Here is a 115343-nt window from a genome sequence, read left to right on the forward strand (position 1 = left end):
GGGGCGGCCATTACATTGACAACGACAGGAACGTTCTCCCATAATACGGTATCCGGACAAGGGTATATTGCGATTGCAGCCATGATCTTTGGTAAATGGAACCCGATCGGTGCTTTTGGCGCGGCCGTATTCTTCGGTTTCTCGCAAGCGATCCGGAACTATGTACAGTTGTTCGAATGGACGCAAAGTATTCCCCAGGAAATTATTTATATGCTTCCATACCTGCTCACACTGATTGTGCTGATTGCTGCGGTAGGGCGTTCTTCCGCGCCATCCGCATTGGGCGAACCGTACGATCCCGGGAAAAGGTAGTTTCACCGACAAATGTGAACATCACCATATCAGGTTTTACCATAAAGGGCCCGCGTTTGCGGGCCTTTTTCTGTTACATTCATTCGTTTGGAAGCCGCTCAACAGGGTAGGGGGAATCCCCCAAATTTTTGGGCATGGACAAAGAAACAGGCGAACCATGCTTTGGACGAATACACTGTTTTGAACGATTCGAGGAGGAGGGGAATGTATGAGATCACGAATTACGCGTACTGATGCGATGAAGTTTGTTGGCCAAAATATCGTTGCGGTCAAAAAGGACGGAACTCGGGTTACTGGAAGACTGGTGAAGATATCCGGAAACAAGCTTGTGTTGAAACGCATAGACGGCAAAAAGGTTCGCACAAAAGCAATTTTGCCACTCGTTTTATTTGATTTGTTGGCTATTGCAACCTTGCCGTATGCTTATGGCCCTGGTTATGGAGCACCTGGACCAGGTTATGGGTCGGGTTCAAAACCGGGATGTGGAGCGGGGTATGGCCCTGGCTATGGGGCCGGGTACCCTGGGATTGGTCCTGGCTTCAGTCCTTATGGACCGGGCCCGCGTCCACCAGGATTTTAATAAAGACGATTGATTTCGCCCTTCCGGTCGAATGAATTATACCGATAGACGGTTGTTTGGGGGAGCAGAGGCGGCGACAAGGACCACGAAGGACGGCAAATGCCTAAATTGGTTTCGAGGAGACGGCGAAGAGTGCTCCTCTTTTCGAGCTCAGATGTTTTTTTCGAGCTCAAAGCAGCGGCTGATCATGATATATCGGATGATGCGATATCCTTGTTTTTGATAAAACTGAAGTCCTTTCATATTTCCTTCGTCCACCATGACTTTGGATATTTTGCAGCCGCGTGATGTGGCGAATGTTTCTGCTTTATGCAGGAGCGTTTGCCCGTATCGTTTGCGCTGTTCTTTGGCGGAAACGGCCATCATGTCGATGTACAGCAGCTCGCCATGCATGAGAAGATGGATGAAGGCCAAGGCTTCTTTGTCGGGACTCGGAGAAATCACGAAGGTCATGCCCCTGCTCATCCGCAGGGGTATTTCTTTGCGAATTTTGTTGATATCGTTCTCACCCATATGGGACAACGGAACAAGTTCGGTATCGATTAACCGCATGATGGCGGCATCGTCCAGTTTGGATTTGCGCTGCCGAATGACCATGCCGGGCCTCCTTTCGTAAGAGGTCTTGGTGCTCGTATATTTTATGCCTGGATGAAGTTGAAAGGTGACTGAATGAAAGAGTGAAAATGGGTTATGTTAAACGATGGAAGCGTTGAAAGAAATGCTTAAGCTATGTCCTGTTCCCAATATTGCGTATTGGATTCAGGGAGAAAAAATATTTTCATTTTGGAAAGCGCTGCGGGAAAGCGCCGTGTTTGTTACGAGCATATGAAACGGGCGTTCTGAAATTAATTAAAATCAGGTATTGACTTATCTGCTGCCGGGGTCATATAATGTTCCTAACATTTAACGAGAATATTTTATCGGCTATGAAGAGGACGAAGTTTTAAGGGCTCTTTTGCTCAGAGAGTGGCTGGATCTGCTGAAACCACCACCATTACCCCTTATATACGAGCTCACCTCGGAGCTGTTTTCCTGAAAAGCAATGGAGATCATTCCTTGCCTATTAGGGGGAATCGTATGCCTGCGTTACAGGCAACAGGTACGGGAACGACTTTGATCGTTTTACGTCATCGTCTTTTTAGTACCTGGTAAGGTCCGTTATTGCGAAATAGCGGGCAAAGTTGGGTGGTACCACGGAAGAACAACCTTTCGTCCCTCGCAAGCATCATTATGTTTGCAGGGATGGAAGGTTTTTTTTGTAACTTCAAATGTCAGAATGGTGTAAATTCCGAGAGGAGGATGACTGATGGGAGCTCATATTCCAGAAGTACGATCAACAGATGAATTACGTGAAAAATGGATGAAGCCGGAGGTCATTAGCGGTTCTGAAATTTTGCTGAGAAGCTTGCTGCTGGAAGGCGTCGAGTGTGTCTTTGGATATCCGGGCGGTGCCGTATTATATATCTACGATGCGATGTACGGCTTCGAAGATTTCAAACATGTGCTTACGCGCCATGAACAAGGTGCCATTCACGCAGCAGACGGTTATGCGCGGGCAAGCGGCAAGGTTGGCGTGTGCATCGCGACTTCCGGGCCGGGGGCGACGAACCTGGTTACAGGCATTGCCACGGCTTATATGGATTCCGTACCGCTCGTCGTTATTACGGGGAATGTCGTTTCCAGCTTGATTGGTTCGGATGCATTCCAGGAAGCAGACATTACCGGCATCACGATGCCGATCACGAAACACAGCTATCTGGTCAAAGATGTCGAGGATCTGCCGCGTATCATTCACGAAGCATTCCACATCGCGAACACAGGACGCAAAGGCCCGGTGCTTATCGACATTCCGAAAGATGTTTCGGCCAATAAAACGTTGTTCGAGCCACTGACAGGTCCGGTTACGCTGAGAGGATACAATCCAACGACGGTACCGAACAAGCTGCAGATCGATCGTCTGGCCCAAGCGATTCAGGAAGCGGAACGTCCAATGATCATCGCTGGCGGCGGTGTCGTTTACTCGGGCGGACATGAAGCGCTGTTGGAATTCGTGGAAAAAACGGGCATTCCGATTACGACAACATTGCTTGGACTCGGCGCTTTCCCAAGCGGTCATGAACTGTGGACGGGAATGCCGGGCATGCACGGAACGTACACGTCCAACCAAGCCATCCAGCAAGCCGATTTGCTGATCAACATCGGGGCACGCTTTGATGACCGGGTAACGGGCAAGCTTGACGGCTTCGCACCGCTTGCAAAAATCGTGCATATCGACATCGACCCGGCAGAGATCGGTAAAAACGTTGCCACTGACATTCCGATCGTAGGAGATTGCAAAACGGTTTTGGAATTGGTCAACAAGGAAGTGCAGCGTGCAGAACGTGCGGATGCCTGGAGAGATCAGATCAAGCAGTGGAAACAGGAAAAACCTTACCGTTACAACGATTCGAACGAAGTGCTGAAACCGCAATGGGTTATTGAAATGCTGAATGAAACGACCAAAGGCGAAGCCATTGTAACAACGGACGTCGGTCAGCATCAAATGTGGGCGGCCCAGTATTACAAATTCAACCAACCACGTTCATGGGTAACTTCAGGTGGTTTGGGAACGATGGGCTTTGGATTCCCGTCGGCGATCGGCGCGCAGATGGCAAACCCTGACAGGCTGGTTATTTCCATCAATGGCGACGGCGGCATGCAAATGTGTTCCCAAGAGCTTGCAATTTGCGCGATCAACAACATACCGGTCAAAATCGTCATCATCAACAACCAGGTGCTCGGTATGGTTCGTCAGTGGCAGGAGCTCATTTACGACAACCGCTACAGCCACATCGATCTGGCAGGAAGCCCGGATTTCGTAAAATTGGCTGAGGCTTACGGCGTTAAAGGCCTTCGTGCAACCAACAAAGAAGAAGCGCAGCGTGCTTGGCAAGAAGCCTTGGACACAGACGGTCCGGTCGTTGTAGAATTTGTTGTAAGCAAAGAAGAAAATGTGTATCCGATGGTTCCGCAAGGAGCAACGATCAATCAAATGCTGATGGGAGATGCTGAGGAATGATAAGACATACGATATCGATTTTGGTCAACGATCAGCCTGGTGTCCTGCAGCGTGTTTCTGGATTGTTCGGTCGGCGCGGTTTCAATATTGAAAGCATTACAGTAGGTCAATCGGAAGAGCCGGGATTGTCCCGGATGGTCATTGTGACGGTCGGCGATGACAAAACGATCGAGCAAATCGAGAAACAACTGTACAAAATTATTGATGTCATCAAAGTTGTAGACTTTAGCATCAAGCCAATGGTTGCCCGCGAGCTCGCTTTGATCAAAGTGAAGTCCGAACCGGCGGAACGTCCGGAAATTATGGGCGTCGTAGAAACGTTCCGCGCAGCGGTCGTGGATATCGGTCCAAACAGCCTGATGGTTCAAGTGGTTGGGGATACCGACAAAATCGATGCGATGATCGAGCTGCTCAAGCCTTATGGCATTCGCGAATTGTCCAGAACCGGCGTAACGGCCCTTGTTCGGGGAAATGCATAAAGCGCATCGAGCAATGAGGATTCCTCCTCACCCGCGAATGTAAACGAATAAGTTAACCAATGGATTGATACAAGCTAACATTTTAGTGATGTAACGCTTGAAAAGAGAGATACATCCCCGCTTTAATGGGCGGGTGTCTGAATGGATCGGAGCATGTAAACCCCATGCATCACGGTTTCGCCGGCTATGGTCCACGGTCCCTTGAGACACCCGCTCATTATTGAAGGGTTCTTTACAAAATAAAGGAGGACTTAAAACATGGCAGTTACTACTTATTATGAACAGGATGCAGAGCTTAGCGTATTGAAAGGAAAAACGATCGCCGTTATCGGTTATGGCAGCCAAGGCCATGCCCAAGCACAAAACTTGCGCGATAGCGGACTGAATGTGGTTATCGGACTTCGCGAAGGTAAATCGTACGATGCAGCAAAAAACGACGGCTTTGAAGTATTGTCTCCGGCAGAAGCAACAAGCCGCGCTGACGTGGTTCAAATCTTGCTGCCTGACGAAACACAAGCAGCTGTATACAAAAACGAAATCGAACCAAACCTGAAAAAAGGCGCAGCTTTGCTCTTCTCCCACGGTTTCAACGTTCATTTCGGCCAAATCGTTGCTCCAAAAGACAGCGATGTATTGCTGGTAGCTCCTAAGTCCCCTGGCCACATGGTACGTCGTACGTACGTGGAAGGATTTGGCGTACCTGGCTTGATCGCGATCGAGCAGGATGCAACAGGCAAAGCCAAAGAAATCGGCCTTGCTTATGCAAAAGGTATCGGCTGCACGCGTGCAGGCGTGATCGAAACTTCCTTCCGTGAAGAAACAGAAACAGATCTGTTCGGTGAGCAAGCTGTTCTGTGCGGTGGCGTAAGTGCCCTTGTAAAAGCAGGATTCGAAACGCTGACAGAAGCAGGATATGCTCCTGAAATGGCATACTTCGAGTGTCTGCATGAGCTGAAACTGATCGTTGACCTGATGTACGAAGGCGGTCTGGCTAGCATGCGCGACTCCATCAGTAACACGGCTGAATACGGTGACTATGTAACGGGTCCTCGCGTCGTAACTGAAGATACGAAAAAAGCAATGAAAGAAGTGCTTTCCGATATCCAACAAGGTAAATTCGCTCGCGACTTTATCCTTGAAAACCAATCCGGTCGTGCGTTCTTGACAGCAACTCGCCGCAACGAGTCCGAGCACCCAATCGAAGTGGTCGGCGGTCAATTGCGTGAAATGATGCACTGGATCAAAAAGTAAGTCCTGTTTTCATTTGATCTTAATCTTACAGCTTCAACGGAAAATAGCGGCCATGCTTATGCGTGGGCCGCTATTTCTGATACGAGAAAGGTACCGTAAGGAGAGAAGATGCCATTACGTCCTCTGTCGACCAGCACAAAAATAAAGTCTGACCCGGCTTTTTTGCATAAGGGTCAGACTTTATTTGCGTTAATTGCGTTATATGATAAATGCTATTGCCTAAATCTGTTCATGCACAGCAGACGTTACCAAGCATAAGCGTTTGGTGCGTGTCCACCAGGCCCTGGGAAAATCTCGTCCAGGCGCTTGAGCACTTCCGCATCGAGCGTAACCTCAAGGCATTTGAGCGCCGTTTCGAATTGCTCCAAGGTACGTGGGCCGATAATCGGTGCGGTAACCGCCGGGTTGGCGGCAACCCAGGCCAGGGCGACGGTATCCTGCGGTTCGCCAAGCTCGCGGCACAGGGCGGCGAATTGTTCCAGCTGCTGCTGCTGACGGTCGATGCGTTCGGCAATGCCGCTGCTGCGTGAGCCTTCCAGCTTCTGGAGCGCGTTGCGTCCGAGCAATCCGCCATCCAGCGGGCTCCACGGAATGACGCCAAGCCCGAGCTCTTTGGCGGCAGGCAGCACTTCCAGTTCCGGCAAACGGCAATTTAGGCTGTATTTGTGCTGTTCGGACACCAGGCCGAGAAAATGGCGGTTTTTGGCTTCGCTCTGGGCAATGGCAATCTGCCAAGCGGCGAAGTTGCTGGAACCGACGTAACCGATTTTTCCTTGATGGACGGCATTCTCGAACGCTCCCCACAGCTCGTCCCAAGTAACGGCAGGGTCCACATGATGCATCTGGTACAGTTCGATATGATCCGTTTGCAAACGGCGGAGGGAGCCTTCCAGATGGCGCCTGATTTTATATGCAGAGAGACCGCTTTCATTGTTGGGACCATCGGTGTCGTCGTGCATGGAGCCGTATACCTTGGTGGCAAGCACGACTTTTTCCCGGCGGTTGCCGCCTTGTTTGAACCAGCGCCCGATGATTTCCTCCGTTAGCCCGGAGTTTTCTCCCCAACCGTAAATGTTGGCCGTGTCGAAGAAGTTGATTCCGGCGTCCAATGCCGCATCCATGATGCGGAAAGCTTCCTTTTCATCCGTAGCGGGTCCAAAGTTCATCGTGCCGAGACAGATCCGGCTTACCTTGAGTCCTGATTTTCCCAAGTACGTGTACTGCATGATTACAATCCCTCCTGTACTAACCTGAAATGGAATTACCGTTTCCATTGTAACCCATACGGAAGGGGACGAACAACGACGCTCACTCTCTTATAGGCAAAATCTATTAAAGTCATAGATTGTATATCTTGGTCAAATGGACGTGTAATATGATAAAAAGGAGAGAGTTGATTCAACGATACGTTTGAAATGAATGAAACGATGTAAGGAGAGGACAACCATGGCAGATGTAAAAAAGATTGCAGTTATCGCGGGTGACGGAATCGGACCCGAAGTTGTGGCCGAGGCGGAAAAAGTATTGAAACGCACCGAGGAAGTATTTGGTTACCGTTTTGAAACAGAGCATGCTCTGTTCGGCGGAATCGCCATCGATGAGAAAGGAACCCCGCTTCCTGAAGAAACGCTGGCTGTATGTAAAAGTGCTGACGCGGTTCTGCTTGGTGCCGTTGGCGGTCCGAAATGGGATAATAACAGCAAGGAGCTTCGCCCGGAAACCGGTTTGCTCGGCATTCGCAAAGAGCTTGGCTTGTTCTCGAACCTGCGTCCGGCGGTCGTGTTCGATTGCCTGAAGGATGCTTCCACGCTTAAACCTGAAGTGTTGGAAGGAACGGACCTGATGGTCGTACGGGAACTGACGGGCGGGATTTACTTCGGGGAGAAGTTCAGACGCGAAAGCGATCAAGGTCAAGAGGCCGTGGATACATGTGCTTATAATGTTACGGAAGTGGAAAGGATCGTCCGCCAGGCATTCGAAATCGCGCAAGGACGCCGCAAAAAGCTGGCTTCCGTAGACAAAGCGAACGTGCTCGAAACCTCCCGCCTCTGGCGCGAAGTCGTTAACCGCGTGGCTCCGGACTATCCGGACGTTGAACTGGAGCATGTATTGGTCGACAACTGCGCGATGCAATTGCTGCGCCGCCCGGCCAGCTTTGACGTGATCGTTACGGAAAACATGTTCGGCGACATCCTTAGCGATGAAGCAGCGATGCTGACCGGTTCGATCGGCATGCTCGCCTCCGCGTCGCTGGGTGAAGGCAGCTTTGGCCTTTATGAGCCGGTGCACGGCTCCGCTCCGGATATCGCCGGCCAAGGCTTGGCGAATCCGATCGCTACCATTCTTTCGCTCGCCCTGATGTTCCGTACAACGTTCGGTTATGCGGAAGGCGCCGATGCCATCGAAGCGGCCGTATCCGAAGTGCTGAATGCCGGACACCGCACGAGTGATATCGCCGTGGACAAGAGTACGGCGATCAGCACCACCGAGATGGGCGACCTGATCGTTGCAGCGATCAAAAAACAAGCTTAATATGTATTGACCGTTCAAGCAGCCTTTTGCTTTCCGACAGGATCGTAGAGGGCTGCTTGTTTTCACGATTGCTGCACAGAATGTCAATAAATTTTCTTATTTATAATAATTATAAAAAAATAACGTTTATAATCTTGACTTTGATAAGTCCGAATGATAACATTTTAAATGTACTCGTTATGCGGTACACAACATCATTCATCGCAGGACAAGCGACATAGCGCGTCCTGATCTAAGCACTCCGCAAGGAGGCTTACATAATCCCAAAGGAGGAATTTTAGTTATGGCAGAACGTTTGGTTGGCAGACCAGCACCTGATTTTGCAATGGAGACAGTAACAGGAGACGGACAAGAATTTGGTTCCGTTAAACTGTCCGATTACCGCGGTAAATGGCTCGTATTTTTCTTTTATCCTTTGGATTTCACATTCGTGTGTCCTACTGAAATCACTGCTTTGAGCGATGCTTACGAGCAATTCAAAGCTTTGGATACCGAAATTCTCGGCGTGAGCGTTGACTCCGTGCACAGCCACAAAGCATGGATCAACACGCCTAAAGACAGCAACGGTTTGGGCCAACTGAACTTCCCGCTGGCTTCCGATATCACGAAACAAGTTGCTAAAGATTACGGCGTTCTGATCGAAGAAGAAGGCGTTGCATTGCGCGGGCTGTTCATCATCGATCCAGAAGGCGAATTGAAATACCAAGTGGTGAACCACAATGACGTAGGCCGCAGCGTTGAAGAAACGTTGCGCGTACTGCAAGCATTGCAATCCGGCGGATTGTGTGCAATGAACTGGAAACCAGGCGACAAAAACCTGTAAGCCGAATCAACTTGAACAATACAAGTTCAAGCCCTCACCCCGTAAGGGATGAGGGCTTTTTGCACCCTTTTTGTGAAAATTGCCCATGATTGTTGTTTAATAGAAGATAAATACGTGTTATTAATGTAAAATATAAATGTTAGGTATTTGGGGCTTCAAAAGAGGAATCGCTCCATGTAGAGTCGAATAGGGTATGAAAACCAGAATCATGTTGAACCATTGCTGAACATACTATTTTATAAATGTTGAATACGGATGAAACCATCCCCGGACGGAAGAGCCAGAGATACCCTGAAGGTCAATATCGGTTAATTTTCGGCACGTTAGAAGGAGGATGAACAAGAATGAGTTACTGCTGTGGGGCAAGTATGGTGGGAACAAAGGGCACACTGAAGCACTACCGAACCCAGGTTCATAATGTTCCCCTGCTGTTTTGCCCGGTATGCCACCGGGTCGAGGTGCATTACAAAGTGGAAAACGAATATGAGATTTTGGCTGAATACGCGCATGGAGACGGTGCTTCCGAAATCGACTTTCAAGACTACGTCACCGAGGACGAAGACGCCATCTTCGAAAACTGCATCAGCAGGGAGAGCGAGGATGCGCTTGTCATTGTACAGCGCCAAATCGACATGTCGCTTGATTTGCTGCGGCTTGCCAAGGAAATGAAGGATGAGAAGTGGGAAAGCGAGCTGAAACGACGCCTTGCCGTTATGAGCCAGCGCAGATTGAAGATTCAGCATAACAAAAGCGGACTCTAGGTGATGCCTTTATCCGCTGAATAGATGTTTTTTTCTGAAGCGAAGCGGATTCGCAGTTTGCGGATTGGCTTCGCTTTCATGCATTCATTTTGAATACAGCCGTCCGCCGATTCGAGTTTTTTCTTAAAATAATTTCCATTCGACACTTTCTCCGATTGACTCTCTTCCATAAACTTGTCTATGATAAAAACAGACTTGCGAAAGTGGCGGAGCAAAAATTGGTTTGTTTTTTGGAATAGGATAAGCTTAGAATGGAACCTTCATCTTATTTTTCGGGATCGTTTACTGGTTACCGGGAATGCAGAGCAGCCTGAGTTCCGGACATGCAATCCATATTTCGGCTAAGCTCCCTTAATGAAAGGGCACCGGTAATGAACAACAAAAATCGGCCCTTCCTGTTTCTGTGATGATATGATGTCCGAATGGCAAGTTTATCATTTACGTGAAAAGGAGGAACCTGACATGATTAGTGAATTTCAGGAAACAGTGATTCAACCAACAAACGGGCTTCCTAACGTGCATCTGGATAATAATAAGTATGAGAATGTGCTGGAGCATCTGGATAGCGGGATCATGTTGTTTGACAGCAACGGTGTTCTGACATTCATTAATGTTCAGATGGCGAAACTGTTGGAGCTGCCCAGAAGTTTGTTGAGTGGCTGCACCCTGATGGAAATGCTGCATCATCCGCAAATGAGCCGATACAAAAAAAAGAAGATCCTGCGTATTTATCGGGAGACTATCTTTCACCGTAAGCGCTATCATGAGCTTATTGATGAGTATGGAAGGCATTGGCTGGTTACCGTAACCTATGGCGACCAGATGGATGGAGATTTTTTATTCAGCGTTAAGGACGTGTCCGACTATAAACAAATCGAACAAACCGCTTATCAAAATGACAAGCTTGCGATGCTGGGACGTATTTCGGCTTCGATCGCCCATGAGATCCGCAATCCGCTAACGGCCATCCGCGGCTTCATTCAGCTGCTCCGTCCCCATCTGCTGCAGCTCGGCAAGGATGAATATGCCCGAATCATACTGACCGAGATCGATAGGGCGAATGATATCATTTATGAATTTCTGAACTCTTCGAAGCCTTCGGCACCTCAGAAGACCATTATGTCCGTGGATTCCCTTCTGAAAGAAGTGGTATTGCTCACAGAGAGCGAAGGTTTAATGAAGGGATGCGAGATCACGCTGGATGTGGCGACTGATGCGTCGATGAATGTGTCCATTGATGTCAAGCAAATTAAGCAGGTTATTCTGAATATGGTAAAAAACGCGATGGATGCCATCGAAGATGTAGGGGAGGAACATGCGGGGCTCATTCGCATTTCCACGGCCATAGAAAACCGATACGTTAAAATCTCCATCGCCGATAACGGACAGGGCATGGACCATAACACGCTTGTTCGCTTGTTTGATCCGTTCTTTACGACTAAAGAAAGCGGAACCGGACTTGGACTGTCGGTCAGTTACCGAATCATCAAAAACCATGGAGGCACGATTGCAGTGGAAAGCCAAAAGGGCGAGGGGACCCTTTTTATCATCAAGCTGCCACTGGTGTAACCCATGCCAAACAACAGGAGTCCGGCGAATTTGGCGGATGCCTGTTGTTTTTTTATTGGATGAAATGAGTTATCGTTATAAGGAATACGTTTACATAAATAGCGTTTTTGGAGAAAGGAAGGTAGGTGCGTCTTGGATATTCGGGAAATGGAACAGTTGAAAAATCATGTGTTGGAGCATGTCGGGCAAGTGATTGTAGGCAAAGATTTTACGGTGGAGCTGGTGTTGACGGCGATGGTTGCGTCAGGGCATGTGCTGCTTGAGGATGTGCCCGGCACGGGGAAAACGATGCTGGCCAAATCGATCGCTGCTTCGGTGGATTGCTCCTTTCAGCGCATTCAGTTTACGCCGGATTTGTTGCCATCCGATCTGACGGGCATTCACTTTTTCAATCAAAAGCAAGGGGATTTCGAATTCCGGAAAGGCCCTTTGTTCGCGAATTTCGTCCTTGCCGATGAAATCAACCGAGCCACACCGCGTACCCAGTCCAGTCTGCTGGAATGCATGGAGGAGGGCCAAATCAGCATTGACGGCATAACCAAACGGCTTGAAAAGCCGTTTGTCGTAATCGCGACCCAAAATCCAGTCGACAATCAAGGAACGTTCCCGTTGCCTGAGGCGCAGATGGACCGTTTCATGATGAAAATCCGTATGGGATATCCCAGTTTGGATGAAAGCATCGAGATTTTGAGACGTACCGTGGCGGGGAGATCTGCAGCTGCCTTAACCGCAATCGTCACGAGGGAGCGGTTACTGCAGGCTCAAGAAGCATATCGTTCCGTGCGAATCGAGGAAGATCTGCTGCGATACATTACCCATTTGGCGGAAGAGACCCGCAGCCATCCCGAACTGTCTCTCGGAGTCAGCCCCCGTGGAGCACAGGCGCTGCTAAAAGCTAGCCAGGCTTGGGCAGCGCTGCATGGCAGGGATTATGTGCTTCCTGATGATATCAAGCTGCTGGCCAAGCCCGTGCTGGCCCACAGATTGGTGCTGCGGAACAGAGTGCGCCAACAGGAAGGCATGGCGGAACGCATCGTTGACGATCTGCTTGGCCGAATCGACGTACCTACTGAAAATGCCGCTCTAGGCAGTGGGCGATAAGATGGCACTGCTATGGCTAATCGTTGTTGGAGGGGTTGTCATCGGACTGCATGGTCTGGTGTTTGGGCGCCCGGCTCTGCGAAGGATGACATATGCCAGGGAATTCAGCAAAAGGCGTTGTTATGCCGGGGAACAGGTTGAAATGATTGAAACGATCGCTAACGAGAAGCGTTTCTCGGTTCCTTGGCTCCGATTGGAGGCCATGATGCCAGGCTCGTTTATATTTCGAAGCGGCTCGGGTGTGGATATTAGCCAGGGAGACATCTATCAGAACCATAAAAGCATATTTACGTTAAAACCATTTACCCGCATTACCCGGAGGCATCCTTTTACATGCGCCCGTCGCGGGATTTACACCATGAATACGGTCACGATGACGGGAGGAGACTTGTTTGGGTTATGGAGTTTCTCCAAACCGCTGCCCGTGGAACTCTCTATGGTGGTATATCCTGCTTTGGTCGCTGAAGAGGATATGCCGGCCATATATCAGATCTGGCAAGGCGAGGTGGAGGTCTCGCGCTGGATCGTGGAGGACCCGTTCCTTATTTTGGGGGTGAGGCCATATGGCCCGACGGATCCGATGAATCGGATTCATTGGAAGGCAAGCGCGCGAACCGGCGAGCTGCAAGTGTACAAACAGGGATGGTCGGCTGATCCGCAGTCATGGATTATCGTGAACGTTCAGGAATCGGCAGAAATGTGGAGCGTGGTGACCCGCCCGGACGTGATCGAACGCGCGCTAAGTTATGCGGCCACGGTTGCAGGAGATGCTGTCCGCAGGGGGCTTCCTGTCGGTTTCGCGCACAACGGCTATCGGGCCAAAGGGGGGCAGGATCCGCTGCGCATTGAACCGGACTATGGAACGCCGCACCTGGAACTGCTGCTGGAGGCCATGGCTGAGGTAGAGCTCAAATGCATGACCCCGATGGAACAGTTTCTGCGGACCGAAGCAGAATATGGTGAACTTGCCGAGCAGGCGTACAGCTATCTCCTGATCACATCCTATGTTTCCGAAGCGATGGAGCGGGAGATTGCACGTTTGCAGGAACAGGGACACAAGGTGACTATTCTTCCTGTCGTCGAGGTACAGACTGACAGCAGGGCGGTGAGTGCGTGACAAAGGTTGAATTTTTTTCCGACGATCGTTGGTTCTGGCGTTCATTGTGGGCAGTATGGCTGCAAGGCATTTATATGTACCCGCTGCTTGTTGTCACCGGGCTATACTCAGGCACGCGTCTGCCTTTCATTCTCTTGATGGTTCATGGCGGGGCAGGACTGCTGGGCGTAATCGTAGGGAGAAGATATATGGGGACACGGAGAAAGGCATGGTTGCGCTTGGGCGCGTCATTCGTCATGGGCATGTTGGCCATGGTTGTTGCCTTGCCATTCTCATTACCCTTGTTGGATCTGGTTTCAGTGGCGGTATGGGGAACATTCGCCGCATATATGGGATTGACTCCCGAGCCTGAACTGAGATCCACGTTGAGCTGGAGGCTGCAAATGTTTGGCGTCGCTGGAGCAATTGTGGCAAGTGCCGTCTCCAGTCTGGAACCTTTCCGTGTTTTGCAGCCGTATAACAACACGCTCTATGTATCGGGGGGGATCAGCTTTGTTGCCTGGTTGCTTGGCATTTATTTCGCCCAACTGGACCGGGCCATGCTGAACGACGGCAATCGGAGAATGGTGCTGAAGGAATTTGTCAGGGCCAATCATGTCCGTTTGCTTGTCCTGTTGGTCGTGATTGGCGCCATTGGAGCTTTTCCAAGCTTGGCCGCCTGGCTGGTTCCGCTGCGAGACCGTTTGCTGTCTTGGATCCGATCGCTATTGGGTTCGTCTTCTTCCTCTGAACCGCCTCCGCCTCCTTCCGTTGCCAATGAGCCGTTGATGTTTCCTGGTGAAGCCGAGGGTTCGCCGGGAGAGCCGTCCATGCTGTGGAATATTCTCGGTTGGGCAGTCTTGGGACTCGTCGCAGTGGTCATCGTCTGGCTGGTTGTGCGCTTGGGCAAAAGAGTGTTCATCAAATGGGTTGAGCGTTTTAAACGTTGGCTGGAACCTGCCGAATCCAAGAAAGAGCCGATTACCGCTTATATGGATGTCAGCGAATCGCTGCAAGTGCCTGCGAAGAAACGAAAACCATGGTTTCGGAAAAAGGATTCGCTGCCGTCGGAAGATGCTGAACGTGTGCGTTATTATTACGGGCGCTGGATCAGAAATGCCAAGCGGTTGGGTGTGCGCTTACCGGATTCCTCAACCCCTTTGGAGGCGGCTGAGGTCATCGGTCGTGAGCGGGGCACCCATAAACGGGAGGAAAGCAGGCTGACCGAGGTTTTGCCGCATGCTTATAATGAAGTGCGATATGGAAATAAAGTTCCGGACCATGAGGCGCTGAAGGAAATCGACCGGATCTGGAAGTCCGAAAGAGCAAAATAAACCCGTAATCCCTTTACTTTTCTTGTGTCGTTCAAGTATCATGAGAGGAATACACAAGATGGTGAGAAAAGGAGCAAATAAATGAAGACAAATCATAGCAAAATTGTGGATTGTACGATCCGTGACGGCGGATTGGTCAATAACTGGGACTTTAGCGTGGATTTCGTTCAGCGGTTGTATGCCGGATTGAACGAAGCCGGCGTTGATTATATGGAAATTGGCTACAAAAATTCTCCCAAACTGCTCAAAGGCGCAGAAAACGCGGGTCCATGGCGTTTCCTGAACGATGATTTCCTGCGCAAAGTCATCCCGAACAAAGGCAACACAAAGCTGTCTGCTCTGGTTGATGTCGGCCGCGTGGACGAGAGCGACATTTTGCCCCGCAGCGAAAGCATGCTGGATTTGATTCGCGTGGCATGCTACAGCAAAGATGTGGACAAGGCGCTTGATCTGGTACAAACGTTCCATGATCGCGGATATGAGACAACGCTGAACATCATGGCATTGTCCAACGTGATGGAAAATGAATTGTTGGAATCGTTTGAACTGATCAAAGAAAGCTCGGTGGATGTAGTCTACATCGTGGATTCCTACGGCAGCTTGGATCACAATGACATGAAATACCTGGTGGAGAAATTCAAAACGCATCTGCCGAACAAACGTCTGGGCGTGCATACGCACAACAACATGCAGCTTGCCTTCTCCAACACGCTGGTGGCTGCCGAGCTCGGCGTAGAACTGCTCGACGCCTCCGTCTACGGCATGGGGCGTGCAGCGGGCAACTGCCCGACCGAATTGCTCGTTGCGCATCTGAAAGGGACCAAGTACAACTTGCGTCCGGTGCTTGGCGTACTGGAGGAATTGATGGTTCCGCTCCGTGAAAAAGAAGAGTGGGGTTACATCTTGCCTTATATGATCACTGGAACGTTGGATGAGCACCCTCGTTCGGCCATGGCGCTTCGTTCGTCCGAGAACAAGGATAAGGTTGTCGATTTCTATGACAAGCTTACAACGCCAGAAGTGAATTTTGACAAATAAAATAGGTCCATTTGCTGTTGTAGAATTTGAAAACACGAACTTCCTCAGGGGGTTCGTGTTTTTTTAGTTCTTATTTCCTTGGTTTTTAATATTTATATGAATAATTGTTCCTATAGGCTCATTTTTTTTAGTTCACGTCCGCAAAATAAAATGTTATTATGTACCAGATAGCATGTTAAACATGGGAATTGAACGTTAGCAGAAGAGAAATTGTCGAATGATGTAGAAAATTACGGTCATTCTTTCCGCGATGATCTCACTAACGGAGATTCCGACGAATGTTAGGGTTCAGCTTATTTCAGGATAGGTAATCCAGGGAAGGACAAAACAAGGCATGAAGGCTAATCTACAGGATCAGAGAATGGTAGGCTGGGTCGCCATTGGCGGTCTGATATGTTTCATCGCAGCTCAATGGTTTCGTTCCTCCGAAAGCTCTGATCTGATCGTATCGGCATATCCGGTTCTTATGTTATTGGGAGGGTTTGCAGCAGCTGCGGCGTGTATCGGCATATATAATCAGAGCTGGCTGTTCCAGACCCAGAAGCTGACCTTACGCCGAATTTCGTTAACGACATTGTTTTTGCTGATCGGACTGTTTGAACTTGTTCACATTGTGTCGTTTGCAGAGGGAATTCCGAACGGAGCGATGCTGGAATCGGAATTTTCGCTCAGAATGATGACATGGGGATCGCTGTTATGCGCATTGGGTTTGTTACTGATTTATGCGATGGGAGACAAGGAAGTTGCGTCTCCGCGCAAAATTTTGCTTTTTGGCGGAACGTTGGTGACTTTTGTCGCCTTGTATACGTTGGGCATTCAGGAGTGGAACGGGTTCCCTAAGCTGATGCAAGGCAGCGTCCTTAGCCCAACGTTTATGCAAATCCATTTTGCGATTGGATTGCTGTACGGCGTTGCGGCCATTATTTTGTTCGTTAAATGGAAACAAAATCAAGAAGCTGAACTAGCCTCCCTTTTGTGCGGGGTCATGTTTTTTTTCTATGCGGAATGTTATTACGTTGCTGCAGTACGTTTTGATGATCTGAACTTGTGGTTTGGTCTGGTCAGCAATTGCCTCGGTTACTTTCTGATTCAAAAAGGACTTTATGTGTCCGTTGTGGATACGCCATTTCTCAAACAGCAGGTCGCCGAAGCCAAGATGAATTATATCGCTCATCATGACGATGTAACCGGGCTGCCGAACAGGCGTCGCCTGACGCAGCGTTTGAGAAGCATGATGGACGAAGCGGTGGAGAAAGAGCAGCTTGTCGGGGTTTTGGTATTGAATATTAATCGTTTCAAAAACATTAACGATTCGCTTGGGCAGAAGGCGGCCAATGACGTTTTGCGCCAAGTAGGGCAATTGCTGAAAAACTCGGCTCTTCCCGACGAAGAAGTATTCGGGTTGGGGCGGGATGAGTTTGTCGTGACCATAACCGGATTTCCGGAAGCCGAAACGGCATTAAGGCGGGCGAGAACGGTCATGCAATTGTTCGAGAAACCTGTTCAAGTGGACGGAAACGAATACCATTTGACGCTTGGCGCAGGACTCGCCCTGTACCCTCATGACGGCGATTCGCCCGAAGAGATCATTCAAAATGCGGATACCGCGCTTCATTATGCGAAGGAGCAGGGCATAGAGCTGAACCGCTATGCCCATTCGATGCAGATGAAAGCGCTGGAACGGATGCAGCTCGAGAATGACCTGCGCAAGGCGCTTGATCGGGGGCAATTTTATCTGGTGTATCAACCTCAGGTTAATTTGGCGAGCGGCCTGATCGTAGGCATGGAGGCATTGGTACGATGGCAGCATCCGGAGAGAGGCTCGGTATCGCCAGCGGATTTTATTCCATTGGCCGAAGAGAGCGGGTTGATCGTTCCCCTTGGAGAATGGGTGCTCAGGGAGGCGTGCAAACAGAACAAGCTCTGGCAGGAGGCCGGTTATCGCAAGTTATGCGTATCGGTGAATTTGTCCATGAGGCAATTCAGGCACTCACATCTGTTGGACAATATCCGCAGCATTTTGGAGGAAACGGGACTTGATCCGGCATGGCTGGAATTGGAGATCACGGAAAGCATGACGTTTGATAAAGACCGTGCTTTTGAACAACTGCGCAATATTAAAGAGATCGGTGTTCACATCAGCATCGATGACTTCGGAACGGGCTATAGCTCCTTGCACTATCTAAAGGATCTGCCAATTGACCGGCTCAAAATCGACCGTTCTTTCGTCAACGAGGTGATGGTGGATCGCAACAATGCGGCAATTGTTTCGACCATTACTTCCATGGCCCATCACCTGCAGTTGAAAGTGACGGCGGAGGGCGTGGAAAATGAGGAGCAGCTGTCCTTTTTGCGTGACCAGCATTGCCATGAAGCACAGGGTTATTTTTTCAGCAAGCCGATCGAGGCTGCCGATTTCGAACATTTGTTTTTGCGCGATGCGGCAGGATAAGCATGGGGCAGCGGCGTGATGACGCTTCTGCCCATTTTGGCATGATCGACCATTCATCGAGCTAAAAACCGTTGCACGGGAAAGGTGGACATGATATATTGAATTATGTAAAAACGATGTTAAGCGCGTTGTCGGGACGTAGCTCAGCTTGGTAGAGCACCTGGTTTGGGACCAGGGGGTCGCATGTTCAAATCGTGTCGTCCCGATCTTTTTCATGCGGGTGTAGTTCAATGGTAGAACTCCAGCCTTCCAAGCTGGTAGCGTGGGTTCGATTCCCATCACCCGCTTTATGATGAGGCAGCACTCCAGCCCTTGCGACAGCAAGGGTTTTTTCGTGGTTTCACGAGATGGAGGGGGAGGGGCTTAAGAAGCTTCGCGGGAATGGGCTTTGCTTTTGGAGGAGTTTCTGATACAATGGCGGAGTAACGATACTACGCATGAATGAGAGGTAACCATACGTCCCATGAAGTAAGACACATGAAATCGAACCTTATGAACTGCACAGTGTTATTGACGCAGTCAGTCGCAGCGGCTGAGCAATGAGGGATTCGTGTGTCCAATTCGGCATTTGGGATCAGATATGGGAGTACAGTGTGCATATGCATGTTTGTACGCAGCACCCTGTTTTTAGGGTTGCTCTGTTCATGTCTTGGCGTATCCATATGTCCGTTTGAGATTTCATGTATTTTCGAATTGCCAGACCGCCGGCTGCTGCCGGTGGTTTTTTTGCTTTTTAATTCGAATTCAGGAAGGATGAGAGCTCATGACGACATTGGTACGCCTGCATGAAGTATCGAAGGATTGGAACGGGATGGAGTTGTTTTCAGGGTTGAGCCTGGAAATCAATGAAGGAGAACGGCTGGCGATTCTAGGCCGAAATGGATGCGGCAAAACGACGCTGCTGCGGATGATTCTTGGTGAAGAAGACGGCGGGGGGCGTATTGAACGGCACCTTCCCCAGCGGGAATGGAGTTATATGAGGCAGCGCTCCAGCATTGCTCCCGGGACGCTTGTACTGGATGCGGTGCGGCAGGAAAGCGGGGCGCTTCATGAAGTGAAATGTAAGCTGGAACGTTTGGAACAACGCATGAGCAGCGGGGAAGGAGATAATGAGCAGCTGCTTGCCGACTATGCTGCGGCGTTGGAGCATTACGAGCGGTTGAACGGGTACATGTGGGAGACCGACGTGGAAAAAACATTGGGCAAGTTGGGGTTGACTCAGGAACACTGGAATCGGACATATGATTCCCTGAGCGGCGGGCAAAAAACTAAAGCGCGTCTAGCCGGCCTGCTGGTCAGCCGTCCCCGGTTCCTCATCCTGGACGAACCGACGAACCATCTGGATGAGGAGAGCATGCGCTGGCTGGAAGAATGGCTGGTTTCCTATGAAGGGACGCTGCTGTTTGTATCGCATGACCGGACGTTCATCGATCAGGTCGCCACGAGTGTCGTTGAGTTTACGAATAAAGAACTTACGAAATATAAAGGCGGATATTCGGATTACAAAACGTACAAGGAGCAGGAGCTGCGCAAGCAAGAAACGCTTTATCGCAACCAGGAACTGGAGCGAAAGGCATTGCAGGAGGCGATCCGCAATTATCAGCAGTGGTTCCATAAGGCGCACAACTCGGCAACCGATGTTGAGGTGAAGATTACCCAAAGCTTTTACAAAGCGAAAGCCAACAAAAACATATCCCGTTACCATGCCAAGCAGAAACAGTTGGATCGTTTGGAACGAGATCGGGTGGAAAAGCCGCGCGAGGCGCCCAAGCTGAACATGGAATTGCAAGTGAATACGCTTCACGCCCGGCAATTGCTTGCGATGGAAGGGGTCGATTTTGCCTATCCGGGCGGGCCGCCGCTGTTCAGCGATTTACGGTTTGCCGTGGAACGCGGCGACCGGTTGGCCGTGCGCGGGCCGAATGGTACGGGTAAAACAACACTGCTCAAACTGCTGATCGGCGAACTGGATCCGGTGCAGGGCCATGTAGCGCGCCATCCGCAATTGAAGATCGGTTATTTTTCGCAGGAGCTGGAAGGATTGCCCGAGGATGTTACGCTGCTGGACAGTCTGCTGACCCTGCCGTCCATGACGCAAAGCGCAGCGCGCACGCTTCTGGGATGTTTCCTGTTCTCGCGGGATGATGTGTTCAAGCGAATCGGAGATCTGAGTATGGGAGAGAAATGCCGGGCGGCGTTCCTGCGGTTGTACTTTGGCGGGGCCAATCTGCTCGTTCTGGATGAACCGACCAATTATTTGGACATCGATACGCAGGAAGTCATGGAGGATGTGCTGAAACGGGCTTCCGGCGCGTTGGTTCTTGTCTCCCATGACCGAATGTTGACGAAGGCGCTTGCCAATCGGCTGCTTGATCTGGAGCCGGGAGGCAAGGTACGCCGATTTGAAGGAAGCGTGGAGGAATTGGAGGAATCGTTGAAGCTGCGGGATAGCGCGTTGACCATTCGGGATGCCGACGACGAAAGACTGCGACTTGAACTGCGGTTATCCGAGCTGCTGTCGCCGTCCCTTCAGCCTGGAAAGGGAACGGTTGCCGATCCGGAACAGGAGGCCGGGCGTGCGGCGGAGACAGCCGAGATTCGGGAAATTCAATTCCGGCTCAAACAGTTGCAAAAGGGCTAACTTTTGCTTATAATTATGAACATTCAACGCTTGAGTTAACCTAAACCAACTTATGCAAACGTGATGATGGAGATAAGTAAGCAGTGCCTCTGGACAGGGAGGAAGCGCCGCGGATTGAGAGCGTTTCTGTAGAAAAGGGCTGTCGAAATTCACTCCGGAGCGGTTCCTTGAACATGGCTGCGTTCATTGCTGCCATCAGTAGGGGCAAACGGCTAACGGTCGTTATTCCGTTTAGAGTGAGACATACGGGCTGCGCGGTAAGCGGCGTGGCAGAACCGGATGTCTAACAAGGGTGGTACCACGGTCTTTTCGTCCCTTTATGGGGAGAAAAGGCCTTTTTTGTTGCAATAAAACCACATGAGGGGGCTGTTCACATGAAAGAACGTTTGGAGGCATTAAAGATCGAAGCGCTGGATCAATTGTCCAGTGTTAACGATCCGCAGACGCTTGGTGATCTGCGCGTAAAGTATTTGGGTAAAAAGGGCGCGTTGACCGAGATTTTGCGCGGTATGGGCGCGCTGAGCGCGGAGGAGCGCCCGGTCATCGGCCAAGTGGCCAACGACGTTCGCGGCGCCATCGAAGCCGTGATCGAGAGCAAACAGGAGCAGTTCACGAAAGAAGAGACCGCAAAACGTCTCCAATCCGAAACGATCGACGTTACATTGCCTGGCCGCCGTGGGCGTCAAGGGGGATTGCACCCGCTAACCAAGGTGGTGCAGGAAATCGAAGATATTTTCATCGGTATGGGTTACCGCGTAGCGGAAGGTCCGGAAGTCGAAACCGATTATTTCAACTTCGAGGCATTGAATCTGCCTAAAAACCACCCGGCCCGCGACATGCAGGATTCGTTCTATGTCACTGAAGAACTGCTGATGCGTACCCATACTTCTCCGGTTCAGGTTCGCTCCATGCAAGCGATGCAGGGTGAAGTGCCGCTGAAGGTCATCTGCCCAGGCAAAGTGTACCGTCGCGATGATGACGATGCAACGCACTCGTTCCAGTTCAACCAGATTGAAGGCATCGTGATCGGCGAAAACATTCGCATGAGCGATCTGAAAGGCACATTGCTGCAATTCGTACGCGAAATGTTCGGGCCTCATACGGAGATTCGCCTTCGTCCAAGCTTCTTCCCGTTCACCGAGCCAAGCGCTGAAGTGGATGTCACTTGCGTGCAATGCGGAGGCAGCGGCTGCCGGATGTGTAAACAAACAGGCTGGCTTGAAATTCTCGGTTGCGGCATGGTTCATCCTAAAGTGCTTGAAATGGGCGGTTACGACCCGGAAAAATACAGCGGTTTTGCCTTCGGCATGGGCGTTGAGCGTATTGCCATTCTGAAGTACGGCATCGACGATATTCGTCATTTCTACAACAGCGACCTGGCATTCCTTAAGCAGTTCGGGCGGTTGTAAGCGATAGAACCATACATTCTTCTGCGCGTGTCAGCATGATTTGGCATGATCGCGCCCAGGATCGAAACATCAAATATAGATTAAGGAAGTGAACGTGCATGCGAGTATCGACGGATTGGCTGTCTGATTATATTTCCCTGGAAGGCGTGGCGCCACAGGAGCTGGCGGAGAAAATCACCCGTTCCGGCATCGAGATTGACGTGGTGGAGAACCGCAACCAAGGCGTGAACAAGGTTGTTGTAGGTTATGTGAAAAGCAAGGAAAAACATCCGGATGCCGACAAACTGAACGTTTGCATCGTGGATGCTGGGCAGGAAGAGGATTTGCAGATCGTCTGCGGCGCGAAAAACGTGGATGCAGGCCAAAAAATCGCGGTTGCCCTTGTGGGTGCCAAATTGCCTGGCGGGCTGGACATCAAAAAAGCCAAGCTGCGCGGCGTTGTATCCATGGGCATGATCTGTTCGGCGAAAGAATTGGGTATGAACGACAAATTGCTGCCGAAGGAACAACAGGAAGGCATTCTGGTGCTGCCTGAAAATACCGAAATCGGAACGCCGATTGCCCAGGTTCTCGGTCTGGACGATCATGTCCTGGAACTGGACCTGACGCCGAACCGTTCGGATTGCCTCAGCATGCTGGGTGCGGCTTACGAAGTCGGTGCCATCCTGGGACGCGACGTGAAGCTGCCTGATCCGCAGCAGCATCTGGTGGAGATTTCGGATGCGGCGGCAAACCACATTTCGGTGCAAATTTCGGCTGCGGAGCAGTGTGCTCACTATGCAGCTCGTTATGTTACGGGCATCAAATTGGGAGCGTCCCCCCTCTGGATGCAAAATCGCCTGATGGCAGCGGGCATTCGCCCGATCAACAACGTCGTCGACGTAACCAACTATGTCATGCTGGAATACGGTCAGCCGCTGCACGCATTTGATGCGGATAAATTGGAAAAAGGGCACATTGATGTGCGTATGGCGCAGGAAGGCGAAACCATCGTGACGCTGGATGGCCAAGAGCGCAAACTGGAGCCGCATATGCTCTTGATTACGGATGGCGTGAAACCTGTGGCGATCGCCGGGGTCATGGGCGGCGAGAATTCCGAGGTTGCGGAAGGCACTGTCAATCTGTTGCTTGAATCTGCCAAGTTCGATGGCGGAACTGTACGGAAAACGTCGCGCCAACTGGGGCTGCGTTCCGAAGCGAGCCTGCGTTTTGAGAAGGAAGTGGATCCTGGAGCAGTCATTGCTGCATTGAATCGGGCTGCGGAATTGATCCAACGTTATGCGGGCGGCGAAGTTCATCAGGGGATCGTTCAGGCAGGAACGGAATCCGCAGAGAAACGCGTCGTGAAATTGTCGCTGGACAAACTCAACCGTTATCTTGGAACAGATCTGTCGCTGCTTGAGGTTAAAACGATCTTCGCCCGTCTGCACTTCGCCTGCGGCGATGCCGAACAAGGCATCCTGGACGTGGAAGTTCCGACGCGCAGAGGGGATATCACACTGGATGTGGACTTGTTCGAAGAAGTAGCACGCCTGTACGGGTACGACAACATTCCGACTACGCCGATCGAAGGGCCTACGACGCCTGGGGCATACACGCGCGCTCAAGCAATGCGCCGCACGATCCGCGGTTTGCTTGCAAACAGCGGCTGGCAGGAAATGATCAGCTACTCCTTCGTACATCCGGATAAGGCATCCTTGTTCCCGTCCCTGACGGCAGGCAGCAAAACGGTAAAATTGGCCATGCCGATGAGCGAAGACCGCAGCGTGCTCCGTACAAGCGTACTTCCGCAAATGCTGGATGCCGCGGTGTATAACATGAATCGGAAACAGGACTCCCTGGCGGTATTCGAAGTGGGCAGCGTGTTCTTCACGGAAGAGGAGCAGTTGACCAAACAACCGCATGAAATTCCGGTTTTGAGCATGCTGCTTACGGGCCATCGTGCTCCTCAACAATGGAATGCCGGTGCGGAAAAAGTCGATTTCTTCGATTTGAAGGGGGCTTTGGAGGAACTGTTTGCTTATCTGGGTCTGGAGAGCCGTATTCGTTTCGTGGCCAACCAGCCGGAAGGATACCATCCGGGACGTTCCGCATCCGTATATTTGAGCGATCTGCATGGCGGCGAGGATAAGCTGATCGGAACGATGGGCCAATTGCATCCGGAACTGCAATTGCAGTATGATCTTAATGATGTGTATTTGGCAGAGATCGGTCTTGAAGCGATTTACAGCGATGCGGATGCGGATATCCGTTACCGCGAGCTTCCGCGTTTCCCTGCGGTTGAACGGGATATTGCGGTCGTTGTCGGCAAAGACGTCGAAGCGGGAGCCATGCTCCATGCCATTCGTGAAGCAGCTGGGGAATTGATGCAAACCGTACAGGTATTCGATGTGTTCACCGGAAGCAAATTGGGAGACGACAAGAAGAGCGTAGCAATGGCTCTCGTGTACCGTCATCGCGAGCGCACGCTGACCGATGAGGAAATTACCGAGGTTCATTCCCGCGTCGTTTCGCGCCTGGAAGAACAGTTCGGCGCGGAGCTGCGCAAATAGGGACGAAGCATCTTCTCACTGAGTTAACAAACGAAGCCGTGCTGCCCAAGCGCCATGAAGACCGGACAGAGGGGGCTTTCGGTTCAGCCTCGCCTCTCACCTTCGGCTGAATGGATTGCAAATAAGCTGATTGTGGCCGCTAAAATAAGATGGATTTGCAAGGAAGACGGAACGTGCTTTAAATGAAGTCCCTCTTGAAATATCAGGAAGCCGATTCCTTGGCGCTTTTACTTTCTGATATTATGAAAAAGAATTAGCAGGAATTGCTTAAAGTCACATCGAATCCTTAGCATTAGAGGATTGATGTGACTTTTTTTTGCTGACAGCCAAGAATCAACATACAGACTTGAAGGAGGGCACAACTGTGACTACACCTGATCGTACTCGCGTCACCGTAGAGATATACGGGACTTCTTATAAATTGGTCGGCAGCAGTGCCGAATACATGAAACAAGTGGCCAGCTTGGTGGATGAACGAATGAATACCATCTCCAAAAACCACTCCCGCTTGGACACGCCGCGCATCGCGGTCCTCGCGGCTGTACATATGGCCGAGCAGTCGCTCCAGGCTCAGGAGATCCGGAATGAGCTGAAGATGTTGACCGGCGAACGGACGGAATTGAGAAACGAGCTTAATCGCTTGAACGCGATTCAGAGTGAACACCGCAAGGAACTGGAACAGCGTGATCAGGCCATTGCGGAAGCCATCAAACAAAAGCAGGAAGCCGAGCAGGCCCAAGCCAAAATGGCGGCGGACAACAAGGCGGAGATTGCACGATTGAATGCGATGTTGGAGCAGGAAAGGACCCGGTTTGCTGAACGCGAGAAATCGATGCAGGCCCAGCATGCTGCCCAACTTAAGCAAGAGGCCGAGAAGCAGCAGGCAAGGTTGAGGGAAGCAGAAGCGAAAGCAGCCAATCAGCTAAAAGAAGCGCAAGCTCAAGCAGCGGCGCAGCAAAAGGAAATGCAGAGCCGTGCTGCCGCAGAACTTCAACAGGCTCAAGCGAAGGCGGCGGAGCAGCTGAAGGCAGCGAAGGAGCAGCAGGCGCAGGCGGAAGCACGTCTGAAAGAAGCGGAAGCTCGCGCAGCGTCGGAGCGCCAGCAGCTTGAAGCGAAAACGGCGGAGCAGCTGAAGGCAGCGAAGGAGCAGCAGGCGCAGGTGGAAGCGCGCCTGAAAGAAGCGGAAGCTCGCGCAGCTGCGGAGCGCCAGCAGCTTGAAGCGAAAGCGGCGGAGCAGCTGAAGGCAGCGAAGGAGCAGCAGGCGCAGGCGGAAGCACGCCTGAAAGAAGCGGAAGCTCGCGCAGCGTCGGAGCGCCAGCAGCTTGAAGCGAAAGCGGCGGAGCAGCTGAAGGCAGCGAAGGAGCAGCAGGCGCAGGCGGAAGCGCGCCTGAAAGAAGCGGAAGCTCGCGCAGCCGCGGAACGCCAGCAGCTTGAAGCGAAGGCGGCGGAGCAGCTGAAGGCAGCGAAGGAGCAGCAGGCGCAGGCGGAAGCGCGCCTGAAAGAAGCGGAAGCTCGCGCAGCCGCGGAACGCCAGCAGCTTGAAGCGAAGGCGGCGGAGCAGCTGAAGGCAGCGAAAGAACAAGCAGAGGCTGCTATACTAGCCGAACTGGAGCAGGCCGAAGCAGAGCTGAACAAGGTGCAGTCGGAAGCGGCCAAACAGGTCGAAGAGCTGCAAGCCACCATGGAACGGCGTTTGCAGCAGGCTGAAGAAGAGAAGGCCCGACAAATTGGTGAGCTCAAGGAGAAGGCCGATAAAGAACGTGCAATCATTCAGCTTGAAGCAGAACAAAATCTTCAGAACGAAATCGGTCGGGTTACGGTTGAATTCCGTGAAGCCAAGGAGCAGTCGGAACTCGAATGGATGGAAAAAGAGGTTGCCTTTGAGGCGAAGCTGGAGGCTGAAGCGAAACAAAAGAATGAACTGGCGGCAGCAGCGGCTGCCTTGGAAAAAGAACAAAGCAAGTTAAAACAGCAGTTGGAAGAGGAGAGACAGGAGGCAGAGGAGCTGCTGCGCGACGTCGAAGCTCAGCTTGGCGCCGTTCGTGAGCAGCTTGCGAGCACGCAGCAGCTGGTCACGGAGCAGGAAGAGAAAATTGCGCAGGAACTGGAACAGCTTCAGTTGTTGCAGGAAGAAAAGGCCGCGCGCATTCAGGAGAAAGAAATCCAAACGCGGCGAATCGCCGAACTGGAGCAGCAGCTGAACGAGCTGAAGCAAGATAGCGCGCGCCTGCAGGAAAAATTGCGTACAGCCGAAGCGGAAACAAGCCAATCCCGGGAAGCCGAACAGCAATGGAAGCAGCAGTATAATGAAGTCGTCGAGCGGGAATCTGCCTTGTCCGCGCAGCTTCGCAAAGCACAGGATCATCAGGCGCGGCTGGATGACGAGGTTCTGCGCTTGCAGGCAGCGGCATCGAGATCCGAGGAAGAGCAGCGCGGTCTGCAAAAGGTGCTGGAACAGGCTCATGCAGCCGTGCGTACGCTTCAGAACGAAATCGGCATGCTGACCAAGAGCGAGCAATCGTGGAAAGAGCTTGCCGAGCAGCGGCTTGCGGAGATCGGCGAATTGGAAACGCAAGTCCTGGAGGCCGTGGAACAGAACGAAACGCTTGAAGCCGGGGTGCAGTCCCTTCACGATGAATTGTCCGTCATCAAGGAAGAGGCGGATTCCTTCCGTAAAGAGGCCAACCGTTACAAGCAGGATTTTGCCCGCATCAATGATGAACATCAGCGACTCGCAGCAGAGCTGCACGACGTAACGGACGAACTGCATTCGCTGCAGGAAAGCTACAAGCAAATTCGCAGCGATTACGACGATGCATTGCAGCGCGAAGAGATCGGCGCGAGGGAATTGGAAAGACTGCAAGCCGAGAATCGCTCCATCAAGCAGTCGCTTGTAGAAGCAAACGATCAGGTAAAGATGCTGTCCGAACAAGTGGGCGAACAAGCAGCACAAATTTCGCAGACGGAAGAAGAAGCATTGGAGTGGCAAATCAAATACGAAGATTTGACGGCCAAACATGCCGAGCTTTCCGCACGGGTCGAACAACTGACTGCGCGTGAAGAGCAAATGCAGCAGAAGCTTGACGAGGCTTCAAGGAACGACCAGGTTTGGCAGCGACGTGCAGACGAATGGGCGGTGCAGGAGCAGGCTTGGCAAGAACGTTGGACTGCGCTGGAGAACGAATTGAACATGTGGCAGCAGGAAAGTGCGGTCAGCGTCGAAAAGGTAGAACAGCTGGAGAAAGAATGCAAGCAGCTGGAGCAGCTGCATGCAGGTGCGGTTGAAGAAAAGCAATCGATGGAAACGGAACTTCACGATATCGGCGAACGATTCGAGCTCGCAGCCAATCAATTGCGTCTGCTGCAGGTGGAGCGCGAAATAGAGCGTGAGAAAGCCGAGCAATTGAACACCGAATATCGGCAGCTGCAGGACGAGTATGCGAAACTCCAAACCGAATACAACGAGTGGATCGAACTCATCGAGCAGGACCAAAGTCAGCAATAACAGATACGGATATAACATTCAGGGTATGATCACTTGTGCGATCTGTTATAATACAAGAAGAGCTCCCGTCTAGTTGCGGGGGCTCCTTGTGATTGAACGTTTATGTTTATTCCTCAACGATGATTTTGGAGATCATTCTGCTGTGACCGCTTCCGCACCATACGGAGCAGGACACCTGAAATTCTCCGGCCTTATCGGGAGTAATCACTTTTGTGTTTTTCTGGGAATCGAGCGACAGGTTTAGCTCTGGCACGAGAATGCCATGGTTTCCTTGCACATTCTCATACACGATTTTGACCGGGACGCCTTTTTTGATACGGTATTCCGGCTGATCGAATTCATAATTGCTCGCTTTGATGACAAGCTCTTCGCTTGCGGTCACGTTCGCTTCGGACTCGGCGCTGTCGCTGGAGCCTGTCCCGCCACAGGCGGTGAGCATGAGTGCCAGCATGCAGATCGCTAGCCATGCGATTCCTTTTTTCATCATGTGCCTCCTTTAGCCTGTTGAAATAGATGGAATTTGAATGATTTCCTCAAATCATCATACCTCATTCCATGAGAACATGACCATGCCGGCTTTGTCATCTTTTTGAAAAATGCAAAGCGCAAAAACCTCTTCAGGCGGAAAGCCTTCGGAGGTTTATTGGACAAGCCTTTTCAGTTGTCGAGACGTGAATCAAAGTCCCTCGAGATTAGACCGATATTTCGGTTACGAATTGTTTTTGGAACTTCGACCGGCTTCAAACGGCGTGGATACCGGGATAAAGAGGTCGATGATGCCGATCACCAGAGCCGCCAGAATGGCTCCGAGCAAAGTGACTCTTACATGATCGACCACATACTGGCCAAGCCAGATGACCAGGGCACTGACGATGAAACCTACGATGCCTCGGCCAAACGGAGTAACCCGTTTGCCAAATACGCCTTCAATGATCCAACCAAGCAAGGCGATGACCAAGGCCAGCATCAATGCGCTCCAGAATCCGCCAACGGCAAATCCCGGCACAATCCAGCTGACTACCATCAACACGATCGCGGCAATGACGAATCGTACGACATGTCCCAGGAAATTCATACGGTTTACCTCCTTTTCATCAGATCGGATATGCATGGGACATCCAGTTCACAATGTTAATGTAGATGTTGCAATATCCTGACACCCGTAGTTTGTGGCGGAATGCTGCAACTTATGTGTGGAAGGATTCGTTAAATAGCGCAGCTACGATTCATTCGTTATAATACAGATATAGCTTGGAAGGAGTTGTACACTTGGACACGAAAATTTTGCACACATTAGAATACCGGAAAATTTTAAATACATTGCAGGGCTTTGCCCAAACCTCCATGGGGAAACGCAAAGCCGAACAGTTGGAGCCGGTGAGTGAGCTGGAGGAAGTAAAACGGCTGCTTCAACAAACCGATGAGGCAGCGACCTACGATCGCCTGAAAGGAATGCCTTCTTTTGGCGGTATCGTGGATATCACGGCATCCGTTAAACGTGCGGAAATCGGCGGTACCCTCAATCCGCATGAATTGCTGGGCATTTCCAATACAACCCTAGCGGCCCGCAGGCTGAAACGGCAAATTGCGGCTCTGCATGAGGATGAGCCATTGGAAACACTGGTTTTTATCAGCGACCAGCTCTCGGAGCAAAAAGCGTTGGAGGATTCCATTCGCAGCTGCATCGATGACAGTGCCGAAGTCGCCGACACGGCGAGCGTGACGCTGGCTCAGATTCGTCGGGAACTGCGGGGCGGGGAAGCGCGCATCAGGGAGAAGCTGGATTCGATGATCCGTTCCTCTACGGTGTCGAAGATGCTTCAGGATCAGTTGATTACGATTCGGGGCGACCGCTTCGTGATCCCGGTCAAAGCGGAGTATCGCTCTTACTTTGGCGGGATCGTGCATGACCAATCGGGTTCGGGGGCAACCCTTTTTATCGAGCCGGAATCCATCGTAGCCATGAACAACAAGCTGCGGGAGACGCGAATTCGCGAGGAACGGGAAATAGAAGTCATTCTGCAAAAATTGACGGCGTTAGTCAGCGAGCAGGCCGAATGGCTGTTGTACGATGTCGATTTGCTCGGTTCGCTCGACTTCATATTTGCCAAGGCGCGCTTGGCGCGTGAATTAAAGGCAACGCTTCCGCGCATGAATGACCGCGGGTTCATCAAGTTGAAAAAAGGCCGGCATCCGCTCATTGCCATCGAAAATGTAGTGCCTACCGACGTTGAACTCGGAAACGATTATACGTCGATCATCGTCACAGGACCGAATACGGGCGGTAAGACGGTTACCCTCAAAACGATCGGATTGTTGAGCCTGATGGCCATGTCCGGATTGTTCGTTCCCGCTGAAGATGGCAGCCAGCTCTGCGTATTCGATGCCATTTATGCGGATATCGGCGACGAACAAAGCATTGAGCAAAATCTCAGTACGTTTTCCAGCCATATGACCAACATTATTCGGATTTTGAAAAACATGACCCCGAAAAGCCTGATCCTGCTTGATGAGCTTGGTGCGGGAACCGACCCGGCCGAAGGCTCGGCTTTGGCTATATCCATTCTGGAACACATGCATAGCTCCGGCTGTCGCATGGTTGCGACGACGCACTATAGCGAATTGAAGGCCTATGCGTATGAGCGGAAAGGCGTGATCAATGCAAGCATGGAGTTTGACGTAAACACGTTAAGCCCAACCTATCGTCTGCTTGTTGGTGTGCCGGGCCGCAGTAACGCGTTTGCCATTGCGGAGCGTCTGGGACTGCCCGGCCACATTCTCGACTATGCACGCGGCGAAGTGAAAGAAGAGGATCAGCGGGTTGAGCATATGATCGCTTCTTTGGAAGAGAACAGACTTACCGCCGAGCAGGAGCGCGAACGCGCCGAGCAGCTGCGTCAGGACATGGAGAAGCTGCGCAGCCGTTACCAGTCCGATCTGGAAAAACTGGAGCAGCAGCGTGATCGTCGAATTGAGAAAGCCGAGGAAGAAGCGAGAAGCATTATCGACAAAGCCAGAGCGGATGCGGAAAAAATCATTGCCGATTTGCGTCAGTTGGCCATGGAAGAGGGAGCTTCCGTCAAAGAACACAAACTTATCGCGGCACGCAAACAGCTGGATGAGGCAGAGCCCGAAAAACGCAAAAAAGCGGTCAAACGCACAGGCTCCGTTCCGAAGACCCGTGCGATCGGCCCGGGGGATGAAGTTCTTGTGTACAGCCTGAACCAAAAAGGGCATGTGGTTGAACTGGCGGGAAGCAAGGAAGCCTTCGTGCAGCTCGGCATTATGAAAATGAAGGTCTCTTTGGACGATCTGGAATTGCAGCAGTCCGCTCCGGCGGTGAAGCCTAAGCAGAAACCGGTAACGGGCGTGAAGCGCACGCGCGATGACAATGTCCGCAGCGAGTTGGATCTGCGTGGGGCCAATTTGGAAGAGGCGTTAATGGAAACGGACCGTTTCATTGATGAAGCCTTTCTGGCTAACTTAGGCCAAATTTACATTATTCATGGTAAAGGGACCGGTATTTTGCGTTCGGGTATTCAAGAATATCTGCGCAAGCATAGACATATTAAAAGCTACCGGTTAGGCAATTACGGAGAAGGCGGTAATGGTGTGACCGTAGCAGAGTTGGAATAACAGGGCGTAATCAAGCATGTTCCGCTGGATCGGTTGCGTTTGACAGCAGGAACGGGGAAGGAGAGCGATGAGTGAAGGGGACGATTGACCAGCTGCTGTCCCATCCGCTAGGGATGGTTCTCGGTTTTTTCTCGGTTGCGATTATGGAGTTGCTTGTTTTTCTGGCTTGTTTCGAGTTGGTCACGAAATACAAATGCTGGGATGAAATCAGAAAGGGCAACGTGGCGGTAGCTATGGCTACGGGTGGCAAAATTTTTGGCATTTGCAATGTGCTTCGTTTCTGCATCCAGGCCAAATCTTCCGTGTATGAAGCGATGATCTGGTCGTTTGTAGGTTTTATTTTGCTGCTGATCGCCTATTTTCTATTTGAGTTTTTGACGCCGGTCTTCTCCATTGACAAAGAGATCGCGGCGGATAATCGGGCCGTTGGATTGATTTCCATGATTATTTCGGTCGCGCTGTCTTTTGTCATCGGCGCAAGCATCATGTAAGGAGGCCTTGCATGAAAATTTTAATACGTATTTTGTTTGCGGCATCGATTGTATTTTTTGCCATCGGTGTGATCTACGTCATGAACACGTGAAATGATGTTTGAATAAAGAAAGGTTGATCAGGTTATGGAAAAAACAATATGCCCTTGGTGCCAAACCGAAATCGTATGGGATGAGGAACTTGGGCCAGAGGAAGAGTGCCCTTATTGTCATAATGAACTGAACGGGTATCGCACACTCAACATCACGCTGGGTGACGAGGAAGGTGCCGAGAGTGTTTATGACGAAGAGAACGAAGTGGAGGATGACGATCAGACAGCCGATCTGACTGCACTTTGGGGAGAAGAGGTTGAACTGAAGATGCCTGAACTGCGCACGTTAACGAAGTATGCGGACGAAGGCCATGATTTGCTTCAATATGAAGAAGGTGTGGAGAAGCAGCTCGACGTGCAGGAGGAGGTACCGGAGTGCCCTCACTGCCGGGAATTTATGGTGCTGACCGGCACACAAACCACGACTGCAGAACATTTTGCCTCTGTTCACAACCATGCATCGGGTTCCGGTCTCCTGATGCCAATGCCATTTACGGTTCAGATGTATGTCTGTTCAGGTTGTTTCCAGGTTCAGTATAGTCTTGCTGAAGAAGATCGGATGCGTCTGATTCAAAACCTGAGTGCTCGTAAATAGCAGCAAACGCGTAATTCACTGAAAATCGTATAGACTTCCAGAGGTTTCATCATGTTTTTCTTCACCTTGGGGCAGGTTAACGTTATGACTGCCTGCTACCTATATTTCAGGTGGATGAAGGAGGAAGCAGATGAAGGTTACTCTGGGCCGACAATCCATTCTGCTGCTTGGCGTGAATGGATTGTTTGCGTTAGCCGGGGCTTTGTCCGGAACATTTCTGAATGTCTACTTGTGGAAAAGCCGGCCCGATTACAGCATGCTGGGATGGTTCACCGTGAGTCAACAGCTTACTCTTGGCGCAACATTCTGGCTTGCCGGAAAATGGGTCAAGGAACATGACAAAATGATCGCTTTGCGTCTGGGCACCGGGTTATCGGGCTTGTTCTACATGCTTGTCCTGTGGGCGGGGCCAAAGGCGGTGGATTGGATCTGGCCGCTGGGCATCCTGCTCGGCTGTTCATTGGGGTTGTTCTGGCTTGCCTTTAACGTTGTATATTTTGAGGTGACTGATCGTGAAAACCGGGATTTGTTCAACGGATGGGTGGGGCTGCTGGGCTCCGTGACGGGCATCGTTGGTCCTTGGTTCTCCGGTTTGATCATCTCACGGATGGCTGACAATTCCGGGTACCGGCTCATATTTACAGTATCGCTTGTCATCTATGTCATTGCCGTCGTGTGCAGCTTTTTCCTGAAAAAAAGAAAGGTCAGCGGTACATACTGTTGGACGGAACCGCTGAAGCAGTTATCCCGTAAGGGCAGCCCCTGGAGACCAATTGGCGTGGGGTTGATCGCTCAGGGGGTGCGAGAGGGTGTTTTTGCATTCTTGATCGCACTGCTCGTATATGTCGCCACCCAACAGGAGTATAAGCTTGGGCAATTCTCATTGATCACTTCATCCGTCGCGCTGGTGAGCTACTGGGCCGCAGGAAAATGGTTCAAACCTCGTTACAGGTCTATGGGGATGCTGTCCGGAGCGATATTGTTGTTCTTGGTTCTTCTGCCTCTATTATGGAAGGTTGGTTACGGCACCTTGCTGTTCATGGGAATCGGTTCGGCCATCGGCATGCCGCTGTACATGCTGCCGATGATTTCGGCAGGTTTCGATCTGATGGGGACAAGTGACGAAAACGTGGAGAAAAGAGTGGAACTTGTCGTATTGAGAGAGCTATGCCTCATGACCGGAAGACTGTTGGGGTTGGCATCGTTTTTGGTCATCGTTCAGAGTCAGCCATCGTTGCAAGAGATGGTATGGTTGATCGTAGGCCTGGGTGCATTTCCGCTTGTGGGATGGATTGCCATCCGCAGTTTGCTTAGCACGCATGATCCGAGGGCACCTCAGCGAAAATAAAAGAATAACAGGGTACTTGCGCCGAGTTCAGTTCTCGGGCAAGTACCCTGTTTTAGTTTGCTCCATGGCTTATTTCCATGATGCGGGAGAGGGTTTGTTGGTTCGTGTAAGTGAAAAGAGCTCCATATCTCCGTTTGGAGTACCCGTAACGGCGTCTGCCAGTATGGAGGCTGCAATCATGCTGTATACCGTCCCATTCCCTCCGTAACCCTCAAGAAAATAGGAATGAGGGAATTCCGGATGGGGGCCGATTAATGGCAGCCCGTCATGGGTATTGCCGAATACGGCCCCCCATGTGAAATCGACTTCCAGGTCTGGCAGAGGGAAGTACGCACGAACCTTCTTCAAGAGTTGTTCGCCGCAATGCTTGGCTCGGTGTTCTCTCTGATCCTTGCGCGGCAAATCTTCATCCATCCCGCCAGCCACGATTCTTCCGTCCATCGTTGTCCGCATGTATGTGTATGGAAGCGCGGATTCCCAAATGAGATAGCGGTCATACCAACTGCTGAGATCCGGCAAAGGTTTGGTTACAATGACATAGGAAGTCTGGAGATAGGCCGTTTGATCCTTCTTGATGGACTGGGTTTCGTATCCTGTCGCAAAAATCACTTTGCGAGCATGAATCCGTCCACCCGGCGTATGGCACAACACGCCGTCTTTGAGGAAATCGCAATGGATCATGGCCGTTTTTTCGAAGATCCGGACCCCTTTTTTCGCAGCGGAATGAAACAAACCGTGTACGAAACGAAACGGATTCACCTCGGCATCGCCTCGGGTTAAAAGAGCAGCTGGTTTGCTAATCGAGAGGTGCTTGTTAATAAGGCCGGCATCCCAAAACGCTGCGTCGAAACCGTATCGCTGCAAAGTCCGGGCCTCTTTCTCCAGTATGTGAATGTCTTCTTGACTGCTGGCAAAGCGAAGACTATTTCTTGGGATGAAACAAGGATCCGTATCCAGCGTACCCGCGAGTCGTTCGAGCTGCGCCATGGCATCCCGGCAAAGTTCGTAAAACCGGACGCCGGTATATTCGCCGAATGTATGGATGCAAGAGGTCAACGTTTTGTCATTTGTGTTTTGCAGCAGACCGGCACTGGCCAAACTGCTGCCGTGAGCAATGTTTCTTTTTTCAATGACGACCGTATCCACCCCCTGATCGGCAAGCAGCCGTGATGCTAATGCGCCTCCCATGCCGCCACCGATGATGAGGCAATCGCATGTAAGATCCGTTTGCAGCACAGGGTATGTTGGCGCATCGGTCATCGTGGAAGGCCAGAAGGGCGTACCATATACAAGTTCCAAGAGGGGCAACTCCTTTTCGGTAAGGGATTCTGTATACTTTCGGAAGACAAGGTAAAAATAATCCCGCATGCACTTCAGGTTAAGGAGGATCATTCCTATGCAACATGCGCAAATCCAGGCACTCAGTCCCAAAGAGCTGAATTACATCGCGGACTCCATTTCCAATGAGGAACTGTTGATCAAGCAGTGTGCGGCAACGGCCTCAACCACGCAAATTGCACAAATCCAGCAAGCTTTGAACCAGTACGTTCGCTCCCATGAACAGCATTTGAACACGCTGACTGCCGCGCTGCATCAGCATCAGTCCATTGCTCCTACGCAACCCCAGTAAGGCCCAAAATCAAAAACGCTGAAGGAGGAAGCCCTGTGTATTCTCAATCTTTGTCATCCGGGGGAAGTTTTATGCAGGAACAAGACCTGCTCAGTTCGATTCTCGCAAACCTGAGACGCACGGCGCGCGAGTATACGACCGCCACAACGGAAGCGGCTTGTCCGGCGGTTCGCCAAATGTTTATGGATTTGACGAACGATACGCTCAGGCTGCAGGGCGAGCTGTTCAATCTGATGCAGCAAAACAATATGTATTCCGCTTCGTCGAAGGCGCTCCGCCAGGACATAGACAAGCAAATCCAGTCTGCCCATCAGGCGCAGCAGAAATGCCAGCAGTTCGTGCAGGAGAAAAGCACGCAATCTGCCACGTACAACCATGCACCCAACGTTCCGCAGCATCCGGCAAATTACGGCAATCCCTATTACGTGTAATTTCCCGGAATGAGTTTTGAATCCGAAAAAAGCAGAGCATACCACCGCTTGCCCGAATTCCGAGCAGGCGGTTTTTGTGTTTGCACAGACGTTAAATTCATGTAATATTAGTATTAATTCATTTTCAGGAACCTGATAAGTGCTGGAGGGAAAGGCATGAAGGATTTGAACGATTTGCAATTGAAAGTTCTCGATCTGTTGAAGGAAGATGCTAGAAGAACTCCTGCATTGTTGTCGACACTGCTCGGCGAACCGGAGGAACATATCAAAAAGGCTGTCGAGGAACTGGAGCAAGAACACGTCATCGTGAAGTACGCCACGGTCGTAAACTGGAGCAAAGTGCACGACGAGAAGGTCACGGCGTTGATCGAAGTGCAAATTACGCCTGAACGGGGGCGCGGTTTTGAAGGGATTGCGGAGCGGATCTATCTGTATCCTCAGGTCAAATCCGTTTACTTGATGTCTGGCGCGTATGACCTGCTCGTCGAAGTCGAGGGCGGCAACCTGCGCGAGGTAGCCAATTTTGTGTCGGAGAAGCTGTCTCCCATCGATTCGGTCCTTTCGACCAAAACCAACTTTATTCTCAAAAAATACAAGCAGGACGGGATTATTTTCGAGGACCATCAAGAAGATAACCGTCTCATGATCTCGCCGTAAAGGAAGATGTGTCATGATATTGAATGAACAGACAACAGGAAGCACCAAAACCATGAATTCATATTTGTCGCCACTGGTTCAGCAAATTCCTCCTTCCGGCATCCGCAAGTTTTTCGACTTGGTCGGAGACAACAAGGATATCATTACGCTAGGGGTCGGCGAGCCGGATTTCATCACGCCGTGGCATATGCGCGAAGCGTGCGTGTATTCGTTGGAACGCGGCATGACCAGCTACACCTCCAATGCGGGCATGCCCCAGCTGAGGGAGGCGCTCAGCGAGTATTTGGATACTCAATTCCATACGAAATATGATCCAAAAAACGAAATCATCGTAACGGTCGGCGGCAGTGAAGCCATTGACTTGGCCTTGCGCGCGCTCATCGTGCCAGGAGACGAAATTTTGATCCCGGAGCCGTCGTATGTAGCGTATTCTCCCATTGCTTCCATAGGCGGCGGCGTGCCGGTCGGCATCGAAACGTATGCGAAGGACCAGTTCAAACTTACGGCAGAAGCGCTTGAGGCCAAGATCACGCCTAAATCCAAGGTCGTCATTCTCTGTTATCCAAGCAATCCGACGGGAGCGATCATGACGCATGAGGATTGGCTGCCGATCGCTGAGGTAATCAAAAAGCATGATTTGATCGTCATCGCGGATGAAATTTATGCCGAGCTGACGTACAACCAAAAACATGTCAGTTTTGCAGCCGTCCCCGACATGAAGGATCGCACGATTCTGGTCAGCGGTTTTTCCAAAGCATTTGCCATGACGGGCTGGAGAATCGGGTACATGTGCGGGCATCCCGAGTTGATCTCGGCGATGCTGAAGATTCATCAATATACGGTGATGTGTGCGCCGGCCATGGGTCAGGTAGCTGCTTTGGAGGCATTAAGGAACGGAATGGCCGAAAAAGACCGGATGGTGGAATCGTATAACCAGCGGAGACGATTGATCGTGCAAGGATTCAGAGACATCGGTCTCGATTGTCACGAGCCTCAGGGCGCGTTCTATGCGTTCCCGAGCATTCAAAAGACGGGGCTCAGCTCGGACGTATTTGCCGAACGCCTATTGACGGAGAACAAGGTAGCCGCCGTGCCAGGAAACGTATTTGGGCCTCAAGGTGAAGGCTTCTTGCGGTGTTCCTATGCGACATCTGTCGCGCAGTTGAATGAGGCATTGGATCGGATTGGGAATTTTGTCCATAAAGTGTTGAAAGAGGGATAACAGATTGTAGCAAAAGCTGTTGATGTTACATTTCGGATATACGGAAAAAATAACTTTCTTTTACAAGATTTTATGATATAATTTCATTTTGAAATAAGTTTTCATAAAATTGAAATGAAATCCATTCCAAGGAGGGTTAGCTTTGTTCTGTGTTGAATATGATTTACCGACGAATCGTGGACATTATTTGGCAGAAGGCGATCATGGCGACCGATGGTCGGTGAACCCTGAGCACGCATCTTTGCATAACGTTTCCTTGGAAGAAGAGATCCATATGTTGCGATGCAAAATGGAACAGTTATTTTTGGAGGAGAAATCCTTCACTTCGGATATCGTTATTGAAATCAGCAGCTTGCTCGATCTGAAAATCAACGAATATTACATGAAGCAGAAACCGACAAAAGGCAAATAATTTTGTCCTTGAGCGAAAACGTTACCTGTAAGGAAATGAGACCCCCATCCGGGGTCTTTTTTGATGATCGTTGAGAAAAGACAAATGATACAAAATGGTCTTGTAAAAGGCATAAGAGGCCTGGACGGGCACGCTGTTTTTGCGAGTGGGATAATTGTGATATATTTGTAGTTAGGAGAATAGAGGGGGAATGGGGATGAAAAGGTTTTGGGGAATGCTGTTCATCGTTTCGATCGTTTTGATGCTGTCCGGATGTGGCGGCAAGGATGGTTTTACCATTTTCATCATTGATAATCAAGGTAATCCGTCGGTCATTTCCGAACAGCTGCAAACCAATTTGCAGCAAAAACTGGGTGAAGAACCGAAGGTTGAAGTCATTACTAGCGCGATGTACGACGTGCAAAAAATTTTGGTCGAGTATGCGGCCGGTGGACATGACATTTTCATCTTGCCCGAGGCAGACATGAAACAATATGGAAAAAGCGGGTCCAATGTTCCGCTGGAAGATACGTTTGATGCCGAGAAATACAAACGGGGCGTGTTTGACGGAGGCGTCCTGGTTGAGCAGGGCGAGGGAGACAACGGTTCCGACATCAAAACAGAATCTCATCTCTACGGTATTCCGCTGGAGGAGATGCAAATGTTCAAGGACGTGAAATATGCGGCCAGCAATTTGTTTGCCACGATTCCGGTGTCCGCTTCCAATGTGGATGAGGCCAAAAAAGTTTTGAAGGCGTTGACAGAATAAGAGAGCTTCCATTCAAACACATCGACAGAGGAGGAGAGCGGATTGCTGATAACGGTCACAGGCGGCGTCGGCAGCGGCAAAACCCGGTTTGCCCTCGACTATGCAGCCCGGATTAGCCGGGAAGGGATCTATTTGTCCACAGGCGACCATGATCCAGTGAATCCGGAGCTGCCGTCCGCTCATTACCGGGCCATATCGGCAGTGAAAGGGCCCCAATTGGCCCAGGTTATTGATCAGATCAACCGGGAATCGAATCTTTATTTGGCGGATCAGCGCATTCTTATTGTGGATAGCCTAACCGCATGGATGGCGGCGAGCTTCGACGTCTGTGACAATCTGAACGAACAGAGGAACGATACCCAGAAATTGCTTGGCGCATTGCTTTCGTACCAGGGCAAACTGCTCGTCATTACGAACGAAATGCATGCATCGCTGCAACCTTCCGAGAAAGAGCGAGTTTTCGCAGCTCGCATGGCGTCCGTGAACCGGATGCTTCAATCTCACTCGGATCGGATGTTTATGCTCGTTTCAGGGCTGGCCATTGATTTGAAATCACATGCGCTGCGATATGAATAAATGTTGAACCCATGTAATAAGCCTCGGCCATTCCACTTAGGGAGGGACCGAGGCTTTACTCATGTATATCCGTATCTATTTAAGCGAGTTTGTTACTTGCGGGATTTGATCCGTTTGATCCACCAGATGACAAAAATAATGGCGGCAATCGCAACAATGACATAAACAACCAGTGAATAGACATCCATGAACTCCAAAATGCTCTCCCACGATGCGCCAAGCGCGGCGCCGACCGAAACAAGGATGATGTTCCAGACCAGTGTGCCAATCGTTGTAAAGAGAATAAACAGGCCAAATTTCATGTTGGACATGCCTGCCGGAATGGAAATCAGGCTGCGAACCAGCGGCACCATGCGGCAGAACAATACCGTCCATATCCCATACTTGTCGAACCAAGCATCGACGCGGTGGATATCTTCCTTCTTGATGCGCAGGATATGGCCCCATCGATCCACGATTTTTTCCAGGCGTTCAACGTCGATCAGCAGCCCGATGCCGTACAGGATGATGGCACCAAGCACCGAACCGATCGTTGCCGCGATAATAACGCCGGGAAGGGTGAGGCCGGTATAGGTGGTCATAAATCCGCCAAAAGGCAAAATAATTTCCGAAGGAATGGGCGGGAACACGTTCTCCAGGGCAATGATCAACGCAATGCCGATGTATCCGTATTGTTCCATGAAATCGGTGATCCAGTTTTGCATAATCGTCTCCTCTACTATAAAATGACATAGATTTGGCGCGCATTCGCAGAACATACCAATTGTGGTATACGTATAGGGCCTGAGGTTGGTTTCTGAAAATTTGCATTTCCGTCACACCCGCAGGTCAAGTATACTGGTAAAGTTGAGGACAAGAAGAATGTAGTCGATCTTACCCATGCTCATGGGAACGCTGACGTTAAAGATTTAGCCAATGGAGGGATCAAGATGGGCATATATACAAGAACCGGTGATGAAGGGCAGACTTCGGTGATCGGAGGACGAGTGGTCAAGGACGACGATCGGGTGGAGGCTTATGGCACGATTGATGAGTTGAACTGTTTTGTCGGTCAGGCCATCAGCCTTATCGATGATGCAAAGGGCTCGTTCGAAGACCTGAAAGAACAGCTGTCGGAGATTCAACAGGAGCTGTTTGATTGCGGCTCCGATCTGGCGTTTGTCAACATTACGGAAAATCGGTATAAAGTAAAAGACGACAAGGTTGCGCGGCTGGAGCAATGGATTGATCTGTTCGATACCGAAAATCCGAAAGTGGAGCGGTTCATCATTCCTGGGGGCACCCTGCTGTCTTCTGCGCTTCACGTATGCCGTACCGTGTGCCGTCGTGCCGAACGCCGGGCAGTCACGCTAGGGCAGCATACCGACATCAATCCGTCTGTGCGTCGTTACTTGAACAGGCTGTCGGACTATTTCTTTGTGGTTGCCCGGACAGCCAATGCAAGACAGCAGGTACAGGATGTTGAATACGTTCGCAGCAAAAAGGTTTTCCGCCGCAAAGAGGCAAAGAGTGAGGAATGAACGGCAAAGGAATGAAAAGGAACCAATGAACGGTTATTACACACCAATCACATACACGGTATCCGAGCAGGAGGAAGGTTGGCTGCTGAAGACGGTACTTCAGCGACGCCTTCACGTATCGCGCAAACTTCTGTCACGACTGAAGCTGACAGAGCACGGCATTATGTTGAATGGAGAGCGAGTGTATATCAGCGTCAAGGTGGCTGCAGGAGATCTCGTCGAAATTCGGATGGAGCAGGAGGAGTCGGATGATATTCTTCCCGAAGAACTGCCTTTTTCCATTTTATATGAGGATGAGCACCTGCTGATCGTAAACAAGGATGCAGGCATCATCGTACATCCTACGCATGGTCACTATACGGGAACGTTGGCGAACGGCGTCGTGCATTATTGGAAAGCCAAAGGCGAACGTGTCCGTTTTCGTCCGGTGCATCGGCTGGATCAGGAAACGTCGGGCGTGCTGGCCATTGCCAAAAATCCGTATGTGCATCAGCATGTGTCGGAACAGATGATAGCAGGCACGGTAGACAAGCGTTATATCGCTTTTGTGCACGGCAGCCCTACCCCAGAAGAAGGGACGATCGACGGTCCGATCGACCGCGACCCCGAGGAGCCGCATCGCCGGATCGTCACGTCGGACGGTTACCCTGCCCGTACGCTCTATAAGACATTAGCGAAATGGGATGGAGGAACGGCGAGCGAAGTGAGCCTTAAGCTGGAAAGCGGCAGGACGCATCAGATTCGCGTGCATATGACGTCGATCCACTGCCCGCTGATCGGGGACAGCATGTACCAAACATTGCCGGACGCGGGCATTGACGCCCGAACGGTGGCCTTGCGAGCTGAGCGGGACGGTTGGATCGATCGGCAGGCTTTGCATGCATGCGAGCTGTCGTTCGAGCATCCGATTTTGCGTAAGCGAATGACGTTCCATGCCCCGCTTCCTGCAGACTTGCAGGATCTGAAGCAGCGCTTGCAGCAAGAGAACGAGAATACGGAGGAACAGGAATCATGAGCCGATTGAAAGTTTATCAATATGCCAAATGCGGCACCTGCCGCAAAGCGGTCAAATGGCTGGAAGGCAAGGGGCACGAGTTGGCATTGGTGCCGATCTTTGACGCCCCTCCTTCCGAGGCGGAACTGAAACAATTCATCGAGCTGAGCGGGCTTGAAGTGAAGAAGTTTTTCAACACCAGCGGTGAGGTCTACAAGGAGCAGCAGCTCAAAGACAAGCTTCCGGGCATGTCGACGGACGAGCAAATTCGTTTGCTTGCATCGAATGGCCGCCTTATCAAACGTCCCATCGTCACGGACGGAACAAAGGTCACTGTTGGATTCAAGGAAGAGACGTTCGAGCAGGTATGGAGTTAGGTTTGAAGCATGCCCTGATCGACAAGACGTTTCCGGTATCGTCCAAAAAACAGGGCTTTTTTGGCTGGCCGCCGCTTGGCGGAACTATGCTATAATGTTAGAATTATAGCGGTCATTTTTTGATATAGAAGACAGGAGAGATTAATTCGAAGTGAATCAACGTAATGAACCTACTTTGTTGCTGGTAGACGGTATGGCAGTGTTGTTCAGGGCGTTCTATGCGACATCTGCGAGCGGATATATCAGACGTACAAAGGCAGGATTGCCGACCAACGCGGTGTACGGGTTTATCCGTTACTTCTGGGATGCGGTCCAGACTTTTGGGCCAAGCCATGTCATCTGCTGCTGGGATATGGGAGGCAAGACGTTTCGCGGTGAGGAATATGCGGCATACAAGGGGAACCGGGCGGAAGCGCCGGATGATCTGATTCCCCAATTTTCGCTGATTCGTGAGGTCATGGACAGTCTTGGCGTTCCGAATATCGGGGCTCAAGGCTTTGAAGCCGACGATTGTATCGGTACCCTCGCCAAATACTACACCGAGCAGAACAACATGAACGTCATGGTGTTGACCGGGGATCATGACATGCTGCAGCTGATCAATGACCGGACAAGCGTGATCATCATGAAAAAGGGACACGGCAATTACATGGTATACACTCCCGATTCCTTGATGGAAGAGAAGCAGCTTGCCCCGCGTCAGATCATTGACATGAAGGGTCTTATGGGCGATGCCAGCGACAATTATCCGGGCGTTCGCGGCATTGGCGAGAAGACGGCGCTCAAACTGGTGCAGGAGTACGGCTCCATTGAGGGAATTTTGGATAATTTGGATCAATTGACGCCTTCGGTCCGGAAAAAGATCGAGAACGATCTGGACATGCTTCATTTATCCCGCAGATTGGCAGAGATTCATTGTGAAGTACCCGTAGCTTGCGCATTGGATGTATGCGAGTTCCAACTTGACCCGGATGCGGTCATGGACAAATTCGAGCAACTTGAGATGAAGAGCCTCGGCTCTTGGATGGGAGTGGCGACAGGTTGAGCAGCATGAACACGCGAGGAATCGGCAAAAAGTGGTGGACCGGGGCAATGGCCCTGATCCTGGCTTTGCCGGTATTATTGTCAGGAGCCGTGGGCGCTCCCGAAACAGCAGAAGCCAAAGCGGCAATCAGCACCAAAGTACAAAAAGTGAAAACGGCAGGACGCACCTTTACGGTGCAAACGGTCAGCATTCCGAAAGGAACGCCGGTGACGGTGGGACTTGCCAAAAAACAAGTGGGACAGACAGCTACGCTGCCATCGATCGTAAAGGCTTACGGTGCGCAAGCCGCGATTAACGGAGCTTTCTTCGAGGCCTATAACGGGGCGCCGGACCCATACGGCATGTTGATTGCCAATAGCAAAGTGATACATATCGGAAGATACGGAACAAGCATCGGTTTCAAAGCGGACGGCACGGCGATCATGGATTCATTGCAGGTGAGCCTGACGGGCAAGGTTACCGGCAAAGACGGCAAGCCGCGCAGCTGGTACGCTACCTTTGTCAACCGCACGCCTGCGGCAGATGCCAACATCAGCATGCTGTATACGCCGGAACGAGGCGGCAAGGTCGGATTCAAAGGCGGGATCGCCGTGGTGATCGAAAAGGGGATCGTGACCAAGAAATTAACAAACAATAACGTCTCCATTCCGAAGAACGGGTCGGTTCTGGTCTTTACAGGCACGCTGAAGTCCATGGCAGACCGTTTTGATGTGGGCTCTGCCGTAGAGATGAACTATAAATACACGAATGCCTCAGGCAAGGAGATTCCTTGGGAAGATGTTGTGACAGCGGTAGGAGCCGGTCCACGTTTGGTAAAAGACGGGAAAGTGGCGGTGAATCCGGTGAGCGAGGGCTTTAAGGATACCAAGATTCTGAACGCTTCAGGCGCTCGAAGCGGAATCGCCATCATGGCGGACGGCTCCGTAATGCTGGCTACCGTTCCGGGAGCCACGATCAAGGAGTGGGCTGCCGTCATGCAGAAGCTTGGAGCCAAACAAGCGATGAACCTGGATGGCGGAGCCTCTTCAGGCCTTTATGCCGGCGGCAAGATGCTGACTTCCCCCGGGCGGTTGCTTAGCAATACCCTTGTATTCGGCGGTTCGGTGAAATAAAACGGAGAAGCATAGGAGGTTGTCATGATGAAGATGACGCATCATCCGAAGTCAGATCAGGCTGGCCCAGCCGTGCTTGCGGTCAACGTTGGGCAGCCCCGGCCATTGCCTGGCCAGAAGCGGGAAGTTTTGAGCGGCATCGTGAAAACGCCCGTGTCGACACAGGTATTCCTGTCGTTCACCGGTTTGGCCGGGGATGGCCAGGCCGACCTGGTGCACCATGGCGGACCGGACAAGGCGCTCTGCGTTTATGACTACAGCCGTTACCCGGCTTTGGAGCAGCTGATGGATCGCAGGCTTGACTGGGGGGCATTTGGTGAAAATCTGACGGTGACGGGCTGTCCGGAAGAAGTGATTCGGATTGGCGACGTGTTTGAACTCGGTGAAGCCGTCGTACAGGTCAGCCAACCGAGGCAGCCATGTTTCAAATTGGGCGCCAGGTATGATTACAAAGAGCTTCCGGTCTATTTTCAGGAAAGCGGGCATACCGGATTTTATTTTCGCGTACTCCGTGAAGGTGAAATCGGCCCTGGCTCGGCGTTTAGACGTGTGACCACGGATGAAACATCGATGACCGTAATGGAAGCCAACCGGATCATGCATCAAGGAAAGCAGGATGCTGCTGCGATGCGTTCGCTTTTGACTATTTCCGCATTGTCGGATAGTTGGAGAGAAACATTGCTCCAAAGGCTGGACAAGCTGGACAAGGAAAACAACTGATGATCTGAATGGGAGCGTGACTGAATTGACGATTTTAGGTGCAATTGAAGCAGGTGGTACCAAATTTGTGTGTGGAATTGGGACAGAGCAAGGCGAGGTGCTTGAACGGGTAAGTTTTCCGACGACAACGCCGGAAGAGACGATGGCTCAAGTCATCGCTTTCTTTGAAGGCAAAGATATCGCGGCGCTTGGGGTAGGATCCTTTGGACCCATCGATCCGATCGAAGGAAGTCCGACCTATGGCTACATTACGACAACGCCAAAACCGCATTGGGGGCAATACAACCTGATCGGCAAACTGAAAGAGCATTTCGACGTGCCAATGACGTTTGATACGGACGTTAACGGGGCAGCATTGGGTGAAGCTACTTGGGGGGCTGCTCAAGGGTTGGACAGCTGCTTGTATATCACCGTGGGGACAGGCATCGGAGCAGGTGCGGTCGTCGGGGGGAAAATGGTTCACGGTTTATCCCACCCGGAGATGGGACATATCGTGGTGCGCCGTCATCCAGAAGATGCGTATGAAGGCTTCTGCCCTTATCACGGCGATTGCCTGGAAGGGTTGGCAGCAGGTCCGGCGATCAACAAACGTTGGGAGCAACCGGCTTATGAACTGTCGCCGGACCATAAGGCGTGGGAGCTCGAAGCCCATTATCTGGCACAGGCATTGATGAACTTTGTGCTGATCCTCTCCCCGCAAAAGATCGTCATGGGTGGCGGGGTCATGAAGCAAGAGCATCTCTTCCCGATGATTCAGGGCAAATTGCAGGAGCTTCTGGCTGGATACGTCCAGCATCCTATGATTCAATCCGAAATCGATCAGTATATCGTTCCGCCTGGACTGGGCGATAACGCAGGCTTGTGCGGTTCGCTTGCGCTTGCGAAATTAGCATTGGAAAAATAGGTTTGTTCTATTTGCAATATAGAAATAATGCCTCTTTTTACCTTCGAAACGGTTGACGAATTTTTCCAATATGGTATGATATGAACAACAGCATAGCACGGTTGATGAGGAAGCACCTCTCTTGCATTACATTGCAGGAGGGGTGCTTTTTGTGCTGCCCATCAGCATGATGGCCTGGCATGGTGTCTGGTTGGCTGTGCTCTGCTACAACATAAGGAGGAGTCCAAGATGGAAATTATTTTCATGAACAGATTAACCAGAATGTTCGAGCAGGAAGAGCAGCCTGCCCAGTTGTGGATCGGTGAAGAAGAGGGAAGCTGGCAGTTGGTGTGGAGCCGTTATGAAGCAGGGGATCGCGAGGATATGGTCTGGTACGAGGGGGATTCATGGGACGAATTGCTGCATGTTTACCGCCATCAGTTGGCTACGCGCATGGGTGAAGGGTATCGACCGCTGCTGCAAGGCTTGTTTCATGACAGCGACGAGTTGAAAGATCGCGGTTATGGCGGACAGCGTCTGCAATGTTACAGCGAATTGCACAGCAATGAGGTGTTGTATGAGGATCTTTGCGCCTGGCGCAGGCAACGAGCCGCTTCGGACCGCAAAGCCCCGTATTTTATCGCGACGAATCGCTTGCTCCGCATGATTAGCGCATATGTTCCTCAAACGTTGGAGGAGTTGATGCAGCTTCCTGGCGTGGGCGAAAGCAAAGCGTCCGAATACGGCCAAGAGTGGCTCGAGCATACGCATGGCATGCAGCGATCTCATGATTTTCCGCTCGATTGGGTATATGCCGCGCTCAAGGAAGAAGAATACGAGAGTTGGCTGTACAAACAGAAGGAGCATAAATACAAGCAGGAACTGGAAAAATTTACGACGCGCAAACAGGTGCTTGAAGGCATGAAAGAAGGACTTACTTTGGAAGAGATCGTCAATCGGTCCGGTTTGTCGCGCAGGGAACTGATTGAATGGCTTGAAATTTTGGATGACGAAGGATACGACACGGATTCCTTGCTGGATGCCGAACTGGCCGTGATGCCCGAGGAAGAACAGGAAGCAGTGTGGAATGCGTATGAAGTGCTTGGCGATTCGTTTCTTAAACCTGTGATGCAGAAAGTATATGGCCCGGACAGACCTAGCGGAACGAATTTGGAGCAAGTGTACGAGCGTTTGCGCATGATTCGCATTCGTTTTCGCCGCTCTGCAGAAACCGCGAAAAATGCAGGATAACACCGGGAGAACGGAAACGGGAGGGGTGTTGTGACGGAGGCAAAAAAAAGACGAGGCATACCCGAAACCAGGGCTGCCTCGTCGACCGCTTGACAGTTGCATAGGTTGTTCAAATCCAGTCTTTTTTGCGGAAAATAAAGAACATGCTCAAACCTAAAGTAATCATGATGCCGATGACGACGAAATAACCATATTTCCAATCGAGCTCAGGCATGTTCGTGAAGTTCATGCCGTAAATTCCGGTAATGACCGTCAGCGGCATAAATACCGTCGTAATGGCGGTAAACACACGCATGATCTCATTCGCGCGGTTGGCGATGCTGGATTGATAGGCTTCGCGCAAGTTGCCCATCAGATCCCGGTACGTTTCGAATGTCTCCGATATTTTAACGGCGTTCTCGTAGATGTCGCTGAAATATTTCTGCAGCTGATCATCGATGAGACGCAAATCTTTTTTGTTCAGCGTATTGATGACCTCTTTCTGAGGTCCCAGCACTTTTTTCAACCATAAAATCTCACTGCGAAGCCCGATGATTTCGTTCAGGTGGGATTTTTTGGTGTGCATCAGAATGTCTTCCTCGAGCTTCTCGATGCGGGCCTCGATCCGATCGCCCACCGTGAAGTAATTGTCGACGATCAAGTCGATCAACAAGTACAAGAAACGGTCCGGCGTGTTGGCTTCCTGTTCCCATAAGATGGGCTTCAGTGTACGCAGCTCGCTGACCTTTTGTTTGGTCACGCTTATAATGAAATGTCTGCCCAAAAACAGGTTGACAGCCCGCAAGAAGATTTCTTCATCATCGAATCGAATGCTGTTAATGACGATAAAATAATGATTTTCGTAAATTTCGATTTTTGGACGCTGTTCGTCCTCGCTAAGGCAGTCCTCCACCGCCAGGTCATGGATCATGAACAGGGGCTGGAGCACCGCCAAATCGTCAACGTCTGCATCGATCCAGTAGAATCCCTCTGCTGGTGGCGTCAGCGTTTGTTCAATATCGTCCACCGGGATAAATACACCGTTGTTTACCAACCGGATTTTCATCGTTATCCACTCCTTCTGCACCCGCCACTATGGCGGATCACTCTTGAATTAGGGCGCAAAGGAACAGATCAGCCGGTCGGCAGCGGGGTCTGGAGATCAGACGGGATGACTTGGTATCCAAACGGAATAAACGTCCCGCTGCCGGCATGCTGATGTCAATTCACTATGCAGTTTGCTGGAACTCGTCTGCCAATCAGGCCTCGGGTCGCCATCCATTGAATATGTCACCTCTCACATAAGGGTATGCAACACTTGTCTAGTATACCGCTCGTACATGGTGCTTTCAAGCGTAAAAATGTGTCGATTTTGGCGCCACACAGCAGTCTATGAATGTAGGGAACAAACGGTTCCGCTTCATAAAAACAGACCTGCAAACATATGCTTGACGAGTAGGCGTTATTGTTTTAAAGTATACGTTAAACATGCTATCAACAATTGAATACGGCGAAATCTTATCAAGAGTAGGTGGAGGGACTGGCCCGATGAAACCCGGCAACCGGCGGCATAACCGCACGGTGCTAATTCTTGCAGCGACTAAGTGCACATACATTGAGGCACTGTTGTTACTGAGAGATGAGAGAGGCGCATATCCGTTTTACATATGACCTTTCTCGGAGTCCGAGGAAGGTCTTTGTTATAATTATCGGAATGACTGGGCTTTGGGCATCCGATTGTTCTGGTATATGCACCGACTTCTCAGCACTGATTTTCGCTAAGCAATTTAAGGCTGTCCCGTAGACGACAAGGGCTGCATGTGGACATTGCGTCTGCGCTCGGAGACCAGCTCTTGGCAGCTAAGCCTGCATCTATCTATGCTTAAGGAGGAGTTACACACCATGCCGATCAAAATACCAGATGCCTTGCCCGCAAAGGAAGTGCTTGCGGGAGAGAACATTTTCGTAATGGATGAATCGTCTGCTTACAAGCAGGATATTCGCCCATTGCGCATTGCTATTTTAAACCTGATGCCGACCAAAGAAACAACGGAAACCCAATTGCTCCGCCTTGTGGGGAATACGCCGATTCAGGTGGACATCGTGCTGGTGCATCCGAAATCCCATACCTCCAAAAACACGTCTCAGGAATATCTCAACCTGTTCTACAAAACGTTTGACGAGATTGAGCATCGCCGTTTCGACGGCATGATCATTACCGGCGCCCCAGTGGAACAGATGGATTTCGAAGACGTGAACTATTGGAAGGAAATCCAGGAGATTTTCGAATGGACCAAAACCAACGTTACGTCGACCATGCATATATGTTGGGCTTCGCAGGCGGGTTTGTATCATCATTTTGACGTGCCGAAAATTCCGCTGGCCGAAAAATGCTTCGGCGTTTTCCCGCACACGGTGAACAAATCCCATGTTCCGCTCCTGCGCGGATTTGACGAAGTGTTCAACATCCCGCATTCCCGCCATACGGAAGTACGGCGCGAAGACATTTTGAAAAACGACAATCTCGAAATTTTGTCCGAGTCGGAGGAGGCAGGCGTGTTCCTGGTAGCCACCAAGGACGGCAAGCAAATTTTCGTGACAGGCCATGCCGAATACGATCCTCTTTCGCTGAAATGGGAATATGATCGTGATGTGGCCAAAGGATTGAACATCGATCCGCCGAAACATTACTTCCCGAATGACGACCCTTCCCGTGTTCCTCCGGCAACCTGGCGGGCGCATGCAAACTTATTATTCTCTAATTGGCTCAATTACTATGTGTATCAGGAAACCCCTTACGATATTGGTCCGCAAATTTAATTGTGATAACAGGAGGATGCAGCAATGGAAGATAACAAGCTGAAAATTGAAAGTCGACTGGCCCAAATCGGGTCCGTCAATGAACCGGTCACGGGCGCGGTGAATTTTCCGATCTATCAATCAACGGCGTTCCGCCATCCAAAGCTGGGGCAGAGCACCGGGTTCGATTATATCCGCACGACCAATCCGACCCGCAAAGTGTTGGAGGAAGCAGCAGCTGCATTGGAATCCGGCGATGCCGGGTTTGCGTGTAGTTCGGGCATGGCTGCCCTGCAAACGATCTTCTCCCTGTTCGGACAGGGGGATCACCTAATCGTGTCGCTGGACCTGTATGGCGGAACGTATCGCCTGCTGGAACGGATTTTATCCCGGTTCGGCGTAACAGCCAGCTATGTAGATACCACTGACCTCGCGGCGCTTGAAGAAGTGCGCAAACCGAATACAAAGGCGGTATTCATTGAAACACCGACAAACCCGCTGATGATGATCACAGATATAGAGGCCGTTAGTGCTTGGGCGAAAAGCCATGGTCTGTTGACCATCGTCGATAATACGCTCTTGACGCCGTTCTTCCAACGTCCGATTGAGCTTGGAGCCGACATCGTCATCCACAGCGCGACCAAATATTTGGGCGGTCACAATGACGTGCTTGCCGGTCTGATCGTAACGAAAGGCGAGCAATTGTCTGCCGAAATGGCATTCCTGCATAACTCCATCGGTGCCGTGTTGTCCCCGAGCGATTCTTACCAGTTGATGAGAGGGATGAAAACGCTGGCTCTCCGCATGGAACGCCATGAGCACAACGCGTTGACGATTGCGAAGTATTTGCTGGAGCATCCCGCAGTGGCCGAAGTGTTCCATCCCGGTCTGTCGGATCATCCAGGCCATGAGCTGCAAAACAAACAGTCCAGCGGTAACACGGGGATTTTCTCCTTCAAGGTTAAGGATGCCCGTTATGTAGAGCCAGTCCTGCGCCATATCAAGCTGATCGCTTTTGCCGAAAGCCTGGGCGGGGTCGAATCGTTGATGACGTATCCTACCGTGCAGACACATGCCGACATCCCGCTTGAAATCCGCGACGCCGTCGGCGTGGATGACCGTTTGCTTCGCTTCTCGGTCGGCATCGAGCATGTGGATGACCTGATTGCCGACCTGGGCGGTGCGCTTGAGGCAGCGCAGCGCGAAGTTGAAGGAGGGGAAAGCCATGAGTGAGCAGAATCATAACGGGAACGAACAGGCAAGCCGGCTGAAATTCGATACCAAATTGCTCCATTTCGGCGATGAGGTGGACAAGGCCACCGGCGCATCCAGCGTGCCGATTTATCAGGCTTCGACGTTCCATCATTTCGATATTCACAATCCGCCGCAGCATGACTACTCCCGTTCGGGCAACCCGACACGCCAGGCGCTGGAAGATTATATTGCGCTGCTGGAAGGCGGCGTACGAGGCTTTGCCTATTCATCGGGCATGGCGGCGATCTCCAGCGTGTTTATGATGTTTTCTGCCGGGGACCATGTCATCGTGACGGAAGACGTATACGGCGGCACTTACCGCCTGCTGACGTCCATTTTGAACCGGATGAACATTGAGACGACATTCGTGGACATGACGAACCTCGGCGAGGTGAAGGCGGCAATCAAGCCAAACACCAAAGCAGTATATATTGAAACACCGTCCAACCCGACGCTGAAAATTACCGACATCGGCGCGGTAGCTTCATGGGCTCAGGAAAACAACCTGATCAGCATTTTGGACAACACGTTTATGACACCTTATTACCAGCGCCCGATCGAGCTTGGCGTTGATATCGTGGTGCACAGTGCGACCAAGTTTCTGGGGGGACACAGTGACGTGCTGGCAGGTCTTGCCGTTGCGCGTACGGATTCGCTGGGACGTCAGTTGAAGCAGCTGCAAAACGGTCTGGGAACCGTTCTTGGCGTACAGGAATCGTGGCTGCTCATGCGTGGGATGAAAACGCTGGGCGCACGCATGGCGCACAGCGAACAGAGCACGGCCAAACTGGCCGCATGGCTCAGCGGACGCAGTGACATCGAGGCCGTCTTCTATCCAGGGCTGCAGGAGCATCCCGGCCGCGAAGTGCATGAGCGTCAATCGACCGGATATGGAGCCGTTGTATCCTTTGACGTAGGGTCCGGTGAGCGTGCCAAAGCCGTATTGAACCGCGTGAAACTTCCAATTGTTGCCGTGAGTCTCGGAGCGGTCGAAAGCATCCTGTCCTATCCTGCGATGATGTCGCATGCCGCCATGCCTGCCGAAGTACGGCGTGATCGCGGCATTACGGACGGATTGCTCCGGTTCTCCGTCGGGCTTGAGGATATCGAAGACCTGATTACAGATCTGGATCAGGCATTACGGGGGTAAGTTTATTGGGATTTATCGAGGCAGAGGATTATATCCAAGCATTGGAGCGTTATATCGAAGCAACGAATACGCATGATTTCCAAAATGTTAGACAGCTGCTGCACCCCAATGCGGTTTATTGGTTCTCGGATAAAACGTGTACATCGCCAGAAGAGATCCAGGCTTATTTTGAACATGCCTGGGATATGATCAAGGAAGAGGTCTACTCTGCAGCAGATGTCCAATGGATTGCCGTTGACGGGAATACGGCGACCTGCGTTTACCAATATAAATATGAAGGATATTTGCAGGGGAAATTGGTCAAGGGCAGTGGACGGGCAACCAATGTCTTCATTAAAGATACGGAACTAGGCTGGAAACTGATCCACGAACATTTAAGCAGCATTCCTGGGTAACGGAACCTCGGAATACGATGCTCTTTGGGGAAGTATTCCAACTGTTTCAGGCAATTTCAGGGCTCAAGCATCGCTGCCATTATCGCGTCTTTTGAATATTCATATTTTTACTTATTTTTAAAGCACCTTATTCATAAGGTGCTTTTTTTCACATGTAACCTGTGTTACGATAGATAGAGCATTAACGAACTGCGATGTTGCCACCAGAACTTGCCTATATATGAAACGCATTTTGCAATTGCATCCAATGATCGATATGCAGGTTGGCCTGCTGCAAAATGCCATTGAACAAGTCGGGACGGATCGTGATCATATTTCTCTTCATGAGGGAGGCTTTTCACAATGAGTACGGTAGACCGTATCCTAGATAAAGCCCTTCGGGGCGAACGTTTGGATCTGGAAGACACGATTCAGCTGTTTGAATCGAACGAGATCGACAAAATCGGGGCTGCTGCCAATGTTATCATGAAACGCATGCATCCCGAGCCTTACAGAACTTTCGTCATTGGGCGTAACGTCAACTACACCAACGTGTGCGACGTCTACTGCCGTTTTTGTGCTTTCTATCGCCGGCCGGGTTCGGATGAAGGCTATGTGCTTCCGGATGAGGTGATTTTCCAGAAAATTCAGGAAACCGTTGACGTTAACGGCACCGAAATTTTGATGCAGGGCGGCACCAACCCCAATCTGCCATTCAGCTATTACACCAATTTGCTCAAAGCGATCAAGGAGCGTTTCCCTGAAATTACGATGCACTCCTTCTCGCCGGCTGAAATCCGCAAAATGGTCGAAGTGTCGGACGGCCTGACATTGGAAGAGGTTATGCGGGAGATTCATGCTGCCGGACTGGATTCCTTGCCTGGCGGCGGAGCGGAAATCCTCGATGATCGGACTCGCCGCAAAATCAGCCGCCTGAAAGGTTCCTGGCGGGATTGGATGGACGTCATGCAGACGGCTCACCGCATCGGCATGAACACAACCGCAACGATGGTGATCGGGTTGGGCGAAACGATGGAAGAGCGTGCGCTGCACTTGATGCGCGTCCGCGAAGCACAGGATGAATGCATCGCGAACAACTATGATTCCGAAGGTTTTCTGGCCTTTATTCCATGGACCTTCCAGCCGGATAACACAAATCTGAAGCTGGAACGCCAAACGCCGGAAGAGTACTTGAAAACGGTCGCGATCAGCCGCCTCGTGCTCGACAACATCAAAAATATCCAGTCCTCCTGGGTAACGATGGGACCGGAAATCGGCAAAAAATCGCTGGAATTCGGATGTAACGATTTCGGCAGCACGATGATTGAAGAAAACGTCGTTTCTGCCGCAGGTGCGACATATAAGGTCAACATTGGCTCCATTTTGCAGCTGATTCGCGAATCCGGCTATATTCCGGCACAGCGTAATACCAAATATGAAATCCTGCGCATGTTCGACGAAGAACAGAATGCGGTAGAGCATGATTTCGTGATGCAAAACTAGGATGTAAACGTCATTATAATATCTTCCGGCCCGCCTTTTTCTCTTCAAGAGAAGGGGCGGGTTTTTTCAGGATGATCATGACCTACAAAAAATATAATCGAACAAAGCTCAGAAAAAGATCAAAAAAGAGTACATATTGCACGTTGAACGCTATTTTATAATCATTTTAAGCTGATAAAATGAAAGGGCATTCAGAACGGAAGAAGTATACATCATCATGAAAGGAGTGGGCTTCCTTATGAAACAAAGAGTGTTGGGCAATACAGGCCTGAAGGTGCCCGTGCTCAGTTTTGGTGCATCCTCCCTGGGTTCGGTATTTCGGGATATTGATCGCAGCGAAGGCATACGGACCGTGCATGCGGCGGTGGACGCAGGAATGAATTATATCGATGTTTCCCCTTATTATGGGTTGACCAAAGCGGAAACGGTGCTCGGCGAGGCGCTTAAGTCGCTCCCGCGCAGTTCGTATACGCTCTCTACCAAAGCAGGACGTTACGGTGAAAACGCATTTGATTTCTCCCGCCAACGCATATTGGACAGCGTGCAGGAAAGTTTGGCGCGGCTCCATACGGAGTATATCGATATCCTCTTTTTGCATGATATCGAATTCGTTCCGGCCGACATCATCATTGAGGAAGCGTTTCCGACGCTGTTGCAGCTGAAAGAACAAGGCATTATCCGATATGCGGGCATTTGCGGCTTGCCCCTGCAGCTGTTCGAATACATGCTGCCTCGGCTTGAGGTGGATGCCATCATCTCCTATTGCCATTATGCGCTGAACGACAATTCTTTATTGTCCTTACTGCCGCTTCTGGACAAAGAAGGCGTGGGCCTGGTCAACGCCTCTCCTCTTTCGATGGGATTGTTAAGCACGAGAGGAACGCCTGCTTGGCATCCTGCGGATGACGAGGTGAAGCAGGCATGTCTGGACGCAGCCCGCTTCTGCATGGAACAGGGGAGCGATATCGCCAAGCTGGCCGTTCAGTTTGCCACAGCCCACGAACGAATTCCGACCACGCTGGTGAGCAGTGCAAATGAGCGGAACATTCGCAACAACGTGGCCTGGATCGAGGAGCCTATGGATGAGGAATTGCTGAACGAGGTGCTCCGCATTTTGGCTCCGATCCATAATGTCACCTGGACGAGCGGACGGCCCGAATATAACGAAAAAAGGCAGCAGACAGCCAAGGGGGAACCGAAATGAGAGCGATCGTATGCGAAGAGATTAACCGTCTGGCCCATCGGCATGTGGACGAGCCAGTCATGGGTGATCAAGAAGCGCTGGTATCGATTCGCAGAATAGGCATTTGCGGCACCGATCTTCATGCGTATAAAGGAAATCAGCCTTTTTTTACTTACCCGCGTATTTTGGGGCATGAATTGGCAGGCGTAATTGATCAAATCGGAAACAATGAAGCCGGTTTGCAGCCGGGAGATCAGGTTAGCATCATTCCTTATCTTCACTGCGGTCAATGCATCGCGTGCCGAAGAGGCAAAACCAACTGTTGTGTTTCCATGCAGGTGATGGGCGTGCATGTGGATGGCGGGATGCGCGAGCAAATTGCCGTTCCCGTGTCACACCTGGTCAAGGCAAACGGCCTGACCCTGGACGAAACGGCCATGATCGAACCACTCAGCATTGGCGCGCATGCAGTCAGAAGGTCGGCCATACAACCTGGAGATCAGGTCGTGGTCATCGGAGCCGGACCGATCGGTCTGGGCGTTATGGCATTTGCGAAGCAGGCAGGAGCGAGGGTCATTGCTGTCGACCGAAATGCGAACAGGCTGGAACTCGGCCGGACCTGGGCCGGGGCGGATGAACTTGTTATTGCAGCGGACGACGCAGCAGTCCGGATTGCCGATTTAACCTCAGGGGATTTTGCAACCCCCGTTTTTGACGCCACCGGAAACGTGCAATCGATGAATGAAGCGATTCGTTATGTTGCTCATGGTGGGCAATTGATTTATGTAGGTTTGGTGAAGGCGGACATTGTTTTGCATGATCCCGAATTTCACAAACGCGAGATGGAAGTGCTGGGAAGCCGCAACGCCACGCGTGAGGACTTTGAACGTGTGATGGCTGTATTGCGCGGGAAAACGTTGAATATGGACGGCTTCATTACCCACAGGGCACGCTTCGAGGAATTGCCTGATTTCATGAATCGGCTGCTGCTCCCTGAAACGCAGGCCGTAAAAGCCGTTGTTGAACTGTAAAGAAATGTGCCGACCGGGAATTTGGCGGACGTGTGCTGCGAAATAAATATATAAACAAACGGCAAAAAATATACACACGTTAACGAAGAGGCAGAACCAATCTGAAGAAGCGAAGCGTTCGCTTAAAAGCTTTCTGAAAGAAAGCTGCATCGGAAGCATAGGCTTATCACCGGATTACTCCTTAGAAAAGGAGATTCAAAATAATCTGGGGATAACAGCGATCGGAAGATGGTACTGCACTCGTAGTGGCCTAGTGTGAATGATTAATGCAATTTCTATAACAACAAAAAACTCTCTCTGATCTGGTGCGGAAGCATGCCACACACAGATCAGAGAGAGTTTTTATTTGAATCCCCTGGTTATTTTTCAGGGTGGGTAACGATGCCGGCATGCGGATCGATATGCCGCACGACCGATTTGAGCCAGATCATTTCCAGAACGTGGATTTCATAATAGAGCGTGCCGGGAATTTGCTGAATCCAGCCATCCGCGTTAGCGGGTTGCGTTGTGTCTGCAGCTGCAAACGGTATTCCAGGTTCACGACGCAGTCGTTTGCGCAGCGCGGCCTGCACCTGATCGCTTTTGGAGGTCAATATATACAACTTGCGCTTCGACGTAAATCCCCGAAAAGCAATATACACCATCTCGTACGCAATCAGGTAGGCAATCACGGAATACATCGCTTGATCCCAGCCGAATACAACACCGGCTGCCGTCAGAATCAACAAGTTGATCAGCATAATTATTTTTTCAACCAGCATCCGCTTCCCGCTAAACAGGCGTTCCCGCGGACGGGAGGACGGATCACCGATTTCCAGCGTATCCAGCGTTCCGCCATACCTTACTACAAGTCCGATGCCTAGTCCAAGGCACAGACCGCCGAAGATGGCTGCAGCCAGAGGATGCTCTACCAGTGGCGGCATTGGATAAAGCACGAGGGCGCCGATCGAAAAGACAACCAGCCCGAGAACGCTGACCAATACGAACTTTTTTTGAACGATCCGATAGGACAGAAAAATAAAAGGTACATTAAACAAAAACAGGAACAAACCGATTCGCATCTCTGTCCAGTGAGCGAATAGCGAGGACAGGCCCGTGATTCCGCCGATAATGATTTTGTTCGGATGTAAGAACAATTCAAGGCCCACGGAGGCCAGAATGCCGCCAACGACCACCAAAAGCAGGTTAAGCAGACGATGCGTAGGCTTCGTTCGGGTCTTGGCGGGCGATTGCGCCGGATTAGCCGAGATCAGAGGTGCTTTCATGCGTCATCCTCCTTTGCGGCTGCGAGCCCTTCTCCCCGGGTGGGTTACAGAAAGAACGGCGAATGAGCCGCGATTGGTTTCAAGGGATTGCCTGGGTCAGAAGACATCAGCCTTCTTCCTGAAGCACCTTGGTTTCTTCTTTCTTTTTACGAGGGTTCTTGAACTTGAATATTTTGTCCAGCAATCGGAAGACGTGCTTGGATTCTTTGGTCAACAACGGCCCGAGTATAGCCAGAATCAGAACGTACAGTGCCGCGAAAGGCTGCAGAATCGGCAGTAGTCCGCCTGCTTTACCCATGTTGGCCATGATGATAGAAAACTCACCGCGTGAGACAATAGTCAGTCCGATATTGGCGGAAGCTTTCGGTGAAAGTCCGGCGCTTCGTCCTGCCAGCATGCCTGCCAGGAAGTTGCCGAATAAGGTAACGACGACCGCGATCAAGGCAAGCCATACCGCTTCCCCGCCCAAGGCCAACGGATCGATAGACAGACCGAAGCTGAAGAAAAAGATGGCGCCGAAGAAGTCGCGGAATGGCAGAATCAAGTGTTCAATGCGTTTCGCATGCTCCGTTTCCGCCAGTACCAGACCAACGAGCAAGGCACCGATGGCTTCCGCAACGTGAATGGTTTCGGAGAATCCGGCAACCAGGAACAATGCACCGAAAACGACAAGCGAGAATAGCTCGTTGGAACGGATTTTGAGAGCTTTGTTCAGCAATGGCGTCGCCTTGCGCCCCAGTATGATGACGATAAGCATGAAACCAAGTGCGACAAGAGCGGACAGGAGCACGCCTCCGATGGAAGACGAGTCGCTGAGCACCAGTCCGGACAGGATGGAAATATATACGGCGAGGAACACATCCTCGAACATAATAATGCCAAGAATCATTTCCGTTTCCGGGTTTGCCGTCCGTTTAAGGTCAACCAGCACTTTGGCCACGATGGCACTGGAGGAGATGGTCGTGATTCCAGCGATAACGAGCGCTTCCGCTACCGGAAATTGCGCAGCAAAACCGAGTACCAAACCTAGCGTAAAGTTGATGGCGATATAGATCGAACCACCGACCGCGATGGAACGGCCGGATTTGATCAACCTCCCGACCGAGAATTCCAATCCGAGATAGAAGAGCAGGAACAGAATCCCGATTCGTCCCATAAAGTCGATGAAGGGTTGGCTTTCGATAAAACGAAAATCCAAATGCCAGATTTTCATCGCATGGGGGCCGACGGCCATCCCGATCAAGATATAGAACGGAACGACCGAAAAGCGCAGTTTTGCCGAGATCAGGCCCGCAGCCGCGATGAGCACAAGGGCCAAACCGATTTCAAATACCAAATGGTCCATGCGGTCACCCCCTTCCGGTCAGAAGGAGAGACTTGAACAGCTTCTGCTGGTTGCGTTCGCCAACGGCAACAACCGTGGATTCTGCCGTGATCACGACCTCCGGACCGGGGCTGATATGTTTTTTGTGATTTTTCTCTACAACGGCAATGACTGTTGCCCCGGAGTTCTGACGCACATCCAGTTCTCCGATGGATTTGCCGATGCAGCCAAAAGAGGATTCGATTTTATACCATTCGATGATCAGGTCATCGAAAGTGACTTCAATGTTTTCGAGCTGCTTCGGTTTGTAGGTCAATCCGCCTACAATGGCGGCAATTTGTCTTGCTTCATGATCATCGAGCGTAATCATGGAGATGCTTTGATCAGGGTCGTCGTATTCGAAATGATACATTTCCCGTCTTCCGTCATCATGGATAATGACAACGATTTTGTCTCCGCTGCTCGTTTCAATCTGAAATTTTCGGCCGATTCCCGGCAAATCCGTTTCACGTACATCCATTCGTTAAATGCCTCCTTAATATTGAAGGCCGGTCGAAAGTCAGGCGATTACCCGAAAATCCGATGATAGTCCACCGAGGAACGGGGGATTGAGGACGTGAAAATACGCCATGCTCAGACAGGTAAACAGAGCCGTGACTTTCAACTACACAGCCTTTGTCGTAATTTGGGTGAGCAAGGTACAACAATTACAGCTCAAATAAGACGATGCTATCGAACAATCCAATCATTAACGTTTGCATAATGGGTATTAAGTTATGCACAAGCGCACCGTCGTGCCAAGAGGGCAGAGGCGACTCTATGCAAGGCAGCCTAAAATACGGATTGCGTCACAATTAGAGCGCATTCGCGTACTTTGGTGCAAAGGAAGGGGATGACACAAACAAACTCGTGAATTTGATGGGCAGCAGAAATAATCTGCGTTTAAACAGATAAATCAACGGTTTAAAGGGCAGACGGGGAGCGGGAATTCGCAGCAGCAACAATAAGTTGACCACAAGAAACACAGGCCTGCTATGCGTAACCGCCAGCAGCTTGGACATGATTTGCGGATATTTGCGAATTAAAGGCTTTTGCTGGGACTCCGTAATTTGAAGCGCCGCCTCCTTGTTGGAGGTTGCATCCACAGACACACCTACAGCAGATTCCGACTGCATGGGAATAGGGAAGCACAAGCCCTGAAATACGCACAAAATAACGATCATGAGGCATCTCAGCAATTCCGAATATGTTCTCATCTTGGCTTCCCTCCTTTTCCGTGAAACATACTGTTATAAAAATAATAACACATTTTTGTCTTTTCTCCAAACCGGATTATCGATGTTGAGAAATCATGACACCCTTTCCATCAATCCGCTTCGTATATCCCTGTTGGCCTTGCCATATACTTTGAACAGGATGGAAAGGAGTGAGCGACGTGGAATTGTTCAATGTATGGACAGAGGTGTCCGGAGCGGATGAGGCTGAACGTTTTTACCGGTGCGTCAAAGAGAAAACCAAAGGATTACATATAAGCAAAAGAGGTTTTCGGCTCACGTTCAAACATAAGAACGGGAGAGCCGTCTGGGTATGCAGAGGCAATGAAAAGCATACCGATTTTCAGCAATGGCTGCCCAAAATCAGCGAAGTGCTGGCATTCGGCTTGGCGGATTTCATTATGGAAACCCAGGAACGATCCATCGCGGAACGCCTGATCTCCAAAGCCTGCTCGGTGATGGAACAAGACGAGATCGAAAAGGTTAAACGGATTTTCATGCCGCTCCTTGATCAACATGTGATGGGGCAGCAGGGAATGAGGGAACGGAGACGAAATACATTGGCCGGCGGTTTGCGAAAGGATCTGGAGGAGGTCCATTTTTTTTCGCTGGAAGGCATCATCCGTTTCCGTATAAAGCAGTATAGACAGGAGCTTCAGGAGCTGGTGGAATACGCCATTGACGAGTTCTGGATGGATCGCCAGTACGAGGAGTTTATGGGGCTGCTTAAATACTTTGTATTTTTCCAGGAAGCGAAGGTGCCGCTGGTACATCTTGTGCACAAAGGCTCGCATGAGTTCCGCGTGTTCGATGCTTCGTTCAATCCGCTGCCTGTTCAAAAAGACGAGCAGGTTGTCGTCGAAATGCCGGGACTGGAGCTGGAAATGGACATTGAGGACATGATTGTCAGCACCTTGATCTCCATCTCTCCCGAAAAAGTGCTGCTGCACACACGCACCCCGGATCTCCCTATTATTTCAACGATCCGCAACATTTTTGAGGACAAGGTTCAGATCTGCCACCAGTGCCCCGAGTGCGAGGTGCTCCGGACGGGACTGATGACAGGTCTTGACGCAAGTGATCTTGGCAATTATAATAACTGTTGATTCATGAAGTCTTCACTTCATGGCCATACGATTCAATCTATAATAAAAGCGTTGACAAAGACATGAGCCATGCGCAAGGTTGGTGCAGAGAGGGGAAACAAGGCTGAAATTTCCTCCGAAAGCCACGTTTGGTTTACCCCTTTGTAGCTGCAGTTTTGAAAACGGCTAAGCCTGTGCATCCGACGACAGGCATTCGTCGCGAGTAAGGATTTGCCGGGTCATGCCCGTTATCGACATGCCAATGAGGGCTGCATGCCATAAGTTTTGTGAAAGGCAGCCGAATTAGGGTGGAACCACGAGTAAGATCACACTCGTCCCTTGACCGGGACGGGTGTTTTTTGCGTTTTTGCCGAAATGGCGGGAACCGCATAGATTTCAGTCCGTCTCCGTGAGGACACAGCTCTAACATTCATAGGAGGAATGAGACCAATGACAGTAAACATTAAACTTCCGGACGGCTCCGTCCGCGAATATGCCGAAGGAAGCAACATTGAGGACGTAGCAGCTTCGATTAGCAGCGGATTGCGCAAAAATGCGGTAGCCGGCAAATTGGATGGCATCGTGGTAGACTTGTCCACACCGCTTCATGAAGGAGCTTTGGTCGAAATCGTGACCCAGGATACTCCCGAAGGACTTGAAGTGATGCGCCATAGTACCGCACACTTGCTCGCTCAAGCCGTTAAACGCTTGTACGGAAGCAAAGAGGTTCATCTCGGCGTGGGACCTGTTATCGAAGACGGATTTTATTACGACATGGATTTGGAACATCCGCTTAACCCGGAAGATTTGCAAAAGATCGAGAAGGAAATGGAACGCATTGTTGGCGAAAACCTGCCGATCGTTCGTAAAGAAGTTAGCCGCGAAGAAGCGATCCGCACCTTTGAAGAGGTGGGCGATCCGTACAAGCTGGAACTGATCCGTGACCTGCCCGAAGACAGCGTAATTACGATTTATGAGCAAGGAGAGTTCTTTGACCTTTGCCGTGGTCCGCACGTGCCTTCCACAGGCAAAATCAAAGTGTTTAAACTGATGAACGTTGCCGGGGCTTACTGGCGCGGAGACAGCAAAAACAAAATGCTGCAGCGCATCTACGGAACGGCTTTTGTGAAAAAGGCACAACTGGACGAGCACCTGCGCCTGCTGGAAGAAGCCCGCAAGCGGGATCACCGCAAGCTGGGCAAGGAACTGGAAATCTTCACCTTCTCCCAACTCGTGGGTCAAGGCTTGCCGATCTGGCTGCCGAACGGGGCGAAGCTTCGCCGTACACTGGAGCGTTACATCGTGGACCTGGAGGAAAGCCTGGGATACCAGCATGTCTACACACCGGTTCTGGGTAACGTGGAATTGTACAAAACGTCCGGTCACTGGGAGCATTATCAAGAGGACATGTTCCCGAAAATGGAAATGGATAACGAAGAGCTCGTGCTCCGCCCAATGAACTGTCCTCACCATATGATGGTGTACAAGTCCAGCATGCACAGCTATCGCGACCTTCCGATCCGCATTGCCGAACTGGGCATGATGCATCGTTACGAAATGTCCGGTGCACTGACAGGACTGCATCGCGTGCGTGCAATGACGCTGAACGATTCCCATATTTTCTGCCGTCCGGACCAGATCAAAGAAGAATTTGCACGCGTGATCGAACTGATTCAGACGGTTTATAAAGATTTCGGCATTGACGAGTACCGTTTCCGTCTCTCGTACCGCGATCCGCAGGATACGGAAAAGTATTTCCAAAACGACGAAATGTGGGAAATGTCCCAGCGTATGCTGCGTGAAGTCGTAGAAGAGCTTAACCTGCCGTTCTATGAAGCCGAAGGCGAAGCGGCATTCTACGGTCCGAAGCTGGACGTTCAGATCAAAACCGCTCTGGGCAAGGAAGAAACGCTGTCCACTGTACAGCTCGATTTCCTTCTCCCTGAACGCTTCGAACTGGAATATGTCGGAGATGATGGACAGAAACACCGCCCAGTCGTTATTCATCGCGGCGTAATCAGTACGATGGAACGTTTCACGGCATTCCTGCTGGAGAACTTTGCGGGCGCACTGCCGCTCTGGCTCTCTCCGGTACAGGCTAAAGTTATTCCGGTATCCACCCATTTCGACGACTATGCCCGCGAAGTGGAGGCCAAGCTGAAACGTGCAGGCATTTCCGCCGAAGCCGATCTTCGCAACGAAAAGCTGGGTTATAAAATTCGCGAAGCCCAATTGGAGAAACTTCCATATATGTTCGTTGTCGGAGAGAACGAGCGCAATGCCGAAGGTGTATCCGTGCGTAAACGGGGCGAAGGCGATTTAGGCATGAAGCCTTTGGATGAAATCGTGGCTCAATTGAAAGAAGAGATTGCTTCAAAACGGGTGTGACATTCTACACGTTCTACACTGAAATCTAAACTAACTCGGGAAAGGCGATCGATGATAAGCAGCCCGTGATTGGAAGATCCGTCATTCAGTATGCGGTTATGGCCGCGTGCTGGGTGCGGGTCTTTTTTGATGGATATCGATTTTAGAGTTATTGGGATTGGTATAACAACAGGGCATTTTGGAAAACCTTTGCAGTAAGGGGGAGGTTATATCCATGTCCATGTTCAAAACAAGTTCAATCCGAACAGTACCATTTCTGTTTATGTGCAGTGTCATCTTTGTTGTACTGATGTTTATAGAGGGAAGACAGGCGTTAGCTTACACGTTCGAAGAGGATAATGGCGAACGATTTGTCGAGCATATGAACCCTCCGCATCTCGTTTCTGCAGGCATAAGCAGCCATTATGCACAACGACTCATCACCAATGACCATGCTCGGGTGACGACGATGGGAGTATTATCCTTGCTGTGGTCCTCGAATGTGAACGATTCCAATGCAGGGAAACTGGCCAAGAACGGCGATGAATCATCCATACCTGTGTTGGCTCCGCGATCCGAACAAATACTGGATACACATAAAGTAACGGCAACCGGTTATACGGCAGGCGTAGAATCCACGGGCAAAGGACCCAAACATCCGCAGTACGGGATAACGTATTCGGGAGTAAAGGTGCGGCGGGACAAGGAAACAGTATCCACGATCGCTGCAGATCCGAAATTGTTCCCCATGGGCTCCATTCTATACATTCCTGGGTATGGCTACGGAATCGTTGCCGATACGGGTTCAGCCATCAAGGGCAACAAAATCGATCTTTATTTCCCGACCATCAAACAGGTATATAAGGAATGGGGCAAAAAAGACGTTGAAGTGCAGGTCATCAAACAAGGAAACGGAAAGTGTACCGAAAAAATGCTGGATGAGCTGACAAAAACAATCAATGTGTATCGAAGCATTCCGGATTCTTGGTTAGACAAGGCCATCTAGGGTGATTTGGACGATGAATAACGGCAAAGGACTCTACACATAATACTTCTGGGGACAAGAGCGTTTGTGCATATCGTGCTTGAATCCCAAATACTAAAAGTGAGGTGCATTCATCGTGCCAAAAAATTTCCAAACAGGTCAAACTCCTAACCAGAAGTTCAATGCAGAATTTGGTCAAGAAAACGTAAAAGGAAAAGTGCAAAAGGCTGCGCAAAACAAAGTGCAGGAAAACATTTAACTCCGAGTTTGCCGTAGAAGACCAAGGCCTTAACGAAAAGTAATCAAGTAACGATCAACGCCCTGGAGCTGATGTGCTCCAGGGTGTTGTTTTATTTATTTTTTTACATAAATACCCATTCACATCGGTCTCGAGACGGAGTTGGGTTCCATCTGCCGCCGCTGTTCATGACTCCTTGTCTGCGTTAAACTGGTTACAGAATCAATGAAGAAGGAGAAATGAGCGATGAAACATTCTATGCGGGACCGTTGGTGGATTGGCATACCGTTGATCGCGGTCGGTCTGGTCATTCTGCTCAAACAAATGGGTTACGATATTGACATCGGATACGTGTTTAGAACATACTGGCCGATATTTTTGATTTGGTGGGGATTCAAGGGCCTAACCGAAATCCGGCGAAACGGAGGTTACGCGGCGATCGGACCGGTCATCGTGCTTGCCATAGGCGGGTACTTCCTTGCGCGTAATCTGGATTGGATCGACTATTCCATGGGTGAGTTTATCCGGTACCTCATTCCCGTCATGCTGATTGGCGGAGGATTGTTTGTTTTGATCGGGCCACGCCGAAGAGACCGCAAGCATAAAGACCAAATGCAGTCCCCTCCGCCTGAGGCATCCGAAACCTACAAGCCGCTTACTCCGGAAGAATTGGAGATGCCTTCCACGTTTGACGAGCAATTCGAAAAAACGTTCGGCAAACCGAATGGCGGAGAAACAAGCGGAGTGCAGGGTAACGCCTCAAGGCCACATGGTTCACACCATTCCGGGGAACAGCAATCCTGGAAACAATTCTCCCACGATTCCAAAGGTTACGAAGACGGCCAACATGGGAAACATGGGCAGCACGGCTACGGCTATGAAGATTACGGCGACGGCAGAAACATCAATAAATCCACGTTCATCGGGGACCTTCATCTCGGACAGGACGTCTTCCAATTGAAGCCGATGAATATCTCGACATTCATTGGAGACACGGTCATTGATCTTACCAAAGCCCAAATCCCTTACGGTGAAACCAAAATTAACATCTCTTCCTTTATTGGAGACGTCAAGGTGTTTGTGCCGGCCGACATGGACCTGGGGATCACGGTAACCACCAACTCGTTTATTGGCGACATGAGTTTGCTGAATCAGAAGCGGGGCGGATTTTTGAGCAGCGCACAGACAGAAACTCCGCATTACCGCGAAGCCGGCAAAAAAGTTCGCATCGTAGTCAGCGTATTTATTGGCGACGTCAAAGTAAACAAGGTGGGGTAAGATAAAATGCTTCGAACAATTCTAAAGGCGAATAAATGGGAGCTTATGATGTACTTTGTCCTGACCGGGCTGATTACGCTGGGGGGCTTCTATCTAATGTACGGCGATGTGCTGGCCGAGGCCGGCCGTCACCGTGCATGGACGTATGCCGCAATCGTCGTACTGGCTACGATGATTACCGGATACATCGCGGCACTGCGGCTGCAGCGCAAGATCGATCTGCTGGATCTCAACATGCTCAAAGTGTCCAAGGGGAATCTGGCCGTTCGCATGCCGGAGACGGAAGATTCTTCTTTTGGCCGCGTATATGAAGAATTCAACGTTATGATGGAGTCCATCGAGAAAAAGATGAGGCTGCTTCAACGTCTTGGAGAACACGAGGTGATCGAGAAGGAAAAGGCGTCCGAACACGCGGTCCTGGAAGAGCGCAGGCGGATGGCGAGAGATCTGCACGATACGGTCAGCCAGCAGTTGTTCGCGATCCACATGTCGGCTTCTTCCCTGCCTAAACTGCTGGAAATCAATCCGGAGCATGGCCGCAATGTGCTTGCCCAGCTTATCCAAATGTCGCATGTCGCCCAGCGTCAGATGCGGGGATTGATCGCCCAGCTCCGTCCGGTTGAACTGGAAGGACGTAATCTTGCCGAAGCGCTGGATAGCTGGTTTCCCGATTATTGCAGGCAAAATGGCCTTAGGGGCGTCAAAGAGCTGGAACTGGATGGCGGAGTGTCCGAGGCCATTGAGCACCAGCTATTTCTCATTATTCAGGAAGCTGTGGCCAACGTGGTAAAGCATGCCGAAGCTTGCATGGTCAGTCTTTCGATCAGGGAAAGCGAGCATCAGATCAGCGTCAGCGTCAGCGATGATGGGCAGGGTTTTTTGCAGCAAACCGACCGCCCTGGTTCTTATGGGCTGTCGACGATGCGGGAACGGGCCGAGAAACTGGGGGGACAGGTTCAGATTATTTCCAAACCGGGAGCGGGAACGACGGTGCGCGTGTTCATCCCGAGATTCCAGGACAAGTTTGAGGGGGAAACGGTATGAGCGGTAAAGTCAACATTATGATTGTGGACGATCATGACATGGTTCGCATGGGGCTCAAGACGTATTTGATGCTGGAGCCTGCCTTTCATGTCGTGGCCGAAGCGGGAAATGGCCAGGATGCGCTGGATCAGCTGCGTCGATTGGGCAAAGAGGAACTGCCTGATCTGATCCTGATGGATCTTATGATGCCGATTATGAATGGAGCAGAAGCTACGCAGGCGGTTATGTCCGAATTTCCGGGTATGAAAATCGTCATGTTAACGAGCTTTCTCGAAGATGATTTGGTCGTGCAGGCGATTGAGGCAGGCGCGGTAAGTTACGTACTCAAGACCGTATCGGCGGAGGAGCTGATTTATGCGCTTCAAGGCGCCCATCGCGGCATGCCTGTCATGACGGGAGATGTGTCCCAGGCGTTGACAAGGGGCATTCGGCAGCGCACGGCAAGGGAGAACGAATCCGGACTTACGGAACGGGAGAAAGAGGTCCTTCTGCTTATTGCCGAGGGAAAAAGCAACAAGGATATCGGTGAGGAACTACATATCAGCATCAAAACGGTCAAAACCCATGTGAGCAATCTGCTGATGAAATGCGAGATGGATGACCGCACCCAATTGGCCATTTATGCCTATCGACAAGGATGGGTAAAGCCGCCTCAATGACATAAACCGCGAAAAATGCAGTCGTGATGCGGTTTTATCTCCTTTTTAATTGTTTTTAAGGTACAGTTAAGGTTTAAAGTACAAAATAAGGACAGTTAAAGAATATCTCTTGCAAACAGGAGATTGGGAGGTAGAATGGCATGGATGAACGTACTTACAGACCTAACCGCCAAGATGGACAAAACGAACCTAATCAGGCGGACAATCGCAATACATCCGGAACGGAAGACTCCTCATATTATTACTCTTATGGACCTTTCCAGTCCGTGAACCAAAATGATACATCGTCTTCGAATCATCGTGAAGAAGGAACGGTTGAGATTACAAGACCCGAGCCGGTGAAGGCTGTACCCGCATTCTACAGTGCAGGGCCATCCGAACCTCCTCGCAGCCAAGGGAACGGAGGCAACGACGGGAATGGCGGCAACGGCAATGGGAATTGGAATTTCAACAATAACGGAGGCAGCGGCAAACCTCGTCGTTCTTCGATCCGTTCGCTCTTGTTTTCCTTTATTGCCGGCATGCTCGTTATTACGGTGCTGATGTACACCGCAGATCGTACAAATATGTTTACGCCGCAAGAGGCGCTGACCAGCACGCAGACTGAAAGCACCAGCGAGACAACGCCAACGAATTCGGGAAACAGCAACAACGTGACGGCATCGCTGCTGCCGACCGGCAAAACGGATGTATCCACCGTTGTCAGCAACACAAGTCCTGCGGTAGTCAAAATCGAAACGCTGGCCAAACAATCTACGCGCAGCAGTCAGGGCGGATCGACTTTGAGCGACCCGTTGTATCAATACTTCTTCGGGGGCCAAGGCGGTATGAATGGCGGCCAAAGCCAACAGCAGCAGCAGCAAAGCACCAACCAGCTGACTCCGCTCGGCATCGGTTCGGGATTTATTTTCGATAAAGCGGGCTATATCCTCACCAACCAACACGTGGTACAGGGCGCTGACGTCATTCAGGTAACGCTGGAGAACAACAGCAAGCCATATGAAGCAAAACTGCTCGGCAGCAGCTTCGATCTTGACCTTGCCGTGTTGAAAATCGAGAAAAATAGCGGGGACGACGATTTCCCTGTAGCTCCCCTTGGGGATTCCAACAGCACTCAAGTCGGCGAATGGCTGGTTGCCATCGGTAACCCGGAAGGCTTTGAACACACGGTTACTGCAGGTGTATTGAGTGCGAAAGAACGTACAATCAGCATTCCGGACGAAGATACCGGCAAAACGCGTGAATACAGCCACTTGCTGCAAACCGATGCTTCGATCAACCCTGGTAACTCCGGCGGCCCATTGCTTAACCTGAATGGGGAAGTCATCGGGATGAACGTTGCGGTCAGCGCAGATGCACAAGGGATCGGCTTTGCCATTCCGTCCAGCGTCATTTCGGAAGCCGTCAAATACCTGAAAGAAAACAAAGAGGTTCCAAAGGAGCCGGTTCCGTTCATCGGCGCTTCTCTTATGGCTTTGACTCCTGAAGTGGCAAAACAAATGGGCACGGACATTACCGAAGGTTCCGTCGTGGCCAGCACGATCTACCAATCCCCTGCTTATCAAGCGGACCTGCGTCCGTACGATATCATTACAGGTGCGAATGGCACAGCTTACAGCACGAGCCAAGATTTGATCGATTTCATCAAAACGCAAAAGATTGGCAATGAAATCACATTAAATGTGGTGCGTGATGGCAAAAAAATGGACATCAAAGTGAAAGTCGGCAACAAAAACGATTACGATACAACACAAACGACCGAGCAACAATAACGGCAGCCTGAAGGAACGAAATGTTTGGATTCGAGGCTCGGGACGAACGGGAGGGCTTGAATGCCCTTCCGTTTTTTTGTCCGAACCAAAGGCAGCCGGGCATAAAGATGCAGACGGGGTGACAGCCTGCTACAATGGAAATACAACTATAAAAACGTCAAGATAAAGGGGAAAGACCATGCGATCAACGATACTGATTGTGGATGACGACGAAAAAATCGTGTCCATGCTCCGGCGGGGACTGGCATTCGAAGGGTATGAAGTGCAGACGGCGTCCAATGGCGCCGAAGGGTTGAACAAATTGATGGATAAGGAACCGGACGTTGTCGTGCTGGACGTCATGATGCCGCAGATCGACGGATTTGAAGTATGTCGCAGGCTGCGTGCGGCAGGAAGCAAGGTACCCATTTTGATGCTGACGGCAAAAGATGAGGTGCAAAGCCGGGTGACCGGACTCGATACCGGCGCGGATGATTATCTCGTAAAACCATTCGCTTTGGAGGAACTGCTCGCGCGAGTACGCGCCTTGTTGCGTCGCAGATCGGATATCGCCGATGCAGCGGACAACCGGCTGACGTATGAAGATCTTATTCTGGACAATGATTCGCGTGAAGTGCTTCGCGACGGCAAACGGCTTGAGCTTACCGCCAAAGAGTTCGAATTGCTGAACCTGTTCATGCAAAATCCGAAAAGGGTGCTGTCGCGCGATCTGATCATGGATAAAATATGGGGCTACGACTACAGCGGCGAATCCAACGTGCTTGAGGTTTACATTGCCATGCTCAGGCAGAAAACGGAAGAACATGGAGGCAAACGTTTGATCCAAACGATCCGTGGAGCGGGTTATATTTTGCGAGGTGACTCCTGACATGTCCATCCGGTTAAAATTAACCGCTTGGTATTCAGGCATCCTGGCTGCGGTATTGATCTTCTGGGGAGTTGTCATCTATGCATTCGTATATTTCAATTCCTATCAGGAAGTGGAACAGCAATTAAAGGTAAAGAGTGCCCGAATTACGGAACAAATCGGCGTAAACCCGCTGTCCCAGTCGCTGGATCTGGATCCATTTACGGAAAGTCAGCTTCAGGAAGCGCAAATATACATCCAGCTGTGGGATTATCAGAGCCGATCCGGGAAAATATCCGGCAATATGGAGAAACTCGGCATCCAGTTTCGCGTGCTGAGTACAAGCGAAATTTTGAAAGAACGCGGCATATCCAAAGTATACGTTAACGGAACGCCATTTCTGGTGAATCAACAGCCCTTGTCCCTTCAGGGAACCAATGAGATCAGAGGCACATTGCAGGTTGGCGCCAACGTGAGCTCTCAGGAAAGATTGCTTGAGGCCTTGCTCAACATTCTTATTTTCGGCTGGCTTGTCGCGATGGCTCTGGCGATTACGTCCGGGCTGATCTTGGCGCGCAAGTCGATGCGCCCACTAGTCAACGTGGTCGACGCCGCCAATCAGATTCAGTCGGGAGATGACCTGAGCGTCCGCATCCAGTATTCGGGGCCGAAGGATGAGATCGGTCGCCTCATCGAGACGGTAAATAATATGCTGGAGCGCACGGAGCAGTCTTTCCGCGGACTGGAGGAGACGAATGCGGCACAGCGGCGGTTCGTGTCGGATGCTTCGCATGAGCTGCGCACGCCGCTGACGACGATCAGGGGCAATGTGGATTTCCTTAAAAAGCTATGGGACGAGGAAAGTTTGGAGCGATCCAACCTTGACGAGGACACGATCAAGCAAATGTCTTTGGAAGCCATTGATGACATGGCCGACGAAGGCAAGCGCATGAGCAGGCTGATCAGCGACATGTTGTCCCTGGCCAGGGCGGATACCGGCCAAAAAATCGAGCTGCAGCCGATTCCGCTGCAGATTCTGGTGCAGGAAGTGGCGCGCAGATCCCAATTCCTCGATAGGCAGGCAGAGTGGCATCCGGGGGATTTCTCCATCCTGAACGGCATCTACGTGAACGGCAACAAGGATTATTTACAGCAAATGCTGTTTATTTTTATTGAAAATGCATTCAAGTATACACCGGACGGATCGGTGACGATGGATGCCATTTTGTACAAGGGGCAGGTGGGACTGCGAGTCAGCGATACGGGGATTGGCATGGAACGGGATGAAGTGCCTCACATCTTTGATCGCTTCTATCGCGCGGACGAGTCGCGCGGGGCAACACCTGGCATCGGCCTCGGCCTGTCCATCGCGAAATGGATCATCGAGGAACACCATGGTTCTGTGGAAGTGGTGACGAGACGCGGCGAAGGAACGACCTTTATAATCTGGCTGCCGGTAGTCTTTGCTCCACCTATTGAATAAAGGTATAATGGAGTAGACTGCAAAACCATTGGCAGCAATGCCAAAAAAGAAAGCGGGTGGCAACCAAGTGGAAGTATTGCGAATTTCGCCGCGGGGGTATTGCTACGGGGTTGTGGATGCGATGGTGTTGGCACGCCAGGCAGCGCGCAACCTTGATTTGCCCCGGCCTATATATATATTGGGCATGATCGTGCACAATCAACATGTAACGGATTCCTTTGAGGATGAAGGCATCATAACGCTGGACGGTCCGAATCGAATGGAAATCTTAAGCCAGGTGGAGAGCGGAACGGTTATATTTACGGCTCATGGCGTATCGCCTGAAGTACGCAAACTGGCGCGGGAGAAAGGTTTGACCACCGTTGACGCGACCTGTCCGGACGTGACGAAAACCCATGATCTTATTCGGGAAAAAACGGCCGAGGGATACGAGATCATTTACATCGGCAAAAAGAACCATCCTGAGCCTGAAGGAGCGATCGGCGTTGCGCCAGACAAGGTTCATCTGATCGAAAAGGAAGAAGAGATCGCCGAACTTGACGTGCCGGCAGGCAAAATATTGATTACCAATCAGACCACGATGAGCCAGTGGGACATTAAGCACATTATGAGCCGGCTTTTGGAGAAGTATCCGGGTGCCGAGATCCACAATGAAATCTGTCTCGCGACCCAGGTCCGTCAGGAAGCCGTGGCAGAGCAGGCCGGTCAGGCGGATTTGGTTATTGTGGTTGGCGACCCGCGCAGCAACAACTCCAATCGACTGGCACAGGTGTCGGAAGAGATTGCGGGCGTTCGCGCTTACCGCGTCGGCGACGTGACCGAAATCAAGCAGGAATGGCTGCAAGACGTGGCCAAAGTGGCGGTAACTTCCGGCGCGTCGACGCCGACGCCGATTACGAAAGAAGTCATCGCTTACCTCGAGCAGTACGAACACGACAAACCGGAAACGTGGGAAATCAAGCGGACGGTGAACATGAGCAAGCTGCTTCCCCCTGTGCGCGAGAAGGCGCGCAACCATTCATAATGGGGTAAATGCATTCGGTTGAATGAAGCCGGCTTTTCAGATCTGAGATCTGAGAGGCCGGCTTTTTTGAGGTTATAGACATACATTCCATATGAAGTATGATTGAAAAATGCAGTTAAAACGTTGAAGCGGCATGCAAGACATTTTCCAAGGGGGAAAGCAGAGCAACGAAACTTTTCTACATATATATAGCGACATTGATAGGGTGATGTACCAGATGAAGAAAATATTAAATTGGAGCATGCTGCTTTGCACAGAAAGTCTGTATACCAGAATAGATGGAGGTGTTTGTGGTACGAAAAGGTTTGACGATAAGGAAAAAACATGGTATATTCACTTTAACGGATAAAAGCTAAAAAGCTTAAAAGCGAACAAGCGTTTAAGTGGAAGAGAATTTGATCGTATAATGACATCGATACATCTCAAGCGAGCTCTCATATATGAAAGGATGGATAATCATGATCGTAATTGCAGGCAAGTCAGCCGCGGAGGAACAAATTCAGGAAATCGTGACCGTAATCGAAAAGGAAGGGCTTCAAGCTCATGTATCCCGAGGGGAAGATCGCACGATTATTGGTCTCATCGGCAAGGTGGAGCCAAAGATGGCCGAGCATTTGCGCCAAATGAAGGGCGTCGAAAATGTTGTGAAAATCTCGAAATCCTATAAACTGGCAAGCCGTGATTTCCACCCGTCCGACACGGTCATCAACATTAAAGGCGTCGAAATCGGCGGAAAAGAACTGGTTGTCATGGGCGGACCTTGTGCTGTTGAATCGGCTGCACAGATCGACGAAATTGCCGGATTGGTCAAAGCTGCTGGCGGACAGGTGCTTCGCGGCGGAGCGTTCAAACCGCGCACAGGTCCATACAGCTTCCAAGGAACAGGCGTGGAAGGCTTGATCATGATGGCCGAAGCGGGCAAGAAGCATGACCTGTTGACCATCACGGAAGTCATGACTCCCGAATACGTTGATATTTGTGCTGAATATGCGGACATTCTGCAGGTAGGCACACGTAACATGCAGAACTTTGACTTGCTGCGCAAATTGGGCGAGTGCGGGAAACCTGTTCTGCTAAAACGTGGATTCAGTGCGACATACGATGAATTCCTTAACGCTGCCGAGTACATTCTGGCGGGGGGGAATCCAAATGTTATGCTGTGTGAACGCGGCATTCGTACGTTTGAAACGTACACGCGCAACACGCTTGACCTGTCTGCAATCCCTGTTCTGCAGTCCCTGAGTCATTTGCCGGTCATTTCCGACCCTAGCCATGGCACGGGCCGCCGCGAGCTCGTAGAGCCGATGACGAAGGCCTCCGTGGCAGCTGGCGCGAACGGACTGATTATCGAGATGCATACCGACCCGGACAATTCCATGACGGGCGATGGCGTGCAATCCTTGTTCCCTGACCAATTTGCGGGCCTGCTGCAGGATCTGGAGAAGTTGGCTCCATTGGTGGGCAGAACGTTCAGCACGGCCAAACAGCCGGCAGATTTCTTCCCGGCCAGAGTGGGCGTTTAACGTTTAATTCAATGATGTTTCGATTTTGCGCATAGACATATGATGTTGGGTAGCTGCCTAGATTGCCAAGTATACTGGTGATCGGGGCAGGTGCCCTTTTTTTTAGATTAGAGATTAACTATCGTTTGGGTAAAGAGGAATGGAGCTGCCCCCATAAAATAGACCGCAAATTGTGGTAGAGCTCCGGGAAAAGCCCATATTTCGATGTCACATTTCACCTCCATTGAACGTATTTATTAATCAATACTGATAAGAAACATTTATATGGCAGGTAATATCCAATATTTAGGACAAGATAGTGCCTGCTTTACCGCATTAAACTGGTCAAATACTGCATTTGCACTTTGTTACGAGAATTCAGAGAATTTATAAAATGTGAGCATATCTTACATCTCCGCAAAAAATACCTTACATAAGTATTGACGGTGTAAAGTCTGAGATTTATAATGACGACAGAAAAAAATTCGAATATGAACATTTTCTTTAGCGGGGCTGTTTAATGTTCGGAAAATTTGGGAGGACGAATACATGTCGGTAGAAAACGTATTGAAATCAATTCAAGAGAACAACATCGAGTGGGTAGATTTTCGTTTCGTAGATTTGGCTGGTCGTGCGCATCACATTTCCTTGCCGGCTTCCGCCGTTGACGCAGACACCTTTGTGAATGGAGTTGCCTTTGACGGTTCCTCGATTGCAGGTTTCCGTGGAATTGAAGAGTCCGATATGGTTATGATGCCAGATCCTGAATCGACTTACGTCGATCCGTTCACTGCACATCCTACGCTGAATGTTATGTGTGATATTTTCACACCGGACGGAGAGCGCTATGAGCGTGACCCACGCAGCATCGCTGTAAAGGCTGAAGCTTACCTGCAAGAAACAGGCATCGGTACAGCTGCATTCTTCGCACCAGAATCCGAGTTCTTCATTTTCGACGATGTACGTTACGAGAGCGGCACGAACAGTTCTTCCTACTACGTTGATTCCGAAGAAGCTTCCTGGAACACCAACCGTAAAGAAGAAGGTGGAAACCTGGGCTTCAAGGTACGTACCAAAGGTGGTTATGTACCGGTTGCTCCAGTAGATACACAACAAGATATCCGCAGCGAAATGTGTCGCCTTCTTGAAGAAGCAGGCCTGTCCGTTGAACGTCATCACCATGAAGTGGCGACAGCAGGTCAAGCCGAAATCAACTTCCGTTTTGATACCTTGGTAAAAACAGCAGATAACCTGCTCGTATACAAATATATCGTTCACAACACAGCTCGCCAGTATGGCAAAACGGCAACGTTCATGCCTAAACCGCTGTTCGGCGACAATGGTAGCGGAATGCACGTTCACCAATCGATCTTCAACGGCGATACCCCATTGTTCTATGAAAAAGGCGGATATGCCAACCTGAGCGAAATGGCTTTGCACTACATCGGCGGTATTCTGTACCATGCACCTGCGCTGATCGCTTTGACAAACCCAAGCACGAACTCGTTCAAACGTTTGGTTCCTGGTTACGAAGCACCGGTTAACCTGGTTTACTCCAAAGGTAACCGTTCTGCAGCGGTACGTATTCCGGTTGCAGCCGTGACACCTAAAGGTTGTCGTATCGAGTTCCGTACACCTGACTCCACAGCTAACCCATACTTGGCGTTCGCAGCCATGCTGATGGCCGGTCTGGACGGAATCAAACGCAAAATCAACCCGACGGAGCTGGGTTACGGACCGCTTGACAAAAACATCTACGACCTGTCCGATGCTGACAAAGAAAACATCCGCAGCGTACCTGCTTCCCTCGAAGAAGCATTGGATGCTTTGGCAGCAGACCATGAGTTCTTGACTGAAGGTAACGTATTTACAAAAGAATTCATCGATAACTACATCAACCTGAAACGTGATGAAGCAAAATCCGTTGCGATTCGTATTCATCCACACGAATACAGCCTCTACTTCGACTGCTAATCAGCCGACGAAGAATCGTGCTATTAATGAAGGAAAAACCTCCGGAACAACGTTTCCCGGAGGTTTTTTCCTGATAAGATGGGGCGGGAAGTGGAATGGAAATTCGAATGAAGCGCATTTCCGGATTTTGCAGAAGCTTCTATCCAATATAGGCTGTCTTTTCACTCGGCGTATGGTGGCAGAATTTTTTTATTTTGATGTGGCAGTGCATTAACTTTGCAGGGCGATAAAGGAATTTGATTGCCCGGATCGTCGGCTACGGTGCTTATTGCCCTTGAAGTGGACAGGGAATACTGATATCATAGCGATAATATTTACTTCATATGTCAGTTACGGATGGAAAGGGTGGGGGAAGTTTTGACAAAGAGAGCTTACAATTTTAATGCAGGACCAGCAGCATTGCCATTGGAGGTATTGGAAAGAGCCCAAGCCGAGTTCGTAGATTTCCGCAATACGGGCATGTCCATCATGGAGATGTCTCACCGTGGAGCCGTGTACGAATCTGTACATAACGAGGCGCAGGAACGTTTGCTGTCGCTGCTGGGCAACCCAAAAGGATACAAGGTATTGTTCCTTCAGGGCGGAGCGAGCACCCAATTCGCCATGCTGCCGCTGAATCTTCTTAGCGAAGGGAAGACTGCGAGCTACGTCATGACGGGCAGCTGGGCCAAAAAGGCGCTGGCTGAAGCGAAGCTGATCGGAGAGACACATATCGCCGCATCTTCCGAAGCCGACAAATACATGCGTTTGCCTGACGTTTCCAACCTGGATCTGCCTGCAAATGCGGCTTATGTGCACTTGACGTCCAATGAAACGATTGAAGGCACCCAGTTCAAAGCATTCCCGGACACAGGAGCCGTGCCGCTCATCGCAGACATGTCGAGTGACATTTTCTGCAAGCCTTTCGACTTGAATCAATTCGGCATGATTTATGCCGGTGCTCAGAAAAACCTGGGGCCGTCCGGAATTACGGTGGTCATCGCCCGTGAAGAGCTGCTGAGCAGCTCGCCAAAAACGATCCCGACGATGTTCCGTTACAGCACGCACCTGGACAACAATTCCCTCTACAACACACCGCCTTCCTTCTCGGTATACATGGTAAATGAAGTGTTGAAATGGATCGAGGAGCAGGGCGGACTGGCTGGCATCGAACAGAAAAACGTCAAAAAAGCAGAGCTTCTTTATAACGCCATCGATGCTTCCCAAGGCTTCTATCGCGGTTGCGTCGATGCTTCCGATCGCTCTCTGATGAACGTGACGTTCCGTCTTGCTACGGAGGAGCTGGAAAAACAATTCATCAAAGCGTCAGAACAAGAAGGGTTCGTCGGTCTGAAAGGACACCGCAGCGTAGGCGGTCTTCGTGCCTCCATTTACAATGCGGCACCTTATGAGAGCGTAAAAGCATTGACCGATTTCATGAACCATTTCCAACAAACGAACGGTTAACGAGCAGTATCGCAGCATTGGCTGGCGGCCATGGCTATGGACGCGCGGCATAATGTGATGCCAAGGCCTCCCACATTTGACGTGTGGGGGGCTTTTCTTTTAAGATAGCAGAAAGCATGCGCATCGGAGCAGCGGACGCATTAGATGGCGAACAAGCAGCCGTTGAAGGGGAGTGCGCCGAATAAAAACGACTTGAAGCGTGTACATTACATTACATTTCATGAACACATAAAAGGAGATTGAACACATATGGCATTACACATCGTTCTGGTTGAACCTGAAATCCCGGCAAATACAGGCAATATTTCGCGGACTTGCGCAGCAACGGGTGCGCATCTTCATCTGGTGCGTCCGTTGGGCTTTCGAACGGATGACGCTACATTGAAACGTGCCGGATTGGATTATTGGCATGCCGTGCATATCGAATACCATGATTCGTTTGAAGAGGTACAGCAGAAATACCCGGAGGGGCGTTTTTTTTATGCGACAACCAAGGCGAAAAACCGGTATAGCGACTTCGAGTTCCGTGACGGGGACTTTTTTGTGTTTGGCAAAGAAACCAAAGGTTTGCCGCCCGAGCTGATTGCCGCCAATCCGGAAACGGCCATGAGAATGCCGATGACAGGGGATGTGAGATCTCTCAATTTATCCAATTCCGCGGCGATCATCGTATATGAAGCATTGCGTCAGCTCCAATTTCCGGGTCTGGACTAATCGTTGACACCAGAAAGAGCGCGGGTAAAATTCAGCAAAAAAACAATTTTCAAAAAAAAGGACAAAAAATGTTTATTTCCAGCAGGATTCGACAAATGCCCGGCGAATCTATAAACATAGTACAAATGTACCTAGAAATTTAGAGTTCGATAGGAGAGGTGTGCCTTAGCATGAAACCAGCAGGAGTTGTCCGCAAGGTTGACCAATTGGGTAGAATCGTATTGCCTAAATCTTTGCGCAAAAGGTATCAAATGAATGAAGGGGATCCAGTAGAGATTTTAGTCCAAGGGGACCATATCATTTTGGAGAGATATCGTCCGAAGTGCATTTTCTGTGGATCGATGGAAGAAGTGAACGAGTTCAAAGAGCGTTACATATGCGCACAGTGTTTGACGGACATGACCCAACTTCCGCAACTTGGGTAATTCAATAAAGCCATGGAGTCTCGTGCTCCATGGCTTTTTTAGGTTGCAGAGAACTCGTATATTTTCAGCCGGTCTGAAGGAAATTAATTCAAGAGCGGTAAAATGCTGTCCCAGATCGCGTTCAAAATGCCCTGCATGTTCTCTTCCTGACTATTGACGGCAACGACCGCCTGCTGCTTGGGCAGAACCACACAAAGCTGGCCATAAGCGCCATCCGCACGGTAAGCATCATGGGAACACATCCAGAATTGATAACCGTATCCTTCCCCCCAGTCTCCGTCGCCCGTTGTTTCGATTTGTTTGCGGGTTGACCTACGAATCCATTCGGCAGGCACCAGCTGCGAGCCTTTCCAGCTGCCTTCCTGCAGCAGAAATTGTCCGAAGCGGCTGAGTTCCTCGTTGCTGATCTGCAAACCGGCACATCCCAGCGTTATGCCAAGTGGAGACGTTTCCCACGCTACGTTATGAATGCCTAGCGGTTCGAACAAGCGCGGGGTCAGGTAATTCTTCACCGTCTGGCCAGCGGCTGCCTGGAACAGTGCCGAAATCATGAACGTATCGCCGCTGCTGTACGTGAAATGCTCGCCAGGCAAACGATCCAGCGCTAGGGACATATAATGTTTGACCCAATCGTTCTCCTTCAAAGCGGCCCGTTCATCTGCAAATAAAGGAGGAGTGTCATGTCCGGAAGACATCCGGAGCAAATCGATCAGGCGAAGCTCTCTTGAAGACAAGGCAGTTGGATGATTCTGGGGTAATACATCATAAGCAAAGTACTCCCCAAGCCGGGTATCCAGCCGCAACAGGCCTTCTTCAAGCGCAAGCCCGATCGCCATGCACGTAAAAGATTTGCTGATCGAATGCTGCACCCGGCGGCAGTCCTTGCTTCGATCCCAGGCCGAGATGAGTTCTCCATGCTGGAGGACACGAATGGAATATACATTCAAACCTTGTTCATCGATCGAACGAACAAACTGATTCGGCAGAGTAGACATCAGGTGCTCCTTTCCATGATCCAATCCGCGAGGGAAGGGAGGTGAAACGTTTTCTTAAATCCGTTTACAAAATTCGAATTTATGTTAGTACAATCCGCGAATGATGTCAATGAACAATGTACATTGGGTTACTAATCGGATGAAAATTAGTAATAAAAGGGTGAAACCCAAGGTGATTTCCACTTAAATCGAGCCAATATCCATAAAATAACGCAAAAAAACAAAAAGGTTATTGACAGGATTTACTCATCGGGATTATGATTTACTCGAAACGATTCGAAGAAATCGCTTCCAAGTGAAAAGTGCTGTTTTTCAGTCTATGTAAATAAACGTCAACCTACTTTTGAAACGATTCGAGAAAATCGTTTCGAATCGTTAGCACATTTTGGGGGATTCACGAAGACTGCAACAGAAAAGGCTGCGAGAGAACAGTACACCAACAGCCAAACAAGAAAGGAGTTGCAAATGGCACATATCACGATTGAAACGGGATCGGCCACCTTGTGCATGAACACCAGCATTCATGTCGTGTCCTGTGACTCCGGAAATACTTCTGGAGGGACGATATACCTATTGCACGGGGCAGGCGATAATGCGAGCACTTGGCATCGCTTGACTACGATTGAGATGTATGCGCAAAAATACGGCTGTACCGTCATTATGCCGGAAGCAAACCGAAGCTATTACACCGACATGGAGTATGGCCTGAATTACTTTTATTACATCACGCAAGAATTGCCCGAACTATGCAGGCGCCAGTTAAACCTGAACCCTGATCCAGACAAAACCTACGTAGCTGGGTTGTCGATGGGTGGATACGGAGCGTTAAAATGCGCACTGACATATCCCGAACGTTACCGTAAGGTCGTTTCGCTTTCCGGCGTGACCGATCTTCAAACCCGGCTTCAAGACCCGCAAATGCCTCCGGGTATGATCAAAGAAATGAAAGCGGTTTTTGGAGAACGTTTGCAGGTCAAACCCGACCAGGATTTGTACGCGCTGTCCGCCAAGCTGCTGCAAGAGGGCCGAAGATTGCCGGAAATTCTTAACTGCTGCGGTGAAAGCGACCCGTTCGTGGACATGAACCGCCGCTTTGCGGAGTACATGCAAGGCACTGCATACGATTTTCGATATGTGGAATCCCCGGGAAGCCATGAGTGGACATTCTGGGAGCACCATCTGGAAACGATGTTTCATTTTTTGTTTGAAGATAAGACAACAGTAGAGTGAGGAGATGCAAAATTGAAACCTGCAGCCGAAGGACCTAGCAAAAAGCTGAAGGGAAGCCCTGGCGGCAATCCGCTCTGGAAAGAGATGTGGAAGCACAGAATGACCTATACCCTGCTTATACCGGGGCTCGCGTGGTTGATTCTGTTCGCTTACATGCCGATGGGCGGTCTGTCTCTGGCTTTCAAGGACTACAAGGCCAACCTTGGCATCTTGGGCAGTCCATGGGTTGGATTCGAGAATTTCAAATACGTGTTCCGTGACCCGACCTTTATCGATGCCGTATGGCGTACGTTGTACATTAATATCCTGAAACTGATCATCCAGTTCCCGTTCCCGATCATTCTGGCCTTGCTCTTGAACGAACTGAGAATGCGCAGAGGGAAAAAATGGTTCCAGACCATCCTGACGTTCCCGCATTTCCTGTCCTGGATCATCGTGTCCGGGGTCGTTATCAACGTTCTGGCTTATGACGGACTGGTCAACAGCACGCTGGCCTTGCTTGGATTGCCAACCATCAACTTCCTTGGTTCGGAATCCAACTTTGTACCGATGCTGCTGCTTACGGATATCTGGAAATCGACGGGATGGAGCGCAATCATCTTTATGGCCGCCATTTCGGGGATTGACCAGGATCAATACGAGTCCGCACAGATTGACGGTGCGTCCCGTTTGCAGCAAATGTTCCGCATCACATTGCCGAATATTATGCCAACGATCACAGTCATGTTTATCCTGTCCGTGGGCGGTCTGATGTCTTCCGGTTTCGACCAGATTTTCAACTTGGCCAACGCCGCAACCAAAAACGTATCGGAAGTGCTGGACGTTTACATCTACCGCATTACGTTCCAGTCTTCAACCGACTTCTCGTTCTCGACAGCAGTCAGCTTGTTCCGTTCCCTCGTGAACATGATCCTGTTGATTCTCGCTGACAGATTTGCCAAGATGCTTGGCGGAGACGGTTTGTTCCGATAAGAGAGGAGAAGAAAAGCCAAATGAGCAAGAAAAGATCCAAATCCAAAATCGGCACGGATAGAATGACCGCTCTCGATTATTTCATTTTTGCCGTTCTGCTTGTGCTTGCGCTCATGATTCTGATTCCGTTCTGGAATGTCATCATGATTTCGTTCGCAACGCAAAAAGAATACGCGAGCAACCCGCTCTTGATGTTCCCGAAAGAATTCACGCTGGATTCATACCGAGCGCTGTTCGCGGATGGAAGTATCTTTACGGGATACAAAAATACGCTGATCCTGCTCGTCATCGGTCTGCCGCTCAGCATGTTCTTGACCACGAGCATGGCATATGGACTCAGCCGCAACAAGTTTCCTTTTAAAAGGTTCATCTTCTTTCTGGTTCTGTTCACCATGATCTTCAACGGAGGGATCGTGCCGCTGTACCTGATCATGAAAACACTTCATCTGACGGGAACGTTGTGGTCCGTCATCCTGGCAGGCAGCTTCAGTGCCTTCAACATGATCCTGATGATGAACTACTTCTATACCGTGCCTGAATCGCTGATGGAATCGGCGAGGCTGGACGGGGCGGGAGAATGGAGAATTTTGTTCTCTGTCGTGCTTCCGCTGGCAACGCCGATTATCGCAACCATTACGCTCTTCTATGGCGTCGCTTATTGGAACAGTTGGTACGACGCGATGATCTTCCTGAGAAAAGCGGACCAGCTTCCGCTGCAGAACGTATTGCGCTCCATCATCGTTCAATCGCAAACGAACGCGTCCAACGCATCAAGCCTCGATGCCGTCAAAGCCAGCAACTTCTCGATGGGCATGAAGATGGCTGCCGTATTCGTAACGATGGTACCGATTATGTGTTTCTTCCCGATGCTGCAAAAGCACTTTGCCAAAGGGGTATTAACAGGGGCTATCAAGACCTGATTATACAATAGGATTTATAACCCGACTTCTACCAAAATCAAATGGGGGTAAAAGCATGAAAACGAACAAAAAGTTGTCCGTAAAATCCATCTTTGCCATCACGCTCTGTATGCTGATGCTGGTGGTATCCGCTTGTTCCAACAATAGCGCGCAAGGCGGCAACGAAAAGGATGCGGATGGGAATTACAAAGACAATCTGACCATCTCCGTAGCCAATCTGACCGAAGTGAAGGACGGGAATCTGGATAACGATTTCCACAAATTCTGGACAGACAAGTTCAACGTGACATGGGATTACAACTACGTGGATTGGGATTCCTGGGGTGAGAAACTTCGCTTGTGGATCAACTCCGGCGACCTGCCGGACGTCGCCGTATGGAACTACGTGCATGGCGATGCCATGAATTATATCGACCAAGGTTTGCTCTACAAATTCCCGGATGACTGGAAAGAGCGCTGGCCAAACGTGGCTGCAGCCTACGCGCTGACAGGCCTCGGAGACAAGCTGGAAGAATTGACGGGCGGTACTTACATTTTGCCTAGACCAATCTACTATGAAAACAAACCAGCAGATCCGCTGACGAACCAGATCGGCGTTATTGCCCTTCGCAAAGACTGGGCTGAAGCGGTAGGTTTTGAGTTGAAGGATGCGTATACCACATCCGAATTGAACGAATATGCAAGACTGGTGAAAGAGAAGGATCCGGGCAAAGTGGGCAACAAACTTGTACCACTGTCCTACAATGCCGCTGACGCGATGACAAACATCATCATGCCAAACAGCGTACATGCCATCACGGATGCACCGTTCTATAAAGGCGAAGACGGCCAATTCCATTGGGGACCGGCAGAACCTGAAACATTGGAAGCATTGAAAATTATGCAAGACGCATATAAAGAAGGTTTGTTGAATCCGGAGTTCTACACATGGAAGAACAATGAGGGCCAGAATAACTTTAAAGTGACGGGAACAGCCGCTGTAACCAGCTTGGGCGGTCTTGCTTCTTACAGACAAGGCCTGGATACAGATATCAAGAAAAACCTGGGCGTAGATAGCGATGATTTGGTACACACTGCCATCGTATTGGGCGAGGACGGTAAATACCGCAACCTGGAGCAAGCCAACTTCTGGTCTGCCCTGATCTTCAATCCAAACATCAGTGACGAGAAATTCGAACGGATCATGGATCTGCTGGATTACTCCACAAGCAAAGAAGGCCAAATGCTCATTAACATGGGCTTTGAAGGAACAGATTGGAAATACGACGAAAACAACGAATTGGTTAGCTTGCTGCCTGAAGGCACAACGCTGGAAGACAAATACCCAGCACGTTTTGAAGGACTGTACCTGCTCGGAGACGACTTTAGTGTAATCAACCCGGCAATCAAAAAAGATTATCGCGACAGAGCGGTGAAATTGTTCCAAGAAAAAGCCGAGCTGGGATCGAAATCGAACTCGCTTGCCGCGTATGATTGGGATGTACAGCTCTACGATTCCAAAGCGAAAAACCAAGCTACATTCGATTATTCGAGCGAATACGCCAACCTGATCCTGAAAAGCGGCGATCTCGAAGCCAACTGGAAGGAATGGGTAGCCAGCAAACAATCTCTGGTTCAACCTTACTTGGATGAACTGAACGAAAAATTCAAGTAATGCTTCAGCTACACAATGATGGGATGTGACAGCAGGTCTGTCGGTCCGATCATCCGGACCCGGCGCGTAGTTTCACTGCAGCCGGGTCTTTTTAAAATAACGAATGGCATGATTTCCGGTAATAACGGTTTGTAACGCTTTTATTTTTGACTTCAACGACTTGCGGAGGATGGAACGAATGGATAATCAGCAACTAAAAGACCTGGTCAGCCAAATGACCCTGGAAGAAAAAACGGCCCAGCTTCTTCAGCTTACGGCCAACTTCTACGAAGGCACGGACGTCGAGGGGCAAATCACGGGCCCGATGGAGGAAATGGGCATCACCGAACAGTCGGTGAACGCCAGCGGTTCGATTTTGGGATTGTCGGGAGCGCAGGCAATCATCGATGTACAGCAAGCTTATTTGAAGAAAAGCCGTTTGGGCATTCCATTGCTATTTATGGCAGACGTGGTGCACGGGTATAAAACCATTTTCCCGATTCCGCTGGCCATCGGCTGCTCGTGGGATGTCGAGCTGGCGGAGAAAAGCGCGGAGATCGCCGCGCGTGAATCGGCCGTATCGGGTCTCCACGTTACCTTTGCACCCATGGTTGATCTGGTTCGCGACCCGCGTTGGGGCCGGGTCATGGAGACCACGGGTGAAGACCCGTATCTCAACAGTCTGTTTGCCGCTGCATTTGTGCGCGGTTACCAGGGAGACAGCTTGAAGGATGAACTGGACCGCCTGGCGGCCTGCGTGAAACACTTTGCTGCTTATGGCGCGGCGGAAGGCGGCCGGGATTATAACACGGTGGACATGTCGGAACGGCAGCTGCGCGAGTATTATTTGCCTGCATACAAGGCGGCGCTCGACGCAGGGTGCGAGATGGTCATGGCCTCGTTCAATACGGTGGACGGCATTCCGGCCAGCGGCAACGAAAAACTGATGAGAGGCATTTTGCGCGAGGAATGGGGATTTGACGGCGTACTGATCTCGGACTGGGCATCTGTCCGGGAAATGATCGCGCATGGCGCTGCCGAAGATGATCGCGAGGCAGCTTATCGTGCGATCCGTGCAGGTCTGGACATGGAAATGATGACACCATGTTATGTTCGCCATTTGCCGGAGCTGGTCGAGAACGGTGAAGTGGATGTGAAACTTATCGATGAAGCGGTACTCCGCGTGCTGCAATTGAAAAACAAGCTGGGTCTGTTCGAAAACCCGCTGCGTGCCGCCGATCCGGAACGTGAACGCGAAATCGTGTTTTCGCAGCAACATCGCCAGGTATCGCATGAGCTGGCTGCCAAATCGGCGGTGCTGCTCAAAAACGACAATGGCGTTCTGCCGATCAGGCCGGAAGCGAGCGTGGCATTGATCGGACCGTTCGCTCAAAGCGAGGACATTCTGGGCTGGTGGTCATGCGAAGGCGTCAAGGCGGATGCAACGAAATTGGGCACGGCGCTGGAAGCGCGCCTGCCATCGGGGAAATTGCATATCGCCGCAGGCAGCGGAGTTCACACCATTACACCGGAACAAATCGCCGAGGCGCTTGAAGCCGCGAGCCAAGCGGATACCGTCATCCTTGCTTTGGGCGAGGATTCGGAAATGAGCGGCGAAGGCGGATCCCGTACCAATATCCGGCTGCCGGAAGCGCAGCTGGAACTGGTCAGACAGATCAAGCAAGCAGGCAAACCGATAGCGACCGTGCTCTTCAACGGACGTCCGCTGGATTTGCAAGGGGTGTTCGAGGAGTCTGACGCCGTGCTCGAAGCCTGGTTCCCGGGCAGCGAGGGTGGTGCGGCCATCGCCGATGTGCTCACGGGCGCGGTGAATCCGTCTGCACGGCTTACCATGTCTTTCCCGCGATCGGCAGGCCAGATTCCGGTATACTACAACCATTTCAACACCGGACGTCCGCTGGATCCGCAGAAAACCGAAGAACGTTATGTATCGAAGTACATCGACAGCCCGAACGAACCGCTGCTTCCCTTTGGTTACGGCTTGTCATATACAACCTTCGAGTATGGGGAACTGCAAATATCCGGTGCGGAAATGAGTGCCGGCCAGCCCCTGACCATTCAGGTTTCGGTGACAAACACAGGCGATCGTGCCGGCGTAGAGACCGTTCAACTATATGTTCGGGACGTAAGCGGTGAAGTGGTTCGTCCGATGCGTGAATTGAAGGGGTTCGTGAAATTGCATCTGGATGCCGGAGAGAGCGGAACAGCTGCATTCACGTTGAAAGAGGAGCAGCTCCGTTACCATCACTCCGATCTGTCTTACCGCAGCGACGAGGGCGCTTTCCGTGTCTTCGTTGGTCCGAATAGCCGCGATGTGCAAGAAGGCAGCTTCAGACTGGTTTAGTTTAACAGGGCTATGATCATGGGAGGAAATAAATAGACATATGAAAACAATAACGAAATCACAGATCAACGTGCGCTCCGGAGAGCTTGACTTTACTTTTTGGGAGAGCGGCGACCTATACCAGGCCAAGAGCGGGCAGACGATGATTAACCAATGGCTGTCCAGTCCGGTGGACGGCTCCATGAATAATGTATACTTGCGGTTCCATGATGATGGAACGATCAGCTACGTGCCGCTGCTTGGCATTCATGCCAATAGCGCAGTCCGTTCGGACGGAAGCGGCATCGTGTGGACAGGCCGTGCCAAAGGCGTTGCGTATGAGGTTGTATTTGCACCGACCGGGCACGGCGTGTGGTTCTGGGACGTCACGCTTCGGGGCGAAGGACAGCGCGTCGATGTCGTGTACGGGCAGGATGTCGGTCTCGCTGATCCCGGTGCCGTGCGCAGCAACGAGGCGTATCTGTCCCAGTATATCGACCATGCCGTCTTCGAGCACGAAGACTATGGTTACATTGTGGCTTCCCGGCAGAATCAGCCGCAGGGCGGCGCGTTTCCTTATATGCAGCAGGGTTCATTGACAGGCGCGGCAGCATATTCGACGGACGGATTTCAATTTTTCGGGCTGAGCTACAAAGAAACAAACGTACCCGTCAGCCTGACCCAATCTTCGTTGGCTAACGAAATCTATCAGTATGAGTTTGCGTACACAGCGTTACAGTCGCGCAAAACGACATTGAACGGCGAAGCACGTTTTGTATTTTACGGGTTGTTCCAGCCGGATCATCCCGAGGCGGTCAAGGCGTTGGAGTATCAAGACGTCGTGCAGCAAGCATGGCAGGAATACGAGGGCAAACGCCACCGGATCTTGGAAGGCCTTCGCGCTGCCGCTGCACTGCCAGCAGTGTCTTTGAGTCCTGCATTGGGCGAGCCGCTGCGCACGCTGCCGATGACAGAGGAAGAACTGGGCGCATTGTTCCCGGAAGCAAACAGACGCCAGGTGGAGCAATCCGCTGGCCGATTGCTGGCATTCTTCACCGATACGCATGAACATGTCGTATTGAAAGAAAAAGAACTTCGCGTGGAACGTCCGCACGGGCATATTTTGATGAGCGGCAACAACGTGAAGTTGGGACAGCAAGTCATAACGACCACATCGTACATGTATGGTATCTTCAATTCGCACGTCGTCGTGGGCAATACCAATTTCAATAAAATGATGAGCAATGCCCGCAGCGCACTCAACATTCCGAAGTCGTCCGGCCAGCGTTTGTACGTCGAGATGGATGGCGTGTTCCGCTTGCTGACGATGCCTTCGCTGTTCGAAATGGGCTTCAACTATGCCCGCTGGTACTACAAAACAGAACAGGATACGCTGGTTGTGACCAACTACACCACATTGGATACGCCGGAAATCCGCATGCATGTGAAATCGGTGCAGGGCCGCGAATATCGTTATCTGGTGACCAACCAGATTACGATGAACGTGAATGAATACGAAACACCTGCCCGGATCAGCGAGCGGGATGGCGTGCTGGTGATCCAGGCCCACACGTCTGCCCCAAGCGCGGAAAAATATTCGAATCTCGAGTACCGCATGCGCGTGGACGGAGCGGCAGTGAAGATCGGGGATGAGACACGTCTTGCCAGCGGGGTTCATCCGGGAGACGGTTCGCTGATTACGCTGCAGCTGGGGGCGGCCGCAGAATGGACGCTCACTATGGAAGGAGTGTTGGAAGGCGAAGCCGTCCTGCCTTCTATGCGAAGCTTTGAGGTAGAAAAGGAAGCGTATCGCGCGTTTTATGCCGAAGTCATGAACGGGTTCCGTCTCTCCTTGCCAAATGAAGCCATCGGTGAAGACCTGTTCAAGGTAAACGCGCTTGCCTGGTGGTACACGCATAACATGCTGGTACATTATTCGGTGCCGCATGGGCTTGAACAATATGGCGGCGCGGCTTGGGGGACACGCGACGTCTGCCAGGGGCCGGTCGAATATTTCATGGCCACCCACAAATACGGACAGGTGCGAGACATTCTCAAAATGGTGTATTCCCACCAATATGAAGACGACGGCAACTGGCCGCAGTGGTTCATGTTTGACCGGTACTTCAACATTCAGCAGGAAGAGAGCCACGGCGACATCATTGTCTGGCCGCTCAAAGTGCTAAGCGATTATTTGATAGCAACGAGGGATTACGCCATCCTTGACGAAGAAGTGCCGTTTACGGTCAAACACGGGTTCCATTTCACCGAAGATAAGGCGACGATTCTGGCGCACGCATTGAAAGAGCTGGAATATATCCGAAGCCACTTCCTGCATGACACGTTCCTGTCTTCTTATGGCGACGGGGATTGGGATGATACGCTGCAGCCTGCCAATGCCCAGCTTAAACGCTACATGGTCAGCAGCTGGACCGTGGCACTGACGTATCAAACGCTGACGCAGCTGTCCAAAGCGCTGGGGACGGTCAAGCCGGAGCTTGCCGAGGAATTGGCCAATATGGCAGCCGGCGTGAAGAGAGACTTCACCAAATATATGCTGAGCACGGATGTCATTCCGGGCTTCATCTATCTGGAGGATCCGGAGCAGGCCAAACGTATGCTTCATCCGGACGACCGCGAGACAGGCATCCAGTATCGCCTGCTGCCGATGACGCGCAGCATGATTGCCGGGCTGTTGGAACCCGAGCAGGCGGATGCCCATTATCGTCTCATCAAGAAGGAATTGTTCTGTCCGGATGGGGTAAGGCTCATGAATCGTCCTGCACAATATGATGGCGGAGTCAGCACGCATTTTAAACGGGCAGAGCAGGCCTCCAATTTTGGACGTGAGGTAGGCTTGCAGTATGTGCACGCGCATATCCGTTATGTGGAGGCAATGGCGAAGCTGGGACATGCGGAAGAAGTATGGAACGGACTGGGCATCATTAATCCGGTCGGCATCCAGGAAGTCGTTCCCAACGCGGAACTTCGTCAGAGCAATGCTTACTTCAGCAGCTCTGACGGCAAATTCAACAGCCGTTATGACGCACAGGAGCAATTTGGCAAGCTCCGTTCCGGTGAAGTTCAAGTCAAAGGTGGTTGGAGAATCTATTCCAGCGGTCCTGGGATTTATATGAATCAGCTCATTTCGAACGCGCTGGGCATTCGCCAGGCTGAGGAAGACCTGATTATCGACCCGGTATTGCCTGCCCACCTGGACGGATTGCGCTTTGACTTCGAATTTGCGGGCAAACCAGTAACGTTTGTCTACCATCTGAGCGGTTCTCGCGCCAAACGCGCGGTGCTGCACGGACAGAAGCTTGAGGCGGAAACGATTGACCAGCCATACCGAGCAGGCGGATTGCGCATTTCGCGCGAATTGCTTGAGCAGCGCTTGGGGGACCACAACGTGATCGAAATCTATAGTTGATCCGGCATACGGTTGCAAACAACAAGGTTTGAGGGAATGGCGACATTCCTTCAAACCTTGTTTGGCGTGAGGTTCGACAGGGGCATTGGTGAGAATAACGAGGATCATCCGAAAATGAAAATGAAAAAAAGCCTCTCGGGGAGAGGCTTGGCCGATCAAAGGCCTTTTGTTTTGTCATTGTTGTAGGCTGCAGTGAGAATGCCTGTCATGTACAAAGCGAGCACGATTGCAATAATCCAGAACGTCAATGAAAACGACATGCCTGCCACCTCCCTGAACCATGTTCATTTACTTCTATTATAACCGTAAAGGAGAGAAAAGAAATGCTTTTCAGGGATCATTTGTAAAATAAAAAATGGGTAGGCACGGGTCTCAGTGAACCATCTGACGGATGGTTGACGACCCGATTGTTCAAAATAAGGGAGGACGAGCCGCCTCCATCCAAATTGTAGGCATCCATGACGCCCAGCTTGTACAATCTTGCCTGGAGCTCCTCCAGTGTCGCTCCGGAACTGCCGCTTTCGTTGTAGCCGTCGACGACGACGACGAGCAGCTGGTCATCCTTGTAGTTGCCGATGACCGTCCGGGGTGCACGTTTCGGAGATACCTTCCATTTATCGGGGATGGCAGTTTTCTTTCCGTCCTGAAGCAGCACGGGAACAAATGTGGCCCCAAACTGAGGCTTCAGGCGATCGAGTGCACTTTTGTCGAAAAATTTGCCGCCGATCAGCTTGCCTGCATCATTCAATCCGACAAAGAACAGGTCCTTGAAGCTGGGCTGGAAGCCGGTAACGTATTTACCGTCCATGACCGTGGTGCTGAGCGGATAACGTTTGCCGCCGCTATCGGCAAAGCCGCCTGCGTTAATGCCGGCCACGGCACCGCTGCGTTTGACGGCCTGCATGGTGGTTTCGGCTTTTCCCAGCTCGCTGTTCAGAGCCATTTGCATGGCGGAAGGGTCCTTCAGCTTAATTTTCATGGCATAACCTTTATAGGTCCCGGGATTAACCCTGTACAGCTCGATCGTCAACCGATCGCTGTTGACCCGTTCGATGGGCGTCCCCAGTTTGGATGAAATGCGCTGATTATAGATCGACTCCGGGCGCGCTGCCTGGTTGGTCGCGGTTTGTACGATGGAGGACATGGCGCTTGTTGTCTGATTGTAAAGCTGGGTCGTCTTTTTAATGGAAGAAGAAGTTTGAACGGCCGTATCCTTGGCACCCTCAAGCTCTTCGCGAATCGCCTGAGTCTGAAGGGTAATGTTCTCTTTGACCCAGGCATCTTCCAACACGTCTCCCGGATCGACCGCAGGCCGAAACAAGAAAAGACATAAAACAAGTCCAATAAAGGGAGCGAGTGCAAGCATAAAAAAACGATTTACCTGTTTAACGTGGGTAATCATTTGAGCAGATCCATCTTTTTCTGGAGGGTCTCCAGTTGTTTTTTGACTTCGCTCAGTTGGGTGTACAGCTTGTTGCTGTTATCCGTCTTATTGCTTGCATTATCCTTGGTAAAGGTCAACAGCTCATTAAAGGCTTGTACCTGCTCTTGCAGGCTGGATACTTCCTTTGAGATCGTTGTTAGCTGCTTCTCATAGTCTGCTTTTAACGCCGCGATCTGCTGTTGATTATGTGTCTGCAACTGCGCAATCATCTGTTTCTGAAGGTGGTTGCTGTAAAAATAGGTCCCTAGGACTCCGATGATAATAAATATAATCCACAACGCCAGAAACAGTTTAACAGAAGCTCGGCCTTTACCTTTGGCGCTCCGGGTGTGATGGATGTCATCAGGCTCCACTACGGGGTTCATGTCATCACTCCTGGTCATCTGAAGATAAAGGAAAATTTCCAATCTTCATTCTAACATGCGCCTGTCGATTACGCAAAAATGAAGTTCTTTAACGTTGAGCGCAAAAAGAGATTGCATCGGAAGGAAGTCCTAGGATACAATTTCTTATAGATGCAATAAGTAGGAAGTTTGGGCAGGTTTTTCGACTTTTTTAGCTAGAAATGCAGGATATTTATACTATATTAGAATGGTTTGGAAAGGAAAAGAAATGTGGACAAAAAAAGAAGGTCGTTATTTGTCGGGGAAGAAAAAGGGGAATGGAAAGATAGATTGTATTCGATGATTTTTTCATTCGACATATTTCGACTTTTGTCCAATACATAATCAGGGGGAAGAAGGAAAATGGAAAAAGTATGGCAGGTGGTCATCGTCGATATCCACCCCACCAGCATGCTGGGCAGCAAATTAATTTTGGAAGAACAACAGGACTTAATCGTTCGCGGAATGACTTCTTCAGGAACTGAAGGCTTGGAATTGGTAAGCCGGCATCAGCCGGATATCGTTCTGATGGATTACAGGCTGCCGGAGGGACAGGCCGATCCGTTTATTACCCAGATGAAAGCGCGTTCGGCTCATAGTCACATCATTATTCTGACGGATGAAGACAATGTGAAGTTATTTCTCCATCTGATGGGACTAGGCGCAAGCGGGATGCTGTCCAAGCAGGCTTCCCCTGGCCAGCTGATCCATCTCATCGCAGGGTTGAGGGAAGGCTGCGTATCCATTCCGCTGACGTGGCTGGCCAGCACGGATTGGGTCAAGCCGATCGAAGGCGAGGGAAAAGAATTTGCAGCCTCATTGACGGAAACGGAAACTTTTATTATGGAAAGAATTGTACAGGGTGTAACTTATGATAAAATAGCCAGTGAAATTAATGTCAGCCGGCGCTCGATTGACAATTACTTGCGAAAAATCTATGTTAAGCTGGATGTAAGCAGCAGAGCCCAAGCGATAGAGCGTTACGCCCTGTATGCAAGGCAGATCAAAACGATCTCCTGATGATCCGGCACGGTCTGGTCGTCATATTGAACATGATCCAGGAATACCTTGTAGGGGCTGCGGACTGCGAGCATAGTTCGGAATAGGATGAAAGGGGACAGGATTGATGAAATATTTCTTCGCCTCCCGTACGAACAGACTGTTGTCATCCCCGCTTCGGGATATTCGCAAAATGTCTGATCGGGATCATTTCATTTCTTTGGCTGAAGAGCTGCCGGCAGAGGAATTATTTCCATTCAAGCTGCTGGAGGAGGCAGCCGTCTCTGTTTTTAGCTCCGGGCCATCTGCACTCCAGTATGGCGAACCGGCTGGCTACAGGCCGCTCCGTGAATGGCTGGATCAAGATTGGAACAGCCGTAAAGGCATCCGTACGGTCCCTGAGCAAATTTTGCTCACAACGGGAACACAGCAGGCGATCGACCTGATTATGAGGCTTCTGCTCGAGCCGGGAGATTCCGTGTTGGTGGAACATCCAACGTCTCCCGGCTGTCTTGAGGTTCTGGAAATGCAAGGAGCCACCATCATTCCGGTCACCGGGGATGAAAACGGAATATTGCCCGACCTTCTTGAGCACCACATGCAGCAGGCGCAACCCAAGCTGCTTTTTGCCGCGCCCAGCTTTTCCAATCCGACGGGGGCGTTATGGAGCATGGAGCGTCGTGAGGCGGTATTGGAGCTATGCTCCCGTTATGGCGTATTGTTGGTGGAAGATGACTCTTACGGTGAGCTTCATTTCGATGGACGGTCCAACTCGGACTTCTATCGTCATTACCCTTCCCTGTTTGCCATGGATACGGCCGATCAGGGTGGACATGTTCTATATATCGGGTCGTTCAGCAAAACCGTCGCTCCTGCCCTGCGTACCGGTTGGGCTGCCGGCCATCCAGCTTTGATTGAAGCCATGGCTTCCGTGAAGCGGATTGCGGATGGACAATCCAGTCCCATGAACCAGCGGTTATTGCATCGGCTGCTGGACCAATCTCCTTTTAAATGGAACGATCATTTGTCCCTGCTCAATCGGGAGTACAAAACCAGGCTGAAGTTGATGCTTGAGCTATTGAAAAGACCCGGTTGGAGGGGGACGCATTATGCGGTTCCAAAAGGAGGAATGTATCTCTGGGTACGATTGCCCGATGGTCTGGACAGCGTCGCCTTGCTCAAAGCCGCCTTGCCCAAGGGCGTATCTTTTTTGCCGGGTTCGCTGTGTTCGACGGGGGATGCCGATCGGGGTTACATTCGTTTAAACTTTAGCCATCCGGGACGTGATGCGCTTCTGCTCGGCATGAATTTGATCAGCGAAGCGATCGGAGAATTCACGGCACGGAACTGATCGGGCATGCTTTGCTTCTTCAGATGGGTTCTGCCTCTCCGTGAACGTGTGGACGTTTTATGCGGTTGATATGGATAGTAATTACGTTATTGCATCCACTAACATTTTTATATATAATGTGTATTAATAAGTTGTGGCTTTGTTCATCATGCTGCAGTTTAGACCGGTGCACCCATTGGCACTGAATTATTTTATATAACGGAGGAACGAACATGTCTAATATTCTTTTTATCAAAGCCAATGACCGTCCTGCAGATCAGGCAGTCAGCGTTAAATTGTACGATGCATTCTTGAGCGCATACAAAGAAACACATCCAGGTGACACCGTTACCGAGCTGGACTTGTACAGCGCGAATTTCCCATACTACGGCAATGATGTTCTCGCTGGCGGCTTCAAAGCGGCTAACGGCATCGAAGCTACGGAAGCTGAGAAAAAAGCGGCTGCACTGGCAGCTGAACTGCAAGATCAATTCCTGGCTGCAGACAAAGTTGTGTTTGCATTCCCGCTCTGGAACTTCACTGTTCCTGCACCGCTGGTAAACTACATCTCTTACCTGAGCCAAGCCGGCAAAATGTTTAAATATACAGCTGAAGGTCCGGTAGGTCTGGTTGGCGACAAAAAAGTAGCGATCCTGAACGCTCGTGGCGGCGTGTATTCCGTTGAGCCTATGGCTTCTGCTGAAATGTCCGTTAAATACGTAACCAACGTATTGAACTTCTGGGGCATCAAACACCCTGAAGTTGTGATCGTTGAAGGACACAATGCATCCCCTGACCGTGCAGAAGAAATCGTGGGTGCTGGCGTGAAACTGGCTGCTGAAACTGCAGCAAAATTCTAATTGCAGCCCGTTATCGACCATATTCAAAAGCCGTCGTTCCCGTAAGGGAGCGACGGCTTTTGAAGTTTGTGGAACTGACGGGTCAGCTCCCGTGCTTGAAGGTCAAGGACGGGGGATATAGGTTTGCACAAGCTCGGCAATGCGTTCAAGTTTCTCCACGTCTTCCTGTCCTTCCCGCTCGAACAGCAGTTCCACGGCGTCGCGATCGGGCATGCTTGACTCCGGATCCGATGAAGAGAGTGGTTCCAGCATGAACGCATGCTCCGTCAATGCTTGAATGCCTTTAATGGTAAGTCCATACTTACCGCGCCGTATTCGCTCAAACCAGCCGTAATAGTTTTTTTGCAAAATGGATGCGGCAGAAGCCACGTTTGCCAATTGGGCCAACGCTGCCGGAGAAGCTTCACCTTCTATCCGCAGCGCCGACGCCACGCGCAACGCCTTTTCCCTGTATGCGGTCACGAGCGGTTTGCCTGTGCTGCCTCCGACGTTGAAGTCCCCGCTGCGTCCATCGAATTCCCGCATCAGCCGTTGTCTTCGGATGCCGCCCTTGCGGCTGGACAAAGGCGCGGCCCCTGTTGAACTTCCTTCCGGCCGACGCGCGGGCTCGCACAATACATCAATAAGCGGAGCTTTGGTTTTGTAAAAGGTCACGGTCATCAGACCGAGCCCAAGCTGGCTGCAGAGTGCCGTCAATTCCCCCCAACGCTGATTCACCGCGCCGCGTTTGTTCCGGTTTCGTTCCACAGCCAGATAAACGATGGGGCTTAGCTTCAATCGCTGCATCCCTTGCAGCAGCAGGGACAGATTAAACGTTTTTTTCATTTCCACGATCAGCGGTTCATCCAAGTCTGATCTAATGCCAACCAGGTCACAGTGCCTAACCTCGGCTTTGACCACGAATCCGCGTTGTTCAAAATATGCCTTGATCGGCGAATACAGATCCGTTTCATATTTCACTGCCATGATCAACGTACTCCTTCCGCCATCTCCCTTTTGACAATGTCCGGCTCTGTTTCACGCAGAACCCGGAAAGCGAATTGCTCCGTATCGCTGGTTTCCAGGAACAAAGGACATCCTGCTTTAACTACATATACCTCTGATAGTATCATAAACCGGATTTTTTTTCGGCACTGCCGCCGGGGTCTTGGTGCATCGGACGGTGAAGTTTCGCGGTTCAAGATTAAAAAAAGTGGTCAACTTATCCGGTTTGCCGCATAGGTATGTAATACACTTTTTACAGCAAGAAGACGCCGCACAGATGCAGCGGGACCGAGGTCAGGACCGCGAATTTGGATATTCAAGCAAGAGTTGCAATTCTATGGATTTATTCATACCATTCGGGATGGTTGTCAATCACACTAAAGGAGCCATGGGAGGTACCAAGCATGAATATTTTTGAACGCGTTGCGGAGCATCGGGCAGAGAATGACCGTCTGTCATGGAACGGAACATTCGAAGACTACATCGAACTGCTAAAAAAAGACCCAACCCCGGCAATGACGGCTCACGCCCGAGTATATCAAATGATCGAATCGTATGGCGTGGAAGAGGTGGATGGACATAAACGATACAAATTTTTCGAACAGGAAATTTTCGGATTGGACCGTTCCATCGAAAAGCTGGTGGAAGAATACTTCCATTCTGCCGCACGCAGACTGGATGTACGCAAACGCATCCTGTTGCTGATGGGACCGGTAAGCGGTGGTAAATCCACGCTGGTTACGCTGCTGAAACGGGGATTGGAACAGTTTTCGCGGACGGAGAAAGGGGCGGTGTATGCCATAGAAGGCTGCCCGATGCATGAAGAGCCGCTGCATCTAATCCCGCTTGAGCTCCGGGCAGAGGTGGAAAAAGAGATCGGCGTGCGCATCGAGGGCAATCTGTGCCCCTCCTGCCAAATGCGTCTTCGTACCGAATATGACAATGACATCAGTAAAGTGCGGGTAGAACGGGTGCTTATTTCCGAAGATAACCGCGTGGGAATCGGAACGTTCAGCCCATCCGATCCGAAATCGCAGGACATTGCGGATCTGACGGGAAGCATCGACTTCTCCACCATTACTGAATATGGTTCGGAGTCGGATCCGCGGGCGTACCGGTTCGATGGGGAGTTGAACAAAGCAAATCGTGGTTTGATGGAGTTTCAGGAAATGCTGAAATGCGACGAAAAATTTCTATGGAACTTGCTTTCCCTGACCCAGGAGGGCAATTTCAAGGCAGGGCGCTTTGCCTTGATCAGCGCGGACGAGATGATTGTGGCGCATACGAACGAATCCGAATACAAATCGTTCATTGCCAACAAAAAAAATGAAGCCCTGCAATCCAGGATGATCGTGATGCCGATTCCATATAACCTGAAGGTTTCGGAGGAAGAAAAGATTTATGCCAAGCTCATTCAGCAAAGCGACATGAAGCATGTCCATATCGCGCCGCATGCCTTGCGGACCGCGGCCATTTTTTCCATACTTACCCGTTTGAAGGAAACGAAAAAGCAAGGCATGGACTTGGTCAAAAAAATGCGCATGTACGACGGCGAAGAGGTGGAAGGCTACAAAGAGGCCGACCTGCGCGAGATGCAAAGCGAATATCTGGACGAAGGCATGTCCGGCATTGATCCGCGCTATGTCATCAACCGGATTTCCAGTGCTTTGATTAAACAAAATCTTCAGTGCATTAACGCGCTGGACATCTTGCGGGCCATCAAGGACGGTTTGGATCAGCATGCTTCCATCACGAAGGAAGAGCGGGAGCGTTACCTGAATTACATCGCGCTGGCACGGAAGGAATATGACGAACTGGCGAAGAAAGAAGTGCAGAAGGCTTTCGTTTATTCTTTCGAGGAGTCGGCCAAGACGCTGTTCGAAAATTACTTGGACAATATCGAGGCCTTTTGCAACTGGACCAAAATTCGAGACCCGCTTACCGATGAGGAACTCGACCCGGATGAGCGCTTGATGCGTTCGATCGAGGAACAGATCGGCATTTCCGAAAATGCAAAAAAAGCGTTCAGGGAAGAAATTTTGATCCGCATTTCGGCGTATTCCCGCAAAAAACGCAAATTCGAGTATAACAGCCATGACCGGTTGCGCGAAGCCATCGAGAAAAAACTGTTTGCCGACCTTAAAGATATCGTCAAAATCACGACTTCGACCAAAACACCGGATGCGACTCAACTGAAGCGCATGAATGAGGTGATTAGCCGCCTCATTGATGAACACGGATATACGGCGGCCAGCGCCAACGATCTGCTTCGCTATGTGGGCAGTCTGTTGAATCGGTAAGATGATTGTAAAATAACCATTCCGAATAAGGTTCCTGTGGTTAGCTGTGATGCTCCTTCACAGCGTCAACAGGGACCTTTTTACTATTAATGCCGCTTTTTTTGACTGTATTTTCGGGAAAATCGAGAAAAATATACGTAAACTTTGTGTAAATGGTTCTAAAGGTTTATGTAAACTTAGGGCGATTCGTCTATAATTAATACAGTTATTTACATTTGAAGTGAAGTTTTATACGTCGAAGCTAATATTCACATAGCAGCGGAGTAGCAGGAAGACCGTCGAAGTGGATTGACAGGTGGATTCGTTCGACGATACAGAAGCAATAAGGAGCTGACGGAATTGGTTATGAGTGCAAGTGCAGCAAGACAGAAACAACTAGATTACATCGGACTGACCGCAGGCGACCTTCAAGTGCTTGCCGGGCATCGTCCCGTCTTTGAGAAAGTGGTTGAAGAGGTGGTGGACCATTTCTATTGCCATCTGGGGAAATATCCGAATCTGATGGAGCTGATGGAACGGTTTTCTTCCGTGGAACGACTGAAGCAGACCCAACGGATGTACTGGCTTTCCATGGCTGACGGCGTCGTAGACGATGCTTACATCGACCAACGGATTGCCATTGGGCAAGTGCATTCCCGCATTGGCTTGTCTACCGACTATTATCTGGGTACATACATGGTTTATCTCGATATTGCCACAAGCATTTTTCAGCAGGTCATTCCCGATATGTGGCATCGCGTCATTCAGGCCCTTAGCAAAATGTTCAATTTGGACGCACAGCTCGTGCTCGAAGCTTACGAGATCCGGGAAAAGGACAGGCTGCGCCGGCTTGCCGACGACCAGAAGCACACCTTGCAGGCGATTACGCAAATTACGCAGCAGCTGACAGGTATGATCAGCGAGCTGAACGAGAACGCACAGGCCATTTCCGACGTGGCCAAAGATACCGCCGCTTCCCAGAGACAGGCGCATGGGTTGTTGGAAGACCTTACCGCCGAGATCCATCAGATCGGAAAAATGGGTGAGCTGATTCGTGAAATCTCTGACCAGAGTCACTTGGTGGGCCTGAACGCGGCCATCGAAGCCGCGCATGCGGGAGAATTCGGGCGGGGCTTTGAAGTGGTGGCGGCCGAAGTGCGCAAACTTGCAGCCAGCTCGCGGGAAGCCCAGAGCCAAATTCAGGCCAATCTGGAGCAGATCATGAAAAAGCTGGTCCGTGTACGCGAAGAGTCGGAACAAACGGCTCAGGGTGCCAGCAGCCAAGCTTTCCGTTCGCAGGAACTTGCCGTATTTGCAACCACGATGGAGAATTTGGCAGCGGATTTGCGTGAGTTGCAGCATCAGGAGTAGATTCGGGAACCGGCTTGGAGCCGGTTATACCGTTTCTCCGGAATTTGAGCTATAATAGGAAAACAAACCTGCCGTTGTAACAGTGAATGCAGCTTGAGACAGGGGATTTGAAAGAGGTTGAGGTGATCAGGTGGCTTCTATCCATGATGTGGCCAAAGAAGCGGGCGTATCTGTTGCAACCGTTTCCAAAGTGCTGAATGATTATCCCGATGTAAGTGACAAAACGCGCAAAAAAGTCAATATGGCGATCGAATTGTTAAAATACCAACCCAATGTAGTTGCGCGTGGACTGGTGAAGCGCCGCTCTTGGACGGTAGGGGTTTTGTTGACGGTTCCGTTTACGAACCCTTTTGTGTCGGAGCTGCTGGAAGGCATCAAAACCGCCTTGGAGAACAGCGGCTACGACCTGGTCCGGTTGTCCACGCGTTTTGAGGACCCTGCGTATTCGTTTATCAAACATTGCCGCAGCCGGAACGTGGACGGCGTTGTTGTATTCGGGGAAGGCAGGGAGAACAAGAGCATTGAAGAATTGATTCATGCGGAGATTCCGACGATGTTCATTGACACCGACCTGTTCGGCAAGCGGGCCGGGTACATTACGACCGACAATGCCAATGCCATTGCGATGAGCGTCAAACATCTGTACGAATTAGGCCACCGGAAAATTGCGTATATTTCGGGTACGCTGGGACCCGCCGTCGCCAATCTGCGCCTGGAGGGATACCGCGAAGGTTTGCGGCAATGCGGACTGCCGTACTCCACCGTGCACATGGAAGTATGCGATTATTCCTTCGATGGTGGAAGCAAGGCGGCCCGGCGTTTGCTTGCGCAGAGGGACCAACCGACAGGCATTGTATGTGCTTCGGACATGTCCGCTTTTGGGGCGATCCACGAAATCGAAAAGCATGGGCTGCGTGTTCCCGAGGATATTTCGGTCGTCGGTTTTGACAATACGTATTATGCGCATGTGTTCAAACCCGGACTCACAACCATTAACCAAAACATATATTCCATCGGAATCAAATCGATCGAATATTTGATCGCGATGATCGAGAACCCGGATTATACGCCTCCGGTTGTTACGGAGCCGTCCCATCTCGTTATTCGCCAGACGACGGCACCCGTTCAGGGGTGACACACTTCGCAAGGGGCACGGCCGAGAGGCTGTGCCTTTTGTCTTGAAGTTCACGAAACGTCAGGTATCAGCGACACAATTCAACACGAAATGCTGGGGAAAAGTGTTGATTTTCGACCCTGTGACGTTTAGACTATACTCATTATGATAAACGGGTCTTCTATGTATGGCTTTCGTTTGAGTTTGCTGGCAAATACCATGATGTTGTTGCGAAGGGAGTGCCTGTCGCCTGACAGTGCACTCGCTTCTTTTTTAAGATTCGCTTCATTAGCTATGAAAAGCATGAAACATACATACAAGATTGATCCCGGTTGAAAGGAAAGACGGAGTGGAGCACCTACACGGAACGTACAACATTGAACTGGTCGTTTTGTCTTACATTATTGCCGTTTTGTCTTCTTACGTCGCGCTTGACTTGGCTGGCCGCGTTAGTCTGGCCCGAGGAACCTCCCGAAAGGTTTGGCTTGGCTGCGGGGCCATGGCGATGGGGCTTGGCATATGGTCGATGCATTTTGTCGGCATGCTGGCCTTTGTGCTCCCCAATCACGTTTCTTATTCGTTGGGTAAGGTTGTGTTGTCCGTTCTATTTGCTGTCGTGGCCTCCGGAGTCGCCCTGCACATTGCAGGCCGAAAGGGCGGGCATGTGAAGCAGATTGCCATTGCAGGTTTGTCGATGACGATCGGCATTAGCTGCATGCATTACGTCGGCATGGCGGCGATGTCCGTTCCAGTGAGCTATGAACCCGCCAAGGTCTGGTTATCCATCCTGATTGCAGCCGCCGCCTCGTTCACGGCGCTGTGGCTCATGTTCATTTTTCGCCAACGCCATTCCAAGCGGCTGTGGATGTATAAACTCGGTAGTGGATTGATCATGGGTTTGGGCATTACGGGCATGCACTATACCGGTATGTCGGCAGCTCACTTTCACGTTTCGGAGGGAGGCATGGGGGTGCCGGGCTTGCGGATCGAACCGTTGTTTCTTGGATACACGATTGCGATCGGCACGTTCATTACCCTGGGTTTGGCATTAAGCGGCATTATCATTAACCAGCGTTTTTCCCAGAAAGACCGCCGTTTGCAAGAAAACGAGCAATGGTACCAGGCTTTGTACGACAATCATGCCGATGCCATTATTTCCGTAGATTGCGAAGGGTACATCAAAGGAATCAATTCTGCGGTCACTCGCATTACGGGATATTTGGAGAAGGATGTCATCCATTGCTCCATAGACGAGATCGTAGAGCGTATCGACATCCACTGGACGTCCGACCCGGCGGACATTTCTTGGGAAGACGGCACTCGCAGCCAGGAGTATTACACGGCTACGATGAAGGGGCTTCATGGTCAGTTGATCGATCTGCACATCACCGTAGTTCCGGTCCTGATTGAGGGGAGTCATGTGGGCAGCCATATCCTGATCAAAGACGTCACCAAGGAAAAGCAGGCCCAGGAACATATTCGCCATCAGGCCTTGCATGATCCGCTTACTGGCTTGCCGAACCGGCGCAAGCTGGACGAAGTGCTGGAGGAAGCCATCGCCACCCACAAGGCCGCGGGCGAAACGTTTGCGGTGATGGTTATGGACATTGACCGTTTCAAAATGATCAACGACTCCCTTGGACATTCCATCGGGGATATTTTTCTGAAGGACGTAAGTGCAAGGATTGTTGGCGCGATTCAGGCTTTCGATTCCGATGCGATGGAGAACGTCATGCTTGCGCGCATGGGCGGGGACGAATTTACGTTGGTCGTCAAAAATGAACAGGGCCATGCGGATCGTGTTCAAGAACTCGCGAAACGAATCGTGCGGGCGATCCAACTGCCCTACCGGCTTAAGGACAATGACTTCTATGTGACTACAAGTATCGGCATCGCCATGTTCCCGGAGCACGGGACAGAAGCGGACATGCTGCTCAAGCATGCTGATACAAGCATGTACGAGGTCAAAAAAAACGGCAAAAACGGCTACAAATTCTATTCGGCCGAGCTGGATTCGGCGTTGTATGAACGAATCGAACTTGAGGGATATTTGCGCAAAGCGCTGGAACGCGATGAAATGGTGCTGTATTACCAGCCTCAGATTCGTACTTCGGACCGTCGCATGATCGGCGTAGAGGCGTTGATTCGCTGGAAGCATCCGCAGAAAGGAATACTGACGCCCGACGTCTTCATTCCGATCGCGGAAGAGACCGGCATGATCTATGACATCGGCAATTGGACGCTGCGTGAAGCATGCAAGCAGATGAAGCGCTGGCACGCGAGCGGGGGGCCGCTCATTCCGGTCTCGGTCAATTTGTCTTCGCAGCAGTTCCATCAGGCCAATCTGCTCGAGCTGGTCAAAAATGCGCTGGAGGATTCTGGGTTGGAGGCTCGTTACCTCGAACTCGAAATTACGGAAAGCATGATGATGGATGCATCCGTATCGACCAGCATTCTGAACGAATTGTCGGCGCTCGGCGTCAAGATCAGCTTGGACGATTTCGGCACGGGTTACAGCTCGCTTAGTTACCTGAAGCAATATCCCATCAATAAACTGAAGATCGACCGTTCTTTCGTGACGGACATTACGGAGAATGTGAGCGATCAAGCCATTGTGGCCACCATCATATCGATGGCGCAGCATTTGAATATGGAAGTGATTGCGGAAGGCATCGAAACCAAAGGACAGCTGGATTTCCTGATGCAGAACGATTGCCGGGAAATTCAGGGCTATTATTTCAGCCGGCCGCTGCCGGCAAGCGAAGTAGAGAATGATTTCTTCATGCCGCTGCGCCAACATTTCAGCAAAGCGTAACATGGCGTGGTTGGCAAACGACAGGCGTTGATCCAGTGACAAAAGGCTGCCCCCTGTAGGGCAGCCTTTTTGGCATTGTACCAACCAGGTTCTGCTTCGCAGCCGGTTCGTCGGCGATTACATAAACTTGCGATGATGCTTTTTTCCGTCATAGGAAAACCAGATCGGTTTATCCTCCACCTTGGTTTCCAGATGAACGGTACGTCCCCATAACCGGTACACGTAAGGGAGGGTACGCTCCATGTATTTGAGGTCAAGCTCAATCCCTTCATAACGGTGCTTGAGCACAAGCTCGCCTGTGCGCAAGTAGTCGGCATCCTGGACGACAAGATAAGGGGAACCGCCGTTAATGCGCGAAAATACAAGCTGATCCCGAATGTTCTCCCACGATTTGTCCGTGATTTTCCATTCAGGCCCCTTTTTTTCGAACACATACAAGTCCAGATCTTCGGTGAGCTGTTTGGTCATGTAGTTGCGAATGAAGGACGTATCGGAATCGAGCTCGCGGACCTCGAATATTTTGGCGCGTCCTTGGTCCGGCAAACGTCCGAACCGTTCGCGTTCCTCGCGGCTGGGATGATCCCAGCGGCGTTCGATATCCTCGAAAATTTTCAACCCCAAATAATAAGGGTTCAGGCTTTGGGTGGATGGCTGCACGACCGAGGAATTCAGCTTGGCGAATTCGATCGTCTCCTCGCTGGTCAAGTCCATTTCGCGGATGATGCGCTGATGCCAATAGGACGCCCAGCCTTCATTCATGATTTTGGTTTCCATCTGCGGCCAGAAATACAGCATTTCTTCCCGCATCATGCTCATGATATCCCGCTGCCAATCGGTCAGCACCTCGGAAAATTCCTGAATGAACCACATGATGTCCTTCTCGGGTTCAGGCGGAAAGTGGTGAACTTGGATCTGGGATTCCGGAGCGGGCACCTCCGCTTTGGATTCGTCGAGGGCCCACAAATCATCGTATGGACCTTCGGGTTTGGGCGGTTTCTCTCCGCGCTGCTCTTTCAGTTTCAATTCCATATAACGCTGTTTATCCAGATGCCTTGGCTTGATCAATTGTGGATCGACATGCTCTTGGATGGCCAATACGGCATCGATGAACGATTCAACGGCTTCTGTACCGTATTCCATCTCATAATTGCTGATTCGGTCTGCCGTCGCGGCCATGCTTTCGACCATATTGCGGTTGGACATGGAGAAGCGGGCATTGTTTTTGAAAAAATCACAGTGGGCCAGCACGTGCGCAACGATCAGCTTATTCTGAATCAGGCTGTTGCCATCCAGCAGGAACGCATAACAAGGGTTGGAATTGATGACGAGTTCATATATTTTACTGAGCCCGAAGTCGTACTGCATTTTCATTTTATGAAACGTTTTTCCAAAGCTCCAGTGACTAAAACGGGTAGGCATGCCATAAGCTCCAAAGGTATAGATGATGTCGGCAGGGCATATTTCGTAACGCATCGGGTAGAAATCCAAACCAAAGCCTGCGGCAATTTCGGTAATTTCGGCAATGGAGCGCTCAAGCGCGGTAATATCGTCCTGCTTCATGGGTTACCTCCTCGGATTGCATTTTCGGCCGAATGCAGCACACGGGCTGCACGCCTGGGAATCAAGGTTGTCATCATCATATGAACAAGCCGTACAGGATATGCTTAGCGAAAAAGTGACCCTTCACGGGTCACTTGATTAACGGCCGGATATTGCCGTGCATACAATAGTTGTTGGGGCGTGATTGGGATTGGCCGTTCGGCCTTGAAAATCAATGGCCAGAATCCGAATGCTCCGCTCTGCTTGTTTACGTGGCGACTCCGTTTTCCTGTCTATGAAAGAAGCTGCGCAAAGCCTTATACACTTCGCCTTTTTCTTTGATGACGTAGTACATGAAATGATCGAGTTTGATATGGCGGTAGGCCGACATCAACGTGCTGCTGCGGTTATATTGATTGACTTCGCCGTAACCGAACATGTTGCTGCGCTTCAGCAGCTCGCCAATCAGTTTCACGCATCGTTCGTTATCGGAGGTTAGATTGTCTCCATCGGAGAAATGGAACGGATAGATGTTGTAGCTTGAAGGCGGGTAACGGGAATCGATGATATCGAGTGCTTTCATATATACGGAGGAGCAGATCGTTCCTCCGCTTTCCCCGCGCGTGAAAAATTCCTCTTCCGTCACTTCTTTTGCTTCCGTATGGTGGGCGAGGAACACGATCTCTACTTTTTCATACTGGCGCCGCAGAAACCGGGTCATCCAGAAGAAAAAGCTGCGGGCGCAGTACTTTTCGAATGAACCCATGGAACCTGACGTGTCCATCATCGCGATAATGACGGCATTCGATTGCGGGATGACTTTGTCTTCCCACGTTTTGTAGCGCAAGTCGTCCGGACTGATGTGATGAATGCCCGGATTGCCGCTGGTGGCGTTGCGGCGAAGGTTTTCAAGAATGGTGCGTTTTTTGTCAATGTTGGACTGCATGCCTTTTTTGCGGATATCGTTGAAAACGACCGTGTGCGTTTCGATTTGGTCTTTGTCCTTTTGTTTCAGGTTGGGCAGCTCCAGCTCGGAAAAAAGAATATCCTCCAGCTCTTCGATGCTGACCTCGGCCTCGACGATGTCGTAACCCGCCTGGTCACCCGCCTTTTCGCCTTTGCCAGGCTTTTGCGCAGCCGGATCGCGTCCGATCACATCGCCGACTTGGGTGTCGCCGTCCCCTTGGCCTACATGCTTTTGTTTTTGAAAGTTATACACGAAACGGTACTCATCCAGACTGCGGATCGGTACCTTGATGATTTGTTGTCCATCGGACATGATGATGTTTTCTTCGGTGATCAGATCAGGCAGATTTTGTTTGATGACGTCTTTCACTTTTTGCTGGTGTCGCTGCTGGTCCTGGTACCCTTTGCGGTGAAGCGACCAATCCTCCCGGGAAACAACGAACGAGTATGGCTGGCGTGAATTTGACATGTAGGCACCCCCCAATAATTACGTGGCACAGTTTGACCTGTCGGTAATTAAGTATATTCACGGACAGGGACGATATGTGATGAGCGGGAAGATAAAATGAAACCATTTGTAGCAAAAACGATGCATAGTCCCATCGGAAGCAACATTTTAGAAATAATCCGATGGCTATGTTTTTACAAATCCGGTGAACAAACGAAATGCACATCCTGTACAATGGAAGGAGTTACCCGATTGGAAACAATTGGAGGATGTATGTAAAGGAAGGATTTCCATTGGACAAACGTGCGGTTAGAGCTTGGATCACCTATGATTGGGCTAATTCGGCATATGCAACGACGGTATTGGCAGCAGTACTGCCCGTCTTCTATGCTTCGGTTGCGGCAGCTTCTCTTGATGCGGACACGGCCGCATCCTACCTGGCATATACCCATTCCGTCGGGATGCTGTGCGTGGCGTTGCTGACTCCGCTGCTGGGGGCGCTTTCGGACCTGTCCGGCAGAAAAGGAGACTTTTTGCGCGTATTTACGCTGATCGGTATTTTTTCTACGTTGGGCTTCAGCCTTGTCGGTGAGGGAGACTGGCTGTTCGCTTCCATTCTGCTCGTTGTATCTACGATCGGTTTTGCGGGAGGAAACACCTTTTACGATGCCATGCTGCCCGACCTTGTTCCCATCAGGGAAAGAGAAATGGTATCTTCCAAAGGGTATGCCTACGGCTACATTGGCGGCGGCATTTTGCTGGCGATCAATCTGTTGATGATTCAACAGCCCGGCTGGTTTGGACTGGAAAATACGCTGGCCGGGACAAGACTCGCCTTCATTTCGGTGGCAGCATGGTGGCTGCTGTTTTCCATTCCTATCTTTCGGCATGCTCCCCGCAGGCCTGCAAGCACGGATCGCCCCTCTTCCTGGATGGGGTATGCCAATATGGGCGTATCGAGGCTGCGAGGGACATTCAGTCAAATGCGAAAATTTCCACAGCTGATTCGCATGCTGGTCGCCTTCTGGTTCTTTAATGATGGCATTAACACGATTATCCTGATGGCGACCATCTATGGAACGAGCATTGGCATCGGCACGACCGATCTGATGCTGGCCTTGCTGCTGACGCAATTTGTCGGTTTTCCGTGCACGCTGCTGCTAGGTGCATGGGCGAGGCGGTGGGGGGCCAAGCAGGTACTGGTGATCAGTTTGTCGGTGTATGTATGCATCGTGATTCTCGGTTACTTTATGAAGGAGGCGTCCCATTTTTACATGCTAGCCGGATTGGTCGGCGTAGTGCAGGGAATCAGCCAGTCAACGGCCAGATCTTTGTTCAGCAACCTGATGCCTGCAGGTAGAACCGGGGAGTATTTTGGATTCGTTAATATTACGGGCAAATTTGCCTCCATTTTCGGTCCGTTCGTTTTTGGCTGGGTTGGCCAAATCACCGGCTCTGCGCGCTGGGGAATTCTTTCCTTGCTCTTCTTTTTTATCGCAGGCATGGCGGTACTGATGACCGTGAAAGTGCAGAAGGGCGTGGAGGATGCGCTGAACGCCGATCGCGAAGATGGGCCCGGCTGGCCGGGGCACGGTTTGCCGCAGTCGCCGGAACCTCGTTCCGTTACATGATTTCGCTTGGCATGTTGTGTAATGTCCAAACCTCTAGAAACTCCGGAGCCTGTTCGCTGTAGAGCAGGTGTCCGGGGTTTCTTTCGTTGGAAGGTGTCATAAATCACGGGTTGAGAGGAATAAAGATATATGGGCATGGGGAGGAAGGTCAAAAAATGCAGGATAAACAGAGAAAATATGAAAAAGAGAAAATAAAAGATTGACATGATACAAATCGTATCATAGAGTGTAGATATAGACAGTTTGTATCATGAAAACTCATTAATGATACACCTCATTATTTACGTTCCCCTTAGCTTTGCCACTACATAACTTCGTTTTAACGGAACGAGGAGAGGAGTAGGGCCATTGGTAGACTCTCTAGGAAACGGACTTATATTTTTGCTCTGCGTCCCTCGAAGCGGAAGCTCGCTTTCAACCGTGATGCTGCAAAATCACAGTCGCATCTTTGCTACGCAGGAGATGTGGTTCCTGATGAGCCTGGTTGATCTTCCAACAAACGAGCCGCGAGCATACGGCGGTCATTCGATCATTCGGCAATTTTATAACGCCATGGTATCCGAAGAAGTATTCGAGCGAGCGTGTCGCAGTTTCGCCATGGAAATATACAACGGGTTCTTGGAAGGAAATTCAGCGGAACTCGTCGTTGACAAATCCCCGCGTTACTACTGCATGCTTGAATGGCTCGATCGGCTTTTTCCGCAAGCCAGCCGCATTCACCTCCAACGCAATCCACTTTCCATTGCAGCATCCTATAAAAAAGTGAATCGCAGGACAGGCGAAGGCTTCGATCTGATCGGCAGTCTGAACAGCTCCAAGTTGAATATGAAGGCCGTGGATCTGACATTGGGCATCATGCGGTTAAATGATTATTTCGCGGAAGAACATGCCGGAGCCTACGAAATTCAATATGAGCAGCTGGTCGTCGACCCGCAGGGAGAACTTGAAAAAATGTGCCATTTCCTTGGCGTGGACTATGAACAGGGGATGGAGCAATACGGACGTTTCCTGGACAGTGCCAAGTCCGATATGTTCTACAGCATGGGTGTGGGAGATCCTTATCTCTCCGGGCATCAGGAAGCTCATAAAAATTCTGTTAACAACTGGAATGAAATATTAACCAAACAAGAAACGGAAACGTACTGCCGTGCTCTCGGTGCAGGACTTTTTCATCGAATGGGATATGCGGAACAGCTGGAAGCAGCTGAACGATGGACGGGCGTGCATTATGAACAGCATCCGGACGAAGAACTCGTGCAGCGCTTGACGAACCAATTCCGCAAAGCTACAAACTGGGACTTGCAGCGAGGATATCGTATGCAAACTGGAAGCCGAAGCGCCGAGGCCACCAATTCAATACGTTCGTCCGTAACGGATGAAAAAGAGGATTCCGGGCTGGAGGCACTGGCTACGATCAGGCAGCTGCAAGCCGCTCTTCGTGCAGCCGACCTGAGGCTGGAACAGGGATACCGGGAACGGGATCGGTTGAGATCCCAACTCGCTTCGGCGAACGGCAAAATACAGCGCATCAAGGCATGGGTGCCGTTTGGACAACAGATCAGCGCTTGGGCTTCCCAGCGCAGAGGCATGCGGGGTGAAAAGCCATGAGTGCCATTGCGGGCATTGTTCATCCGGGAGGCAGAGAGGCGTGTTGGGAGGATACTTGGCGCCTGTACGAGGGCCTTGGACACATCCCGGTGGATACCACCGGAATGTGGAAGGGAGATGAAGCTTATTTCAGCTGTCACGCGCAATGGATCACGCCGGAGTCGGTTCTTGAAAAGCTTCCTTTCTATGAAGAAGAGAGCGGATTATGCATAACGGCAGATGCGATCCTCGATAACCGTGAACAGCTTGCGGACCAGCTTCAACTATCGCGTGCGGATCTCGACAGGTTATCCGACAGCGAGTTGATCCTTCGTGCATACCGTCGCTGGGGTGAAGACGTGGCCAGCAAACTGCTGGGGGATTTTACGTTTGCCATCTGGGACGAACGCAAGCGCAAGCTGTTTGCCGCGAGGGACATCATGGGCATGCGGACGTTGTATTACCGACTGGATGGGCCGCGCTTGTCTTTCTGTACGTTGATGGGACCGCTGCTTGGATTGCATGGGGTGCGCAAACAGCTGAACGAAACCTGGTTGTCCGAATTTCTCGCGATCCCCGAGATGTTCGACTCGGCAGATATCGGATCTACCGTATACCAGGGAGTGCAGCAGATTCCCCCGGCACACACGTTGACGTTTCATGAGGGAAAGTTGAGCTTAAAGCAGTATCACCGCTGGGATGAAGTCGAACCGCTGCGACTCAAATCCGATGGCGAATATGTTGAAGCTTTTCGCGAGGTGTTTGCCCAAGCCGTCGATTCCCGTCTGCGAACCCATCGGCAAGTGGCGGCAGCATTAAGCGGAGGGCTTGATTCCGGCGCCGTCGTCGGGTTTGCTTCAGGCACGCTCCGCAAACAGGGCAAGCAGCTGAATGCTTATAGTTATGTGCCCGTGTCCGACTTTAAGGACTACACGTCCAGAACACTGCTGGCCGACGAACGACCATACATTCGTTCTACCGTGGACCATGTCGGAAACATTGCGGAGAACTATTTGGATTTTGAGGGCAGAAGCCCGCTCAGCGAAGTGGATCCATGGCTTGAAATGATGGAAATGCCATATAAATATTTCGAGAATTCGTTCTGGATTCGCGGTTTTTACGAGAAGGCCAGCCTGCAGAATGCGGGTGTCCTATTGACAGGTGCCAGAGGAAACTTCACCATTTCGTGGGGGCCTGCCCTGGATTACTATGCCAGGCTGCTGAAAAACGGCCGATGGCTCCGTTGGATCCGGGAAATGCAGCAATACAGCGCTCATACGGGCATGCCGTTTACCCGCATCGCGAAAATTACGGGACGCAAAGCGTACCCGAGCTGGTTTCAGAAGACGTCAGCAGGCGAGGCACCTGCCCATCCGCAAATGATTCACCCGGACTTTGCGCAAAAAACGGGAGTGCTTGAACGGCTCAACACGTTGATCGTGCTTCAGGGCGGGGCACGTGCCGACGCGATCAAGGTAAGGGCGCAGAAGTTCAACAATTTGGCGATTGCCAACAAAAACGGTGCCGTAGCTACCAAATGCTCGCTTCGATATCGGGCATGGGAGCGCGATCCCACCAGCGATGCACGGGTGGTCCGCTTTTGCTTGTCTGTCCCGATCGAGCAGTATGTAAGGAATGGCACGGACCGGGCCTTGGTTCGCCGGGCGACTTCGCCGGAACTGCCGGACAAGGTCAGGCTGAATCAGCGTGTGCGAGGGGTACAGCCTGCCGACTGGCTGCACCGCATGATCCCGGATTGGAATGCATTCATCGCCGAGATGCATGATCTATGCACAGACAGCAGGGTGGCGGGCATTCTGAATACGGAACGCATCCGGACCGCGATGGCGAACATCGGGGAACCACGGCCTGAGCTGGCCTCCCATCCCGATCTGAGGCTGATGATGCACAGCCTGATTGTATACCGCTTTATGCGCCAGTTCTGAACCAACGTGAATTCTTTAAAGGAGGTGATGACGATGAACGCTGAGAAAAAAGAATGGCAAGCGCCAGCTCTTGAAGTATTGGAAGTCAATCAGACGATGGCTGGGATTGGTTGGAGACAAATCGACTGGATCTCTGATCACGATGCTGACCTGTACAATCCGGTTTCCTAATAATTACATGTGATTCATGTCTGATCATACTTAAAGGGCGAAAAGACGGAACATCGATCTTTTCGCCCAGCCCTTCTATTTTTGCGAATAAATATAAGGGCTTTTTTCATATATGTGGTGCAAAGGAGGGCCTGAGCTTGTTGCCTGTACAATACGATGCGTATGGATTGCGCTGGAGCAGCTATATTTCGATGCCCGAACTTCAGGTTGCAAGAAACCAAACCGAACCGGGTCACGCCGATGTACATATTGAAACAGCCGAGCTGCACGACTTGTGGGCCGAGTGGAATGTAGGGAATGGCAATTTTGTAGCAAGAGACGGATGCTTTCTTTTTCGGATTGACCATGTCGGCATGTTTTGCATGGAACGGGGGCGGCGCATCTTGATCAGCCCCGAGCCTGATGCCGACGAGAAAAAGACGAGGCTTTACATTCTGGGCACATGCATGGCCGTCATTATGATGCAGCGCGGGGTTCTTCCCCTCCATGGAAGCGCAGTCGTCATCGATGGATGGGCATATGCGTTTGTGGGACATTCCGGGGCAGGCAAGTCGACCCTGTCGGCAGCCTTGGCCTCACGGGGATATCCTTTGTTGACCGATGATATCGTTGCATTGACTTGGGATGCTGGAGGAAGAGCGATCGTATCTCCGGGGTATCCCCAACAGAAGCTGTGGCAGGCGAGTCTGGACGGCTTTGGCATGGAATCGCAGCATTATGCTACGGTGCATGCGGAGATCACCAAATACGCCATTCCGGTTCAGCACTATTTTCATGACAGTCCGGTACCTCTGGGAGGCATATTCGAACTTGCTCCTAAGCCGGATGCGGCGCCAGGCCCGATTCAACTGCATGAAGTAGAGGGGCTTGAAAGGCTGCATCTGCTGTGCACGCATACGTTTCGCAGCAGCCTGATTGCCCGCCAGGGGTTGGCGCAGTGGCTGTTTGAGACGGTGTCACGGCTCTCGGCAGGTGTGGAAGTATCCAGAATTACGAGGTCTGGTACCGAATTCACCGCATTCGAGATGGTGGACCGGATTACGAATCACATAAGCAAAGGAGTGTATACCGCACAATGACGGCAATCAAACCATTGGAAGAGCAAGACCGGATTACGCGCAAAGAGGGCAATCTCGTTAGCGATATGGGTGGAGAGAAAGTGATGATGAGCATCCAGAGCGGAAAGTATTACAATTTGGGGACCACCGGCGGCCGGATTTGGGAACTGTTGTCCGAAGAGCGAACGGTGGCCGGAATCGTTGATGTGCTGTCTTCCGAATACGAGGTCGATCCTCAGGTGTGCTTGAACAGCGTGACTGCATTTTTGGAGCATCTGTCCCGCGAAGGATTAATCGACGTGCTCCCTGGAGAATAGGACGATGCTGCTCCGCAAACTCAGAACGTATCGTTCTTTGCCGAGCGAGATGCGTTCGTTGATCTGGGAAGCGTATTTCGGACTCGGCTGGGCCAGAATTCTCAAAGCGATGCCGTTTGCCAAAATAGCACCGGGCCTTGGAACACCTATGGTAGAGACGTCATCGGACGGATTAAATCGCGCCGATGTCTTAACCGTACGCAACATATCCAAAGCAATCCTCATGGCGAGCAAGTTCGCCTGGTGGGAGAGCCGCTGCCTGGTGATGGCCATCGCCGCGATGAAAATGCTGGAACGGCGCGGCATCGACAGCACGCTGTATATGGGCACTGCCCGTGACAAACAGGGGCGGATGGCTGCCCATG

The 115343-nt window shown here is 50.8% G+C and carries 97 protein-coding genes, 2 tRNA genes and 1 riboswitch (2 of these 100 only partly in view); of the genes, 82 read left to right on the forward strand and 17 right to left on the reverse strand.

From position 1 onward, the window contains the following. Positions 1-312 carry the 3' portion of an ABC transporter permease gene (locus MKY59_RS08330; protein WP_236415995.1) on the forward strand. Its footprint begins 651 nt before the window's first position, so only the last 312 of its 963 coding nucleotides appear in the window; the start codon falls outside the window, past its left edge; its stop codon occupies positions 310-312. 208 nt (positions 313-520) lie between these two features. Beyond that, on the forward strand, positions 521-892 hold the full coding sequence (locus MKY59_RS08335) for a hypothetical protein (RefSeq protein WP_339277066.1): 372 nt from the start codon (positions 521-523) through the stop codon (positions 890-892). A gap of 150 nt (positions 893-1042) precedes the next feature. Here MKY59_RS08335 and MKY59_RS08340 read toward each other — a convergent pair whose 3' ends face one another. Further along, positions 1043-1489: a GNAT family N-acetyltransferase gene (locus MKY59_RS08340; RefSeq protein ID WP_339277067.1), complete on the reverse strand. Its 447-nt coding sequence runs from the start codon at positions 1487-1489 to the stop codon at positions 1043-1045. A 709-nt stretch (positions 1490-2198) separates the two neighbouring features. On the opposite strand from MKY59_RS08340, the gene ilvB reads away from it, so the two are divergent. The 3 genes from ilvB to ilvC all read left to right on the forward strand — a co-directional run bounded on the left by ilvB (position 2199) and on the right by ilvC (position 5680). Beyond that, positions 2199-3950, forward strand: a complete 1752-nt coding sequence (gene ilvB, locus MKY59_RS08345; protein WP_236415991.1) for a biosynthetic-type acetolactate synthase large subunit — start codon at positions 2199-2201, stop codon at positions 3948-3950. Further along, entirely contained in the window at positions 3947-4429 is a 483-nt protein-coding gene (gene ilvN, locus MKY59_RS08350) for an acetolactate synthase small subunit (RefSeq protein ID WP_236415990.1), read from the forward strand. Before ilvB ends, ilvN begins: the two co-directional genes overlap by 4 nt. 258 nt (positions 4430-4687) lie before the next feature. Next, positions 4688-5680, forward strand: a complete 993-nt coding sequence (ilvC, locus tag MKY59_RS08355) for a ketol-acid reductoisomerase (RefSeq protein ID WP_236415988.1) — start codon at positions 4688-4690, stop codon at positions 5678-5680. Positions 5681-5925: 245 nt separating this feature from the next. On the opposite strand, the gene MKY59_RS08360 is transcribed toward ilvC, so the two are convergent. Next, positions 5926-6906, reverse strand: a complete 981-nt coding sequence (locus MKY59_RS08360; RefSeq protein ID WP_236415986.1) for an aldo/keto reductase — start codon at positions 6904-6906, stop codon at positions 5926-5928. Between the two features lie 220 nt (positions 6907-7126). Between MKY59_RS08360 and leuB the strand changes: the two genes are divergently transcribed. From leuB to zapA, 15 genes are all read left to right on the forward strand, one after another. Next, positions 7127-8212 carry a 3-isopropylmalate dehydrogenase gene (gene leuB, locus MKY59_RS08365; protein ID WP_236415984.1) on the forward strand — a complete coding sequence of 362 codons (1086 nt, stop codon included), beginning with the start codon at positions 7127-7129 and terminating at the stop codon, positions 8210-8212. Positions 8213-8495: 283 nt separating this feature from the next. Next, entirely contained in the window at positions 8496-9035 is a 540-nt protein-coding gene (locus MKY59_RS08370; protein WP_236415981.1) for a peroxiredoxin, read from the forward strand. Positions 9036-9379: 344 nt separating this feature from the next. Continuing rightward, on the forward strand, positions 9380-9796 hold the full coding sequence (locus MKY59_RS08375; protein ID WP_236415979.1) for a hypothetical protein: 417 nt from the start codon (positions 9380-9382) through the stop codon (positions 9794-9796). A 462-nt stretch (positions 9797-10258) separates the two neighbouring features. Continuing rightward, complete coding sequence (locus tag MKY59_RS08380; protein ID WP_236415977.1) at positions 10259-11365, forward strand: ATP-binding protein; 1107 nt, start codon at positions 10259-10261, stop codon at positions 11363-11365. Positions 11366-11497: 132 nt separating this feature from the next. After that, positions 11498-12466: a MoxR family ATPase gene (locus MKY59_RS08385; RefSeq protein WP_339277071.1), complete on the forward strand. Its 969-nt coding sequence runs from the start codon at positions 11498-11500 to the stop codon at positions 12464-12466. A 1-nt stretch (position 12467) separates the two neighbouring features. Beyond that, a complete protein-coding gene (locus tag MKY59_RS08390) occupies positions 12468-13583 on the forward strand; it encodes a DUF58 domain-containing protein (RefSeq protein WP_339277073.1) in 1116 nt (371 codons plus the stop codon). Further along, the gene (locus MKY59_RS08395) at positions 13580-14896 is read left to right on the forward strand and encodes a hypothetical protein (RefSeq protein WP_339277075.1); all 1317 of its coding nucleotides are present in this window, start codon (positions 13580-13582) and stop codon (positions 14894-14896) included. Before MKY59_RS08390 ends, MKY59_RS08395 begins: the two co-directional genes overlap by 4 nt. An 81-nt stretch (positions 14897-14977) precedes the next feature. Beyond that, positions 14978-15934, forward strand: coding sequence for an aldolase catalytic domain-containing protein (locus MKY59_RS08400; RefSeq protein WP_236415969.1), 957 nt, complete (start codon positions 14978-14980; stop codon positions 15932-15934). Between the two features lie 334 nt (positions 15935-16268). Next, a complete protein-coding gene (locus tag MKY59_RS08405) occupies positions 16269-18386 on the forward strand; it encodes an EAL domain-containing protein (RefSeq protein WP_339277076.1) in 2118 nt (705 codons plus the stop codon). Between the two features lie 132 nt (positions 18387-18518). Further along, positions 18519-18592: transfer RNA gene (locus MKY59_RS08410), tRNA-Pro, on the forward strand. Positions 18593-18602: 10 nt separating this feature from the next. Continuing rightward, positions 18603-18673, forward strand: a tRNA-Gly gene (locus MKY59_RS08415). A gap of 476 nt (positions 18674-19149) precedes the next feature. Beyond that, the gene (gene abc-f / locus MKY59_RS08420; RefSeq protein WP_339277078.1) at positions 19150-21027 is read left to right on the forward strand and encodes an ABC-F type ribosomal protection protein; all 1878 of its coding nucleotides are present in this window, start codon (positions 19150-19152) and stop codon (positions 21025-21027) included. Positions 21028-21401: 374 nt separating this feature from the next. After that, positions 21402-22436 carry a phenylalanine--tRNA ligase subunit alpha gene (pheS, locus tag MKY59_RS08425; protein ID WP_236415963.1) on the forward strand — a complete coding sequence of 345 codons (1035 nt, stop codon included), beginning with the start codon at positions 21402-21404 and terminating at the stop codon, positions 22434-22436. 98 nt (positions 22437-22534) lie between these two features. Continuing rightward, positions 22535-24988 carry a phenylalanine--tRNA ligase subunit beta gene (gene pheT / locus MKY59_RS08430; RefSeq protein ID WP_236415961.1) on the forward strand — a complete coding sequence of 818 codons (2454 nt, stop codon included), beginning with the start codon at positions 22535-22537 and terminating at the stop codon, positions 24986-24988. 364 nt (positions 24989-25352) lie between these two features. Continuing rightward, positions 25353-28493, forward strand: a complete 3141-nt coding sequence (gene zapA / locus MKY59_RS08435; protein ID WP_339277081.1) for a cell division protein ZapA — start codon at positions 25353-25355, stop codon at positions 28491-28493. Positions 28494-28599: 106 nt separating this feature from the next. On the opposite strand, the gene MKY59_RS08440 is transcribed toward zapA, so the two are convergent. Next, positions 28600-28977, reverse strand: coding sequence for a cytochrome C oxidase subunit II (locus tag MKY59_RS08440; RefSeq protein WP_339277082.1), 378 nt, complete (start codon positions 28975-28977; stop codon positions 28600-28602). A gap of 225 nt (positions 28978-29202) precedes the next feature. Further along, complete coding sequence (locus MKY59_RS08445; RefSeq protein WP_236415956.1) at positions 29203-29568, reverse strand: phage holin family protein; 366 nt, start codon at positions 29566-29568, stop codon at positions 29203-29205. A gap of 194 nt (positions 29569-29762) precedes the next feature. On the opposite strand from MKY59_RS08445, the gene MKY59_RS08450 reads away from it, so the two are divergent. From MKY59_RS08450 to MKY59_RS08465, 4 genes are all read left to right on the forward strand, one after another. Then, positions 29763-32129 carry an endonuclease MutS2 gene (locus tag MKY59_RS08450; protein WP_339277083.1) on the forward strand — a complete coding sequence of 789 codons (2367 nt, stop codon included), beginning with the start codon at positions 29763-29765 and terminating at the stop codon, positions 32127-32129. A gap of 71 nt (positions 32130-32200) precedes the next feature. After that, the gene (locus tag MKY59_RS08455) at positions 32201-32620 is read left to right on the forward strand and encodes a DUF350 domain-containing protein (RefSeq protein WP_236415952.1); all 420 of its coding nucleotides are present in this window, start codon (positions 32201-32203) and stop codon (positions 32618-32620) included. Positions 32621-32746: 126 nt separating this feature from the next. Continuing rightward, positions 32747-33307: a hypothetical protein gene (locus tag MKY59_RS08460; protein WP_339277085.1), complete on the forward strand. Its 561-nt coding sequence runs from the start codon at positions 32747-32749 to the stop codon at positions 33305-33307. A gap of 130 nt (positions 33308-33437) precedes the next feature. After that, on the forward strand, positions 33438-34655 hold the full coding sequence (locus MKY59_RS08465; protein WP_339277086.1) for an MFS transporter: 1218 nt from the start codon (positions 33438-33440) through the stop codon (positions 34653-34655). A 69-nt stretch (positions 34656-34724) separates the two neighbouring features. Here MKY59_RS08465 and MKY59_RS08470 read toward each other — a convergent pair whose 3' ends face one another. Further along, complete coding sequence (locus tag MKY59_RS08470; RefSeq protein ID WP_339277087.1) at positions 34725-35954, reverse strand: FAD-dependent oxidoreductase; 1230 nt, start codon at positions 35952-35954, stop codon at positions 34725-34727. A gap of 97 nt (positions 35955-36051) precedes the next feature. On the opposite strand from MKY59_RS08470, the gene MKY59_RS08475 reads away from it, so the two are divergent. From MKY59_RS08475 to MKY59_RS08505, 7 genes are all read left to right on the forward strand, one after another. After that, positions 36052-36285, forward strand: coding sequence for a hypothetical protein (locus MKY59_RS08475; protein WP_236415942.1), 234 nt, complete (start codon positions 36052-36054; stop codon positions 36283-36285). Positions 36286-36320: 35 nt separating this feature from the next. Next, the gene (locus MKY59_RS08480; RefSeq protein ID WP_236415940.1) at positions 36321-36716 is read left to right on the forward strand and encodes a spore coat protein; all 396 of its coding nucleotides are present in this window, start codon (positions 36321-36323) and stop codon (positions 36714-36716) included. A gap of 156 nt (positions 36717-36872) precedes the next feature. Further along, on the forward strand, positions 36873-37373 hold the full coding sequence (locus MKY59_RS08485; RefSeq protein WP_236415938.1) for an Lrp/AsnC family transcriptional regulator: 501 nt from the start codon (positions 36873-36875) through the stop codon (positions 37371-37373). A gap of 13 nt (positions 37374-37386) precedes the next feature. Beyond that, the gene (locus MKY59_RS08490; RefSeq protein WP_290371449.1) at positions 37387-38595 is read left to right on the forward strand and encodes an aminotransferase class I/II-fold pyridoxal phosphate-dependent enzyme; all 1209 of its coding nucleotides are present in this window, start codon (positions 37387-37389) and stop codon (positions 38593-38595) included. Between the two features lie 142 nt (positions 38596-38737). Continuing rightward, entirely contained in the window at positions 38738-39007 is a 270-nt protein-coding gene (locus tag MKY59_RS08495; RefSeq protein ID WP_339277089.1) for an aspartyl-phosphate phosphatase Spo0E family protein, read from the forward strand. Between the two features lie 196 nt (positions 39008-39203). Next, positions 39204-39755 carry a hypothetical protein gene (locus tag MKY59_RS08500; protein WP_236415934.1) on the forward strand — a complete coding sequence of 184 codons (552 nt, stop codon included), beginning with the start codon at positions 39204-39206 and terminating at the stop codon, positions 39753-39755. Between the two features lie 42 nt (positions 39756-39797). After that, positions 39798-40331, forward strand: a complete 534-nt coding sequence (locus MKY59_RS08505) for a bifunctional adenosylcobinamide kinase/adenosylcobinamide-phosphate guanylyltransferase (protein ID WP_236415933.1) — start codon at positions 39798-39800, stop codon at positions 40329-40331. 92 nt (positions 40332-40423) lie between these two features. Here MKY59_RS08505 and MKY59_RS08510 read toward each other — a convergent pair whose 3' ends face one another. Continuing rightward, positions 40424-41035 carry a DedA family protein gene (locus MKY59_RS08510; RefSeq protein ID WP_236415931.1) on the reverse strand — a complete coding sequence of 204 codons (612 nt, stop codon included), beginning with the start codon at positions 41033-41035 and terminating at the stop codon, positions 40424-40426. A gap of 225 nt (positions 41036-41260) precedes the next feature. Between MKY59_RS08510 and MKY59_RS08515 the strand changes: the two genes are divergently transcribed. The 8 genes from MKY59_RS08515 to MKY59_RS08550 all read left to right on the forward strand — a co-directional run bounded on the left by MKY59_RS08515 (position 41261) and on the right by MKY59_RS08550 (position 48233). Continuing rightward, a complete protein-coding gene (locus MKY59_RS08515; protein WP_236415930.1) occupies positions 41261-41851 on the forward strand; it encodes a cob(I)yrinic acid a,c-diamide adenosyltransferase in 591 nt (196 codons plus the stop codon). Between the two features lie 25 nt (positions 41852-41876). Next, complete coding sequence (locus MKY59_RS08520) at positions 41877-42866, forward strand: RluA family pseudouridine synthase (RefSeq protein ID WP_236415929.1); 990 nt, start codon at positions 41877-41879, stop codon at positions 42864-42866. Then, the gene (locus MKY59_RS08525) at positions 42863-43222 is read left to right on the forward strand and encodes an arsenate reductase family protein (protein ID WP_236415928.1); all 360 of its coding nucleotides are present in this window, start codon (positions 42863-42865) and stop codon (positions 43220-43222) included. The genes MKY59_RS08520 and MKY59_RS08525 overlap by 4 nt, the downstream gene beginning before the upstream one ends. Positions 43223-43373: 151 nt before the next feature. Then, complete coding sequence (locus MKY59_RS08530) at positions 43374-44267, forward strand: 5'-3' exonuclease H3TH domain-containing protein (RefSeq protein WP_339277092.1); 894 nt, start codon at positions 43374-43376, stop codon at positions 44265-44267. A 5-nt stretch (positions 44268-44272) separates the two neighbouring features. Further along, on the forward strand, positions 44273-45379 hold the full coding sequence (locus MKY59_RS08535; RefSeq protein ID WP_339278355.1) for a phosphodiester glycosidase family protein: 1107 nt from the start codon (positions 44273-44275) through the stop codon (positions 45377-45379). Between the two features lie 27 nt (positions 45380-45406). Then, positions 45407-46099, forward strand: coding sequence for an MOSC domain-containing protein (locus MKY59_RS08540; protein WP_339278356.1), 693 nt, complete (start codon positions 45407-45409; stop codon positions 46097-46099). Between the two features lie 25 nt (positions 46100-46124). Beyond that, entirely contained in the window at positions 46125-47003 is an 879-nt protein-coding gene (locus tag MKY59_RS08545) for an ROK family protein (protein WP_290371448.1), read from the forward strand. Between the two features lie 228 nt (positions 47004-47231). Beyond that, entirely contained in the window at positions 47232-48233 is a 1002-nt protein-coding gene (locus MKY59_RS08550) for an HRDC domain-containing protein (RefSeq protein WP_339277094.1), read from the forward strand. 109 nt (positions 48234-48342) lie between these two features. Here the strand turns inward: MKY59_RS08550 and corA are convergent, their stop codons facing one another. Then, the gene (gene corA, locus MKY59_RS08555; RefSeq protein ID WP_236415924.1) at positions 48343-49278 is read right to left on the reverse strand and encodes a magnesium/cobalt transporter CorA; all 936 of its coding nucleotides are present in this window, start codon (positions 49276-49278) and stop codon (positions 48343-48345) included. Positions 49279-49727: 449 nt separating this feature from the next. Next, positions 49728-49858, forward strand: a riboswitch (SAM riboswitch). Positions 49859-50114: 256 nt separating this feature from the next. Here corA and metA point away from each other — a divergent pair. The 7 genes from metA (at position 50115) to MKY59_RS08590 (ending at position 57506) form a co-directional block, all read left to right on the forward strand. Next, on the forward strand, positions 50115-51032 hold the full coding sequence (gene metA / locus MKY59_RS08560; RefSeq protein ID WP_236415923.1) for a homoserine O-succinyltransferase: 918 nt from the start codon (positions 50115-50117) through the stop codon (positions 51030-51032). A gap of 24 nt (positions 51033-51056) precedes the next feature. Continuing rightward, on the forward strand, positions 51057-52244 hold the full coding sequence (locus MKY59_RS08565) for a PLP-dependent transferase (protein WP_339277097.1): 1188 nt from the start codon (positions 51057-51059) through the stop codon (positions 52242-52244). Beyond that, positions 52237-53415, forward strand: coding sequence for an aminotransferase class I/II-fold pyridoxal phosphate-dependent enzyme (locus MKY59_RS08570; RefSeq protein ID WP_339277100.1), 1179 nt, complete (start codon positions 52237-52239; stop codon positions 53413-53415). Before MKY59_RS08565 ends, MKY59_RS08570 begins: the two co-directional genes overlap by 8 nt. 5 nt (positions 53416-53420) lie before the next feature. Further along, complete coding sequence (locus MKY59_RS08575) at positions 53421-53810, forward strand: nuclear transport factor 2 family protein (RefSeq protein ID WP_236415916.1); 390 nt, start codon at positions 53421-53423, stop codon at positions 53808-53810. Between the two features lie 342 nt (positions 53811-54152). After that, on the forward strand, positions 54153-55292 hold the full coding sequence (gene mqnC, locus MKY59_RS08580; protein WP_236415914.1) for a cyclic dehypoxanthinyl futalosine synthase: 1140 nt from the start codon (positions 54153-54155) through the stop codon (positions 55290-55292). Positions 55293-55530: 238 nt separating this feature from the next. Then, on the forward strand, positions 55531-56496 hold the full coding sequence (locus tag MKY59_RS08585) for an aldo/keto reductase (protein WP_339277101.1): 966 nt from the start codon (positions 55531-55533) through the stop codon (positions 56494-56496). Then, entirely contained in the window at positions 56493-57506 is a 1014-nt protein-coding gene (locus MKY59_RS08590) for a zinc-binding alcohol dehydrogenase family protein (protein WP_339277103.1), read from the forward strand. The genes MKY59_RS08585 and MKY59_RS08590 overlap by 4 nt, the downstream gene beginning before the upstream one ends. A 359-nt stretch (positions 57507-57865) precedes the next feature. Here MKY59_RS08590 and MKY59_RS08595 read toward each other — a convergent pair whose 3' ends face one another. The 4 genes from MKY59_RS08595 to MKY59_RS08610 form a co-directional block, all read right to left on the reverse strand. Then, entirely contained in the window at positions 57866-58771 is a 906-nt protein-coding gene (locus MKY59_RS08595; RefSeq protein WP_339277104.1) for a YitT family protein, read from the reverse strand. Positions 58772-58877: 106 nt separating this feature from the next. Next, positions 58878-60116: a cation:proton antiporter gene (locus MKY59_RS08600; protein ID WP_339277106.1), complete on the reverse strand. Its 1239-nt coding sequence runs from the start codon at positions 60114-60116 to the stop codon at positions 58878-58880. Between the two features lie 4 nt (positions 60117-60120). Then, complete coding sequence (locus MKY59_RS08605) at positions 60121-60615, reverse strand: cation:proton antiporter regulatory subunit (RefSeq protein ID WP_236415906.1); 495 nt, start codon at positions 60613-60615, stop codon at positions 60121-60123. Between the two features lie 334 nt (positions 60616-60949). After that, complete coding sequence (locus tag MKY59_RS08610; RefSeq protein ID WP_236415905.1) at positions 60950-61351, reverse strand: hypothetical protein; 402 nt, start codon at positions 61349-61351, stop codon at positions 60950-60952. A 170-nt stretch (positions 61352-61521) separates the two neighbouring features. On the opposite strand from MKY59_RS08610, the gene MKY59_RS08615 reads away from it, so the two are divergent. The 16 genes from MKY59_RS08615 to MKY59_RS08690 all read left to right on the forward strand — a co-directional run bounded on the left by MKY59_RS08615 (position 61522) and on the right by MKY59_RS08690 (position 80212). Next, entirely contained in the window at positions 61522-62475 is a 954-nt protein-coding gene (locus MKY59_RS08615; RefSeq protein WP_339277109.1) for a putative sporulation protein YtxC, read from the forward strand. Between the two features lie 429 nt (positions 62476-62904). After that, complete coding sequence (gene thrS, locus MKY59_RS08620; protein ID WP_339277110.1) at positions 62905-64842, forward strand: threonine--tRNA ligase; 1938 nt, start codon at positions 62905-62907, stop codon at positions 64840-64842. A 448-nt stretch (positions 64843-65290) separates the two neighbouring features. Beyond that, positions 65291-65827 (forward strand): 3D domain-containing protein, encoded by a 537-nt coding sequence (locus MKY59_RS08625; protein ID WP_236416314.1) that lies wholly within the window; start codon positions 65291-65293, stop codon positions 65825-65827. A gap of 115 nt (positions 65828-65942) precedes the next feature. After that, positions 65943-66065 (forward strand): hypothetical protein, encoded by a 123-nt coding sequence (locus MKY59_RS08630; RefSeq protein WP_339277112.1) that lies wholly within the window; start codon positions 65943-65945, stop codon positions 66063-66065. A 225-nt stretch (positions 66066-66290) separates the two neighbouring features. After that, the gene (liaF, locus tag MKY59_RS08635; RefSeq protein WP_339277114.1) at positions 66291-67322 is read left to right on the forward strand and encodes a cell wall-active antibiotics response protein LiaF; all 1032 of its coding nucleotides are present in this window, start codon (positions 66291-66293) and stop codon (positions 67320-67322) included. Between the two features lie 6 nt (positions 67323-67328). Further along, positions 67329-68366 carry a sensor histidine kinase gene (locus MKY59_RS08640; protein ID WP_236415897.1) on the forward strand — a complete coding sequence of 346 codons (1038 nt, stop codon included), beginning with the start codon at positions 67329-67331 and terminating at the stop codon, positions 68364-68366. Continuing rightward, positions 68363-69025: a response regulator transcription factor gene (locus tag MKY59_RS08645; protein ID WP_236415896.1), complete on the forward strand. Its 663-nt coding sequence runs from the start codon at positions 68363-68365 to the stop codon at positions 69023-69025. The genes MKY59_RS08640 and MKY59_RS08645 overlap by 4 nt, the downstream gene beginning before the upstream one ends. 140 nt (positions 69026-69165) lie before the next feature. Further along, on the forward strand, positions 69166-70797 hold the full coding sequence (locus MKY59_RS08650) for a trypsin-like peptidase domain-containing protein (RefSeq protein ID WP_339277116.1): 1632 nt from the start codon (positions 69166-69168) through the stop codon (positions 70795-70797). Positions 70798-70975: 178 nt separating this feature from the next. Next, positions 70976-71665, forward strand: a complete 690-nt coding sequence (locus tag MKY59_RS08655) for a response regulator transcription factor (RefSeq protein WP_236415894.1) — start codon at positions 70976-70978, stop codon at positions 71663-71665. Between the two features lies 1 nt (position 71666). Continuing rightward, on the forward strand, positions 71667-73127 hold the full coding sequence (locus MKY59_RS08660) for a HAMP domain-containing sensor histidine kinase (RefSeq protein WP_339277118.1): 1461 nt from the start codon (positions 71667-71669) through the stop codon (positions 73125-73127). A 67-nt stretch (positions 73128-73194) separates the two neighbouring features. Further along, a complete protein-coding gene (locus MKY59_RS08665; RefSeq protein WP_236415891.1) occupies positions 73195-74151 on the forward strand; it encodes a 4-hydroxy-3-methylbut-2-enyl diphosphate reductase in 957 nt (318 codons plus the stop codon). Positions 74152-74609: 458 nt separating this feature from the next. Beyond that, positions 74610-75674, forward strand: coding sequence for a 3-deoxy-7-phosphoheptulonate synthase (aroF, locus tag MKY59_RS08670; protein WP_236415888.1), 1065 nt, complete (start codon positions 74610-74612; stop codon positions 75672-75674). A gap of 528 nt (positions 75675-76202) precedes the next feature. Continuing rightward, positions 76203-77627 (forward strand): type I glutamate--ammonia ligase, encoded by a 1425-nt coding sequence (glnA, locus tag MKY59_RS08675; RefSeq protein WP_339277120.1) that lies wholly within the window; start codon positions 76203-76205, stop codon positions 77625-77627. Positions 77628-77963: 336 nt separating this feature from the next. Next, the gene (gene serC, locus MKY59_RS08680) at positions 77964-79073 is read left to right on the forward strand and encodes a 3-phosphoserine/phosphohydroxythreonine transaminase (RefSeq protein ID WP_236415884.1); all 1110 of its coding nucleotides are present in this window, start codon (positions 77964-77966) and stop codon (positions 79071-79073) included. Positions 79074-79322: 249 nt separating this feature from the next. After that, positions 79323-79787 (forward strand): tRNA (uridine(34)/cytosine(34)/5-carboxymethylaminomethyluridine(34)-2'-O)-methyltransferase TrmL, encoded by a 465-nt coding sequence (gene trmL / locus MKY59_RS08685; RefSeq protein ID WP_236415882.1) that lies wholly within the window; start codon positions 79323-79325, stop codon positions 79785-79787. A 170-nt stretch (positions 79788-79957) separates the two neighbouring features. Beyond that, a complete protein-coding gene (locus MKY59_RS08690) occupies positions 79958-80212 on the forward strand; it encodes an AbrB/MazE/SpoVT family DNA-binding domain-containing protein (RefSeq protein WP_236415880.1) in 255 nt (84 codons plus the stop codon). Positions 80213-80295: 83 nt separating this feature from the next. On the opposite strand, the gene MKY59_RS08695 is transcribed toward MKY59_RS08690, so the two are convergent. After that, entirely contained in the window at positions 80296-81207 is a 912-nt protein-coding gene (locus tag MKY59_RS08695) for a serine hydrolase (RefSeq protein WP_339277122.1), read from the reverse strand. 465 nt (positions 81208-81672) lie between these two features. Here MKY59_RS08695 and MKY59_RS08700 point away from each other — a divergent pair, with 465 nt between their 5' ends. From MKY59_RS08700 to MKY59_RS08725, 6 genes are all read left to right on the forward strand, one after another. Further along, complete coding sequence (locus MKY59_RS08700) at positions 81673-82437, forward strand: alpha/beta hydrolase family protein (RefSeq protein WP_236415878.1); 765 nt, start codon at positions 81673-81675, stop codon at positions 82435-82437. Between the two features lie 12 nt (positions 82438-82449). After that, entirely contained in the window at positions 82450-83409 is a 960-nt protein-coding gene (locus tag MKY59_RS08705) for an ABC transporter permease subunit (protein ID WP_236415877.1), read from the forward strand. 20 nt (positions 83410-83429) lie between these two features. Continuing rightward, entirely contained in the window at positions 83430-84329 is a 900-nt protein-coding gene (locus tag MKY59_RS08710) for a carbohydrate ABC transporter permease (protein ID WP_236415876.1), read from the forward strand. 55 nt (positions 84330-84384) lie between these two features. Further along, positions 84385-85983 carry an extracellular solute-binding protein gene (locus MKY59_RS08715; protein ID WP_236415875.1) on the forward strand — a complete coding sequence of 533 codons (1599 nt, stop codon included), beginning with the start codon at positions 84385-84387 and terminating at the stop codon, positions 85981-85983. 178 nt (positions 85984-86161) lie between these two features. Then, the gene (locus MKY59_RS08720; RefSeq protein ID WP_339277125.1) at positions 86162-88327 is read left to right on the forward strand and encodes a glycoside hydrolase family 3 N-terminal domain-containing protein; all 2166 of its coding nucleotides are present in this window, start codon (positions 86162-86164) and stop codon (positions 88325-88327) included. 40 nt (positions 88328-88367) lie between these two features. After that, positions 88368-91736: a cellobiose phosphorylase gene (locus MKY59_RS08725; RefSeq protein WP_339277126.1), complete on the forward strand. Its 3369-nt coding sequence runs from the start codon at positions 88368-88370 to the stop codon at positions 91734-91736. 337 nt (positions 91737-92073) lie between these two features. On the opposite strand, the gene MKY59_RS08730 is transcribed toward MKY59_RS08725, so the two are convergent. Both MKY59_RS08730 and MKY59_RS08735 read right to left on the reverse strand, forming a co-directional pair. After that, positions 92074-93138 (reverse strand): phosphodiester glycosidase family protein, encoded by a 1065-nt coding sequence (locus MKY59_RS08730; protein ID WP_339277128.1) that lies wholly within the window; start codon positions 93136-93138, stop codon positions 92074-92076. After that, on the reverse strand, positions 93135-93545 hold the full coding sequence (locus tag MKY59_RS08735; RefSeq protein WP_236415871.1) for a hypothetical protein: 411 nt from the start codon (positions 93543-93545) through the stop codon (positions 93135-93137). The genes MKY59_RS08730 and MKY59_RS08735 overlap by 4 nt, the downstream gene beginning before the upstream one ends. A gap of 381 nt (positions 93546-93926) precedes the next feature. Here MKY59_RS08735 and MKY59_RS08740 point away from each other — a divergent pair, with 381 nt between their 5' ends. The 3 genes from MKY59_RS08740 (at position 93927) to MKY59_RS08750 (ending at position 96752) form a co-directional block, all read left to right on the forward strand. Then, a complete protein-coding gene (locus MKY59_RS08740) occupies positions 93927-94583 on the forward strand; it encodes a response regulator transcription factor (protein ID WP_236415870.1) in 657 nt (218 codons plus the stop codon). 106 nt (positions 94584-94689) lie between these two features. Next, positions 94690-95913 carry a PLP-dependent aminotransferase family protein gene (locus MKY59_RS08745; RefSeq protein WP_236415869.1) on the forward strand — a complete coding sequence of 408 codons (1224 nt, stop codon included), beginning with the start codon at positions 94690-94692 and terminating at the stop codon, positions 95911-95913. 212 nt (positions 95914-96125) lie between these two features. Further along, entirely contained in the window at positions 96126-96752 is a 627-nt protein-coding gene (locus tag MKY59_RS08750) for an FMN-dependent NADH-azoreductase (protein ID WP_236415868.1), read from the forward strand. A gap of 102 nt (positions 96753-96854) precedes the next feature. Here the strand turns inward: MKY59_RS08750 and MKY59_RS08755 are convergent, their stop codons facing one another. Continuing rightward, positions 96855-97718: a DUF2161 family putative PD-(D/E)XK-type phosphodiesterase gene (locus MKY59_RS08755; protein WP_236415867.1), complete on the reverse strand. Its 864-nt coding sequence runs from the start codon at positions 97716-97718 to the stop codon at positions 96855-96857. Positions 97719-98140: 422 nt separating this feature from the next. Between MKY59_RS08755 and MKY59_RS08760 the strand changes: the two genes are divergently transcribed. The 4 genes from MKY59_RS08760 (at position 98141) to MKY59_RS08775 (ending at position 105315) form a co-directional block, all read left to right on the forward strand. After that, positions 98141-100036 carry a PrkA family serine protein kinase gene (locus MKY59_RS08760; protein WP_236415866.1) on the forward strand — a complete coding sequence of 632 codons (1896 nt, stop codon included), beginning with the start codon at positions 98141-98143 and terminating at the stop codon, positions 100034-100036. Positions 100037-100381: 345 nt separating this feature from the next. Further along, a complete protein-coding gene (locus tag MKY59_RS08765) occupies positions 100382-101386 on the forward strand; it encodes a globin-coupled sensor protein (RefSeq protein ID WP_236415865.1) in 1005 nt (334 codons plus the stop codon). Positions 101387-101516: 130 nt separating this feature from the next. Next, positions 101517-102521, forward strand: coding sequence for a LacI family DNA-binding transcriptional regulator (locus tag MKY59_RS08770; RefSeq protein WP_236415863.1), 1005 nt, complete (start codon positions 101517-101519; stop codon positions 102519-102521). Between the two features lie 328 nt (positions 102522-102849). Then, positions 102850-105315, forward strand: a complete 2466-nt coding sequence (locus MKY59_RS08775; protein WP_339277132.1) for an EAL domain-containing protein — start codon at positions 102850-102852, stop codon at positions 105313-105315. Positions 105316-105432: 117 nt separating this feature from the next. Here MKY59_RS08775 and MKY59_RS08780 read toward each other — a convergent pair whose 3' ends face one another. Then, a complete protein-coding gene (locus tag MKY59_RS08780) occupies positions 105433-106875 on the reverse strand; it encodes a SpoVR family protein (RefSeq protein WP_236415860.1) in 1443 nt (480 codons plus the stop codon). Positions 106876-107122: 247 nt separating this feature from the next. Further along, positions 107123-108289, reverse strand: a complete 1167-nt coding sequence (gene yhbH, locus MKY59_RS08785) for a sporulation protein YhbH (RefSeq protein ID WP_236415859.1) — start codon at positions 108287-108289, stop codon at positions 107123-107125. Positions 108290-108561: 272 nt separating this feature from the next. On the opposite strand from yhbH, the gene MKY59_RS08790 reads away from it, so the two are divergent. The 7 genes from MKY59_RS08790 to MKY59_RS08820 all read left to right on the forward strand — a co-directional run. Then, the gene (locus MKY59_RS08790) at positions 108562-109899 is read left to right on the forward strand and encodes an MFS transporter (protein WP_339277134.1); all 1338 of its coding nucleotides are present in this window, start codon (positions 108562-108564) and stop codon (positions 109897-109899) included. 381 nt (positions 109900-110280) lie between these two features. Then, a complete protein-coding gene (locus MKY59_RS08795; RefSeq protein ID WP_339278357.1) occupies positions 110281-111507 on the forward strand; it encodes a sulfotransferase in 1227 nt (408 codons plus the stop codon). After that, on the forward strand, positions 111504-113432 hold the full coding sequence (locus MKY59_RS08800; RefSeq protein ID WP_339277136.1) for an asparagine synthase-related protein: 1929 nt from the start codon (positions 111504-111506) through the stop codon (positions 113430-113432). The genes MKY59_RS08795 and MKY59_RS08800 overlap by 4 nt, the downstream gene beginning before the upstream one ends. A 33-nt stretch (positions 113433-113465) precedes the next feature. Further along, the gene (locus MKY59_RS08805) at positions 113466-113603 is read left to right on the forward strand and encodes a paeninodin family lasso peptide (protein WP_236415856.1); all 138 of its coding nucleotides are present in this window, start codon (positions 113466-113468) and stop codon (positions 113601-113603) included. 137 nt (positions 113604-113740) lie between these two features. After that, the gene (locus tag MKY59_RS08810; RefSeq protein WP_236415855.1) at positions 113741-114682 is read left to right on the forward strand and encodes an aldolase; all 942 of its coding nucleotides are present in this window, start codon (positions 113741-113743) and stop codon (positions 114680-114682) included. Next, on the forward strand, positions 114679-114978 hold the full coding sequence (locus MKY59_RS08815; RefSeq protein WP_339277138.1) for a lasso peptide biosynthesis PqqD family chaperone: 300 nt from the start codon (positions 114679-114681) through the stop codon (positions 114976-114978). Before MKY59_RS08810 ends, MKY59_RS08815 begins: the two co-directional genes overlap by 4 nt. 4 nt (positions 114979-114982) lie before the next feature. After that, a protein-coding gene (locus MKY59_RS08820) for a lasso peptide biosynthesis B2 protein (RefSeq protein WP_339277139.1) crosses the window boundary here: on the forward strand, positions 114983-115343 show its 5' portion. 125 nt of this gene lie beyond the right edge of the window; only the first 361 of its 486 coding nucleotides appear in the window; its start codon is at positions 114983-114985; its stop codon lies beyond the right edge, outside the window.

The organism is Paenibacillus sp. FSL W8-0426, from assembly GCF_037969725.1.
Classification (GTDB): domain Bacteria; phylum Bacillota; class Bacilli; order Paenibacillales; family Paenibacillaceae; genus Paenibacillus; species Paenibacillus hubeiensis.

Excerpts from the sequence above, each read along its gene's own strand:
- MKY59_RS08750 (WP_236415868.1), top strand. The coding sequence starts at position 96,126 with ATGTCTAATATTCTTTTTATCAAAGCCAATGACCGTCCTGCAGATCAG.
- MKY59_RS08535 (WP_339278355.1), top strand. The coding sequence starts at position 44,273 with ATGAACACGCGAGGAATCGGCAAAAAGTGGTGGACCGGGGCAATGGCC.
- MKY59_RS08735 (WP_236415871.1), bottom strand. The coding sequence starts at position 93,545 with ATGAACCCCGTAGTGGAGCCTGATGACATCCATCACACCCGGAGCGCC.
- MKY59_RS08730 (WP_339277128.1), bottom strand. The coding sequence starts at position 93,138 with ATGATTACCCACGTTAAACAGGTAAATCGTTTTTTTATGCTTGCACTC.
- MKY59_RS08690 (WP_236415880.1), top strand. The coding sequence starts at position 79,958 with ATGAAACCAGCAGGAGTTGTCCGCAAGGTTGACCAATTGGGTAGAATC.
- yhbH (WP_236415859.1), bottom strand. The coding sequence starts at position 108,289 with ATGTCAAATTCACGCCAGCCATACTCGTTCGTTGTTTCCCGGGAGGAT.
- MKY59_RS08695 (WP_339277122.1), bottom strand. The coding sequence starts at position 81,207 with ATGTCTACTCTGCCGAATCAGTTTGTTCGTTCGATCGATGAACAAGGT.
- MKY59_RS08405 (WP_339277076.1), top strand. The coding sequence starts at position 16,269 with ATGAAGGCTAATCTACAGGATCAGAGAATGGTAGGCTGGGTCGCCATT.
- ilvB (WP_236415991.1), top strand. The coding sequence starts at position 2,199 with ATGGGAGCTCATATTCCAGAAGTACGATCAACAGATGAATTACGTGAA.
- aroF (WP_236415888.1), top strand. The coding sequence starts at position 74,610 with ATGATCGTAATTGCAGGCAAGTCAGCCGCGGAGGAACAAATTCAGGAA.
- MKY59_RS08625 (WP_236416314.1), top strand. The coding sequence starts at position 65,291 with ATGGGAGTATTATCCTTGCTGTGGTCCTCGAATGTGAACGATTCCAAT.
- MKY59_RS08490 (WP_290371449.1), top strand. The coding sequence starts at position 37,387 with ATGATATTGAATGAACAGACAACAGGAAGCACCAAAACCATGAATTCA.
- MKY59_RS08485 (WP_236415938.1), top strand. The coding sequence starts at position 36,873 with ATGAAGGATTTGAACGATTTGCAATTGAAAGTTCTCGATCTGTTGAAG.
- MKY59_RS08565 (WP_339277097.1), top strand. The coding sequence starts at position 51,057 with ATGGAAGATAACAAGCTGAAAATTGAAAGTCGACTGGCCCAAATCGGG.
- MKY59_RS08800 (WP_339277136.1), top strand. The coding sequence starts at position 111,504 with ATGAGTGCCATTGCGGGCATTGTTCATCCGGGAGGCAGAGAGGCGTGT.
- MKY59_RS08815 (WP_339277138.1), top strand. The coding sequence starts at position 114,679 with ATGACGGCAATCAAACCATTGGAAGAGCAAGACCGGATTACGCGCAAA.
- MKY59_RS08645 (WP_236415896.1), top strand. The coding sequence starts at position 68,363 with ATGAGCGGTAAAGTCAACATTATGATTGTGGACGATCATGACATGGTT.
- MKY59_RS08590 (WP_339277103.1), top strand. The coding sequence starts at position 56,493 with ATGAGAGCGATCGTATGCGAAGAGATTAACCGTCTGGCCCATCGGCAT.
- metA (WP_236415923.1), top strand. The coding sequence starts at position 50,115 with ATGCCGATCAAAATACCAGATGCCTTGCCCGCAAAGGAAGTGCTTGCG.
- MKY59_RS08515 (WP_236415930.1), top strand. The coding sequence starts at position 41,261 with ATGGGCATATATACAAGAACCGGTGATGAAGGGCAGACTTCGGTGATC.
- corA (WP_236415924.1), bottom strand. The coding sequence starts at position 49,278 with ATGAAAATCCGGTTGGTAAACAACGGTGTATTTATCCCGGTGGACGAT.
- MKY59_RS08605 (WP_236415906.1), bottom strand. The coding sequence starts at position 60,615 with ATGGATGTACGTGAAACGGATTTGCCGGGAATCGGCCGAAAATTTCAG.
- mqnC (WP_236415914.1), top strand. The coding sequence starts at position 54,153 with ATGAGTACGGTAGACCGTATCCTAGATAAAGCCCTTCGGGGCGAACGT.
- MKY59_RS08520 (WP_236415929.1), top strand. The coding sequence starts at position 41,877 with ATGAACGGTTATTACACACCAATCACATACACGGTATCCGAGCAGGAG.
- serC (WP_236415884.1), top strand. The coding sequence starts at position 77,964 with ATGGAAAGGGTGGGGGAAGTTTTGACAAAGAGAGCTTACAATTTTAAT.
- MKY59_RS08550 (WP_339277094.1), top strand. The coding sequence starts at position 47,232 with ATGGAAATTATTTTCATGAACAGATTAACCAGAATGTTCGAGCAGGAA.
- MKY59_RS08510 (WP_236415931.1), bottom strand. The coding sequence starts at position 41,035 with ATGCAAAACTGGATCACCGATTTCATGGAACAATACGGATACATCGGC.
- MKY59_RS08445 (WP_236415956.1), bottom strand. The coding sequence starts at position 29,568 with ATGAATTTCCTGGGACATGTCGTACGATTCGTCATTGCCGCGATCGTG.
- MKY59_RS08380 (WP_236415977.1), top strand. The coding sequence starts at position 10,259 with ATGATTAGTGAATTTCAGGAAACAGTGATTCAACCAACAAACGGGCTT.
- MKY59_RS08740 (WP_236415870.1), top strand. The coding sequence starts at position 93,927 with ATGGAAAAAGTATGGCAGGTGGTCATCGTCGATATCCACCCCACCAGC.
- MKY59_RS08715 (WP_236415875.1), top strand. The coding sequence starts at position 84,385 with ATGAAAACGAACAAAAAGTTGTCCGTAAAATCCATCTTTGCCATCACG.
- MKY59_RS08570 (WP_339277100.1), top strand. The coding sequence starts at position 52,237 with ATGAGTGAGCAGAATCATAACGGGAACGAACAGGCAAGCCGGCTGAAA.
- MKY59_RS08725 (WP_339277126.1), top strand. The coding sequence starts at position 88,368 with ATGAAAACAATAACGAAATCACAGATCAACGTGCGCTCCGGAGAGCTT.
- abc-f (WP_339277078.1), top strand. The coding sequence starts at position 19,150 with ATGACGACATTGGTACGCCTGCATGAAGTATCGAAGGATTGGAACGGG.
- MKY59_RS08475 (WP_236415942.1), top strand. The coding sequence starts at position 36,052 with ATGCAACATGCGCAAATCCAGGCACTCAGTCCCAAAGAGCTGAATTAC.
- MKY59_RS08660 (WP_339277118.1), top strand. The coding sequence starts at position 71,667 with ATGTCCATCCGGTTAAAATTAACCGCTTGGTATTCAGGCATCCTGGCT.
- MKY59_RS08710 (WP_236415876.1), top strand. The coding sequence starts at position 83,430 with ATGAGCAAGAAAAGATCCAAATCCAAAATCGGCACGGATAGAATGACC.
- thrS (WP_339277110.1), top strand. The coding sequence starts at position 62,905 with ATGACAGTAAACATTAAACTTCCGGACGGCTCCGTCCGCGAATATGCC.
- MKY59_RS08600 (WP_339277106.1), bottom strand. The coding sequence starts at position 60,116 with ATGGACCATTTGGTATTTGAAATCGGTTTGGCCCTTGTGCTCATCGCG.
- MKY59_RS08720 (WP_339277125.1), top strand. The coding sequence starts at position 86,162 with ATGGATAATCAGCAACTAAAAGACCTGGTCAGCCAAATGACCCTGGAA.
- trmL (WP_236415882.1), top strand. The coding sequence starts at position 79,323 with ATGGCATTACACATCGTTCTGGTTGAACCTGAAATCCCGGCAAATACA.
- pheS (WP_236415963.1), top strand. The coding sequence starts at position 21,402 with ATGAAAGAACGTTTGGAGGCATTAAAGATCGAAGCGCTGGATCAATTG.
- MKY59_RS08745 (WP_236415869.1), top strand. The coding sequence starts at position 94,690 with ATGAAATATTTCTTCGCCTCCCGTACGAACAGACTGTTGTCATCCCCG.
- MKY59_RS08525 (WP_236415928.1), top strand. The coding sequence starts at position 42,863 with ATGAGCCGATTGAAAGTTTATCAATATGCCAAATGCGGCACCTGCCGC.
- MKY59_RS08335 (WP_339277066.1), top strand. The coding sequence starts at position 521 with ATGAGATCACGAATTACGCGTACTGATGCGATGAAGTTTGTTGGCCAA.
- MKY59_RS08640 (WP_236415897.1), top strand. The coding sequence starts at position 67,329 with ATGCTTCGAACAATTCTAAAGGCGAATAAATGGGAGCTTATGATGTAC.
- MKY59_RS08390 (WP_339277073.1), top strand. The coding sequence starts at position 12,468 with ATGGCACTGCTATGGCTAATCGTTGTTGGAGGGGTTGTCATCGGACTG.
- MKY59_RS08585 (WP_339277101.1), top strand. The coding sequence starts at position 55,531 with ATGAAACAAAGAGTGTTGGGCAATACAGGCCTGAAGGTGCCCGTGCTC.
- MKY59_RS08755 (WP_236415867.1), bottom strand. The coding sequence starts at position 97,718 with ATGGCAGTGAAATATGAAACGGATCTGTATTCGCCGATCAAGGCATAT.
- MKY59_RS08440 (WP_339277082.1), bottom strand. The coding sequence starts at position 28,977 with ATGAAAAAAGGAATCGCATGGCTAGCGATCTGCATGCTGGCACTCATG.
- MKY59_RS08540 (WP_339278356.1), top strand. The coding sequence starts at position 45,407 with ATGAAGATGACGCATCATCCGAAGTCAGATCAGGCTGGCCCAGCCGTG.
- pheT (WP_236415961.1), top strand. The coding sequence starts at position 22,535 with ATGCGAGTATCGACGGATTGGCTGTCTGATTATATTTCCCTGGAAGGC.
- MKY59_RS08700 (WP_236415878.1), top strand. The coding sequence starts at position 81,673 with ATGGCACATATCACGATTGAAACGGGATCGGCCACCTTGTGCATGAAC.
- MKY59_RS08375 (WP_236415979.1), top strand. The coding sequence starts at position 9,380 with ATGAGTTACTGCTGTGGGGCAAGTATGGTGGGAACAAAGGGCACACTG.
- MKY59_RS08650 (WP_339277116.1), top strand. The coding sequence starts at position 69,166 with ATGGATGAACGTACTTACAGACCTAACCGCCAAGATGGACAAAACGAA.
- glnA (WP_339277120.1), top strand. The coding sequence starts at position 76,203 with ATGTCGGTAGAAAACGTATTGAAATCAATTCAAGAGAACAACATCGAG.
- MKY59_RS08400 (WP_236415969.1), top strand. The coding sequence starts at position 14,978 with ATGAAGACAAATCATAGCAAAATTGTGGATTGTACGATCCGTGACGGC.
- MKY59_RS08655 (WP_236415894.1), top strand. The coding sequence starts at position 70,976 with ATGCGATCAACGATACTGATTGTGGATGACGACGAAAAAATCGTGTCC.
- MKY59_RS08370 (WP_236415981.1), top strand. The coding sequence starts at position 8,496 with ATGGCAGAACGTTTGGTTGGCAGACCAGCACCTGATTTTGCAATGGAG.
- MKY59_RS08500 (WP_236415934.1), top strand. The coding sequence starts at position 39,204 with ATGAAAAGGTTTTGGGGAATGCTGTTCATCGTTTCGATCGTTTTGATG.
- MKY59_RS08610 (WP_236415905.1), bottom strand. The coding sequence starts at position 61,351 with ATGAGAACATATTCGGAATTGCTGAGATGCCTCATGATCGTTATTTTG.
- ilvN (WP_236415990.1), top strand. The coding sequence starts at position 3,947 with ATGATAAGACATACGATATCGATTTTGGTCAACGATCAGCCTGGTGTC.
- leuB (WP_236415984.1), top strand. The coding sequence starts at position 7,127 with ATGGCAGATGTAAAAAAGATTGCAGTTATCGCGGGTGACGGAATCGGA.
- MKY59_RS08805 (WP_236415856.1), top strand. The coding sequence starts at position 113,466 with ATGAACGCTGAGAAAAAAGAATGGCAAGCGCCAGCTCTTGAAGTATTG.
- ilvC (WP_236415988.1), top strand. The coding sequence starts at position 4,688 with ATGGCAGTTACTACTTATTATGAACAGGATGCAGAGCTTAGCGTATTG.
- MKY59_RS08340 (WP_339277067.1), bottom strand. The coding sequence starts at position 1,489 with ATGGTCATTCGGCAGCGCAAATCCAAACTGGACGATGCCGCCATCATG.
- MKY59_RS08465 (WP_339277086.1), top strand. The coding sequence starts at position 33,438 with ATGAAGGTTACTCTGGGCCGACAATCCATTCTGCTGCTTGGCGTGAAT.
- MKY59_RS08780 (WP_236415860.1), bottom strand. The coding sequence starts at position 106,875 with ATGAAGCAGGACGATATTACCGCGCTTGAGCGCTCCATTGCCGAAATT.
- MKY59_RS08760 (WP_236415866.1), top strand. The coding sequence starts at position 98,141 with ATGAATATTTTTGAACGCGTTGCGGAGCATCGGGCAGAGAATGACCGT.
- MKY59_RS08765 (WP_236415865.1), top strand. The coding sequence starts at position 100,382 with ATGAGTGCAAGTGCAGCAAGACAGAAACAACTAGATTACATCGGACTG.
- liaF (WP_339277114.1), top strand. The coding sequence starts at position 66,291 with ATGAAACATTCTATGCGGGACCGTTGGTGGATTGGCATACCGTTGATC.
- MKY59_RS08595 (WP_339277104.1), bottom strand. The coding sequence starts at position 58,771 with ATGAAAGCACCTCTGATCTCGGCTAATCCGGCGCAATCGCCCGCCAAG.
- MKY59_RS08460 (WP_339277085.1), top strand. The coding sequence starts at position 32,747 with ATGGAAAAAACAATATGCCCTTGGTGCCAAACCGAAATCGTATGGGAT.
- MKY59_RS08360 (WP_236415986.1), bottom strand. The coding sequence starts at position 6,906 with ATGCAGTACACGTACTTGGGAAAATCAGGACTCAAGGTAAGCCGGATC.